At 68.7% G+C, this 113759-nt stretch carries 108 protein-coding genes and 4 tRNA genes (2 of these 112 cut by a window edge); 41 read left to right on the top strand and 71 right to left on the bottom strand.

The genetic code is table 11. The features are described 5' to 3' along the window. The 5 genes from alaS to E6C64_RS01345 all read right to left on the bottom strand — a co-directional run. On the bottom strand, nt 1-932 hold the beginning of the coding sequence (gene alaS, locus E6C64_RS01365; RefSeq protein ID WP_136425821.1) for an alanine--tRNA ligase. Its footprint begins 1726 nt before the window's first position; the window shows 932 of its 2658 coding nt (coding positions 1-932); the start codon lies at nt 930-932; the stop codon falls past the left edge of the window. A 96-nt stretch (nt 933-1028) separates the two neighbouring features. After that, nucleotides 1029-1247, bottom strand: a complete 219-nt coding sequence (locus tag E6C64_RS01360) for a hypothetical protein (RefSeq protein WP_136425820.1) — start codon at nt 1245-1247, stop codon at nt 1029-1031. Nucleotides 1248-1401: 154 nt separating this feature from the next. Next, nucleotides 1402-1794, bottom strand: coding sequence for a DUF948 domain-containing protein (locus tag E6C64_RS01355; protein WP_136425819.1), 393 nt, complete (start codon nt 1792-1794; stop codon nt 1402-1404). Between the two features lie 81 nt (nt 1795-1875). After that, nucleotides 1876-2505 carry a 30S ribosomal protein S4 gene (gene rpsD, locus E6C64_RS01350; protein ID WP_136425818.1) on the bottom strand — a complete coding sequence of 210 codons (630 nt, stop codon included), beginning with the start codon at nt 2503-2505 and terminating at the stop codon, nt 1876-1878. A 544-nt stretch (nt 2506-3049) separates the two neighbouring features. Beyond that, the gene (locus E6C64_RS01345) at nt 3050-4339 is read right to left on the bottom strand and encodes a replication-associated recombination protein A (RefSeq protein WP_136426362.1); all 1290 of its coding nucleotides are present in this window, start codon (nt 4337-4339) and stop codon (nt 3050-3052) included. Nucleotides 4340-4542: 203 nt separating this feature from the next. Between E6C64_RS01345 and E6C64_RS01340 the strand changes: the two genes are divergently transcribed. The 3 genes from E6C64_RS01340 (at nt 4543) to E6C64_RS01330 (ending at nt 7531) form a co-directional block, all read left to right on the top strand. Next, a complete protein-coding gene (locus tag E6C64_RS01340) occupies nt 4543-5328 on the top strand; it encodes a peptidylprolyl isomerase (protein WP_136425817.1) in 786 nt (261 codons plus the stop codon). 136 nt (nt 5329-5464) lie between these two features. Then, nucleotides 5465-6697, top strand: coding sequence for a DUF349 domain-containing protein (locus E6C64_RS01335; protein ID WP_438941828.1), 1233 nt, complete (start codon nt 5465-5467; stop codon nt 6695-6697). A 108-nt stretch (nt 6698-6805) separates the two neighbouring features. Continuing rightward, a complete protein-coding gene (locus tag E6C64_RS01330) occupies nt 6806-7531 on the top strand; it encodes a hypothetical protein (RefSeq protein WP_136425815.1) in 726 nt (241 codons plus the stop codon). Here E6C64_RS01330 and E6C64_RS01325 read toward each other — a convergent pair. The 13 genes from E6C64_RS01325 to E6C64_RS01265 form a co-directional block, all read right to left on the bottom strand. After that, entirely contained in the window at nt 7518-9731 is a 2214-nt protein-coding gene (locus tag E6C64_RS01325) for a RelA/SpoT family protein (protein WP_233255446.1), read from the bottom strand. The genes E6C64_RS01330 and E6C64_RS01325 overlap by 14 nt on opposite strands. A 251-nt stretch (nt 9732-9982) precedes the next feature. Beyond that, nucleotides 9983-10969 (bottom strand): protein translocase subunit SecF, encoded by a 987-nt coding sequence (gene secF, locus E6C64_RS01320; protein ID WP_136425813.1) that lies wholly within the window; start codon nt 10967-10969, stop codon nt 9983-9985. Then, complete coding sequence (gene secD, locus E6C64_RS01315; RefSeq protein ID WP_136425812.1) at nt 10969-12807, bottom strand: protein translocase subunit SecD; 1839 nt, start codon at nt 12805-12807, stop codon at nt 10969-10971. The genes secF and secD overlap by 1 nt, the downstream gene beginning before the upstream one ends. A gap of 106 nt (nt 12808-12913) precedes the next feature. Continuing rightward, the gene (yajC, locus tag E6C64_RS01310; protein ID WP_136425811.1) at nt 12914-13345 is read right to left on the bottom strand and encodes a preprotein translocase subunit YajC; all 432 of its coding nucleotides are present in this window, start codon (nt 13343-13345) and stop codon (nt 12914-12916) included. A gap of 191 nt (nt 13346-13536) precedes the next feature. Continuing rightward, on the bottom strand, nt 13537-14556 hold the full coding sequence (ruvB, locus tag E6C64_RS01305; RefSeq protein WP_136425810.1) for a Holliday junction branch migration DNA helicase RuvB: 1020 nt from the start codon (nt 14554-14556) through the stop codon (nt 13537-13539). Continuing rightward, nucleotides 14553-15161: a Holliday junction branch migration protein RuvA gene (ruvA, locus tag E6C64_RS01300; protein WP_136425809.1), complete on the bottom strand. Its 609-nt coding sequence runs from the start codon at nt 15159-15161 to the stop codon at nt 14553-14555. The genes ruvB and ruvA overlap by 4 nt, the downstream gene beginning before the upstream one ends. 322 nt (nt 15162-15483) lie before the next feature. Next, nucleotides 15484-16065, bottom strand: a complete 582-nt coding sequence (ruvC, locus tag E6C64_RS01295; RefSeq protein WP_438941827.1) for a crossover junction endodeoxyribonuclease RuvC — start codon at nt 16063-16065, stop codon at nt 15484-15486. Between the two features lie 3 nt (nt 16066-16068). Continuing rightward, the gene (locus E6C64_RS01290) at nt 16069-16827 is read right to left on the bottom strand and encodes a YebC/PmpR family DNA-binding transcriptional regulator (RefSeq protein WP_136425808.1); all 759 of its coding nucleotides are present in this window, start codon (nt 16825-16827) and stop codon (nt 16069-16071) included. Nucleotides 16828-16985: 158 nt separating this feature from the next. Further along, nucleotides 16986-17576, bottom strand: coding sequence for a pyridoxal 5'-phosphate synthase glutaminase subunit PdxT (gene pdxT, locus E6C64_RS01285; protein ID WP_136425807.1), 591 nt, complete (start codon nt 17574-17576; stop codon nt 16986-16988). A 2-nt stretch (nt 17577-17578) separates the two neighbouring features. Further along, the gene (gene pdxS / locus E6C64_RS01280; RefSeq protein WP_136426360.1) at nt 17579-18499 is read right to left on the bottom strand and encodes a pyridoxal 5'-phosphate synthase lyase subunit PdxS; all 921 of its coding nucleotides are present in this window, start codon (nt 18497-18499) and stop codon (nt 17579-17581) included. A gap of 106 nt (nt 18500-18605) precedes the next feature. After that, on the bottom strand, nt 18606-19235 hold the full coding sequence (locus E6C64_RS01275; RefSeq protein WP_136425806.1) for an HIT family protein: 630 nt from the start codon (nt 19233-19235) through the stop codon (nt 18606-18608). Then, nucleotides 19232-21157 carry a threonine--tRNA ligase gene (gene thrS, locus E6C64_RS01270; protein ID WP_233255444.1) on the bottom strand — a complete coding sequence of 642 codons (1926 nt, stop codon included), beginning with the start codon at nt 21155-21157 and terminating at the stop codon, nt 19232-19234. Before thrS ends, E6C64_RS01275 begins: the two co-directional genes overlap by 4 nt. A 219-nt stretch (nt 21158-21376) precedes the next feature. Continuing rightward, nucleotides 21377-21679, bottom strand: coding sequence for a TM2 domain-containing protein (locus E6C64_RS01265; RefSeq protein WP_199240926.1), 303 nt, complete (start codon nt 21677-21679; stop codon nt 21377-21379). A gap of 218 nt (nt 21680-21897) precedes the next feature. On the opposite strand from E6C64_RS01265, the gene E6C64_RS01260 reads away from it, so the two are divergent. Genes E6C64_RS01260 through E6C64_RS01250 form a run of 3 tightly spaced genes read left to right on the top strand, consistent with a single transcriptional unit; the run spans nt 21898 to nt 25372 of the window. Beyond that, nucleotides 21898-24384 (top strand): molybdopterin oxidoreductase family protein, encoded by a 2487-nt coding sequence (locus tag E6C64_RS01260; protein WP_136425803.1) that lies wholly within the window; start codon nt 21898-21900, stop codon nt 24382-24384. Then, nucleotides 24381-24839 (top strand): hypothetical protein, encoded by a 459-nt coding sequence (locus E6C64_RS01255; RefSeq protein WP_136425802.1) that lies wholly within the window; start codon nt 24381-24383, stop codon nt 24837-24839. Before E6C64_RS01260 ends, E6C64_RS01255 begins: the two co-directional genes overlap by 4 nt. Further along, nucleotides 24836-25372, top strand: a complete 537-nt coding sequence (locus E6C64_RS01250; protein ID WP_233255400.1) for an HPP family protein — start codon at nt 24836-24838, stop codon at nt 25370-25372. Before E6C64_RS01255 ends, E6C64_RS01250 begins: the two co-directional genes overlap by 4 nt. A gap of 84 nt (nt 25373-25456) precedes the next feature. On the opposite strand, the gene E6C64_RS01245 is transcribed toward E6C64_RS01250, so the two are convergent. Both E6C64_RS01245 and E6C64_RS18845 read right to left on the bottom strand, forming a co-directional pair. Then, on the bottom strand, nt 25457-25753 hold the full coding sequence (locus tag E6C64_RS01245) for a hypothetical protein (protein ID WP_136425801.1): 297 nt from the start codon (nt 25751-25753) through the stop codon (nt 25457-25459). A 10-nt stretch (nt 25754-25763) separates the two neighbouring features. Next, nucleotides 25764-25919, bottom strand: a complete 156-nt coding sequence (locus E6C64_RS18845; RefSeq protein WP_158437695.1) for a hypothetical protein — start codon at nt 25917-25919, stop codon at nt 25764-25766. 91 nt (nt 25920-26010) lie between these two features. Between E6C64_RS18845 and E6C64_RS01240 the strand changes: the two genes are divergently transcribed. After that, nucleotides 26011-26640 carry a hypothetical protein gene (locus E6C64_RS01240; protein ID WP_136425800.1) on the top strand — a complete coding sequence of 210 codons (630 nt, stop codon included), beginning with the start codon at nt 26011-26013 and terminating at the stop codon, nt 26638-26640. Between the two features lie 151 nt (nt 26641-26791). On the opposite strand, the gene E6C64_RS01235 is transcribed toward E6C64_RS01240, so the two are convergent. Beyond that, the gene (locus E6C64_RS01235) at nt 26792-27253 is read right to left on the bottom strand and encodes a DUF6630 family protein (RefSeq protein WP_136425799.1); all 462 of its coding nucleotides are present in this window, start codon (nt 27251-27253) and stop codon (nt 26792-26794) included. Nucleotides 27254-27380: 127 nt separating this feature from the next. Between E6C64_RS01235 and E6C64_RS01230 the strand changes: the two genes are divergently transcribed. Further along, the gene (locus E6C64_RS01230) at nt 27381-28118 is read left to right on the top strand and encodes a maleylpyruvate isomerase N-terminal domain-containing protein (protein WP_158437694.1); all 738 of its coding nucleotides are present in this window, start codon (nt 27381-27383) and stop codon (nt 28116-28118) included. Here E6C64_RS01230 and E6C64_RS01225 read toward each other — a convergent pair. Both E6C64_RS01225 and ctaF read right to left on the bottom strand, forming a co-directional pair. Further along, nucleotides 28057-28506 carry a GtrA family protein gene (locus tag E6C64_RS01225; protein ID WP_233255399.1) on the bottom strand — a complete coding sequence of 150 codons (450 nt, stop codon included), beginning with the start codon at nt 28504-28506 and terminating at the stop codon, nt 28057-28059. The genes E6C64_RS01230 and E6C64_RS01225 overlap by 62 nt on opposite strands. A 48-nt stretch (nt 28507-28554) precedes the next feature. Beyond that, a complete protein-coding gene (ctaF, locus tag E6C64_RS01220) occupies nt 28555-28971 on the bottom strand; it encodes an aa3-type cytochrome oxidase subunit IV (protein WP_136425796.1) in 417 nt (138 codons plus the stop codon). Nucleotides 28972-29083: 112 nt separating this feature from the next. Between ctaF and E6C64_RS19505 the strand changes: the two genes are divergently transcribed. Together E6C64_RS19505 and E6C64_RS01210 are read left to right on the top strand one after the other, a co-directional pair. Next, complete coding sequence (locus E6C64_RS19505) at nt 29084-29209, top strand: hypothetical protein (RefSeq protein WP_269846368.1); 126 nt, start codon at nt 29084-29086, stop codon at nt 29207-29209. Between the two features lie 219 nt (nt 29210-29428). Beyond that, the gene (locus E6C64_RS01210) at nt 29429-32008 is read left to right on the top strand and encodes an excinuclease ABC subunit UvrA (RefSeq protein WP_136425794.1); all 2580 of its coding nucleotides are present in this window, start codon (nt 29429-29431) and stop codon (nt 32006-32008) included. Between the two features lie 28 nt (nt 32009-32036). On the opposite strand, the gene E6C64_RS18840 is transcribed toward E6C64_RS01210, so the two are convergent. From E6C64_RS18840 to E6C64_RS01190, 5 genes are all read right to left on the bottom strand, one after another. Continuing rightward, entirely contained in the window at nt 32037-32507 is a 471-nt protein-coding gene (locus E6C64_RS18840; RefSeq protein WP_158437692.1) for a hypothetical protein, read from the bottom strand. Between the two features lie 36 nt (nt 32508-32543). Further along, nucleotides 32544-33173, bottom strand: coding sequence for a DUF1345 domain-containing protein (locus E6C64_RS01200; RefSeq protein WP_136425792.1), 630 nt, complete (start codon nt 33171-33173; stop codon nt 32544-32546). 13 nt (nt 33174-33186) lie between these two features. Next, on the bottom strand, nt 33187-34332 hold the full coding sequence (locus tag E6C64_RS01195; RefSeq protein WP_233255398.1) for a zinc-dependent alcohol dehydrogenase: 1146 nt from the start codon (nt 34330-34332) through the stop codon (nt 33187-33189). Next, the gene (locus E6C64_RS19320) at nt 34329-34820 is read right to left on the bottom strand and encodes a hypothetical protein (RefSeq protein WP_233255397.1); all 492 of its coding nucleotides are present in this window, start codon (nt 34818-34820) and stop codon (nt 34329-34331) included. The genes E6C64_RS01195 and E6C64_RS19320 overlap by 4 nt, the downstream gene beginning before the upstream one ends. 92 nt (nt 34821-34912) lie before the next feature. Next, nucleotides 34913-36064: a glutathione-independent formaldehyde dehydrogenase gene (locus E6C64_RS01190; protein ID WP_136425790.1), complete on the bottom strand. Its 1152-nt coding sequence runs from the start codon at nt 36062-36064 to the stop codon at nt 34913-34915. 324 nt (nt 36065-36388) lie between these two features. Between E6C64_RS01190 and E6C64_RS01185 the strand changes: the two genes are divergently transcribed. Then, a complete protein-coding gene (locus tag E6C64_RS01185; protein ID WP_233255396.1) occupies nt 36389-36946 on the top strand; it encodes a helix-turn-helix transcriptional regulator in 558 nt (185 codons plus the stop codon). 55 nt (nt 36947-37001) lie between these two features. Here the strand turns inward: E6C64_RS01185 and E6C64_RS01180 are convergent, their stop codons facing one another. Further along, complete coding sequence (locus E6C64_RS01180) at nt 37002-37565, bottom strand: type 1 glutamine amidotransferase domain-containing protein (RefSeq protein WP_136425788.1); 564 nt, start codon at nt 37563-37565, stop codon at nt 37002-37004. 645 nt (nt 37566-38210) lie between these two features. Here E6C64_RS01180 and E6C64_RS01175 point away from each other — a divergent pair. Next, nucleotides 38211-38798: a helix-turn-helix domain-containing protein gene (locus tag E6C64_RS01175; protein ID WP_136425787.1), complete on the top strand. Its 588-nt coding sequence runs from the start codon at nt 38211-38213 to the stop codon at nt 38796-38798. Nucleotides 38799-38977: 179 nt separating this feature from the next. Here the strand turns inward: E6C64_RS01175 and E6C64_RS01170 are convergent, their stop codons facing one another. From E6C64_RS01170 to E6C64_RS01160, 3 genes are all read right to left on the bottom strand, one after another. Beyond that, nucleotides 38978-39418 carry a DUF6941 family protein gene (locus tag E6C64_RS01170; protein WP_136425786.1) on the bottom strand — a complete coding sequence of 147 codons (441 nt, stop codon included), beginning with the start codon at nt 39416-39418 and terminating at the stop codon, nt 38978-38980. Between the two features lie 340 nt (nt 39419-39758). After that, a complete protein-coding gene (locus E6C64_RS01165; protein ID WP_136425785.1) occupies nt 39759-40142 on the bottom strand; it encodes a hypothetical protein in 384 nt (127 codons plus the stop codon). An 84-nt stretch (nt 40143-40226) separates the two neighbouring features. Beyond that, nucleotides 40227-40505 carry a hypothetical protein gene (locus E6C64_RS01160; RefSeq protein ID WP_136425784.1) on the bottom strand — a complete coding sequence of 93 codons (279 nt, stop codon included), beginning with the start codon at nt 40503-40505 and terminating at the stop codon, nt 40227-40229. On the opposite strand from E6C64_RS01160, the gene E6C64_RS01155 reads away from it, so the two are divergent. Genes E6C64_RS01155 through E6C64_RS01145 form a run of 3 tightly spaced genes read left to right on the top strand, consistent with a single transcriptional unit; the run spans nt 40504 to nt 41838 of the window. After that, entirely contained in the window at nt 40504-40809 is a 306-nt protein-coding gene (locus E6C64_RS01155) for a hypothetical protein (protein ID WP_136425783.1), read from the top strand. The genes E6C64_RS01160 and E6C64_RS01155 overlap by 2 nt on opposite strands. A 5-nt stretch (nt 40810-40814) precedes the next feature. Continuing rightward, nucleotides 40815-41435, top strand: coding sequence for a hypothetical protein (locus E6C64_RS01150; RefSeq protein ID WP_136425782.1), 621 nt, complete (start codon nt 40815-40817; stop codon nt 41433-41435). A 55-nt stretch (nt 41436-41490) separates the two neighbouring features. Continuing rightward, the gene (locus E6C64_RS01145; protein ID WP_136425781.1) at nt 41491-41838 is read left to right on the top strand and encodes a hypothetical protein; all 348 of its coding nucleotides are present in this window, start codon (nt 41491-41493) and stop codon (nt 41836-41838) included. Here the strand turns inward: E6C64_RS01145 and E6C64_RS01140 are convergent. The 4 genes from E6C64_RS01140 to E6C64_RS01125 all read right to left on the bottom strand — a co-directional run bounded on the left by E6C64_RS01140 (nt 41835) and on the right by E6C64_RS01125 (nt 42923). Beyond that, nucleotides 41835-42512, bottom strand: coding sequence for a DUF7341 domain-containing protein (locus E6C64_RS01140; protein WP_136425780.1), 678 nt, complete (start codon nt 42510-42512; stop codon nt 41835-41837). The genes E6C64_RS01145 and E6C64_RS01140 overlap by 4 nt on opposite strands. Nucleotides 42513-42579: 67 nt before the next feature. Next, nucleotides 42580-42654, bottom strand: a tRNA-Val gene (locus E6C64_RS01135). Nucleotides 42655-42727: 73 nt separating this feature from the next. Continuing rightward, a tRNA-Cys gene (locus E6C64_RS01130) sits at nt 42728-42798 on the bottom strand. A 53-nt stretch (nt 42799-42851) separates the two neighbouring features. Continuing rightward, nucleotides 42852-42923: transfer RNA gene (locus E6C64_RS01125), tRNA-Gly, on the bottom strand. Nucleotides 42924-43099: 176 nt separating this feature from the next. Here E6C64_RS01125 and E6C64_RS01120 point away from each other — a divergent pair. The 4 genes from E6C64_RS01120 (at nt 43100) to E6C64_RS01105 (ending at nt 45283) form a co-directional block, all read left to right on the top strand. Then, nucleotides 43100-43175, top strand: a tRNA-Val gene (locus E6C64_RS01120). 245 nt (nt 43176-43420) lie between these two features. After that, nucleotides 43421-43663 (top strand): hypothetical protein, encoded by a 243-nt coding sequence (locus E6C64_RS01115; protein ID WP_136425779.1) that lies wholly within the window; start codon nt 43421-43423, stop codon nt 43661-43663. A gap of 71 nt (nt 43664-43734) precedes the next feature. Then, the gene (locus E6C64_RS01110; RefSeq protein ID WP_136425778.1) at nt 43735-44886 is read left to right on the top strand and encodes a baeRF2 domain-containing protein; all 1152 of its coding nucleotides are present in this window, start codon (nt 43735-43737) and stop codon (nt 44884-44886) included. A 58-nt stretch (nt 44887-44944) separates the two neighbouring features. Next, nucleotides 44945-45283 carry a DUF8129 domain-containing protein gene (locus E6C64_RS01105; RefSeq protein ID WP_136425777.1) on the top strand — a complete coding sequence of 113 codons (339 nt, stop codon included), beginning with the start codon at nt 44945-44947 and terminating at the stop codon, nt 45281-45283. A 29-nt stretch (nt 45284-45312) separates the two neighbouring features. Here the strand turns inward: E6C64_RS01105 and E6C64_RS01100 are convergent, their stop codons facing one another. The 5 genes from E6C64_RS01100 to zapE form a co-directional block, all read right to left on the bottom strand. Then, nucleotides 45313-45504 (bottom strand): hypothetical protein, encoded by a 192-nt coding sequence (locus E6C64_RS01100; RefSeq protein ID WP_136425776.1) that lies wholly within the window; start codon nt 45502-45504, stop codon nt 45313-45315. Between the two features lie 132 nt (nt 45505-45636). Continuing rightward, entirely contained in the window at nt 45637-46161 is a 525-nt protein-coding gene (locus E6C64_RS01095; protein ID WP_136425775.1) for an SRPBCC domain-containing protein, read from the bottom strand. Nucleotides 46162-46253: 92 nt separating this feature from the next. Further along, a complete protein-coding gene (locus E6C64_RS01090; RefSeq protein ID WP_136425774.1) occupies nt 46254-47423 on the bottom strand; it encodes an AI-2E family transporter in 1170 nt (389 codons plus the stop codon). 131 nt (nt 47424-47554) lie between these two features. Further along, complete coding sequence (locus tag E6C64_RS01085) at nt 47555-48829, bottom strand: ammonium transporter (protein ID WP_136425773.1); 1275 nt, start codon at nt 48827-48829, stop codon at nt 47555-47557. A gap of 282 nt (nt 48830-49111) precedes the next feature. Next, nucleotides 49112-50131, bottom strand: a complete 1020-nt coding sequence (gene zapE, locus E6C64_RS01080) for a cell division protein ZapE (RefSeq protein ID WP_136425772.1) — start codon at nt 50129-50131, stop codon at nt 49112-49114. Nucleotides 50132-50360: 229 nt separating this feature from the next. Here zapE and E6C64_RS01075 point away from each other — a divergent pair, with 229 nt between their 5' ends. The 3 genes from E6C64_RS01075 to E6C64_RS01065 all read left to right on the top strand — a co-directional run bounded on the left by E6C64_RS01075 (nt 50361) and on the right by E6C64_RS01065 (nt 52577). Further along, on the top strand, nt 50361-51260 hold the full coding sequence (locus tag E6C64_RS01075; protein ID WP_136425771.1) for a sulfurtransferase: 900 nt from the start codon (nt 50361-50363) through the stop codon (nt 51258-51260). 128 nt (nt 51261-51388) lie between these two features. Further along, on the top strand, nt 51389-51835 hold the full coding sequence (locus E6C64_RS01070; RefSeq protein ID WP_136425770.1) for a SufE family protein: 447 nt from the start codon (nt 51389-51391) through the stop codon (nt 51833-51835). 34 nt (nt 51836-51869) lie between these two features. Beyond that, on the top strand, nt 51870-52577 hold the full coding sequence (locus tag E6C64_RS01065; RefSeq protein WP_136425769.1) for a dihydrofolate reductase family protein: 708 nt from the start codon (nt 51870-51872) through the stop codon (nt 52575-52577). Between the two features lie 248 nt (nt 52578-52825). On the opposite strand, the gene E6C64_RS01060 is transcribed toward E6C64_RS01065, so the two are convergent. Further along, complete coding sequence (locus E6C64_RS01060) at nt 52826-54055, bottom strand: alpha/beta hydrolase family protein (protein WP_158437691.1); 1230 nt, start codon at nt 54053-54055, stop codon at nt 52826-52828. Nucleotides 54056-54298: 243 nt separating this feature from the next. On the opposite strand from E6C64_RS01060, the gene E6C64_RS01055 reads away from it, so the two are divergent. The 4 genes from E6C64_RS01055 to E6C64_RS01040 all read left to right on the top strand — a co-directional run bounded on the left by E6C64_RS01055 (nt 54299) and on the right by E6C64_RS01040 (nt 59925). Further along, nucleotides 54299-54892: a DUF3000 domain-containing protein gene (locus tag E6C64_RS01055; RefSeq protein WP_136425767.1), complete on the top strand. Its 594-nt coding sequence runs from the start codon at nt 54299-54301 to the stop codon at nt 54890-54892. A 175-nt stretch (nt 54893-55067) separates the two neighbouring features. Continuing rightward, nucleotides 55068-56282: an HRDC domain-containing protein gene (locus E6C64_RS01050; RefSeq protein WP_136426358.1), complete on the top strand. Its 1215-nt coding sequence runs from the start codon at nt 55068-55070 to the stop codon at nt 56280-56282. Nucleotides 56283-56461: 179 nt separating this feature from the next. Next, nucleotides 56462-57733 carry a thiolase family protein gene (locus E6C64_RS01045; RefSeq protein WP_136425766.1) on the top strand — a complete coding sequence of 424 codons (1272 nt, stop codon included), beginning with the start codon at nt 56462-56464 and terminating at the stop codon, nt 57731-57733. 86 nt (nt 57734-57819) lie between these two features. Further along, nucleotides 57820-59925 (top strand): 3-hydroxyacyl-CoA dehydrogenase NAD-binding domain-containing protein, encoded by a 2106-nt coding sequence (locus E6C64_RS01040; protein ID WP_136426357.1) that lies wholly within the window; start codon nt 57820-57822, stop codon nt 59923-59925. 87 nt (nt 59926-60012) lie between these two features. Here the strand turns inward: E6C64_RS01040 and E6C64_RS01035 are convergent, their stop codons facing one another. From E6C64_RS01035 to E6C64_RS01025, 3 genes are read right to left on the bottom strand one after another with little or no spacing between them, the layout of a single operon-like run. Next, on the bottom strand, nt 60013-60984 hold the full coding sequence (locus E6C64_RS01035; RefSeq protein ID WP_136425765.1) for an aldo/keto reductase: 972 nt from the start codon (nt 60982-60984) through the stop codon (nt 60013-60015). Further along, nucleotides 60981-61394: a MerR family transcriptional regulator gene (locus E6C64_RS01030; protein WP_136425764.1), complete on the bottom strand. Its 414-nt coding sequence runs from the start codon at nt 61392-61394 to the stop codon at nt 60981-60983. The genes E6C64_RS01035 and E6C64_RS01030 overlap by 4 nt, the downstream gene beginning before the upstream one ends. Nucleotides 61395-61452: 58 nt before the next feature. Further along, nucleotides 61453-62310, bottom strand: coding sequence for an alpha/beta hydrolase (locus tag E6C64_RS01025; protein WP_136425763.1), 858 nt, complete (start codon nt 62308-62310; stop codon nt 61453-61455). 162 nt (nt 62311-62472) lie between these two features. Between E6C64_RS01025 and E6C64_RS01020 the strand changes: the two genes are divergently transcribed. After that, nucleotides 62473-63420: a helix-turn-helix domain-containing protein gene (locus E6C64_RS01020; protein WP_136425762.1), complete on the top strand. Its 948-nt coding sequence runs from the start codon at nt 62473-62475 to the stop codon at nt 63418-63420. A 122-nt stretch (nt 63421-63542) separates the two neighbouring features. On the opposite strand, the gene dxs is transcribed toward E6C64_RS01020, so the two are convergent. The 5 genes from dxs to dut form a co-directional block, all read right to left on the bottom strand. Next, on the bottom strand, nt 63543-65501 hold the full coding sequence (gene dxs / locus E6C64_RS01015; protein ID WP_136425761.1) for a 1-deoxy-D-xylulose-5-phosphate synthase: 1959 nt from the start codon (nt 65499-65501) through the stop codon (nt 63543-63545). Nucleotides 65502-65662: 161 nt separating this feature from the next. Beyond that, nucleotides 65663-68482 carry an aconitate hydratase AcnA gene (acnA, locus tag E6C64_RS01010; RefSeq protein ID WP_136425760.1) on the bottom strand — a complete coding sequence of 940 codons (2820 nt, stop codon included), beginning with the start codon at nt 68480-68482 and terminating at the stop codon, nt 65663-65665. A gap of 172 nt (nt 68483-68654) precedes the next feature. Further along, on the bottom strand, nt 68655-69533 hold the full coding sequence (locus E6C64_RS01005) for a DUF3159 domain-containing protein (protein WP_233255395.1): 879 nt from the start codon (nt 69531-69533) through the stop codon (nt 68655-68657). Nucleotide 69534: 1 nt separating this feature from the next. Then, nucleotides 69535-70152 (bottom strand): DUF3710 domain-containing protein, encoded by a 618-nt coding sequence (locus E6C64_RS01000; RefSeq protein ID WP_136425759.1) that lies wholly within the window; start codon nt 70150-70152, stop codon nt 69535-69537. After that, nucleotides 70149-70634, bottom strand: a complete 486-nt coding sequence (dut, locus tag E6C64_RS00995; RefSeq protein ID WP_136425758.1) for a dUTP diphosphatase — start codon at nt 70632-70634, stop codon at nt 70149-70151. The genes E6C64_RS01000 and dut overlap by 4 nt, the downstream gene beginning before the upstream one ends. A gap of 39 nt (nt 70635-70673) precedes the next feature. Here dut and E6C64_RS00990 point away from each other — a divergent pair, with 39 nt between their 5' ends. Next, nucleotides 70674-71120 (top strand): DUF3093 domain-containing protein, encoded by a 447-nt coding sequence (locus E6C64_RS00990; protein WP_233255394.1) that lies wholly within the window; start codon nt 70674-70676, stop codon nt 71118-71120. Nucleotides 71121-71160: 40 nt separating this feature from the next. Here E6C64_RS00990 and E6C64_RS00985 read toward each other — a convergent pair whose 3' ends face one another. Next, nucleotides 71161-71454: a DUF4193 domain-containing protein gene (locus E6C64_RS00985; protein ID WP_136425756.1), complete on the bottom strand. Its 294-nt coding sequence runs from the start codon at nt 71452-71454 to the stop codon at nt 71161-71163. Nucleotides 71455-71647: 193 nt separating this feature from the next. Between E6C64_RS00985 and sepH the strand changes: the two genes are divergently transcribed. Next, nucleotides 71648-73015, top strand: a complete 1368-nt coding sequence (sepH, locus tag E6C64_RS00980; protein WP_158437690.1) for a septation protein SepH — start codon at nt 71648-71650, stop codon at nt 73013-73015. Nucleotides 73016-73340: 325 nt separating this feature from the next. Here the strand turns inward: sepH and E6C64_RS00975 are convergent, their stop codons facing one another. Continuing rightward, nucleotides 73341-74474, bottom strand: coding sequence for an alkaline phosphatase family protein (locus tag E6C64_RS00975; protein ID WP_233255393.1), 1134 nt, complete (start codon nt 74472-74474; stop codon nt 73341-73343). Between the two features lie 192 nt (nt 74475-74666). Here E6C64_RS00975 and E6C64_RS00970 point away from each other — a divergent pair, with 192 nt between their 5' ends. Then, nucleotides 74667-77114 (top strand): DNA gyrase/topoisomerase IV subunit A, encoded by a 2448-nt coding sequence (locus E6C64_RS00970; RefSeq protein WP_233255392.1) that lies wholly within the window; start codon nt 74667-74669, stop codon nt 77112-77114. A 136-nt stretch (nt 77115-77250) separates the two neighbouring features. Here E6C64_RS00970 and E6C64_RS00965 read toward each other — a convergent pair whose 3' ends face one another. From E6C64_RS00965 to E6C64_RS00955, 3 genes are all read right to left on the bottom strand, one after another. Beyond that, nucleotides 77251-79332 carry an acyl-CoA dehydrogenase family protein gene (locus E6C64_RS00965; protein ID WP_136425754.1) on the bottom strand — a complete coding sequence of 694 codons (2082 nt, stop codon included), beginning with the start codon at nt 79330-79332 and terminating at the stop codon, nt 77251-77253. 145 nt (nt 79333-79477) lie between these two features. After that, nucleotides 79478-80347, bottom strand: coding sequence for an EamA family transporter (locus tag E6C64_RS00960; RefSeq protein ID WP_136425753.1), 870 nt, complete (start codon nt 80345-80347; stop codon nt 79478-79480). A gap of 33 nt (nt 80348-80380) precedes the next feature. Next, nucleotides 80381-82465 (bottom strand): DNA gyrase/topoisomerase IV subunit B, encoded by a 2085-nt coding sequence (locus tag E6C64_RS00955; RefSeq protein ID WP_136425752.1) that lies wholly within the window; start codon nt 82463-82465, stop codon nt 80381-80383. 267 nt (nt 82466-82732) lie between these two features. Here E6C64_RS00955 and E6C64_RS00950 point away from each other — a divergent pair, with 267 nt between their 5' ends. Further along, nucleotides 82733-82969, top strand: coding sequence for a DUF7455 domain-containing protein (locus E6C64_RS00950; protein WP_136425751.1), 237 nt, complete (start codon nt 82733-82735; stop codon nt 82967-82969). 133 nt (nt 82970-83102) lie between these two features. Here E6C64_RS00950 and E6C64_RS00945 read toward each other — a convergent pair whose 3' ends face one another. Beyond that, nucleotides 83103-83504, bottom strand: coding sequence for a nuclear transport factor 2 family protein (locus E6C64_RS00945; RefSeq protein WP_136425750.1), 402 nt, complete (start codon nt 83502-83504; stop codon nt 83103-83105). Nucleotides 83505-83635: 131 nt separating this feature from the next. On the opposite strand from E6C64_RS00945, the gene E6C64_RS00940 reads away from it, so the two are divergent. Further along, nucleotides 83636-84280 carry a pyridoxamine 5'-phosphate oxidase family protein gene (locus tag E6C64_RS00940; RefSeq protein WP_233255391.1) on the top strand — a complete coding sequence of 215 codons (645 nt, stop codon included), beginning with the start codon at nt 83636-83638 and terminating at the stop codon, nt 84278-84280. A gap of 186 nt (nt 84281-84466) precedes the next feature. Here the strand turns inward: E6C64_RS00940 and glgX are convergent, their stop codons facing one another. The 3 genes from glgX to E6C64_RS00925 form a co-directional block, all read right to left on the bottom strand. Beyond that, nucleotides 84467-86506, bottom strand: coding sequence for a glycogen debranching protein GlgX (glgX, locus tag E6C64_RS00935; protein WP_136425749.1), 2040 nt, complete (start codon nt 86504-86506; stop codon nt 84467-84469). A gap of 155 nt (nt 86507-86661) precedes the next feature. Continuing rightward, on the bottom strand, nt 86662-88071 hold the full coding sequence (locus E6C64_RS00930; protein WP_233255390.1) for an APC family permease: 1410 nt from the start codon (nt 88069-88071) through the stop codon (nt 86662-86664). 190 nt (nt 88072-88261) lie between these two features. Beyond that, entirely contained in the window at nt 88262-89152 is an 891-nt protein-coding gene (locus E6C64_RS00925; RefSeq protein ID WP_136425747.1) for a Cof-type HAD-IIB family hydrolase, read from the bottom strand. A gap of 54 nt (nt 89153-89206) precedes the next feature. On the opposite strand from E6C64_RS00925, the gene E6C64_RS00920 reads away from it, so the two are divergent. Further along, on the top strand, nt 89207-90079 hold the full coding sequence (locus tag E6C64_RS00920; RefSeq protein WP_136425746.1) for an endo alpha-1,4 polygalactosaminidase: 873 nt from the start codon (nt 89207-89209) through the stop codon (nt 90077-90079). Between the two features lie 132 nt (nt 90080-90211). On the opposite strand, the gene E6C64_RS00915 is transcribed toward E6C64_RS00920, so the two are convergent. The 6 genes from E6C64_RS00915 to E6C64_RS00890 form a co-directional block, all read right to left on the bottom strand. Further along, nucleotides 90212-91084 (bottom strand): alanyl-tRNA editing protein, encoded by an 873-nt coding sequence (locus tag E6C64_RS00915; RefSeq protein WP_136425745.1) that lies wholly within the window; start codon nt 91082-91084, stop codon nt 90212-90214. A gap of 85 nt (nt 91085-91169) precedes the next feature. Beyond that, a complete protein-coding gene (locus E6C64_RS00910) occupies nt 91170-92267 on the bottom strand; it encodes an alcohol dehydrogenase catalytic domain-containing protein (protein ID WP_136425744.1) in 1098 nt (365 codons plus the stop codon). A 148-nt stretch (nt 92268-92415) separates the two neighbouring features. Continuing rightward, nucleotides 92416-92850 carry a YchJ family protein gene (locus tag E6C64_RS00905; RefSeq protein ID WP_158437689.1) on the bottom strand — a complete coding sequence of 145 codons (435 nt, stop codon included), beginning with the start codon at nt 92848-92850 and terminating at the stop codon, nt 92416-92418. Further along, nucleotides 92847-93572, bottom strand: a complete 726-nt coding sequence (locus E6C64_RS00900; protein ID WP_136425743.1) for a glutamine amidotransferase — start codon at nt 93570-93572, stop codon at nt 92847-92849. Before E6C64_RS00900 ends, E6C64_RS00905 begins: the two co-directional genes overlap by 4 nt. Before the next feature lie 114 nt (nt 93573-93686). Next, entirely contained in the window at nt 93687-94109 is a 423-nt protein-coding gene (locus E6C64_RS00895) for a MarR family transcriptional regulator (protein ID WP_158437688.1), read from the bottom strand. Nucleotides 94110-94155: 46 nt separating this feature from the next. Beyond that, nucleotides 94156-95958: an MFS transporter gene (locus tag E6C64_RS00890; protein ID WP_136425741.1), complete on the bottom strand. Its 1803-nt coding sequence runs from the start codon at nt 95956-95958 to the stop codon at nt 94156-94158. 81 nt (nt 95959-96039) lie between these two features. Between E6C64_RS00890 and E6C64_RS00885 the strand changes: the two genes are divergently transcribed. The 3 genes from E6C64_RS00885 (at nt 96040) to add (ending at nt 99021) form a co-directional block, all read left to right on the top strand. Then, nucleotides 96040-96606, top strand: coding sequence for an SRPBCC family protein (locus E6C64_RS00885; RefSeq protein ID WP_136425740.1), 567 nt, complete (start codon nt 96040-96042; stop codon nt 96604-96606). Nucleotides 96607-96834: 228 nt separating this feature from the next. Further along, a complete protein-coding gene (locus E6C64_RS00880; RefSeq protein ID WP_199240922.1) occupies nt 96835-97893 on the top strand; it encodes an NYN domain-containing protein in 1059 nt (352 codons plus the stop codon). Between the two features lie 111 nt (nt 97894-98004). After that, nucleotides 98005-99021, top strand: coding sequence for an adenosine deaminase (add, locus tag E6C64_RS00870; protein ID WP_136425738.1), 1017 nt, complete (start codon nt 98005-98007; stop codon nt 99019-99021). Between the two features lie 97 nt (nt 99022-99118). Here the strand turns inward: add and E6C64_RS00865 are convergent, their stop codons facing one another. Continuing rightward, nucleotides 99119-100426, bottom strand: a complete 1308-nt coding sequence (locus tag E6C64_RS00865) for an MFS transporter (RefSeq protein ID WP_136425737.1) — start codon at nt 100424-100426, stop codon at nt 99119-99121. A 139-nt stretch (nt 100427-100565) separates the two neighbouring features. Continuing rightward, a complete protein-coding gene (locus E6C64_RS00860; RefSeq protein ID WP_136425736.1) occupies nt 100566-101822 on the bottom strand; it encodes a MurT ligase domain-containing protein in 1257 nt (418 codons plus the stop codon). Nucleotides 101823-101872: 50 nt separating this feature from the next. On the opposite strand from E6C64_RS00860, the gene E6C64_RS00855 reads away from it, so the two are divergent. Further along, on the top strand, nt 101873-102778 hold the full coding sequence (locus E6C64_RS00855; protein ID WP_136425735.1) for a hypothetical protein: 906 nt from the start codon (nt 101873-101875) through the stop codon (nt 102776-102778). Between the two features lie 96 nt (nt 102779-102874). On the opposite strand, the gene E6C64_RS00850 is transcribed toward E6C64_RS00855, so the two are convergent. Then, on the bottom strand, nt 102875-104230 hold the full coding sequence (locus tag E6C64_RS00850; protein WP_136425734.1) for an RNA polymerase sigma factor: 1356 nt from the start codon (nt 104228-104230) through the stop codon (nt 102875-102877). 303 nt (nt 104231-104533) lie between these two features. Continuing rightward, entirely contained in the window at nt 104534-105883 is a 1350-nt protein-coding gene (locus E6C64_RS00845; protein WP_136425733.1) for an MFS transporter, read from the bottom strand. A gap of 84 nt (nt 105884-105967) precedes the next feature. On the opposite strand from E6C64_RS00845, the gene E6C64_RS00840 reads away from it, so the two are divergent. Continuing rightward, nucleotides 105968-106828, top strand: a complete 861-nt coding sequence (locus E6C64_RS00840) for an SDR family NAD(P)-dependent oxidoreductase (RefSeq protein WP_158437687.1) — start codon at nt 105968-105970, stop codon at nt 106826-106828. Nucleotides 106829-106968: 140 nt separating this feature from the next. Here the strand turns inward: E6C64_RS00840 and E6C64_RS00835 are convergent, their stop codons facing one another. Continuing rightward, on the bottom strand, nt 106969-107889 hold the full coding sequence (locus E6C64_RS00835) for a proteasome assembly chaperone family protein (RefSeq protein WP_136425731.1): 921 nt from the start codon (nt 107887-107889) through the stop codon (nt 106969-106971). A gap of 89 nt (nt 107890-107978) precedes the next feature. Between E6C64_RS00835 and E6C64_RS00830 the strand changes: the two genes are divergently transcribed. From E6C64_RS00830 to sucB, 3 genes are all read left to right on the top strand, one after another. After that, a complete protein-coding gene (locus tag E6C64_RS00830) occupies nt 107979-109511 on the top strand; it encodes a leucyl aminopeptidase (RefSeq protein ID WP_136425730.1) in 1533 nt (510 codons plus the stop codon). A gap of 245 nt (nt 109512-109756) precedes the next feature. Then, nucleotides 109757-111130, top strand: coding sequence for a dihydrolipoyl dehydrogenase (gene lpdA, locus E6C64_RS00825; protein ID WP_136425729.1), 1374 nt, complete (start codon nt 109757-109759; stop codon nt 111128-111130). Nucleotides 111131-111217: 87 nt separating this feature from the next. Further along, nucleotides 111218-112786, top strand: coding sequence for a 2-oxoglutarate dehydrogenase, E2 component, dihydrolipoamide succinyltransferase (sucB, locus tag E6C64_RS00820; protein ID WP_136425728.1), 1569 nt, complete (start codon nt 111218-111220; stop codon nt 112784-112786). A 121-nt stretch (nt 112787-112907) separates the two neighbouring features. On the opposite strand, the gene E6C64_RS00815 is transcribed toward sucB, so the two are convergent. Continuing rightward, nucleotides 112908-113759, bottom strand: partial view of a protein kinase gene (locus tag E6C64_RS00815; RefSeq protein ID WP_136425727.1) — the 3' portion only. Its footprint extends 639 nt past the window's final position; only the last 852 of its 1491 coding nucleotides appear in the window; its start codon lies beyond the right edge, outside the window; it ends in the stop codon at nt 112908-112910.

The following is a 113759-nucleotide window of genomic DNA, read 5'->3' as shown; positions in this document are numbered from 1 at the left end:
ATCAGGCGGCGCAGGATGTAGCCGCGGCCCTCGTTGGCCGGCGCGACGCCGTCGGACATCAGCATCAGGGCGGAGCGGACGTGGTCGGCGACGACCCGCATGCGGACGTCGTCGCCATGGTCGGCGCCGTAGGGGCGACCGGAGAGCTCGGCGGCACGGTCGAGGACCGGGCGGACCTGGTCGATCTCGTACATGTTGTCGACGCCCTGCTTGATGAACGCGACCCGCTCGAGGCCCATGCCGGTGTCGATGTTCTTGTTCGGCAGCTCGCCGACGATGTCGAAGTCGACCTTCGAGCGCACATTGGTGATCTGGTACTGCATGAAGACCAGATTCCAGATCTCGACGTAGCGGTCGTCATCGGTCACGGGGCCGCCGTCGATGCCGTACGCCGGTCCGCGGTCGAAGAAGATCTCGGAGCAGGGGCCAGCGGGACCGGGCTGCCCGGTCGACCAGTAGTTGGTGTCCTTACCCAGGCGCTGGATGCGCTCGTCCGGCAGGCTCGAGTGCTTCTTCCAGAAGGCGATCGCCTCGTCGTCCTCCTCGTACACCGTGACCCAGAGATCGTCGGGCGAGAAGCCGAGTCCGCCGTCGGCCTCGGGTGTGGTGAGCAGCTCCCAGGCGTACTGGATGGCCTGCTCCTTGAAGTAGTCGCCGAAGCTGAAGTTTCCGTTCATCTGGAAGAACGTGCCGTGGCGAGGGGTCTTGCCGACCTCTTCGATGTCGTTCGTGCGGATGACCTTCTGCACGCTGGTCGCCCGGGGGTACGGCGGCGGCACGAGACCGGTGAGGTACGGGATGAACGGGACCATCCCGGCGACGGTGAAGAGGAGCGTGGGGTCATCGCTGACGAGCGACGCCGACGGGACGACGGTGTGTCCGCGCTCGCCGAAGAACTCGAGCCAGCGCCGACGGATTTCGGCAGTCTGCATGGGCCTTGTCAGATCTGGGCGGGATGCGCCCGGTGAATGGTGGTGCGAATGATGGTGCGGATGGTGGTGCGGGAGGTCGCGCGGAACGGCCGCAAGCTACCTGCGGAAGTCGGAGATCGCGTCGTCCGCCTTGCTGATGGCGGCGCGCAACTCCGCCTCGCGCGCACGGTAGCTGTCGGCGACGGCCTTGCTGAACTCGGAGGTCCGATCGTCGAGGTCGGCCAGGAAGGCCTTGCCCCGTGCGGTGCGCGATGCGCCGTATGCGACGGCGAGTCCTGTCGCGCCGCCGATGATCAGCCACAACACGTTCTTCATGGTGCTTCCCTCCGGTGGACCCGCGGTCGGGCGTCTGTGAGCGAGTTTATCGGGACGTCCGACACGGCCGGGATGAGGCACCTCCGGCAGATCTGGGCTGCGCCGGCACGCCGTACGCGGTGTGTCCGAGCGATTCCTACGTGCCCGGGAATCGCTACTTCTTGCGCCTGGACTTCTTCGCGCCTCCGGCGGCCTTGCCGCCGCGGATGCCGACGAGTGCGGCGCTCACCCCTGCCGTGAAGCCCGAGAGCTTGATCAGCGGTCCGCCGACCGATGCTGCGAAGAGCGCGACGAGGGCGGACACATTGCCGGTGACCTCGGAGACGTTGCCGGTGATGGCGTCGACGCGCACCAGCTGCTTGTTCGCCTCGCGGATCGTGGTGGTCGTCTCCTCCAGGATCGGCGTGATGCCGACCGTGGCCTCCTTGATCGCCTCGGTGGTCTGATCGAAGACCTTCCCGAGCTTGACCAGCGGGATCGCGATCACGGCGACGAGCACCGCGAACACTCCCGCGGCGATGAGTCCGGCGATGTCGCCACCCGTCATGATCCGACCCTTCTTCTACCTGCGTGTGCCTTAACGCACAGAGGCGGGCTCGAAACCGAGCCCGCCTCCATGATGTCGCAACTATCGAGCGGCGTAGTACTCCACGACCAGCTGAACCTCAGCGGTGACGGGAACCTCGGCGCGCTTCGGGCGGCGGATGAGGCGCGCCTGCAGCTTGTCGATCTCGACCTCGAGGTAGCTCGGGACCTTGGCGAGCACGTCGGCGTGGGCGCCGGCGGCGGCGACCTGGAAGGGCTCGAGCGACTCGCTCTTCTCCTTGACGTGGATGAGCTGGCCCGGCTTGACGCGGAAGGAGGGGCGGTCGACGAGCTGGCCGTCGACGAGGATGTGGCGGTGCACGACGAGCTGGCGTGCCTGCGCGGTGGTCCGGGCGAAGCCGGCGCGGAGCACGAGGGCGTCGAGGCGCAGCTCGAGCAGCTCGACCAGGTTCTCACCGGTCAGGCCCGCGGCGCGGCGTGCCTCGTTGAAGACGATGCGGAGCTGGGCCTCGCGGATGCCGTACTGGGCGCGCAGACGCTGCTTCTCGCGCAGACGGACGGCGTAGTCGCTGTCCTGCTTGCGCTTGGTGCGGCCGTGCTCACCGGGAGCGTACGGACGCTTCTCGAGGTACTTGGCGGCCTTCGGGGTGAGCGCGATGCCGAGCGCGCGGGACAGGCGGGTCTTGCTGCGGGTGCGTGACTTGGTAGACACGGGGACCTTTCAGTTGGAAAGCATGCGGATTTTGTAGCCGGCGCCCTGCGCTTCGAAGAGCACGGGTGCCTGGCCAACCGATCGCGCGAGTGCGCGTCGGATGAGCAGAGGGATTCGGACCGTGGGATCAGCCGGCTACAGGCATACATCCCTTCACCGGTCCGATGCGCAGCCTCGCTTCGGACCCGCAGAAGGCCAACGAAGATGCTATCACCCCGGCGACGCCGGAGCAGGCCGCACTTCCTCGTTGGTCGAGGAGCGCAGTCCACGGCGCTGTGGCCACGCCGGCACTCGAGGAGGACGGGTCACGTCTTGTGGTCTGCCGCGGCTCCACTGCGCTGGGGATGGTGGTGGCCGGGTTGCGCGGAGCGGTTGCTGTACCTGGGGGGGGGCGGCCGGGCATGAGGTGACTCGAGTGGTGGGTGTTGCCGCCGTGAGGTGACGCAAGTGGTGGGTTGCGGCGCTCAACACCCACCACTTGCGTCATCTCACGTCGCGCTCCGACGAGCTCAAGCGCCGAACGAGCGGACTGGACGAGCCCGCATCACTCCCCGCGCAGGATCTTCCGGAGGCGCTCGAGGCGGGCGGAGACGTCGCGCTCGTAGCCGTTGCCGGTCGGCGAGTAGTAGGTGGTGCTCTTCAGCTCGTCGGGCAGGTACTGCTGCGCCACCACGCCGTGGTCGTAGTCGTGGGCGTACTTGTACCCGCTGCCGTGCCCCAGCTTCTTGGCGCCCGGGTAGTGGGCGTCGCGCAGCGGCTTGGGCACGCGGCCGATCTTTCCGGCCCGCACGTCGGCGATCGCGCTGTTGATGGCCAGGTACGAGGCGTTCGACTTGGGCGCTGTGGCGAGGTAGGTGACCGCCTCGGCCAGCGGGATGCGCCCCTCGGGCATGCCGATGAACTGCACGGCGTCGGCCGCGGCGATCGCGATCACGAGCGCCTGCGGGTCGGCCATGCCGATGTCCTCAGCGGCCGAGACGATGATCCGCCGCGCGATGAACCGCGGGTCCTCCCCTGCCTCGATCATCCGCGCCAGGTAGTGGATGGCGGCGTCGACGTCGGAGCCGCGCACCGACTTGATGAATGCGCTGATCACGTCGTAGTGCTCGTCACCCTGTCGGTCGTAGCGCAGCAGGGCGCGGTCGACCGCGGCCGCGACGAGCTCCGCCGTGATCACGGGCAGCGTCTCGTCCTCCTCGTCGCGCTCGACGGACGCCGCCGCGAAGGCCGCCGCCTCGAGGGCGGTCAGCGCCCGTCGGGCATCTCCTGACGCGAGGCGGATCAGCTGGTCCCGCGCCTCGGCTGTCAGCTCGACCCGGCCGTCGAGCCCGCGCTCGTCGCTGACGGCGCGATCGATGAGGAGGCCCAGATCGTCGTCGCCGAGCGTCTCGAGCGTCAGGAGCAGGGAACGGGACAGCAGCGGGGAGATGACGGAGAACGAGGGATTCTCGGTGGTGGCGGCGACGAGGATGACCCAGCCGTTCTCGACGCCGGGAAGGAGCGCGTCCTGCTGAGCCTTGGTGAAGCGGTGGATCTCATCGAGGAAGAGCACCGTCGAGACGCCGTAGAGGTCGCGCTGGGACATCGCCTCCTCCATCACCGCCCGCACGTCGCGCACCCCTGCGGTGACCGCCGACAGCTCGACGAAGCGGCGCCCGGAGCTGTGCGCGATCGCCTGAGCGAGCGTGGTCTTGCCGGTGCCCGGCGGACCCCAGAGGATGACGGATACCGCGCCGCGCTCCCCCGAGATGTCACCCGCGAGCGCGACAAGCGGCGACCCGGGGCCCAGCAGATGCTTCTGGCCCGCGACCTCGTCGAGGCTGCGGGGCCTCATCCTCACGGCGAGAGGCGTGGAGCCGGTGCGGAGGCCGGGCTGCGGGGTCACCCCCCGATGCTAGATGCCCCCTCGGACAACGAGGGCGATTCCTCGGCGGGCTCATCGAGGTGACGCCCTATGCTCATCGGCGGACGACGACAGGTGCGTCCGCGGCAGATCGGCCGGCCCCGAGCGGGTCGACGCAACCAGTTGGAGGACCCGTGGCGGGAAAGCAGGACCGGTCGGATCGCGTCGCGCGAGCCCGCCTCCGCAGCTTCACCGCCAAGCAGACCGTGCATGCCGAGCAGGTGGCTCGGCGCCGCCGGGACAACATCGTCGCGATCGTGGCCGGAGTCATCGTGATCGCCCTCGCCGCCACCGCGCAGGTCTTCTACTTCACCGCCGGACCGGGAGTGCCGATCCCCACCCCGACGCCCAGCGCCAGCGCCAGCGCCGCCGCCGAGGGCGCGAATGTCGGCGACGTGCCATCCGCCGACCTCTCCGAGTACCGCGAGTGGACGGGCGAGATGACGCTCAACGACATCCCGCTCGGCATCACGCTCGAGGGCGGGCTCGCCCCCCAGGGCGTCGCCTCGTTCGTCTCGCTCGCCCAGACCGGCTTCTACGACGCCAAGACCTGTCACCGGCTGACGGACACCGGATTCTCGGTGCTGCAGTGCGGATCGGTCGACGGTGCCGGCGGCGGTGACCTGGGCTACAGCTTCGGACCGATCGAGAACGCACCGGCCGACGACGTCTACCCCGCCGGGACCATCGCACTGGCCCGCCAGAGCGACAACGCCTACTCGAACGGCAGCCAGTTCTTCATCGTCTACGCGGACACCACCATCACCTCGGACACCGCCGGTGGCTACACCGTGATCGGCCAGGTCACCAGCGGACTCGATCAGCTGATCGCGGCGGTCACCGACGCGGGCACGGTCGACGGCAGCTCCGACGGGGCCCCGCTCGTGCCCACCACCATCACCAGCGTGACGGTCCAATAACACTCTCCTCCCGCCCCTGACCGGCGGACATGGGGTGCAATAGGCTGTTCGCGCGCTCGACAGGCTTGCGCGCACCCCGCAATCCCGTGCGATCCACTGTTCGCATGCACCGCTCCACTACACCGAGGTGACCCGCGTGACCACCACAGATCCCGCACCCTGGGGACGCGTCGACGACGAGGGCAACGTCTACGTCCGCGAGAACGACGGTGAGCGCCACGTCGGGCAGTACCCCGATGCGACACCTGACGAGGCACTCGCCTACTACACGCGCAAGTACGCGGACCTCGCGGGTCAGGTGGGCCTCCTCGAGCAGCGGTCGCGCGCCGGTGCCCCGGCCGCCGACATCGCCAAGACGGTGAAGAAGCTCGAATCGACCATTGCGGGCGCGAACGTCGTGGGCGACCTCGCATCGCTCGCCGAGCGCCTCGGCGCGCTGCGCGGCAACGTCGCCGAGCAGACCGAGAAGCAGACCGCCGAGTCCAAGGCCCTCGTCGAGGCCGCGCTCGTGGCCCGCGAGGAGCTCGTCGTGCAGGCCGAGAAGCTCGCCGCATCCGACCCCGCGACCACCCAGTGGAAGCAGGCGACCGCGACCCTCGACGAGCTGTTCGCCACCTGGCAGAAGCAGCAGCAGGAGGGGCCGCGCCTGCCCAAGGGGGCTGCGGACGACCTCTGGAAGCGCTTCCGCGCCGCCCGGACGACGATCGAGCAGCACCGCCGCGCGTTCTTCGCCGAGCTCGACTCCGCACATCGCGACGTCCGCAAGCGCAAGCTCGAGCTCGTCGAGAAGGCGGAGGGCCTGGCAGGCCAGGGATCGGCCGGAATCTCGACCTATCGCGATCTGCTGGAGCAGTGGAAGAACGCCGGTCGCGCCGGCAAGCGCCAGGACGACGCCCTCTGGGCCCGCTTCAAGGCCGCCGGCGATCTGCTCTACGCCGCCAAGTCCGAGACGGACGCGAAGGAGAACGAGGAGTTCAGCGAGAACCTCGCCGCCAAGCGCGCGCTCCTCGACGAGGCCGAGCCTCTGCTGACTGAGAAGGACCTGGTCAAGGCTCGGGAGAAGCTGACCGGCATCCAGCGCCGCTGGGACCTCATCGGCAAGGTGCCGCGCGACGACGTCAAGCCGATCAACGAGCGCCTCCGCAAGGTCGAGAACGCGGTCAAGTCGCTCGAAGAGGACAACTGGCGCCGCACCAACCCCGAGACGAAGGCCCGCTCTCAGGGCCTCGCATCGCAGCTGCACGCGGCGATCGAGAAGCTCCAGGTCGAGCTCGATGAGGCCAAGGCCGGCGGCGACGCCCGCAAGGTCAAGGCGGCCGAAGAGGCTCTCGCCGCCCGCAAGATCTGGCTCGACGCTCTGGGCGACTGACCGCGTCGTACGAGCCGTCGGCCCCTCCACAGGGCGCCGATGGAGCGGCTTGTCCACAGAAGGCGTCGCGCGGCGCACCGGACTGTCGGCGTAGTCCACAGTTCTGCCATGCGCCTCTCCCCCGTTCTCACCACCCGTGATCTCGACATCGCCGAGCTGTCCTCCCTCCGACTGCTCGGGGTGCTCCGCGCCGTCGGCGAGTCGTGGGTGGCGGCGGGCGAACCGCTGACGCTCGAGACCCGCGCGGACGTCGTGGCCGCCACCCTCGCGCCGCGACTGATCGCGGATCGCTGGACTGCGGCGTGGGTGTGGGGCGCCACGCGAGTCCTGCAGACCCCCTATGACAGCTGCGTCTGTCGCGAGCCCCGTCGTTCGCGACCACGCCGGACGTCGAACGACCGGGATGTGCAGGGGTCTGGTGGGCGCGACCGGTGGGCGCGGAACCCTTCTGCAGCCGACCGAACGATGCGGGACAGGGGGGCCGCGACCTCGGTCGTGCCGCTGCCGCGGACGGGCGTCCGCGAGATCGCGCTGCACCCCGATGAGATCGAGTCCGTGCGCGGGCTCCGCCTCACCTCGCCACGACGGACGGCGATCGACCTTCTCCGAGAGGCGCCCGAGGCCAGCGATTGGTCGGATGCCGTGATCGCGCTGCTCGATCGGTCGGCCGACTCCCTCGGCGAGCTGCACCAGCTCAGGGAGGCGATGACCGACCAGAGGTTCGCCACCCGGGCCGCGGCGGCGACAGCACGCGCGGACCAGATCGAGGCGCGCCTGACGAACGCTGCCGGCTCGCGCCCGTCGGGAACAACGGCGCCTGCTAGCCGGCGCTGACCCGGTAGACGTCGTAGACGGCGTCGATCCGTCGGACCGCGTTGAGCACCCGGTCGAGGTGGGTGGTGTCGCCCATCTCGAACAGGAAGCGGCTCAGCGCAAGGCGGTCGCTCGAGGTCGAGACGGTCGCCGACAGGATGTTCACGTGGTGCTCCGACAGCACGCGGGTGACGTCGGAGAGCAGCCCTGAACGGTCGAGCGCCTCCACCTGGATCTGGACCAGGAACACGCTCTTGGACGAGGGCGCCCACTCGACCTCGATCATCCGCTCGGGTTCGGTGAGCAGCGATGAGACGTTGTTGCAGTCGGATCGGTGCACCGAGACTCCGGAGCCACGGGTGACGAAGCCGACGACGTCGTCGCCGGGCACCGGGGTGCAGCACTTGGCCAGCTTGACGAGGATGTCGGACGCTCCGCGGACGAGGATGCCCGAGTCGGTGCCGCGCAGCGATCGGCTCGGTCCCCGCGACGGGATCGTCTCGGCCTCTTCGGCCTCGGGCTCGCCCTGCACGAAGGCGAGCACCTTCTCGATGACCGACTGCGTCGAGACGTGCCCCTCGCCGAGTGCGGCGTAGAGGGCGGAGACGTCGTCGTAGCGCAGCTGTCCGGCGACCTCGGCGAAGACGTCCTGACTCATCAGGCGCTGCAGGGGCAGGTTCTGCTTGCGCATGGCCCGCGAGATCGCGTCCTTGCCCTGCTCGATGGCCTCTTCGCGCCGCTCCTTGGTGAACCACTGGCGGATCTTGTTGCGGGCGCGAGGGCTCTTGACGAACTGCAGCCAGTCCTGGCTGGGCCCGGAATCGGGATTCTTGGAGGTGAAGATCTCGACCACGTCGCCGCTGTTCAGTCCGCTCTCGAGCGGGACGAGGCGGCCGTTGACCTTGGCGCCCATGGTGCGGTGGCCGACGTCGGTGTGCACCGCGTAGGCGAAGTCCACCGGGGTGGCGCCGGAGGGCAGGCCGATGACCTTGCCCTTCGGGGTGAAGACGTAGACCTCCTTGGCGCCGATCTCGAAGCGCAGGGAGTCGAGGAACTCCCCCGGGTCGGCGGTCTCGGCCTGCCAGTCGGAGATGTGCGCGAGCCAGGCCATGTCCGTCTCGCTCTGAGACGTCGCCTGGGCGACCTTGGAGTTCTTGCCCGCCAGCCGCTCCTTGTACTTCCAGTGCGCGGCGACGCCGAACTCGGCGCGGTGATGCATGTCGTGGGTGCGGATCTGGATCTCGACCGGGCGGCCGTCCGGCCCGATGACGGTCGTATGCAGCGACTGGTACAGGTTGAACTTCGGCGTCGCGATGTAGTCCTTAAAGCGTCCCGGCACCGGGGTCCAGCGGGAGTGGATCGCGCCGAGCACGGCGTAGCAGTCGCGCAGGGAGTCGACGAGCACGCGGATGCCGACGAGGTCGTAGATCTCGTCGAACTCGCGGCCGCGCACGATCATCTTCTGGTAGATCGAGTAGTACTGCTTCGGCCGACCGGCGACGGTGCCCTTGATCCGGGCGGAGCGGAGGTCCTCGACGACCGTGTCGATGACCTCCTGAACGAAGGCCCCGCGCCGCGGGGTGCGCTGCCGGACGAGGCTCTCGATCTCGGCGTAGAGCTTGGGGTAGAGCACCGCGAACGACAGGTCCTCGAGCTCGAGCTTGATGGTCTGGATGCCCAGGCGGTGCGCGAGCGGCGCGTAGATCTCGAGGGTCTCCTGCGCCTTCTTGGCGGCGCGCTGAGGCGAGACGAAGCCCCATGTGCGGGCGTTGTGCAGCCGGTCGGCGAGCTTGATGACGAGCACGCGGATGTCCTTCGACATCGCGACGACCATCTTGCGGACGGTCTCGGCCTGCGCGCTGTCGCCGTACTTCAGCTTGTCGAGCTTGGTGACACCGTCGACCAGCATGCCGACCTCATCGCCGAACTCGCGACGCAGCTCGTCGAGCGAGTATCCGGTGTCTTCGACCGTGTCGTGCAGCAGCGCTGCCGCGATCGTCTTCGGGCCGATGCCGAGCTCTGCGATGATCTGCGCCACCGCGACGGGGTGGGTGATGTACGGCTCGCCGCTGTCCCGCTTCTGATCCGCGTGCGCCTTCTCGGCGACGGCGTAGGCGCGCTCGATGATGCTGAGGTCGGCCTTGGGATGATGCGTGCGGACGGTGCGCAGCAGGGTGTCGACCGCGCCGGTGGGCTGTGAGCGGGAGAAGATCCGCGGCACCAGGCGGCGGAGTGAGCTGGTGTTGGTGCTCGGCGGTGTGGGAGCGCCCGCCGGGCTCGCGGCGGAGCCCGCCCTCGTAACCGGTGCTTCCGTCACTCGTCAACCTCCTGCATCGACTGCAACGTTAGGACACCCGGCTGTATTTCGCTGTTCGCCCTGCGAGTACCCGACGTCCGAGTCCCTGATGCCCGGGTACCCGACGTCCGAGTACCCGATGTCGAGTACTCGGCATGCGGCGAGGCCGCCCGCGATCAGGCGACGCTCTTCGCGCGGAGCTCGAGAGTCCGCTTGCTCTGCTTCTTGATCTCGGATTCGCCCTGGCGCAGCGTGGCGTAGAGCGGGGCCGCGACGAAGATCGTCGAGTAGGTGCCGATGAGCACCCCGATGAAGAGGGCGAGCGCGATGTCGCGCAGGGTCCCCGCGCCGAGCACGAACGCGCCGATGAAGAGGATCGAGGCGATCGGCAGGATCGCGACGGCCGATGTGTTGATCGAGCGCACGAGGGTCTGATTCACCGCGAGGTTGACGGACTCGACGAAGGTCCGCCCGGATGACGATTCGCCGCCCATCGTGTTCTCGCGGATCTTGTCGAACACCACGACCGTGTCGTAGAGCGAGTATCCGAGGATCGTGAGGAATCCGATGACCGCCGCCGGCGTGACCTCGAAGCCGACGATCCCGTAGACGCCCGCGGTGATGATGAGGTCGTGCAGCAGCGCCACCATGGCCGCGACCGACATCTTCCAGGTGCGGAAGTAGAGCGCCATGAAGATGAATGCGGCCGCGAGGAACACACCGAGGCCGAACAGCGCCTGCCGGCTGATGTCCTGACCCCATGACGGACCGATGAACGATTCGGTGACGTCGGCCTGATCGACCTCGTACGCCGAGGCGAGGGCAAGCCGCACCTGGGTCGAGTCGTCGTCCGTGAGCTGATCGGTCTGCACGCGGATGCCGTCGCTGCCGACGGTCGTCACACGAGGCACGATCTCGGGGACGACGGATTGCACGGCGTCTTCCGCGAGGGTCTGATCCTTCGTGTCCACGCCGGAGATCTGGAACTGCGATCCCCCGGTGAACTCGATGCCGAGGACGAAGCCGCCCCGCAGGATCGGGACCACGATGGCGATCAGCACCGCGATCGCCGAGATGAGGAACCAGACCCGTCGCCGCGAGATGAAGTCGATCGAGCGCTTGCCCGTGTACAGGTCGTTGCCGAAATCGGAGAAGCTGGCCATCAGCGCTTGCCGCCCTTCGCGCCGGTCGTCGGCTTCGTGCTGCTGGAATTCGTGCCGGTGTTCTTCGTGCCGGGCGTCTTCGTGCCGGTGGCCGTCGTGCTGGACGTGCCCGTGGCGCCGCTGTCGACGCCGGCCGGGACGCGGGTGTCCTGCGTGGGCGCGGACTCGGCCGCCTTGCGCTCCGCGATCGTCTGGCGACGCGCGGCCTCGCCGCGACTGGCTGCCGTGCGCGCGGTCGATACCGCCGGGGGTCGGAACTCCGCCCGGCCGCGGTAGACGGCGCCGAGGGCACGCGGGTCGAGCCCGGACAGGCGATGCCCCTCGCTGAAGAACCGGGTCTTCGAGATCAGCTGAAGAACCGGGTGGGTGAAGAGCGTTACGACGATGAGGTCGATGATGGTGGTGAGACCGAGCGTCAGCGCGAAGCCGCGCACGTTGCCGATCGCCACGAGGAACAGCACGATGGCGGCGAGGAAGTTGACGGTGTCCGACGCGATGATGGTGCGCAGCGCGCGCTTCCAGCCGGCTTCGACCGCTCCGCTGAGGCCGCGGCCGTCGCGTAGCTCGTCGCGGATGCGCTCGAAGTACACGATGAACGAGTCGGCCGTGATGCCGATCGCCACGATCAGACCCGCGACTCCTGCGAGCGACAGCCGGTAGCCCTCACGCCAGGACAGGAAGGTGATCAGCAGGTAGGTGATCACCGACGCGACCACGAGCGACGCGACCGTCACGAATCCGAGGGTCCGGTACTGGATGAGCGAGTAGATCACGACCAGGATCAGGCCGATGAGGCCGGCGATGAGGCCGCTCTGCAGCTGCGAGCTGCCGAGGGTCGCCGAGATCACATCGGAGCTCTGCACGGTGAAGCTGATGGGGAGGGCGCCGTACTTCAGCTGATCGGCGAGGGACTTGGAGGTCTCCTGGTCGAAGTTGCCGGTGATCTGCGCGTTGCCGTCGGTGATCACCGCCTGGGCGACAGGTGCGGAGATGACGCGGCCGTCGAGCACGATGCCGAACTGGTTGCGCGGCGAGGTCAGCTGGATGAGTCGGGCGGTGACCGCGCCGAACTCCTCGGCGCCCTGATCGTTGAAGTCGATGTTGACGGCCCACTGGCCCGTGCTGGCACCGGTGCTGGTGGAGACGACACCGCTCATCGCGTTCGAGACGTCGGCGCCGTCGATCTCGACCGGGCCGAGGATGTACTTGATCGAGCCGTCGGTCTCGCAGGTGACCAGCGGCTGATCGGCGGGTGCGACCTTGCTGCTGTCGATGTCGGAGCAGTCGAAGGCGTCGTAGGCGGTCTGCAGAGCCGGGGTGACCTGCGAGACATCGCTGGCGTCCGTGGGAGCCGGCGCCGGCGTATCCGCAACGCTGGGGGTGGGCGTCGGGGTGGGCGTCGCGCTGTCCGTGCCGCCGATGCTGTCCGTCGACGGCGTGCCCGCGAGGAGCACGGGGCGGAATTCGAGCTTGGCCGAAGCCTCGATGCGCTCCAGCGTCTGCTCATCGGGCTGGCCGGGGATGGAGACGACGATGTTGCTGGCGCCCTGCGTGGTGATCTCCGACTCGCTCACGCCGGCGGAGTCGATGCGCTGGCGGATGATCGAGACGGCCTGGTTGAGCTGCTCCTGCGAGACCTGGGTGTCGCCGTCGACCACCGGGGCGAGGATGATCTGCGTGCCGCCCTCGAGGTCGAGTGCGAGCTTGGGGGCCCACTGTCCGCCGGCGCCCGGGATGAGGACGCCCGCGAGGTTGACGCCGACAAGGGCGACGATGATGCCGCCCAGGATGGCGAGGGAGCGCCACGCCTTGCGGACCGGGCTCGTCGTTTTGGCCAACGTGGCTCTGCTTTCTATCGAGCCGTCGCCGCGCGGCCCCGACGATGGGCGCACGCGTGGCGCGGCAATGTGCCCGCCTCGTCGGCGGGCACGTTGACGCTACCGACTATTCGGCGGCTTTCTGCGAATTCGACGCCGCGCGTCCATCCGCAGTCCGGTCGCCGGCGTCGAGCGAGTCCTTGCGCTGTCCGTACTCGGGCTCGTCGGCGAGGAGGACGCCCTCCTCGGCCAGCTCGGCCTCGTCGTCGGTGACGACCTCGCCCGGGGCGGTGATGATCTTGGCGATCGTCTGGCGGTGAACGGTGACGATGGTGCCGGGAGTCGATTCGACCTGGACCTCGTTCTCCTCGTCGTTGATCGCGACGATGGTGCCGAAGAGGCCGAAGTTGGTCATGATCTTGGCGCCGACCTGGGTGCGGTCCTGCATCGCCGCGGCATCGCGCTGGCGCTTGCGGCTGTTGCGGAACATGAAGAAGATGAGCACGGCGAGCACCGCGAGCATGACGAGAGTCAGCGGATCGGCGAAGAGATTGGGCACGAGAGTGCAGCCTTCCTGAAGGTACCGACGCGGGACGCGAGGTCAGCGCGCGGTGCAATTGTTGCGAGCAGTGTAGCGACAGGTCCTGAAAGCGCGGTTGGTGCCCGAGCCGCCGGGATCGACATCGCCGCGGGGGCGGGCCTCTGGAAGCCTGTCCGAAGCCGCGCACACAGGCGCCCGGCTTCGGATGATCATAGCTGGTCGTCGAACAGCGCGGCCGGAATGGCCGCTCGACGGCCGAGGTGTCGCCAGCCCGCTGCCGTCGCCACACGGCCCCGCGGAGTGCGGCTCAGCAGCCCGATCCGCACCAGGAACGGCTCGACGACCGACTCGATGGTGTCCGCCTCCTCGCCCACCGAGACGGCGAGCGTGTTGAGTCCTACCGGTCCCCCTTCGAAGCGGGTGAGGATGGCGTCGAGCACGGCACGGTCGAGCCGGTCGAGGCCGAGCTCGTCCACGTCGTAGAGCTCGAGGGCGGCGTCGACCGCCTCCTGCCCGGCTGTCGTCCGGTGGACGAGCGCATAGTCCCGCACCCGGCGCAGCAGCCGGTTGGCGATGCGGGGCGTGCCGCGGCTGCGGCTCGCGATCGAGGTCAGCGCGCCCGGATCGACCTCCAGCTCGAGCATCTCGGCCGCCCGGGCGAGCACCCGCTCGAGCTCGCCCGTCTCGTAGAACTCGAGGTGGGCGGTGAATCCGAAGCGGTCTCGGAGCGGGTTCGGCAGCAGCCCGGAGCGGGTCGTGGCGCCCACGAGGGTGAAGGGGGCGAGGTCGAGCGGGATGGACGTGGCACCCGCGCCCTTGCCGACCATGATGTCGATCCGGAAGTCCTCCATGGCGAGGTAGAGCATCTCCTCGGCGGAACGGGCCATCCGGTGGATCTCGTCGATGAAGAGCACCTCGCCGGGCACCAGCGACGAGAGCACGGCGGCGAGGTCGCCAGCGTGCTGGATGGCGGGGCCGCTGGACATCCGGAGCGGCCGGCCGCTCTCGTAGGCGACGATCATCGCGAGGGTGGTCTTGCCGAGCCCAGGCGGACCGGCGAGCAGGATGTGGTCGGGCGTGCGGTTCTGCAGGGTGGCGGCGTGCAGCAGCAGCTGGAGCTGTCCTCGTACCTTCTGCTGGCCGACGAACTCGGAGAGCGACTTGGGGCGCAGGGCGCCCTCGAAGGCAAGCTCCGCCTCGGATTCGGGCGTTGGCATGACCTCGCTCATGAGCTGCTTCCGCTGAGCTGGCGGGGCCCGAGCCGGGACAGCGCTGCGCGCAGCAGCACCTGGGTGCTGCCGCCGCCGGTCTCGGCGATGACCTCCTCGACGGTGGCCTGCGCCACGCGCTCGGGCCAGCCGAGGCCCACGAGCGCGACGACCACGTCGGCGCCACCCGCGCGCTGGGCGGGAGCGACGGCGGAGGGAGTGGTGCGGGCGAAGACCTTGCCGGTGAGCGAGACGATGATGAGCTTCGCGGTCTTGGGTCCGATCCCGGACACCTTGCGGAATGCGGAGTCGTTCTCGGTGGCCACGGCGTCGGCGATCAGGTCGGGCGACATGGTGGCGAGGACGGCCATCGCGGACTTCGGCCCGACCCCGGTGACGCCGCGGAGCAGATCGAACACCTGCTGGGCGTCGAGGTCCTCGAAGGCGTAGAGCGACATGTCGTCCTCACGCACGATGAGCGTGGTGTGCACGACGGCTTCCGCGCCGGTACGCAGCTGGAGGGCATGCTGCGGGGTGACGGCGACCGAGTAGCCCACTCCCCCGACGTCGATCACCGCCTGCGTGCCGGACACGGCGAGAACGGTTCCGCGCAGGGACGAGATCATGCCGTCAGGCTAAGCGGCACCGCCGACGCCCCGCCACCTGCCGGTCGGCGAGTCGAAGAAGTGTTCGAACGCGACCTGTAGGTCGAGGAGGGCGCCCCGCGCCCGTCTCGAGACCGCCCGACCTCGGCAGCCGGTCTCGAGACGGCCGTGAACGGCCTCCTCGACCAACGGGAGATGACGATCGCTGCTCGATTAACGCGACTTCTTCGTTGGTCGAGGAGGGCGCCCCGCGCCCGTCTCGAGACCGGCCGAACTCCGCAACCGGTCTCGAGACGGCCGTGAACGGCCTCCTCGACCAACGATTGGGCGGGCCGACAGTCCCCTAGCGCCCGCGGGTCGCCTTCTCGGCCTGCTGCCAGGCGCGCTGGGCCGGTGTCAACGCCGCGCCTGCGCCTCCGCCGACCGCTGAGCCCGGTGCCCGCCATGCGTGGCAGATAGCGATGGCCAGCGCGTCGGCGGCATCCGCCGGCGTGGGTGGGGCATCGAGCCGCAGCACCTTGGCGACCATGGCGGCCACCTGCTTCTTGTCCGCGGAGCCGTAGCCCGTGACCGCGGCCTTGACCTCGGACGGCGTGTGCAGCGCCACGGCCAGTCCGCGCTGGGCCGACAGGTACATCGCGACGCCGCTCGCCTGAGCGACGCTCATCACGGTCTGGACGTTGTGCTGAGCGAAGACCCGCTCGAGCGCCACCACATCGGGCTGGTGCTCGTCCAGGAGGTCGGCGATCCCCGCTCCGATCCGCAGCACGCGCTCCTCGAGCGCCAGCTCGGGAGGGGTGCGGATGACGCCGACGTAGACCAGCCGCGCCTTGCGATCCGGAGACACGTCCACGACCCCGACGCCGCAGCGGGTGAGGCCGGGGTCGATGCCGAGGACGCGCTTGAGTCCGGGCACGCCGGCCACGGGTCAGTCCTCCTCGAGCTGCGCCTGGACGTCGGCCGGGATGTCGTAGTTCGCGTAGATGTTCTGGACGTCGTCCAGATCGTCGAGCGCGTCGATGAGCTTGAAGATCTTGCGCGCGGTCTCAGCATCCACGGGAACGCTCATGCCGGGAACGAACTCGGCGTCGGCCGAATCGTAGTCGATGCCCGCATCCTGCAACGCGACCCGCGCCGCGACGAGGTCGTGCGGCTCGGTGACGATCTCGAATCCCTCGCCGCGGTCGTTGACCTCTTCGGCGCCGGCGTCGAGGACGGCGAGCAGGACGTCGTCCTCGGTCAGTCCGTCGCTCTTCGTGACGGCGATGACGCCCTTGCGGCTGAAGTTGTAGGCGACGCTGCCGGGGTCCGCCATCGCACCGCCGTTGCGGCTCATCGCGGTGCGAACCTCGGCCGCCGCGCGGTTCTTGTTGTCCGTGAGGCACTCGATCAGCAGGGCGACGCCGCCCTGGGCGTAGCCCTCGTACATGATGGTCTGGTAGTCGATCGACTCACCGCTGAGACCTGCGCCTCGCTTGATCGCGCGGTCGATGTTGTCATTCGGGACCGACGTCTTCTTGGCCTTCTGCACGGCGTCGACGAGGGTCGGGTTGCCCGAGAGGTCGGCGCCGCCCATCTTGGCGGCCACCTCGATGTTCTTGATCAGCTTGGCGAACGACTTCGCGCGACGGCTGTCCTTGATCGCCTTCTGGTGCTTGGTGGTGGCCCACTTGGAATGCCCTGACATCGTTCTCCCTGCCTGCCGAAACTAGCGCCGACCAGTCTAGGTCAGGGCCGAATGCGGACGACCGGGTCATCTGCCGGTAGAACACTGCCGTGCGGACAGAACACTGCCGCCCACGGCGGTGTTCTGTCCGCACCGCAGTGTTGTCCTGCGACCGGCGCTCAGCCGAGCGTGCTGAGGAAGAACCGGTGGAAGCGGGTGTCGCCGGTGATCTCGGGATGGAACGAGGTGCCGAGCAGCGCTCCCTGCCGAACCGCGACGACTCGACCGTCGTCGAGGGCCGCGAGCGTCTCGACCTTCGGGCCCACCGTCTCGACGATCGGCGCGCGGATGAAGACCGCGTGCAGCGGATCGGCGCCCACCGCGGGGATGGCGAGATCTGTCTCGAACGAGTCGAGCTGGTTGCCGAACGCGTTGCGGCGCACGGAGACATCGAGTCCGCCGAAGCTCTGCTGGCCGGTGATCGCGTCGAGGACGGTGTCCGCGAGCATGATCAGTCCGGCGCAGGTGCCGTAGACCGGCAGGCCGTCGGCGATCTTCGCCTTCACGGCATCGGCCATCCCGTACAGCCGGGAGAGCTTGTCCATGACGGTCGACTCCCCGCCGGGGATGATCAGGCCGTCGACCCGGTCCAGCTCTTCCGGCTTGCGCACGGCGATGCCGGTCGAGCCGAGACCGTCGACGACCGCGATGTGCTCACGGAAGTCACCCTGCAGGGCGAGGACCCCGACGGACCGGGGAGAGCCCCCCACGCCTACCAGCCGCGGGTGGCGAGCCGGTGCGGAGCGGGCACGTCGGCGACGTTGATGCCGACCATGGCCTCGCCCAGACCGCGAGAGGCCTCGGCGATGATCGCCGGGTCCTCGAAGTAGGTGGTCGCCCGCACGATGGCGGCGGCGCGCTTGGCCGGATCGCCCGACTTGAAGATGCCGGAGCCGACGAAGACGCCGTCGGCGCCGAGCTGCATCATCAGCGCGGCGTCGGCCGGAGTGGCCACGCCGCCGGCGGTGAACAGCACGACGGGCAGCTTGCCGGTTCGCGCGATCTCGACGACGAGGTCATACGGCGCCTGCAGCTCCTTGGCCGCGACGAACAGCTCGTCGGGGCTCTTCGAGCTGAGGGCACGGATCTCGCCCTTGATGGTCCGGATGTGCTTCGTGGCCTCGGACACGTCGCCGGTGCCGGCCTCGCCCTTGGAGCGGATCATCGCAGCGCCCTCGGTGATGCGGCGGAGCGCCTCGCCCAGGTTGGTGGCACCGCAGACGAAGGGGACGGTGAAGTCCCACTTGTCGATGTGGTTGACGTAGTCGGCGGGCGAGAGGACCTCGGACTCGTCGATGTAGTCGACGCCGAGAGCCTGCAGGACCTGCGCCTCGACGAAGTGGCCGATGCGCGCCTTCGCCATGACGGGGATGGAGACCGCTGCGACGATGCCGTCGATGAGGTCGGGGTCGCTCATCCGGGCGACGCCGCCCTGGGCGCGGATGTCGGCGGGGACGCGCTCGAGCGCCATGACGGCGGTCGCGCCGGCATCCTCGGCGATCTTCGCCTGCTCGGCGTTGACGACGTCCATGATGACGCCGCCCTTGAGCATCTCGGCGAGACCTCGCTTGACGCGGCTCGTGCCGACGGAGGACTCCGTCTGGCCGTTCGAAACCGAGCCGCTCGCTAGCACCGTGCTGTCCGTCACTTCTCCGACACTCCTTTGAGGTGCGTGTCGAAGCGGTGAGGCTGCAGCCGTCTGACCTGCGCCGACGCGCCGATTGATCTACCGGAAGAGTCTACGCGGGCCACGCGGCGGCGACGGCGGCGCGGACATCTCCCAGGAGCTGGGGCAGCGCCTTCGTCCCCGCGATGATCGGGAAGAAGTTGGCGTCGGTCGCCCAGCGCGGCACGACGTGCTGGTGCAGGTGCGACGCGATTCCCGCGCCGGCAATGCGCCCCTGGTTCATGCCGATGTTGAATCCGTCGGTCTTGGCCGTCTCGCGCAGCACCCGCATCGCCGTCTGGGTGAGGCGGGCGATCTCGTCGATCTCCTCGGCGGTGGCGTCGTCATAGAGCGCAACATGCCGGTAGGGGCAGACCAGCAAGTGGCCGGAGTTGTACGGGAAGAGGTTGAGCAGGACGTAGGCGTGGGTGCCGCGGTGCACGATCAGCGCGTCTTCGTCGGACATCTCCGGGGCGCGGCAGAACGGGCAGTCCTCGTCGGACGGCTGGGCACCCGACTGGATGTAGACCATCCGGTGGGGGGTCCACAGCCGCTGGAACGCGTCGGGCACACCCGGCAGGTTCAGCGAGCTCTCGACCGATACCGGCCCGGTGAACCCGTCGGTCTCCCCCGAGGCATGCACGTCCGAGCGCGCGCCGTCCGAGCCTGCACCGTCCGAGGGTGCACCTCCGACATCGCTCATGCCACGTCCTCGGCCGTGAGCACCTGCCGCCGGTCCGCGATCGACGATCGGATGATCTCGGCCGCCTCAGCCACCGGCACGCCGTTCCGCTGGGTCCCGTCGCGGAAGCGGAAGCTGACCGCGCCCGCGGCGCGATCCTCCTCCCCCGCGATGAGCAGGAACGGCACCTTGAGCTTCGTGTGGGTGCGGATCTTCTTCTGCATCCGCTCCGCGCTGTCGTCGAGCTCGACGCGGACCCCGGAGGCCCGCAGCCCGTCGAGCACCTCGGCGAGATAGGGCGCGTAGTCGTCGACGATGGGGATGCCGACGACCTGCACCGGCGCGAGCCAGACGGGGAACGCACCCGCGTAGTGCTCGGTGAGCACGGCGAAGAACCGCTCGATCGAGCCGAACAGCGCGCGGTGGATCATGACGGGCCGCTGGCGGCTGCCGTCGGAGGAGGTGTAGTCGAGGCCGAAGCGCTCGGGCAGGTTGAAGTCGAGCTGCACGGTGGACATCTGCCAGGTGCGGCCGATCGCGTCCCGCGCCTGCACGGAGATCTTCGGGCCGTAGAACGCGGCTCCCCCGGGGTCGGCGACGAGCTCGAGACCCGACTCGGCCGCGACCTCGGCGAGGGTGTTCGTGGCGGTCTCCCATACGTCGTCGTCGCCGACGTACTTCTCGGGGTCCTTGGTGGACAGCTCGAGGTAGAAGTCGGTGAGCCCGTAGTCCTTCAGCAGGCCGAGGACGAAGTTGAGGGTGCGGGTGAGCTCCTCCTTCATCCGGTCCTGCGTGGTGAAGATGTGCGCGTCGTCCTGGGTCATGCCGCGCACCCGGGTGAGGCCGTGCACGACGCCCGACTTCTCGTAGCGGTAGACGGTGCCGAACTCGAACATCCGCAGCGGCAGGTCGCGGTAGGAGCGTGCGCCGGACCGGTAGATGAGGATGTGGAACGGGCAATTCATCGGCTTGAGGTAGTAGTCGACGCCCTGCCGGGTCACCTGGCCGTCGGCATCTCTCAGCTCGTCCAGCTGCATGGGCGGGAACATGCCGTCGGCGTACCAGTCGAGGTGGCCCGAGACCTCGAACAGGGTCGACTTGGTGATGTGCGGCGAGTAGACGAAGTCGTAGCCCTCCTCCTCGTGCCGCTTGCGCGAGTAGTTCTCCATCTCGCGGCGGATGATGCCGCCCTTCGGATGGAAGACCGCGAGGCCCGAGCCGATCTCGTCAGGGAAGGAGAACAGGTCGAGCTCGGCGCCGATCCTGCGGTGGTCGCGCTTCTGCGCCTCCTCTATGCGGGCCTGGTGGGCGCGCAGATCGTCCTTGCTGGCCCAGGCCGTGCCGTAGATCCGCTGGAGCTGCTTGTTCTTCTCCGAGCCGCGCCAGTAGGCGGCGGCGGAGCGGTTGAGCGCCCAGCCGTTGCCGATCGGGCGGGTGTTGGGCAGGTGCGGGCCGCGGCAGAGGTCGCGCCAGACGACGTTGCCCTCGCGGTCGACGTTCTCGTAGACGGTCAGCTCGGCGCCGCCGACCTCGACCGACTCGCCATCGGCGGATCCCTCGACGGCCGGACCCTTGAGGCCGATCAGCTCGAGCTTGTACGGCTCGGCGGCGAACAGCCCGCGCGCCTCCTCCTCTGTCACCACGCGGCGCACGAAGCGCTGTCCGGAGCGCTGGATCCGCTCCATCGCCTTGCCGAAGGCGGTCAGGTCTTCAGGGGTGAAGGGCTGCTCGACGTCGAAGTCGAAGTAGAAGCCGTCGGTTACGGGCGGCCCGATGCCGAGCTTGGCCTCGGGATTGATCGACTGCACGGCCTGCGCGAGCACGTGGGCAGTCGAGTGCCGCAGGATGTACAGCCCGTCCGGCGACTCCAGGGTGACGGGCTCGACGACGGTCCCCGGCTGGAGCTCGCGGGCGAGGTCGAGCAGCTGGCCGTCGACCCGCATCGCGACGACGGAGCGGTCGTCGGGGAAGAGCTGGAAGCCGGTCGAGGTCTCTGTCACCGTGACGGCGGCGCTGCCAGCCGGGAGCTCGGAAGGGGCCGGCGATGAGACGGTGTCGGTCACGGGATCGCGATTCTCTCGGAGGATCCGACCCTGTGGAAGGGCCGAAAAGGACCCCTCCACCCTAGCCGCGCGACCCGACGGGGAGACGCCGCGCGGGCCTCAGCGCAGGATGCCGGCGGCCCGACGGCCGTTCGTCTCCTCGACCTGCGCACGCATCGTCGCGAGATCGAGGATCGTGCCCACGCCGAGCAGGCCGAAGGTCAGCAGCCAGAGCACCGCACGCCGCCTGCGGCCGAGGTACAGGTGCTGCAGGCCGGCGATGCCGACGAGGCCGAGCGCGGTCAGGAGGTAGGCGCGGATGAGATCGCGGGGCGGCAGCAGGCCGCTCAGGTAGCTCAGCGCGCCGAGTTCGGATGGCCGTCGCATCGCCGGGGGCGCGAGCAACGTCGGAAGATCGGACATGGGTACTCCTCGGGTAAGAGTGCCCCGATCGTATGCGCCCTGCTCGGCCAGGGGAATAGGCCGAGCAGAACTCATATTCCGCGGAAAGCCGCCGTTCGACCCTGCTGCAGCCTATGACGTGCGACCGAGAAGGGCTCGATCGCTAGTCCTGCACAGGGTCGCGCGCAAGGGCCTTCCCCCCGCGCGCTCTCCGTGTCAGCCTGCCGACGGAGGTGCAGGTGGTCGATCGAATCGCAGACATCTGGGGGACCCGGACTCCGTTCGGCCGAGGCGAGCTCTGGCCGGTGCGGGTGGATTCCAAGCTCGAAGAGGGACTCGACGAGGCCGACGTCGACCGCTGGGTGCAGTCGGCCTGCGTGCTCTGCAGCAACGGCTGCGCCTGCGACATCGCCGTCAAGGACGGTCGGATGGTCGGAATCCGCGGGAGGTCGGCTGACACCGTCAATCACGGGAGGCTGGGGCCCAAAGGGCTCTTCGGGAGCGTGCCCGGCATGCAGAGCCGGGATCGCCTGACGCGTCCTCTGATCCGCGTCGACGGCGCGCTCGTCGAGACCGACTGGGACACGGCCATGGGCCGCATCGTCGATCGGAGCACGGCGCTGCTCGCAGAGAAGGGGCCGCTGAGCCACGGCTTCTACACCAGCGGACAGCTGTTCCTCGAGGAGTACTACGCGCTCGGCATCCTCGGCAAGGCGGGCATCGGCACCCCGCACATGGACGGCAACACCCGCCTCTGCACGGCCACCGCGGCGACGGCCATGAAGGAGTCGTTCGGCTCCGACGGCCAGCCGGGCTCCTACCGCGACATCGACGACTGCGAGGCGATGTTCCTCTTCGGCCACAACATGGCCGAGACGCAGACGGTGCTCTGGGCGCGGGTGCTCGATCGACTGGCGGGCCCCGATCGGCCGCTCGTCGTCTGCATCGATCCGAGGGAGACGGAGGTGGCCCGGCATGCCGACATCCATCTCGCCGTGCATCCCGGCACGAACGTGGCTCTCCTGAACGGCCTGATCCGCGAGCTCTTCGTCAACGGCTGGATCGACGACGACTACATCACCGCGCACACGATCGGCGTCGATGAGCTGCGCTCGACCGTCGAGCGATGGACCCCTGAGGCCGTCGCCGATACCTGCGGCGTCTCCGCCGCGGATGTCCGGCAGGCTGCTCGCATCTTCGGGACCTCGGAGAGGGTCCTCTCGACGGTGCTCCAGGGGTTCTATCAGTCCGCCCAGGCCACGGCGGCGGCCTGTCAGGTCAACAACCTGCACCTGCTCACCGGCAAGCTCGGAAGAGCAGGCGCCGGCGTGCTGCAGATGAACGGCCAGCCGACCGCGCAGAACGCCCGCGAATGCGGAGCGGACGGCGACCTGCCGGGATTCCGCAACTGGGAGAACCCGGCCCACGTCCGGGAGCTCGCAGAGCTATGGGGCGTCCACGTCGACAAGATCCCGCACTGGGCGCCGCCGACCCACGCCATGCAGATCTTCCGCTACGTCGAGCAGGGCAGCATCGAGCTGCTTTGGATCTCGGCGACGAATCCGGCGGTCTCGATGCCGCAGTCGGCACGCATCCGGGAGATCCTGGATCGCGACGGGCTCTTCCTCATCGTGCAGGACCTCTACCTGACCGAGACGGCCCGCTTTGCGGACGTCGTCCTTCCCGCCGCGGGATGGGGCGAGAAGCAGGGCGCCTTCACGAACGTGAACCGCACCGTGCATCTGTCGGACAAGGCCGTCGACCCGCCGGGCGAGGCCCGCAGCGACCTGGACATCTTCCTCGACTACTCGCGGAGGATGGACTTCCGCCGCGACGACGGCTCGCCGCTGCTCGACTGGACGGGTCCGGAAGACGGCTTCCGCGCCTGGCAGGAGTGCACGCGCGGCAGGCTGTGCGACTACACCGGCATCAGCTACGAGAAGCTGCGCGACGGCAGCGGCATCCCATGGCCCTGCAACGACGAGCATCCGGACGGCACCCTTCGCCTGTACGCGGACGGGCACTTCCCCACCGAACTGGACCGGGCCGAGTCATACGGCCACGATCTGCTGACCGGGGCCACCGTGGGCCGCGAGGCGTTCTCGGCGATGCGCATCGACGGACGCGCCCTGCTGAAGCCGGCGCCCGCCATCCCCGCGCATGAGACCCCGACCGCGGAGTTTCCGCTGCGCTACACGACCGGGCGGACCGCGTACCAGTTCCACACGCGCACGAAGACGCGCCGATCGCGTCAGCTGGATCGCGCGGCCCCGTCGGCGTGGATCGAGATCTCCTCGGCGGATGCGCGCGACCTCGGCATCGCGGAGGGCGACATCGTTCGGGTCTCCTCCTCTCATGGCGAGATCGTCGTGCCGGCGCGCGTCGGCGGCGTGCGCGAGGGCTGCGTCTTCGCCCCGTTCCACTACGGGTACTGGCAGGACGAGCGCTCCGGCCCTGATGGGCGTCCCAGCGCCGCCAACGAGCTGACCAGGACGGAGTGGGATCCGGTGTCGAAGCAGCCCCTGTTCAAGGTCGCCGCGGTTCGTGTGCAGAAGGTGGCCGACGGCCGAGGACCCGCTCCGGCGCCCACGACAGCGGCGTCCCGGCCGTCGGATCCATCCGTGCCGCCCACGATCGGCGGTCCTGATGCGGAGGTCGTGGAGACGGTTCGTCCCACTGCGCCTCCTCTCACCCCCGACGACCACCGGGATGAGGGTGCCGCATGAGACTGCCTGTCTACCTCGGTCTGCTGCACGGCGGCGAGCGGGCGCTGGCGGAGTCGTTCCGGCAGGTCGCCGACGGGCACGGCGATGAGCCCGACGTCCTCTCTCTGTGCCGGACGCTGGCCGACCAGTGCGATCGACATGAGTCCGCCCTCGGTCCCATCATCGATCGCTATGGAGAGCAGCCCGATGACGAGCCGGAGCGCTTCCATGCCGCCGCGCTCACCGAGACGCGCACGGGCGGGCTCGGACTGCTCCGGGATCTCCAGGACGTCTACCTGCTCGCCACGCTCGTCGACATGACCTGGACCCTGGTGAAGCAGGCCGGCCAGGCGCTGCGCGACGACGAGCTGCTCGCCGTCGTCGCGGCGTGCGAGGCCGAGACGGCTGTCCAGCTGCGCTGGCTGTCCACCCGGATGAAGCAGGCCGCCCCGCAGGCGCTACTGGTCGCCTCGTGAGCGAGGATCGCTTCTCGGGCGGTCCCGTGTCCGCAGACCGCGGCCGGGCTGCACCTGCGATCTACGCCGGGCTGCTGTCGCTCGTCGTCCTCGGGCTCTCCGGTGCGGTCGGTCTGGCGCTGATGCAGCCGTGGCTGTTCCCCAGCCTGGGCCCGACGGTGATGCTCTTCTTCCAGTCCCCGGGTCAGCCCGCGTCGCGTCCGCTCAACGCCGCCGTCGGGCACCTGATCGGCATAGCCGTCGGGATCGCCTGCTTCGCCGCATTCGGTCTCGCCGGTCAGCCGCCCGCGCCGGTGGGCGGCCTGACGGCTGGCTACGTCGCCGCGGGGGCGCTGTCGGTGGCGCTGACCACGGCGATCCTGTCGCTGCTCAAGCTCCCGCACCCTCCCGCGGGCGCCACCACCCTCATCGTGAGCCTGGGCATCCTGACGGCGCCCGCGGAGCTGCTCAGCATGGCGGCCGCCGTGCTGCTCGTCACGGCCGCGGGCTGGGCGCTGAACCGCGTGCTGCTCGGACGGCGGATCCGCGACTGAAGGGTCGGGTGCAGGACCGGCTGATTCCGGCGCGGGCCCACTGGTCCAGGCTCTACTGGTCTAGGGCTCTACTGGTCCAAGGCTCTACTGGTCCAGGAACTCCCGCAGTCGGGCGATGACGACCTCGCGATCGGTCACCTCACGGAACGCCAGCTGCTCGATGAGCCAGTTCAGGGCGACCACCGCTCCCCCGGCCAGGTTGCTGACTTCGAGCGTGATGTCGCCACTCGGTGAGGTGAGCACGTCGACAGCGCCCACATCATCCAGTCGCTGGAGAGCGAGATTCATCGCGACGACGTTGTCCTCCTGGTCCCGACCGGATTCGAAGGCGATCACCGCGTCGAGGAGGATGTGCGCGGCCTGACGGCCGATTTCAGGCATGTCCGCCATCTCAGGCGTACTCCCGGGTCACTCCGCAGGCTGGGCAGATGCCGAGCTGCCCACCCGACCCGTCGAACGAATCGGCGTCCTCGAGATCGTCGTCGATGAGCACGGGACGCTCGAACAGCTCGCAGTCCTCGTTGGAGCACTGCTCGATCTCTGCCACCTCGCCAGCATAGGTTTTCGGGCGATGACGAGGCTGTGTCCTTCCGGCATCGCCCCCACGCGGGGGCTTATGCTTCGCCGATGGGTTCTCGATGACGATGCACCAGCCGGCGATGGATCAGCCGGCGATGCTGCGACCGCTGGTCGGCCATCTGAGCAACCGCTACGGCCTCAGCGCGGCCCTGCTCGTCGCGCCCCCGATCATCGCCCTGTACGCGCTGACCATCCCCCGCGGCACCTGGCCGTACATCCTCGTGCTGCATGCGACCATCACCGCCACCATCCTGCTGCTCAGTCGGGGCGTGCGCCGGGCAAAGCTGCGGATCACCGCCGACGGCATCAAGGAGACGGGCTTCTTCGGACGTCCTGTCTTCACGCCACGCACGGACATCGCCTCCACCGTCGTGGTGTCCGTCACCGACGGCAACTCGCCGACCGCCTACAAGCAGCTGTTCGTGCTCGACGCCCTCGAGCGGACCCGGATCCGACTGCGGGGGCAGTTCTGGGGAGAGGATGCGATCGAGGCGGTCGTGCACGCCTTCGACGTGCCGACGCTCCGGGTCTCGGAGCCGACCACGATGGCCGACCTGCGAGGCACCTACGGCGACAAGCTCTACTGGCACGAGCGCCATCCGATCTGGCGGGCGATGCTGATGGGCGTCGCCGTCACGGTCATCTGCGGGCCCGTGTTCTGGTTCATCGGAACGCTGACCGCGCACTGACGCCGGCGCAGACCGCCTTCGGGCCCGCTTTCGAGGCGCGACCGCGAGGTGGCCCGAATGGCGGGTGGCGAGCGCGCATACCCGCCACTCGGGTCAACTGGCTGACCGGACACCCGCCATTCCGGTCAGGTCAGCCCGACAGGCCGAGAGCTCAGCCGAAGCTGCTGGCCGTGTGGCCGAGGCTGGTGGCGAGATCCACGATGTCGTCCACCGACTCGGCCGGCACCACGACGAGCGCCTGCGCGTCATCGTCGTCGTCCTCGAGCAGCAGCAGTCGGAGCCCGCCCTCGGCGAGGATGCCGTCCGCGACCGCGATGGCCTCGCGGAGCTCATCGGTGTCGTTGGCCTCGCCCAGATCGGGCTGCAGCTTGAAGACCCGGGGCAGCTGGGCGAGCGCGTCGGCGAGCTCCATGCCCGTGTCGTCCACGTCGAGATAGGCGAGGGCGCCCGCGTCGTCGAGGCTGCCGATCAGCGCCTCCCACGGGTCGTCTCCCTCGTCGAGGGCCTCGCTGACCTCGGGCCAGAGGTGCGGATCGTCGTCGATCAGGGCGCAGAGTCGCTGCCAGGCAGCGGCGCCTCCCGTCGCGGTGTCAGAGGGTGCTGTGTCGCTCACCCCTCCATTTTGGCCGAGCGCGTCCACTGTTGCCGGGACCTCCAGCGAAATGCCACTTTCCGTCCCCATCCGGCCGATTTGGGGACGGAAAGTGGCATCTCGATCGCACTCGCGCCACCATCTGATGGTGAGCACGATCGACATGTCCGAGCTGGCGCGCGTCTCCGATGCGTTCGCGACCGAGGCCGGGCAGACGGACCCGAGCGCCCCGATAGCGTCGCGCATCTGGCCGACGGCGGGCGAGATCGTCGACCACCTCGGCAACATCCAGCGCTGGGCGACCGCGGCGGTCCAGACACGTGGATCGGTCGACGTGCGCGAGCACGCGCGTCCGAGCGGGCGCGATCCGATCGAATGGTTCACCGAGGGTGCCTCCGCACTCACGGAGGAGCTCGAGCGGGCCGATCCGGATGCCGAGTGCTGGACCTTCGTCGGGCCCGGACGGAACGCCTTCTGGCAGCGCCGGATGGTGCACGAGGCGACCAAGCATCTCTGGGACCTCCGAACGGCGAAGGCCGTCGATCCCCCGATGCCGGCCGAGGTGGATGCCGGTACGCCGGCCGCGATCATCGACGAGTTCGACGAGGTGTTCATCGCCCGCGCCCGTCGACAGGGCATCGCGCACCTTCCCGGCAGCGTGCTGCTGCGGGCGACCGACTCGAATCGCAGCTGGCTGATCGAGCCGGATTGGATCGTCCTGTCCGACGGCGTCGGCCGTGCGGACGCCGTGCTGGAGGCCTCGGCTGGTGACCTCGCGCTGGTGCTGTGGGAACGCGCAGATCCGTGGGCCCTGGGGAGTCGGTTCAGCCGCTCGGGCGACGAAGCCGTGCTGCGCGCCCTGACTGAGGCGCGGGTGCATCGTTGACCTCGGCTGTCGCGCGGAAGACGAACCAGCGCATCGCGCAGTACATGAAGACCGCCTCACAGACGCCGGCCGCGATTCGGGCGAGCTGGTACTGCACGCCCGCCGCGTCGAGAGCCACCGTGACCCCGAGCAGGATGACGCCGAAGTTGATGGCGACGACCGGCACGTAGCGCAGCGTGTCGAGGCCGACCGGCGCATGTGAGCGGAAGTTGAACCGACGGTTGAGAACGAAGGCAAGCGAGAAGGCGATCGCGTAGCCGATCGTCACCGCTGATGCGAGCGGCATCCTGAGGATGCCGTGTGCCACCGACACGAGCGAGAGATCCACGGCGAAGGTGAGCCCGTTGATGAGCGCGAAGCCGATCACCGTTCGCGGGATGCGCAGCACGCGGCCGACGATAGGCGGCGCGGATGAACAGCGGGCGACGAGGACCTGTCAGTGCGCGTTGGACCCCCGGTAGTACTCGTAGGTCCAGCCGACGATCGCGATGGCGAACAGGCCGACGGCGAAGAAGGTGATCCAGACGCCCACCGCCATGCCGAGGAACCCGAAGAAGGCAGCAAGACCCAGCATCGGCGGCCACCAGCTACCGGGACTGAAGGTGCCGAGCTCGGGATCGCCGTCGTCGATGTCGGCGTCGAGGCGGTCTTCGGGCAGTTCGACGCCCTGCGCCCGGTGCGCCCGCCGCAGATAGAAGGCGACGAACCCGGCGAAGATCGCCGTCAGAGCAAGCGCGGTCGTGCCCGCCCATTCGATCTCGTGGACATCGATGAGGTTCCAGACGACGTAGACGACGCACACGAGCACCGCCCATGCCGCGATGACCAGCAGGATCCGGATGTTGCCGCGCAACGCTGCTTCACCTCACCATTCGATCGATCGAGGGTCGCGGCGTCGGGGCCATCCTTCGCCGGACCGGGGCCCCGCCCTGGTCTCGGTCGCGGTGGAGCGGCAGGAGCTCTCGATGCCGCCGAAGGTGGAGGCGAAGCAGGCTGCCGGGTTCGCGGTCTACGCCCTTCGGACGGTGCTCGCCGGCAACGGCCGCGAGCTCATCGACCTGGCGAGGACCAACGCGCGCCAGCTGCTCTGAGCAAGGGAAGGCACGCCGCGCGGAGATCTCGTGGCGGTCGTCCGACACCCCCAGAGGCACTCGATCCACCCGATGAGAGTCTCAGCCACTGGTGCGTACACCGGGGGCACACAAGCGGTATGAGAGCGTTGCGCCGTGCCTGCCGTTGGTGCTGATCGCGCGGCGATCGGGCAAGCGGAGCATGACTCTCACCCTGAGGCCGAAGAGGAGATGCTCGACATGACTGCGATCGACCCCTCCGCGGAGGCCGCAAGACTCCAGCATGTCCGCGTCCGCGGAGCGCGGGAACACAACCTCCGGTCCATCGATGTCGACATCCCGCGGGATGCGCTGGTGGCCTTCACCGGGGTGTCGGGGTCGGGGAAGAGCTCGCTCGCGTTCGGCACCATCTACGGCGAGGCGCAGCGTCGGTTCTTCGAGTCCGTCGGCCCATATGCCCGGCGGCTCATCGACCAGGTCGGGGTTCCCGATGTCGACTCGATCGACGGCCTCCCGCCCGCCGTCGCCCTTCCGCAGCGTCGATCGGGCGGTACTGCCCGATCGAGCGTCGGCAGCGCGACGACCGTCGCCAACGTCCTGCGCATGCTGTTCTCCCGGATCGGGACGTACCCGGAGGGCGCGCCCATGCTGCTCGCCGAGGACTTCTCCACGAATACCGTCCAGGGCGCGTGCCCGACCTGCCATGGTCTCGGTCGCGTCTACGACGTGCCGTTGGAGCTGATGGTTCCCGACGATTCGCTCTCGATCCGCGACCGGGCACTCGCCGCCTGGCCGACCGCCTGGCATGGCAAGCAGCTGCAGGACAGCCTCATCTCCCTCGGATACGACATCGACGTGCCCTTCCGCGAACTGCCCGCCGACAAGCGGGAATGGGTCCTCTACACCGAGGAGTCGCCACAGGTGCCGGTGTTCACCGATCGCTCGCCGAGCGAGGTGCGAAAGGCCGTGGCTGCCGGAGTGGAACCCCGCTACATGAGCACGTTCTTGGGCGTCAAGCGCTATGTCATGGACACGTTCGCGAACTCGAAGAGCGCGCGGATGCGCGAGAAGGCCGCCGGATTCATGGTGAGCGTCCGGTGCCCCGCATGCGGTGGCAAGCGGCTCAAGCCCGACGCTCTCGCCGTGACGTTCGAGGGCGCCGACATCACCGAGGTGTCGTCGATGCCGCTCGACGACGTCGTCCGACTGATGGAGCAGGTGCTCCTGCCCGGGTGGGGTGAATCGGAGCAGCTGCAGCTCCCGCCCGAGAAGCGTCTCGCCGCGCAACGCCTCGTGTCCGAACTGCTGGGTCGATTGGCGCCGATCACCGACCTCGGGCTCGGATATCTGAGCCTCGACCGGACGACGTCGACCCTGTCCTCCGGCGAGCTCCAGCGCATGCGACTGGCTACGCAGGTGCTCTCGCGTCTATTCGGTGTCGTGTTCGTGCTCGACGAGCCGTCGGCGGGGCTGCACCCCGCCGATACCGAAGCGCTGCTGCGCATCCTGAGGAGTCTCAGGGACTCGGGCAACACCGTCTACTACGTCGAGCACTCCCTCGCCGTCATACGGGCAGCGGACTGGATCGTGGACATCGGCCCCGGCGCCGGGACAGATGGCGGCACCGTCGTCTATTCCGGCGAGATCGAGGGGCTGCGCGACATCGAGGCCTCGGTCACGCGTCGCTACCTGTTCGACGACTCCGACGCATCCGCTGATGAAGTGCGCCAGCGTCGCTCGGGCGACGCAAGGTTGACCCTTCACGACGTCAGGCGCAACAACCTGGCTGACGTGACTGTGACGTTCCCGCTCGGCGCCTTCACCGCCATCACCGGGGTGTCTGGCTCCGGCAAGTCGACGCTGATCGACTACGGCATCCCCGACCTCCTCCGAGCGGACCTCGCCAGCCGCACCGACGAGGTCGACGACGACTCGGAGCCCGCCGCGCAGGATCCTCTTGACGCCGAGGCGTCGGTCGCGACGTCCGGACGGGCGTCGGGACCCGCCGATCGTGTTCGTCGGGTTGTCCAAGTGACGCAGAAGCCGATCGGGCGGACGCCGCGCTCGAACGTGGCCACCTACACCGGCGTCTTCGATCGAATCCGGAGCCGGTTCGCCGCGACACCCGAGGCTCGACAGCGGCGATACGGGCCGAGCCGGTTCTCGTTCAACGTCGCCAGCGGGCGCTGCCCAGTCTGCAAGGGCGAAGGCATGATCGAGGTCGAGCTGCTCTTCCTGCCGACGGTCCACGCACCCTGCACCGTCTGCGGGGGAACCCGGTACAACCTCGAGACGCTGGAGATCCGGCTGAACGGCAAGACCATCGCCGACGTTCTCGCGATGAGCGTCACCAGCGCGCGAGCGTTCTTCGAGGACGACGCCGACGTCGTTCAGCACCTCGACGCGCTCCTCGACGTCGGCCTCGGCTACATCTCCCTCGGACAATCGGCGACCGAGCTGTCGGGCGGAGAAGCACAGCGCGTCAAGCTGGCGTCGGAGCTGCGACGCGCCCCACGAGGCGACACTCTCTACCTCCTCGACGAGCCGACGTCCGGCCTGCACCCCGCCGACTCCGATCGACTCATCGGCCACCTTCAGCGTCTCGTGGACGGCGGCAACACCGTGATCGTGGTGGAGCACGACATGCGGGTCGTCGCCGAAGCCGACTGGGTGATCGACCTCGGACCCGGGGCGGGCGACGCGGGAGGCCAAGTCGTCGCCGTGGGAACACCGGAAGAGGTGGCCGACCACCGAGCGAGCCGGACTGCTCCGTTCCTCGCGGCCGAGCTGGCCCGACGTCGGGATCGCCAGTCCTCGTAGGGCGGACGGTAGCGCCCCGCGCGCGGGGCTAGAACTCTGGCAGTTCGAGGAGGTCGTCTGACCAGCCGTTGTCGTCGTGGTGGGCTCGAATGTGCGCACTTTCGCCCCTGGGTTCCACCACAGCGAGGTATCTACGATCCGATCCGGTGCCGATGTAGGCAGTGTTCGACGGGTAACCGAGCCAGATCACCATCGACTCCGCCTCACGGTCTCCCGTCGACCGCTTCTCAACGTTCTTCCACTTGAAGTGAGTGATCGTCTCGTGCGACTTGCGCTCGGGGTTCGCGAACCTGACATGGGTGATCTCGATTGCCATGAAACCAGTCTCCCCGTTCGGGAGAAACACGGGCGCCGGTTTTGTCGACGGCCGACTGCCACCCACATGGACCCGAGAGATGGCCGGTTTGTCGAGCGGCATCCTGAGGATGCCATGTGCCACGGATACGAGCGAGAGGTCCACGGCGAAAGTGAGCCCGTCGATGAGCGCGAAGCCGATCACCGTTCGCGGGATGAGCAGAGGTGAATGGCCCGTCGGTCAGCCGGACTGAGCCAGGCTGGTCACCAGGTTGATGGCGACGGCGATCATGAAGGTGCCGTAGAAGTACGCGATCAGCGCGTGGACCAGCGCGATCCGACGCGACGGGGTGGACGACTGGCTCACGTTGCCCGCGTTGAAGGCCATGCCGACGGTGAAGGCCGCGTAGGCGAAGTCGCTGTAGGACGGGTCCTCGTCCTGATTGAACTCGAACCGGTGGCGATCGTCGTGGTAGAACATCCGCGCGTACTTGAAGGCGAACACCGTGTTGACCACCGCCCAGGCGATCACGACGCCGACCGCCGCGAGGATCGCGCTCGCGATCCCCACGGGGTCCTTCTGCTGAGACCGGATCAGCGCGAAGACCACTGCCACGAGGCTGATGAACGTCGCGGCGACGATCAGCGCGTCGACCAGCCGGCGCGACCTGTCCTCATGCAGCGCCAGCTCCTGAGTGCGCTCGGGCCCGGCAGGCAGGGCCGAGGTCCATGCCCAGGTCAGGAATGCGGCGCCGGCGACCACCCAGCCGATCAGCGGCCCGAGCTCGGGAGCGCCGAAGAAGGCGGGGACGAGCGCGACCAGCACTCCGACCAGGGCGGAGACCCCGGCCTTGCGGGTGAGGTGCGACATCTACGCGCCCCGGTCAGGGACGGAAGACGGCCCGCACGCAGCCATCCGTCTTCTCCTTGAACATCCCGTATCCGGCCGGCGCCTCGTCGAGTGGCATGACGTGGGTCGCGAGGTGCTCCGTGGCGAGTTCGTCCCGCGCCATCCGCTCCAACAGCATCGGGATGTAGCGGTGTCCGTGCTGCTGTGCGAAGCGGAGCGTCAGCCCTTTGTTCATCAGGGGTCCGAGAGGGAACTTGTCGACGAATCCGCCGAAGACGCCGAGGACGAAGACGCTCCCGCCCTTGCGGGCGGCGAAGATCGCCTCCCGCACGGCAGTGGGTCGGTCGGTCTGCAGTCTCAGCTGCTGCTTGAGCTGGTCGTAGGCGAAGTCGGGACGGTCGCGGTGCGCCTCCATCCCGACGGCCTCGATGCACACGTCGGGCCCGCGGCCACCCGTGGTCTCACGCAGCTCGGCGAGCACCTCGCTGGTCTCGTAGTTCATCGTCTCGGCGCCGATCACCTGCTCGACCTGGCCGAGGCGCTCCTGGAACCTGTCGATCACGATGACGCGCTCCGCCCCGAGCAGGATGGCAGCCCGAGCCGCCATCTGGCCCACTCCGCCGGCGCCCCAGACGGCGACCGTGTCACCCGGTCGGACGCCGCCGAGGTCGGCGCCCATCCATCCCGTGGGGGCGGCATCGGAGGCGAACAGTGCCCGTTCGTCGCTGACGCCGTCGGGCACGGTGAACGCGCCCTGGTCGGCGTAGGGGACGCGGATGTATTCGGCATGACTGCCGGCCCATCCGCCGAGCGCGTGGGAGTAGCCGTAGCATCCGCCGGGCGCCTGGCCCCAGAGCATCTCCGGGATCCCGGCGTTCGGGTTGCTGTTGTCGCAGAGCGAGTACAGCTCGTTCTTGCAGTACCAGCACTTCCCGCAGCTGATGAAGGAGCAGACGACGACCCGGTCGCCCACCCGATGGTTCTTCACCTCCGAACCTGTCTCGACGATCTCGCCGATGAACTCGTGCCCGAGCACATCGCCGGCGCGCATCGTCGGAACGTAGCCGCCCAGCAGGTGCAGATCGGATCCGCAGGTCGTGGTGAGCCTCACCCGGACGATCGCATCGTGCGCATTGAGGATCGTCGGATCCTCCACCTGCTCGACAGCGAGCTCGTTCACCCCTGCCCAGACCAGAGCCCTCGTAGCACTCCCACTCCCTTCGCCTTGTCTTCCGCCGCATCGACGACCGCTCCGGTCACCGTGCGAGGCCGTTCGCCGTGCGGTCTCGGGATCGCCCGAAGCACCTCGCCGGTCTCGAGCACCTGCTTCGCGTCGCGCAGCGCCACCCGAAGCGCCTGATCGGGATCCTCGTCCCCCAGAACGCCCTTCACATCGGATCCGTCGCGCACGCGGGCGTGGAGCTCGAAGCCCTTGTCGCCCGGCGCATCCTCGACGCGGATCTCCACCATCTCGGCGATGCGCGCCAGCGGTTCGGGATAGCGACCGTCCGCGACGGACTGCGGATCCGCGAGGATCGTCACGGCCTTCCATCCTTCGGGATGCCTCCCGTCGCCATCCGCCTCGTTCTTCTGCTTCACCAGCGACCTGGCCACCAGGCCTGCCGCCACGCCGGCCGCCCCCACGGCGACCGCTGTCTTCACACCCATCTCACCCTCCCTGCGTCACCCCGCTCGACCGGGGCTCCTCCTCATTGACGGCGGCGCGGACGTCTCGTGCCCTCGCCGCCCGCATCTAGCGATCACGCCGTCTGGCCCGGCTTCAGGATGACCTTGGTCCATCCGTTGTCCCGAGCATCGAAGTGCTGGTACGCCTCGGGAGCCTGATCCAGCGGCAGCTGGTGGCTGACGATGAAGGACGGCTCCGCCTTGCCGGCGGCGATCAGGTCGCGCAGCTGGCGGTTGTATCGCTTCACCGGGGCCTGGCCGCTGCCCATCGTCTGGCCCTTGAACCAGTACATCCCGTAGTCGAACGCGATCTTCCCCTGCTTCGCGAGCTCGTCGGAAGCGCCGGGATCCTGAGGCACGTACACCCCTACCGTGCCGATCCGACCGGTGAACCGGACCGACTGCACCAGCTTGTTCAGAGTGTCGTTCGGCTGCTCCTGACCCTGCGGATCGTGGGCCTGATAGCCGACGCACTCGCATCCGTTGTCGGCCCCGAGTCCCATGGTCTGCTCGAGCACCGCTTGGACCGGGTCTACCTTCGAGTCGTCGATCGCGATGGCGCCGATCGACTCGGCGAGCCGCAGCCGGTCGGGGTGCCGGTCGACCACCATGACCTTGCTCGCACCGCGGATGGTCGCCGACAGCGCCGCCATGAGGCCGACGGGGCCCGCGCCGTAGATCACCGTCTGATCTCCGGGTGAGACGCCGGCCATCTCGGTGGCGTGATACCCCGTCGGGAAGATGTCGGCGAGCATCACGTAGTCGGCGGATCGCTCATCCGCGTCCTCCCCCAGACGGAGGCAGTTGTAGTCGCCCCACGGCACCCGCAGGAGCTCCGCCTGACCGCCCGCCCACGGGCCCATGTCGGCGAAGCCGTATGCCGCGCCGGCCCACTCCTGGACCGGCTGGGCCGTCATGCAGTAGTTGCTGAGCCCTCGCTCGCAGTTCTTGCAGTGACCGCACGCCACGTTGAACGGGAGGACCACTCGATCGCCCACGGCCACCTTGTCGACGCCGTCGCCGACTTCGATGACCTCGCCGAGGTTCTCGTGGCCGAACCATCGTCCCGTCTCGAAGTCCGTGCGCCCCTCGTACATGTGCAGGTCCGAACCGCAGATGTTGGTGGCGGTCACCCGAACCAGCACGTCGGTCGATCGTTCGATGCGCGCATCCGGCACATCCTTCACGGTGACCTGACGGGGTCCGTCGTACACGACTGCCTTCACGTTGTCCTCCTGTGTCATGTGATTCGCCGCTCAGCCACACATCGCGGACGAGCGGACGGGTAGATCCAGGTGACACCTGGCGGCCGTTCCACGGCATCGGCAGAATTGCCCATCTCGCCTCGGATCCATCACGGCGGGGGCGCGAGCGGAATGCTCCCTGTGCATCAGCGGGTGGGCGGCGTAGCATCGCGCCCATGCGGGGCCCGAATGCGCCTTCGCCGGAGCATCCGACTTCCCGAGAGGCCAGGCACGTGCCCGAGGACTTCCACACCAGCCATCTCACGATCGCCGCGGCGCGAAACCGGGTTCCGGGCTGAAACCGAGATGCGTCTCCTCGTCGCAGCGCCCCTCGTCGCGCAGCGCGCCACAGCAGGTGCCGCGCTGCTGATGGATGGAGCCGTCGACAGCCTGCCCGGACTGCCCGGGGACCAGCTGCTGACCGCCGGATCCGGTCTCATCCATGCGGCTCGCGCGTCCGTTCAGCACGGCCGCGCCTATTCGTCGTTCCTCTGGCCGGTCGGCGGTCGTCACGCGCCGGACGGACACGAGCGCGTGACCGTCCTGAACGCCGCCGACGAGGGCCGCCCCCTGCTCAGCGCAATCGTGCTCCTGTCACCGCCTGCCCACCTGCATGGACTGACGCCACGGGAGCTGGAGGTGCTCGGCCTGATCATCGAGGGATGCTCCAATCGGGAGATCGCCCGCCGGCTGATCGTGGCAGCGCGCACCGTCGCGGCCCATCTCGAGCACATCCTCGTCAAGCTGGAAGCGTCGTCGCGGACACTCGCCGCTGTCCGGGCCGAGCGCGAGGGACTCTATGTGCCGGGTGAATCGCTGCACGCCGAGGAGAGCCGCGACGAAGCAGTCCATCGACTCGACTGAGACTCCGATCGATCGGACTCAGCATCGCGACCCTCGCTCTCGCCGTATCCCTCGTTCAGACGGCCGCGGTCGCCCGCGAGCCTGCGAACTCCTGCACGATGCGCTCGCAGAAGGCAGGCAGGTCGTCGGGCGACCGGCTGGTCGTGAGGTTGCCATCGGTGACCACCTGCTCGTCGACCACCTCAGCTCCTGCGTTCCGCAGGTCGGTGCGCAGGCTGGGGAAGGAGGTCAAGCGCCTCCCGCGAACAACCCCCGCCTCGACCAGCGTCCAGGGCCCATGGCAGATGGCCGCCACCGGCTTGCCCGACTCGACGAAGCTCCGCACGAACTCGACGGCCACAGACTGCATCCGCAGCTGATCGGGGTTGACCGTGCCACCGGGCAGCAGCAGGGCGTCGTACTCGTCCACCGACGCGGATCCGACCTGCCGATCGACGGGGAACGTGCCCGCGTCCTCGAGGTCGTTGTTGCGTGCGGCTATCTCGCCGTCGTGGATGGACAGCAGCTCAGTCCGCGCCCCGGCCTCCTCCAGGGCGCCGCGAGGCTGCTCCAGTTCGACGCGCTCCACGCCGTCTGCGGCCAGGATCGCCACACGACGTCCGTCCAGTGCTCCAGCCATGCTCTCCTCCTTCGATGATTCCTGACCATCGACCAGGTCGACGAGATCGGCAGGTGGACCTACGACGAGAAGGCCCGCAGCCGAGCGACATGGGATCAGCAGCGAGCCGACCAGCTCGTCCTGCAGTCCCTCACCAACGCGCAGCCGGCACCCGTCCGGATGAGCGTCGAGTCCGGGCACATCCTGCCCTGACCCCAGACGGCGTGCGCTGCAACGTAGAGGTGGGCGATCGTGGCACGACCCCACCCGCAGGACAGCACGCCAGGTGCTCCCGGTCACCCCTGCCACGGGTGGCCGGGAGCCTCCCTCAGCCCGTGCATCTTTGCCTCGACGGCGGTCCCGCGACGCAACGGAGCCCCGACCAGCCGGTCGGTATGGCCGGGGCTCCGTCGAGCGTGCTACTGAAGGCACTTCCTGCTGTAACAGTGGTCGTACTTCGAGCACCGCGTGCAACCGCATTGACAGAACATGCGGTGCGCTCCTCCGCGAATCCAACTCAACATGTGACTCTCACCTCCTTCCCGCCCCGTAGGACTGCTCAGAACATATGGCTGATCGCAGCCGTTCGTTGCCGGTCTGAGACGTCTATGGGAACGTGGGACCAAGGTGAGAATTTTGGGAGCGAGATGGGACCCGACCGAAGACATGGTGGCAGCGCGCGATCGCAACCGGACACTGCTGGAGCGGCTCCCAGAAAGTGATGGGGAGCTCGGAATTACCCTCAAGCGACTGCGTGGAGGTCTCACCCAGACGGACGTAGCCCGCGCCGGTGGTGTGTCCAAGTCGACCGTGTCACGGTGGGAAACGGGTCAGGGCGAGATCACGCTGGTCGCCGCCGAAAGGCTAGACAACTTCTTTGAGACTACGCCGCGACTGCAATATGCGGTTCTCAACCTACGCCGGGGGCAAGACGAAGCGCTGCAGCTACAGGCGGGCGAGAGCATTCTCAAGTTTCCTCGCCGTTTCATCGGGCAGGTGTGGATCGCTGTGCGTCCGAATCCTGACTTCATCAACCTCGAGCACACAGTGGAGTTCTTCTGGGGCCCGCACACGTTTTCGGATTCTCGCCCCCTAGAGGTTGGCGGCACGGCGTTTGTGACCGGCAAGTTCAAGCCTGACCAAGTTGGTCTATATGTCCGGACCGACCCGCCGGTCTACGAAATTACGCACGGAACGGATGGTCCACCCTCCGGCTTTTTCCAGCTGGACATCAGACACGCCTGGCTCGGATAGTCCGAAGGCTCCATTCGTCGTCAACTGGTGCTCGGCGGGCACCCCACCCCGGACCCCCCGCCCCCACCCTCGGAGCCGCAGTAAGGTGCTGTGGCTCGCTATGTGTACGGGTCTGGGGAGATTGCATCTCCGACGCGAAGACGCCACTCTGAAGGTGCCTTGAGTCCCTTACTCGCTTCTCAGAGAGGCGTAGATTCTTCGGGTCGTATAGAAAAGCTGACACCCAATTCGTCGTTCGGCTGGCCCGAGTTCTTTACCACCCAGGTGTATCGCTTCCCAGGAGTTAGTGCCATGCCGCCAGAGATCGGGACTGCCATGGGAATAGATAGTGGAGTGCCTGGGATCACGCCGGGCGGGCGCCCCAATTCGTATTCGGCTTCAAAGTGCATCGGCACGTGACCGAAAGGTCCCGGCACGAGTACGGGCTGACCATCCTCGTCGACTAGGTCGGCCTCAAGCTTGTAACGGCGGTTGGTCTCGTTCCAGTCGACTTCGATGAGAACTACGATCGCCGCCGGAGGCGTAGGGGATCCCGTGAATGACCATCCCAACCCGAGAGCGTGGATCTTGCCCTGTGAATCGGTCTGAGCGGAATCCGCCAGCAGGACAATGGTTTTCACGCGACTTGGGCCTCTAATGGACTACTGGTGCCCAAGTTGTATGTCATGGGCAAAGCCGGCTCAAATCTGAAAGACCCCACCAACGCAGATGTGACCGTCTGAAATATGATTCCCGCGGTCGAAGTTAGCGACCCCGGCACCACGCCAAAAGACAATTCGTGGAGAAGATCGAAATAGGCCCAACTGCCATCTACCTCAGAGAGGGTGGCGATCCAGGTCATGTCTTCGGCATCCTGGGTAAGCACGGCGGTGTCGCCTTGCTCTAGTCCGGCAACATCCTCAGCCCAAACTCGGATCTTTCCGTTTCGCGCTAGGTCACTAAAGTCGACTTCAATCGCGTTCACTTCACACCTCTTGATGGCTTCGCCTCGGGTTGGCCAAAACAATTGATAAACGCTTCCAACACGGCCGGGTTAGTCGGATGGGAAACGGGAACGTTGTAATGGCAGGCAGCCTGTCCATTACTAGTATCCAGTATCAAGCTGAATTCCGCATCTGACAGCGCCCTGAACGTGCTGACCTGGACGACCGGGTGAGGCGGCATGGCATCCTCAATGATGCGCAGAAGCGTGTCGTTGCGGGACTCTCCAGTAAGGGGGTCAAGGGCCCAAACCGAGAGGGCTGGAGACTCCCCTCGACTGACGACCGTGTTGATCTTGTCCTCCAGGAACTCGACGGATCGCTGCTTGCCCGCGCGGACAACGAGAGCATCGGGCGACAGCATGCTCGTACTCCCTATGTAGCGGTTCAATCACGATAGTCCCCCTGGAACCTGCAACGGCCGATTGTCCGGGGGCCGGTTCTGCGTTCACGTGCGTCGGCTGCTGCCGGTGTTCCCATCGCCATTCACCGGACCTGACGGCGAGTGGCCCAGGACGTAGTGGCGGTGCACGATCTCCACCGCCTCCATCAACGTCGTTGTCGTCGCGATGGTCGAACCGGCGGCGTTGGTCACGACGTAGTTGCGTTCGGTGCTGCTCATGACGATGGAGCCGTAGCAGCGCCCCTGCGGGCTGATCATGGTGAAGGTCCACGGCGGATCCTCGTAGGCGGCGTAAACGGGGTGCCAGGTGTCGGCGCGGGCCATGGTGCTCCAGAAGTCGAGCGGCCGGCCCCGCGAACATGTCGGTCGTCATTCGATCAACGCGTTGATGGTAGGCCGATCCTCTGTCATCGTCAGCCGCATGACCTCCGACTCCGACTCCGCCGACCTCGGCCGCGTCCACTCTCAACTAGAGGCCGCGATCGGCGCCTTCATGGATAGCGAAGCGAATGCCGTCCGCGCCGACGACTTCGATGAGGCAACCCGTTTCCAAGCCGCGATCCCGCATCTCCAACGGGCTCTGGTATCGCTCGAGGGCGCCATTGCCGCAGCTGAGTCGGCGGCCTGACCACCATGCCGACAGGCTTCGAGATCCTCTTCGCCATCGTCACCGTCGTCATCGCCGCCGCGGCCGCCATGTTCGCGTGGGTGCAGGCCAACATCGCGAACAGTGCGAGAAAGGACGCTCTGGAGGCGCAGCGCGAAGCTACGGAGCAGGCGAAGAAGGCGCTCGAGGCTGCCGCGGAATCGGCAAGCGCTGCGACCCGTTCAGCTGACGCCGCGGAGAAGTCCACGCGGGAGCAGGAGCGTGCCGCCACCGCCGCGGAAGGTTCCCTCGAGCATCAGCGCCGTGCTGCGGATGCGCTCGCGGAGCAGGCCGAGCTGATCCGCGAGGCGGGCAAGCCGAAGGTGTTGTGGGAGTTCGAGGCCCTCTCCGATAAGTCCCAAGATCAGAAATGGCGGGTCATCAATCGGACCGGCGGTGTTGCAATGCATGTCCAGCTCGGCAGCCCGGCCGGCTACGACGAAGAGTGGCTAGTTCTGCCTCAGGAGGCACGGACGCTCGATGCTGGAGAGGAAATTGTGTTCACCTTCAAGCGTCGGTACACCTCGCCCAGTTCGGCCGTCGTCTGGGTTATGTGGGTGCCTCCGGACGGGTCGAAGATGCGTAAGCACGCCGAGACGATCCGATGAGGCGTGGTGATGTGGAGGTCGCGCGGGTGTCGGCGGCGCACGGTATACCGGTCTCATGACGCAGTGTGAGCTGTCACCAGGCGTGATCGGCATAATCGAACACCTGGCGCGATGGGCTCGGGGCTACGACAACCACCTGAAGTGGAACGAGCAGGCCAAGTTCAAAGCCGACCTGATGAATGTCCGAGAGCGCTGGCAAGGGGTCGACGTAGATGCCTTTCGGTCACGATGCCTGTCGGAAGGCATGCGCACGGTCGACGTCGATGAGTTAGTCGGCTGGCTTCAGAAAGCTCAGGCCGGACGCCGCCTCGTCCCACCTCCCAGCTACCGCGGCTTCCGGTTCACCACCCCGGTAGATGACCCCGGGCCGCTACGAACCAGCGAGGACTGGTCCGCGACCTAGGCGGCGTGCTGCTTCCTCTGCTCGATCTCCCAGGCCGGCGCCCGCACGCCCCATGACGTCTCACAGGCTCTGCAGGAGGCCCGTGCCGCCTGGATCATGTCCGCGCCGTCCGGACGATACCGGACGACGAGTGGATGCCTGTACTTAGATCCGTCGCGCCACCATGTCGTCGCCTCACACTCTGGGCATCGATCGTCGAGCTCGCGCTCGCGAACAGGGTCCAGTTTCGAATCGATGAGAGTCGCCCACTGGCTGAGCGTGCGAAGGTGGAACGCCTCCACCTCAAAGGTCATACGTCGTGTGAGACAAGTGACGTACCAGGCTCGGAGGTTCGCCGCCGGGTCTCGGGTTGGAACGAGTCCGAGGTCTCGGCACCAATCCCGGACCTGCGAGTCGATGATCGAAAAGCGCTGCAGGGCATCGGTGTCCAGTAGCGAGCGCTCCGAGGCGAGCGTCGCGCCGGCTGAGCTACCGCCGATGCTCGACTGGATCGCTTCGGCGAGCTGCTCGAGCAGCGGCGCCGCGCTCAGCGTGATGAGCTTCGTGCCGACAACGCGGCCGTCTGGATCCATGACAGTCTGCAGCTGCTTGCGGTGCAGGGGCTTCGTGAGCCGATCGACTGCCTCGAGCAGATCCCCGTGTTCCGACATGGCGCCCCAATCGTTCTCGAACACGCTATTGCACGTGTATTGCACGAGTCACCGGGGCAAGAATAAAACCCCCGGTCAGCCGGGGGTTTCGTGGTGGGCGATACTGGGATCGAACCAGTGACCTCTTCCGTGTCAGGGAAGCGCGCTACCGCTGCGCCAATCGCCCGTTCCCGATCGCGTTCCTCCAGTAGCTGCCTTGTGAGCAGTGCCCGGCCGAACCTCTCGGTGGCGGATGAGTGAGGTGGCGACGGGATTCGAACCCGTGTGGACGGCTTTGCAGGCCGCTGCCTAGCCTCTCGGCCACGCCACCATGTGTGGGTTCCCACGGTTTGGTTGACCGCGTATCCCGTGAGACTTCACTCGAGCGGATGACGAGATTCGAACTCGCGACCCTCACCTTGGCAAGGTGATGCGCTACCACTGCGCCACATCCGCATCGTCGCCCTCGCGGGCAACTCGTCGACTCTAACCGATCCGCGGACCGCCCGCCAATTCGTGACGCGCATGTCGCATCTTGCCCGCTCGCTCTATAGAGCGCCCTCAGGCGTCGGCAGATGCGGCGCGGAGAGTTCGGGTTCGGCGCCGACCGTATGGCAGGATTGTCGACGCACGGGCGATTGGCGCAGTTGGTAGCGCGCTTCCTTCACACGGAAGAGGTCATCGGTTCGAGTCCGGTATCGCCCACCACTCGCTCTTCACTTCCGCGCCGACGCCTGGTCCCGGCGCGGGCAAGATGCCCCTGGCGAACCTCGCCCCGACTTCCGCAGCCGCCTTCGCGCGCTCGATCCTCCCTCGCGGCCAGGGCACCCGCCGATGTGGGCTTCGCCATGCCCTACTGGCGACCGGGATTCTACGAACTCCTGAGCGGGTGCGGAAGCACCTATTGAGACCTTCGCGACCGACCTAGCGTGAGCGGAAACGAAGGGAGCGTCATGTCCTCTCAGGGCTCCAACCACTACAACGCCGCGCTCGACGACCAGCTGAAGCACGAGGCGCAGCCGATCATCCAGGGCCACGGCCCCGCGCACGTCGAGGAATGGCGGCAGACCGTCGCCCTTCCTGACGACACCGACGATCCCGAAGCCGTCATCGCCTGGGGCATCGACGGTCCTCTCAAGGAGGCGCCGGACGACGTCACCACAGGCGCGGTCTCCGAGATGGACGACCGCCCCTAGCGCTGATGCGCGCAGGCGCCACCGCACACAGGTCTGATGCGACGGGCGGATGCCCGGAAGGAGTTGGAACCATGTCCCAGGGTCCGAACAGTCATGCGGACACGCTCGATCGCCAGCTGATCGACACGCTCCGCCAGGGCGGATGGTGGATCACGATCTACACCGATGCCTCGATGGACTCCCCCGACCCCCGCGGCGTCCAGGAGGCTCGGCATCGCGCCATCCTCGATCGACTGCACGAGCGGGACGTTCCGGCGGAGCACCTCCAGGCGATCGCAGATGCGCTGGCCGGAACGGAAGGCGTGCCGAGCCCCGCCGGCCGCTATCTCCTCACGTGCGAGGGCCGCATCGTGCACAATCAGGTGCTTCCTGGTGCGCTGGTGGGACCGGAGGTGGTCGATGCAGGACCGATCCCGCTCCTCGTCCCCCTCCTTCGGCATCGAGGGGATGAGATCTGCTACCTCGTGGTCGAAGCGGGTCGCGAGGGCGGCGAGGTGAGCGTCTTCTCCTCCGCGTCGGCCGAGCCCCAGACTTCGGACAACGTGCAGGGCAGGGACGACACCCTCAAGAAGTTCCAGGGGGCCGGATGGTCGCACCTGCGCTACCAGCGGCACACCGAGGCGATCTGGAAGCAGACCGAATCCGAGCTGGCGGCGGTCGTGGACCGCCTCGCCGACGAGCACCGTCCCCGGCTGATCGTGGTCGCCGGCGATGTGCACGCCCGTCGGTTCCTCGTGGAGCAGCTCTCATCGGCGAGCCAGCAGCTCGTCGCGCAGCTCGATGCCAACACCAGGGCCGATGGCGCATCTTCCGCGACCCTCGACGAGTTCGTGGATCGGGAGCTCCGAAAGCTCACCGAGTCCGATCGGCGCCGGGATCTCGACCGGCTCGCCACGGAGCTCGGCAAGGAGGACGGTGCGGGCGAGAGCGGCGTGGGCTGGACGGTGCACGCCCTCCGCCAGGCGCAGGTCGAGATCCTCCTCGTGGATCCGGACGCGCTCGAGGGCAGGACCCTGCTCGCGCTCGACGCCGAGCCGTGGATCGCGACAGCGCCGGAGGACGCGACGTCGGCGAAGATCCTCGGCAGCGTCCCCGCCGCGGAAGCGCTCGTCCGCGCGGCGGCGCTCACCGACGCCGCCGTGCGCATCAGCCGGCTCGAATCGGAGACGGCAGGTGCGGCGGGCCTCCTGCGGTGGCCCGCTGCCGCGCCCACCGGGGGCTGAGTCCCCCGGTCCCACCTCAGCCCGATCGCGGAGTACGAAGCACTGAATGGAGATCTCGATGACTGAAGCGCCCGAGCGGTCCACCCTTCCGCTGCCCGACTACGACCACATCCCTCAGGGGACCCTGGCGTCGAGGATCAGCGCGCTCGATGAGGCCGGAGTGACCGCCCTGCTGGACTACGAGCGCGCCCACGGCGACCGGCTGCCGGTCCTGCTTGTCCTGGAGCACCGCCTGAAGCAGCTGCAGGCCGGGGCTGAGCCCGCGGGAGCGGTCGAGCAGGAGATGCCGGAGGTCACCTCCTCAGCCGGAGGGTCTCCGGTCTCGCCTGCCACCAGCGGCCCGCCGATCAATCCGCCGTCGCAGGGCGTTCCTACCAACCCGGCTCAGCCGCGCTGACTCGGCCGGAGGCCGAACGAGGCTTCCCCTCAGTCGGACTTGCCCGGCCGGACCGCTGCGGTGTCGGCGATGTCGATGCGCACCGCGCCCGACTCGGTCTCTGACGTCTCTATCCGCGGAGCGGCCGACTGCTCGGCGTCCGAGCCTTCGCGGTCGGGCTTGTCCCCCGGTGCCGAGGTCAGCTGGTCCCGGCGCTTGGCCTCGAAGTCGTCGTCGGTCATCTGCATCTCCTCGTTCGGTCCGCTGAGTCCACCACAGAAGCGACCCGCGTCTCAACGCGGTGCTGCGGACGGAACGCGCTGGTCTGTCAGTGCGTTTCGTCCGCAGCACCGCGTCGGGTCCGCAGCGCCGCGCTAGCCGCCGTGAGGTGCGGATTCCACCACAGCGGCGAGGCCGTTGAGGCGCAGGGTCGTGCCGCCCCGGAGATGGGGCAGATCGGCGCTGCCATCTCCGGTCCGCACGAGGAAGGCCACCTGCTCCGTCCAGGTCAGCGCGGTCCCTTCCGCGTCGTCCGCCAGGAGGACGGTCGCCAGAGCGGCCCAGTGGACCACATCGTTGATGATCGACTCGTAGGAGAAGACGAGGCGGACGCCCGGGAGGATGTCGGCGTACTGGGAGCGATACGCCAGGCGCTCGATGCGGCCGTCGGGAATCGTGAACGTGCTGTGCGCTCGCTCCCCAGACCCGACCTCGAAGGTGTGGTCGTAGCTCGCCCCTGCACCCGGCAGGCGGAACCATCGGCGGCGGATGTCCGCGTCGCCGAAGGCCGCGAAGACGCGGGCCCGTGGCGCGGCCAGCCGGCGTCGGACCGTGAACGTCTCATGCCGGACATCCGACGGATCAGTGTCCGGATCCACCGCTGCCGCGCCATCGGTCATGGCTGAACACTGCCATACGGTCAAAACACTGCCGCCGGCGGACGTGTTCTGTCCGCAGGACCGTGTTGGCCCGCCGCGCTAACCGTTCGCGCTCAGGCGATCGGGACGTCCCGTTCCCGCACCGCGGGCCCGGCAGACCTCGTTCCCCCGGTGTCGGTGAGGATCTTGATGACCGCCCAGCCCACCGCCGTGATCGGCACGGAGAGGATCGCGCCGACGATCCCGCCGAGGACCGTGCCGATGGTGAGTGCCAGCAGGATGACGAGCGGGTGCAGCTTGAGCGAGTTGCCCATCAGCACCGGCTGCAGGAAGTTGCCCTCGAGCTGGTTGACCAGGACGACGATGCCGACGACGATCAGGGCGGTGACCGGCCCGTTGGCCACCAGCGCGACCAGTGCCGCGAGGATGCCTGCGGCGGTCGCCCCGACGATCGGGATGAATGCGGTGATGAACACGACGACCGCCAGCGGCAGCGCGAGCGGGACACCGCAGATCAGCAGGCCGACGCCGATGAAGATGGCATCGACGGCCGCCACGGTCGCCGTGCCGCGCACGTATCCACCGAGCACCCGCACACCCGTGTGACCGATCCGGCGCCCCTTCTCGAGCCGCTCGCCGCTGAACGGACGCAGGAAGAAGTTCCAGATCGTGTCCCCGTCGCGGAGGAAGTAGAAGAGCACCACGAGCGCGAGCACCAGTCCGGTGATGAGCTCCCCCGCCACCGAGACGCCGGCCAGGGCGCTGGTGCCGAAGCTCGAGCTCGTCAGATAGTCGACGACCGCCTGCTGAGCGCCGTCGAGCTGGCTCTGATCGATGGGCAGGTTGAGCCCGGTGACGAAGTCCTGCAGCTGACCGAAGCCCTCCACCGCCTGGTCGGCGAGGTCAGCCCACTGGTTGCGCACCGCGAACACCACGGCGGTGATGATGCCGCCGAAGACGAGCAGGCTGCCGAGGAAGACGATCAGGGTCGAGACGGTGCGCGAGCGCCCGTGGTTGCGCAGCCACATGATGACCGGGGCCCCGGCGGACGCCAGGATGATGGCGATCAGCACCGGGATGACCACGATCTTCAGCGCGATCAGGGCGTAGATCACGGCGACCGCGAGGATCAGCACGAGGATCACCTGCCCGCTGCGCAGCCCCGCGCGGCCGAGCGGATCGGTGAGCGAGGTGAGGAGCTTGCCGCGCCGCGGGTCTGCGACCAGGTGGGAGACCGGACGGGCGACAGGGTCGACGACAGACGGCTTCGAGCGCTTCAGCATGCGGAAAGCCTATGGGCCAACCGAGCACTCGATGCGCATCGTCCCTGATCCGAAGCGCAATTGAGACTTCGTCGAAAACGGAACGGGCCGCCGCCCCGAAGGACGACGGCCCGTTGCCGATGAAGCGAGTGTCAGCCGCGGACGGTGACGGGCTCGTCGAGCGCGTAGCCCTCTTCGCCGTGCACCGACGTGTCGATGCCGGCCTGCTCGTCCTCGTTCTTGATCCGGAAGCCGATCGTCTTCTCCAGGATGAAGCCCAGGAGGGCGGTCGAGAAGAAGGAGAACACGAGCACTGCGAGCGCACCGAGCGCCTGCGCGCCGAGCTGCGTGGCGGAGCCGGTGTAGATGAGGCCGATGCCGTTGCCGAACACGCCCACCCACAGGGTTCCGATGATGCCGCCGACGAGGTGGATGCCCACCACGTCGAGTGCGTCATCGAAGCCGAGGCGCCACTTGAGGTCGATCGCCAGGGCGCAGACAGCACCGGTCACCAGGCCGAGCACCATGCCCCAGAAGGGCGTGAGGATGTTGCAGGCGGGGGTGATGGCGACGAGGCCAGCCACGGCGCCGGATGCGGCACCGATCGAGGTGGGCTTGCCGTCCTTGATCTTCTCGACGATCAGCCAGCCGATGATGGCAGCGGCCGGGGCGGCGAGGGTGTTGATCCAGGCGAGGGCCGCGATGCCGTCGACCGCTGCCTCGGAGCCGGCGTTGAAGCCGAACCAGCCGAACCAGAGGAGCGAGGCGCCGAGCAGGGTCAGCGGCACGTTGTGCGGCTTGGCCATGCCCTTCGCGAAGCCGATGCGCTTGCCGAGGACGATGGCGAGCGCGAGGCCCGCTGCGCCCGCGTTGATGTGCACCGCGGTTCCACCGGCGAAGTCGTTGACTCCCAATCCATAGACGATCCAGCCGCCGTCCGTCAGGCCCTCATCTCCGAGAGTGAAGTTGAACACCCAGCTGGCCACGGGGAAGTAGACGAAGGTCACCCAGATGGCGCAGAAGATCATCCACGTGCCGAACTTCGCCCGGTCGGCGATGGCGCCCGAGATCAGTGCGACGGTGATGATGGCGAAGGTGGCCTGGAAGCCCGCGAATGCGAGCGCGTACAGGTCGGGTCCGCCGTCAGCCGCGGTGAGCTGCGGGATCATGCCGAAGTTCGTGAACGGGTTGCCGATCACGTGCGGGATGACCCAGTCGTCACCCGAGGTGAACGACATGGAGTACCCGTACAGCACCCAGAGGACGGCGACGATGGCGATGGCGCCGAAGCTCATCATCATCATGCTGAGGACGCTCTTGGCTCGGACCATGCCGCCGTAGAAGAAGGCGACGCCGGGGGTCATCAGCAACACCAGTGCGGCGGCGACCAGCAGCCACAGGGAATTGATAGCGGTAATTGGATCCATCGAGTTCAGAGAACCTCTCGTGATGTGATTGCGGGAAAACGCATGTCCTCGTGCAGGTGAGGGCGACGTTCGTCCCGGTCATTCTGTCGGGACGACGTTTCCGAGAGGGTCAGGGCACGTTTCGGGTGTGTTACACCGAATGCCCGAAGGTAACGATCTGTTTTCGGCGAACTGCCAGTGTCGTCGGGGGCGGGTCGGAGGGCACGACGGCAGGCGTGTCACGCGGGCGTCGGAGCCGCCATCGGGCGTTCGGCTGACGGTCGTTCCCGCGTCGCCCGGTGGTCACTCCGTGAGCGCGATGAGCCTCGAGGTGGCACGGAGGTACTTCTTCCGGTATCCCCCGGTGAGCATGTCGGCGCCGAAGACGGAGTCGAGCGGGACACCGCTCGCGGAGATCCGCACCTGCGCGTCGTACAGGCGGTCGACGAGGGCGACGAAGCGCAGCGCGTCCGTCTGGCTCTCCAGGACCCGGACCTGGTGGATGCCGATCGCGCCGAGCCCGTCGACCATCTTCACGTAGCGCGACGGATGCACGGTGGCCAGGAACTCGAGGATGTCGTCGAAGCCGTCCTCGGTGGCGGCGCCCATGCCTGCGCGCTCGAGCACCGATGCGGCGATGGCGTCGTCGTCGACGGTCTTCGCAGCGCCCTCCACATCACGGCGGCGGTAGTCGAGCCCGTCGATGCGCAGGGTGTCGAAGTTGGCGGACAGCGACTGGATCTCGCGGAGGAAGTCCGCCGCGGCGAACCTGCCCTCCCCCAGCGCGTTGGGAGGCGTGTTGGAGGTCGCCGCGATCCGGCTGCCCGTCTTCACCAGTTCACCCAGCAGCCGGGTCATCACCATCGTGTCGCCCGGATCGTCGAGCTCGAACTCGTCGATGGCGATCAGACGGGCGCCCGTCAGGAGCGCCACGGCTTCGCGGTACCCAAGGGCCCCAACGAGCGCGGTGTACTCGATGAAGGTGCCGAAGTACTTCGGGCCGGGCGCGAGATGCCAGAGCGCTGCCAGGAGATGGGTCTTGCCGACGCCGAAACCGCCGTCGAGGTACACACCCGGCTTCTGCGCCGGAGCCTTCTTCTTGAACCAGCCGCCGCCAGGCTGGGCGCCCCACTGGGCGGCGAACGAGCGCATCTTCTCGACGGCCTCGGTCTGCGAGGGGTAGTCGGCGTCCGGGGTGTAGTTGTCGAGGCTGGCGCCCAGGAACTGCGGAGGCGGCACCAGGTAGCCGGCGATCTCCGCCCCGCTCAGCGTGGGGGCGCGGTCGACCAGGCGGCCGATGGTGGCGGGCGTCGAGTCGGTCAGCGCAGTTCCAATGTCCGAGGGGTGCGACGTCGGGTGCGACGTCGGAGTGCGGCGTAGCGGTACGTCACGATCGACACCGGCGGGCGGTGCGCGTTCTAGAGTCGAAACGCTCAGCAGAGTCCGATGAGCGCTCCGGAAGCGCCGCCGATCAGCCTAGTAGCGGCCCCGTCCCCGAGCTGAAGTCGCCCTGCCGGGCTTTCCGCACGTCGCAATGAAAGAGGTCCCCCGCATGGTGCTTGCCGCCGATCCGTCCGAGAAGTTCGCAGGCTTCGCGCATCCCGAGCGCCTCGTCAGCACCGAGTGGCTGGCCCAGCACCTCGGCGAGCCGGGGCTGGTCGTGGTCGAGTCCGACGAGGACGTCCTGCTCTACGAGACCGGACACATCCCCGGCGCGGTCAAGGTCGACTGGCACACCGAGCTCAACGACCCCATCGCCCGCGACTACATCGACGGTGCAGGCTTCTCCACACTGCTCGGATCGAAGGGCATCAGTCGGGACAGCACGGTCGTCATCTACGGCGACAAGAACAACTGGTGGGCCGCGTACGCGCTCTGGGTGTTCACCCTCTTCGGTCACGAGGACGTCCGCCTGCTCGACGGCGGCCGCGCCAAGTGGGAGGCCGAAGGACGCGAGTACACGACCGACAAGCCCGCGATCACCGCCGTCGACTACCCGGTCGTCGAGCGCGACGATGTCACGGTGCGCGCGTTCAAGGAGGACGTTCTCGCTCACCTCGGCTCGCCGCTGGTCGACGTCCGCAGCCCGGAGGAGTTCTCCGGCGAGCGCACGACGGCTCCGGCCTATCCCGAAGAGGGTGCCCTGCGCGGCGGTCACATCCCGAGCGCCCAGAACGTGCCGTGGGCCAAGGCGGTCGCCGAGGACGGGACCTTCAAGACCCCCGTCGAGCTCGACGCCGTCTATCGCGCGGGAGCCGGGCTGAAGCAGGGCGATCCGGTCATCGCCTACTGCCGCATCGGCGAGCGCTCGAGCCACACGTGGTTCGTGCTCACCCACCTGCTCGGCTTCGAGAACGTGCGCAACTACGACGGCTCGTGGACCGAGTGGGGCAGCGCGGTCCGCGTCCCCATCGTGCGCGGCTCCGAGCCGGGAGTCGTCCCGTCGCGTTGATCCCGCTGCACGGATCAGGGGATTGCCCCCGAATCGACGGCTTTCGGGTGACTCAACGCCCCCGTCGACCGGGCATCCCCTGATCGGTGCAGACCGCGCTCCCCAATGAGCGCGTCATAATCGAGGCCATGACCAGCGATCTGCCCGAATCGCTTGCGGTGATCCGCGACGACTTCCTCGCCCTCGACCAGCCCGACCGGCTGCAGCTGCTCCTCGAGTTCTCCGGCGAGCTTCCGGCCCTTCCCGAGCATCTGAAGGATCACCCCGATCTGCTCGAGCGCGTCGAGGAATGCCAGTCGCCGGTCTTCATCGTCGTCGAGCTGGAGGACGACGCCGCGCAGACCGTGCGGATGCACGCGACGGCACCGCGCGAGGCGCCGACCACCCGCGGCTTCGCCTCGATCCTCGTCCAAGGGCTGAGCGGGTTGACCGCCGACCAGGTCCTCGAGGTCCCCTCCGACTATCCGCAGATGCTCGGCCTGAACGACGCCGTATCGCTGTTGCGCATCCGGGGAATGGGCGGGATGCTCGCCCGCGTGAAGCGGCAGATCGCGCTCAAGCGGGTCGCGGCGTGACCGTCCACCTGGCCCGCCGGACGGTGCGCCCCGCATGCTGACCCGTCTGCTTCCGTCTCCGTCCATCAGCCACGATCCCGAGGACGAAGGCTTCCGCGACTGGCTGAGCCAGCTCTACTCCTTCGAGACCTCGAGCATCGTCCGGATCAACATGATCGCCTCCATCAACGGCTCTGCGGTCGGCACGGACGGCTCATCGGACACCCTGACCGGCGGCAACGACCGCAGGATCATGGGCGTGATCCGCACCCACGCCGACGTGGTCGTGGTCGGTGCGCGCACCGTGCGCAGGGAGGGGCTCTCGTCGCCCCGACGGGCGCGGCTTGCGATCGTGACCCGATCCGGCGACCTCACGGGCCACAGGCTGGACGAGTCGGCGTCGGTGCCGCTCATCGTCTGCCCGCCGGATGCGATCTCCACCGTCGAGGAGCAGCTCTCGGACATCGAGCACGAGGTCATCGAGCTGTCCTCCGACGCCATCGATCCCCGCGAGATCGTCACCGCGCTGGATGAGCGAGGGCTGCGCAGCATCGTCTGCGAGGGCGGGCCCAGCCTCGCCGCGGCATTCCTCGACGCGGGGGTCGTGGACGAGCTGTGCATGACGACCTCACCCAAGCTGCGCTCCCCCGGCGTGCCGATGCTCGCGCGCGTCGGCGCGATGATCGACACCCATCTCATCCATTTACTGGTCGACGACGACTCCTACCTCTACGCCCGCTGGGCGATCGACGGCCCGCAGTAGGTCCGCCTCAGCGAAGTGAATCATGTGGCTGCCTCGTCGTGATCAAGCCAGCCGTTCCGGTCACCTGAACCAGAGGCAGACGTGAGTGGGCTTCGACGCGAGCGCTCCGCGCTCGGCTCAGCCACCGGTGGTTGTTCGTTGGTCGAGCAGCGACGGCTACGGCGCGTATCGGGGCTCTCCCCAAGGGCCTCGATACGGGCGCGGGGCGCCCTACTCGACCAACGAGCGCCCTGGTCCAGCGGGGCGCGCTACTCGGCCGGCGAGGCGGGTGGCGCGTCGTCGAGCTTCGCGAGCCACTCCGCGATCGACGCGTTCCAGAGATCGCGGTCGTAGTTCCAGAGCTTGGTGTGCCGAGCGGTCTCGAACGGCACGAAGGTCACGATGTCAGGCCGCGCCGCGGCGAGCTCGCGCGATCCGTTGGAGGGCACGAAGCCGTCGTCGTCGCTGTGCAGGATGAGCACGGGAACCGCCAGCTCGTCCGCACGGCGCACGAAGTCGAGCCGGGCGAGGTCGATGGGCTTGCGCTGCCCGGTGAACAGGCGGCCCCAGGGCTTGCTGATCAGCGCCAGGATCCCTGACTTCACCGGGCCGGGGAGGGACATCGCCTCGCCCTGGTAGCGGAGGGTGTCGACCCAGTTGATGACGGGCGAGTCGAGCACCACGCCCCGCACCACGGACGCGACGCGGGACCGGGTGGCGGCCTGCAGCACCGTCGCGCCGCCCATGGACCAGCCCATCAGCACGACCGACTGCGCTCCGTGCTCGAGCGCGTAGAGCACGGCGGATTCGACATCGAGCCACTCGATGTCGCCGAGCGCGTAGCGGTGGTCGGGGCTCTGCGGAGCCTCGCCGTCATTGCGATAGGAGATCAGCAGCGAGGTGTAGCCCGCCGCGCGGAACACCGGGATCGCGCGCAGCGCCTCCTGACGCACCGTGGCGCGACCGTGCACCTGGATCACCCACCGATCCGACGGGCTCTCCGGATCGCCGCCGACCCGCAGGTCCGCCGCCGGGATCAGCCAGGCGGGGGCGTTGCCCAGGCTGGTCTGCACGCGGACGTCGTCGAACGGGATCCCGAGCTCACCGGGGCTCAGGTAGTACCAGCCGGTGAAGCGGCCGGCCCGAGCGGCGCTGAGGTCGCCATGATCGACCGCGATCACCTTGCGGGTCACGGTGGTGGGCGTGCGCGAGACGATCTGGCCGACCCGCGCGTGGCCCGTTCCCTGCGCGAACCAGAAGCTGTAGTCGCCCGGAAGTAGAGCATCGTCGCTCGCGCTCAGCTGGACGGTCCCCTCGGTCGCGTCGTAGCCGATGACCCGGGTGTCCTCTGTCCTCCTGCGCGGCGGAGTGACGATCGTCCGGGCGACGGAGGTCGTGACTGCGCCGGCGAACAGGGCGCCCGCGGTGACCACTCCGCCGAGCGCGACCACGACGCCGAGCGCCGACCGCGCCCTGCCTGGTCTCGTTCCCCGCGCCATGCCCATCGTCTCCGGGTCTCCGCCCGAGAATCGGGATCGCGCCACAAGCTATCAAACGGCTGACGATTCCTCGCTGACCGACGCCCGAGCGCTCGCCCGACCCGTGACGATGAGGCCCGTGACTCGGGCGGCCATCGCGGGCGACGGATCTGCGCTCTGCCCCCATCATGGGGACTTCGCGAAGACGTGACGCACCGTGGTATCTTCCGCCCCGACACAGCCCGCCTGCTTTAGTCTCGTCGTGTGGCCACCGTCAAGGACAGCACGCCGCCGGCCGAGTTCCAGACCGCACTGGCGTCCATCGAGAACGCCCGCCTCCGCGCGGACCTCGTCATCGACCGCATTCCCGCCCCCACCGGCCTCGCGCCCTGGTCCGTGGCCCTCGCAGCCGACGTGAACCCGGCCCCGCACGGCGCCGAGTCCGACCTCGGCACCGGCCGCCTCGTGCTGCTCTACGACGAGGACGAGCCCGAGGCGTGGGGCGGCGCCTTCCGCATCGTCTGCTTCGCGCAGGCACCCCTCGAGACCGAGATCGGCCTCGACCCCTTCCTCGCCGAGGTCACCTGGTCGTGGCTGACGGACGCGCTCGACCAGCGCGGCGCGCAGTACGAGTCGGCATCCGGCACGGCCACCAAGATCATCTCCACCGGCTTCGGCGAGCTGGCCCGCCAGGGCGACGGCGCCAAGATCGAGCTGCGGGCGTCGTGGACTCCCCTCGAGGCCGATGTCTCCGCGCATGTGGAAGGCTGGTGCGAGTTGGTATGCATGCTCGCGGGCCTTCCGCCTGCGGCCGAGGGAGTGACTTTGCTATCTGCACGACGAGCTGGGCGTGGCTGACCCGACCTCCAGTCTCGCTGCAGCGGGCGCCGCAGATGTCGAGAGCCCAGACACCGATAGCGCAGACGCCGATAGCGCAGACGCACGGAGCGCAGACCTCGACGCCGCGCACTCCGATGGGGCATCCACTCATGGCGCGCCTGCATCGCCCGCACCCGAGCCGCCACCCGCTCCCCTGCCTGAGGCGACACTCGCCGAGCGCCCCGTGGTCACGGACACCCGTGAGGCCTACCTCGCGGCGGTCGCCGCGATCGCCGGCGGCCACGGCCCCGTCGCGGTGGACGCCGAACGGGCCAGCGGCTTCCGCTACTCGCAGCGCGCGTATCTGATCCAGGTATTCCGTCGCGGCGCAGGCACCTTCCTCTTCGATCCTCCGGCCATCGGCGACTTCAGCGACCTCGCCGCCGCGATTCAGCACGAGGAGTGGATCATCCACGCCGCCAGCCAGGACCTCACCTGCCTGCGCGAGGTCGGCCTCGATCCCGAGCGGATCTTCGACACGGAGCTGGCCGCACGTCTGCTGGGCATCCCCCGCGTCGGGCTCGGCACGGTCGTCGAGGAGCTGCTCGGGCTGCACCTGGCCAAGGAGCACTCGGCCGCCGACTGGTCCACCCGGCCGCTGCCCGAGTCGTGGCTCAAGTACGCGGCGCTCGACGTGGAGCTTCTGGTCGACCTGCGCGACAAGATGGCCGAGCTGCTCACCGAGACGGGCAAGACCCGGATCGCGGAAGAGGAGTTCGAGGCGGTCCGGCACCGCGAGCTCAAGATCGTGCGCACCGACCCGTGGCGGCGCCTCTCCGGTCTGCACAGCGTCAAGGGAGCCCGCGGCTTCGCCGTGGCCCGGGAGCTCTGGCAGAGCCGCGACGAGCTCGCCCGCAGCCTCGATGTCGCGCCCGGGCGCCTCGTGCCGGACGCATCGCTGGTCGCGGTGGCGCGCAGCATCCCATCCAGCAAGCGGGAGCTGGCCGCCATGCGCGACTTCTCCGGCCGCGCGAGTCGCTCCGAACTCGATCGGTGGTGGGGCGCGGTCAGCCGCGCCCTCGAATCGGAGGATCTGCCGCAGGTGCGCGTTCCCGGTGACTCGATGCCTCCGCCGCGCGCGTGGGCGGATCGCAACCCCGCCGCCGACCGACGACTGAAGAACGCCCGCGCCGCGGTGACGGCCATCGCCGAGTACCTCGAGCTGCCGGTCGAGAACCTGATCACCCCCGACACGCTTCGCCGGGTCGCCTGGTCGCCGCCTGCTCCGGCGGACGAGCAGACCGTCGGCGCCGCCCTGATCGAGCTCGGCGCACGTCCCTGGCAGGCGGAGGCGATCGCGGGCGCTGTGGCCGACTCGTTTGTCAGTGCTCGCCAACCCATCCCGATCGAGGATCCCGCCGCTTCGTAGGTTGGCTCAATGGATTCAGCTCCTGTCAGGCGCTGTTCGTAGGATCGATGCGGCCCATCGCCGATCCCCCATCGCTCTGCACGATCCCGTGCCGCGCCCGGGGCGCACGATGCACAGTGCGGATCCAGAAGATCCGGACTGCGTCGGTGGGCGCACTCGCAAGGATTCAGGAGGGCATAGTGGCCGAAGGCAATGACGTCGTATTCGTGGATGGGGTCCGCACCCCGTTCGGTCGGGCGGGCGAGAAGGGCATCTACTGGAACACCCGCTCGGACGATCTGATCGTGAAGGCCATGAAGGGCCTGCTCGAGCGCAACCCCCAGGTGCCCGGTGACCGGATCGACGACGTGGCGATCGCCGCGACCACCCAGACCGGAGACCAGGGACTGACCCTCGGCCGCACCGCGGCGCTGCTCGCGGGACTCCCCCAGTCCGTCCCGGGCTACGCCATCGACCGGATGTGCGCCGGAGCGATGACCTCGGTGACGACGACCTCGGGCGCCATCGCCTTCGGCGCCTACGACCTCGCCATCGCCGGCGGCGTCGAGCACATGGGCCGCCACCCGATGGGATTCGGGGCCGACCCCAATCCGCGCTTCCTCTCGGAGCGCATCGTGAGCGCCGACGCCCTCAACATGGGCAACACCGCCGAGCGGATCCACGACCGGTTCCCCGCGCTCACCAAGGAGCGCTCCGACCACTTCGCCATGCGCAGCCAGCAGAAGACCGCCGAGGCCTACGCGAACGGCAAGATCCAGCCCGACCTCATCCCGGTCGCCATCAACAGCCCGCAGGGTTGGGGCCTCGCCACCGAGGACCAGGGCATGCGCCCTGAGACCACCATGGAGAGCCTCGCCACCCTGCGCACGCCCTTCCGTCCGCACGGCCGGGTGACCGCGGGCAACGCGTCTCCGCTCACCGACGGCGCCACGGTCTCGCTGATGGCCAGCGCTGCGGCGGCCAAGGAGTTGGGCCTCAGCCCGAAGATGAAGCTCGTCAGCTTCGCCTTCGCCGGCGTCGAGCCCGAGATCATGGGAATCGGACCGGTCCCCGCGACCGAGAAGGCCCTCAAGAAGGCCGGGATGTCGATCGACCAGATCGGGCTCTTCGAGCTCAACGAGGCGTTCGCCATCCAGGTCCTGTCGCTGCTCGACCACTTCGGCATCGACGACGACGATCCCCGCGTCAACCAGTGGGGCGGCGCGATCGCGATCGGCCACCCCCTGGCGGCATCCGGCGTGCGCCTGATGCTGCAGCTCGCCGCGCAGTTCAAGGAGCACCCGGAGGTCCGCTACGGCATGACCGCCATGTGCATCGGCCTCGGACAGGGCGGAAGCGTCATCTGGGAGAACCCGGCCTGGAACGGCAAGAAGTGGGAATCGGGAGCGCTCGGCAAGGCGTCGAAGCAGCTCTCCAAGGACCGTGCGGCAGAGAGCAGGGCAGCCAAGTGAGCACCATCGAGACCGGCTCGAAGAGCACCAAGTCCGACGCGAAGCCCGTCGACTACTCCACGATCGACTTCAGCGAGCTCGAGGCCATGTCCGCCGACGAGGTCGTCACGCACTCCTTCGTGCGCGACATCCCCCTGACCGGCGGCAAGGTCCTCGCCCTCGTCACCCTCGACAACGGCCGCGACCACACGCGCCCCAACACCCTGGGGCCGGTGACCCTGCTCGAGCTGGGTCGGGTCTACGACGAGCTGACCGCTCGCGCCGCACGCGGCGAGATCCACGCCGTCGCGACCACCGGCAAGCCGTTCATCCTCGCCGCGGGCGCCGACCTGTCGAAGGTCAGCGACATCCCCTCCCAGGCGGCCGCGAAGAAGCTGGCGCAGCTCGGCCACTTCGTGCTCGGCAAGCAGGCCGACTTCGGCGTGCCGTCGTTCGTCTTCATCAACGGGCTCGCGCTCGGCGGCGGGGTCGAGATCGGCCTCAACGCCGACTACCGCACGGTCGACGCGTCGGTTCCGGCGTTCGCGCTGCCCGAGGTCTTCCTCGGCCTCATCCCCGGCTGGGGCGGCGCCTACCTGCTGCCCAACCTCATCGGGATCGAGAACGCGCTCAAGGTCGTCATCGAGAACCCGCTCAAGCAGAACCGGATGCTCAAAGCGAAGGACGTCCTCGAGCTCGGCATCGCGGACGCGATGTTCTCCTCGATCAACTTCCTCGAGGACTCCATCCGCTGGGCCGACCAGGTCGTCTCCGGCACCATCAAGGTGAAGCGGCCGAACGAGCCCGGCAAGCTCGAGCGGCTCGCCAAGTGGGACATCGCCATCGGCATCGCCCGCAAGAGCCTCGAGTCGAAGATCGGCACCGTGCCCAAGTCGCCCTACAAGGCGCTCGAACTGCTGGCGGGAGCCAAGCGGGCGACCAAGGCCGAGGGCTTCGCGGCCGAGGACGAGGCGCTCGCCGAGCTCATCGCGGGCGACCAGTTCCAGGCGAGCATCTACGCCTTCAACCTGGTTCAGAAGCGCGCCAAGCGCCCCGCCGGCGCCCCCGACAAGAAGATCGCCCGTCCTGTCACCAAGGTGGGCGTCATCGGCGCCGGCCTGATGGCCAGCCAGTTCGCGCTCCTCTTCCTGCGCCGCCTGCAGGTGCCCGTCGTCATCACCGACATCGACCAGGCGCGCGTCGACAAGGGGCTCGACTACATCCGCGGCGAGATCGCCACCCTGCTCTCCAAGGGGCGGATCGTGCGCGACGAAGCCAACCGGCTCAACGCACTGCTGACCGGAACCACGAACCGTGCCGACTTCGCCGACTGCGACTGGGTCATCGAGGCCGTCTTCGAGGAGCTCGGCGTCAAGCAGGAGGTCTTCGGCGACATCGAGAACTACGTCTCCCCCGAGGCCGTGCTCGCCACGAACACCTCGTCGCTGTCGGTCGAGCAGATCGGCGCCAAGCTGAAGAACCCGGAGCGCCTGGTCGGCTTCCACTTCTTCAACCCCGTCGCCGTCATGCCGCTCATCGAGGTCGTCAAGACGCCCGCGACGAACGACGAGACGCTCTCGACCGCCATGGTCACCGCCGCCAAGCTGAAGAAGAACGCGGTCATCACCCGCGACACCCCCGGCTTCGTGGTCAACCGGATCCTCGCCAAGGTGCTCGGTGAGGCGATGCACGCCGTCGACACCGGCACGTCGTTCGAGACGGTCGACGCGGCGGTCAAGCCGTTCGGCCTGCCGATGACGCCGTTCGTGCTGCTCGAGCTCGTGGGCCTCAAGGTGGGCGCGCACGTGCTCGACACGCACCACAGCGCCTTCCCGGACCGGTTCTTCGACAGTCGGAGCCTTCACGAGCTGGCCGACCTCGGCCGGATCTACGAGAAGGACGGCAAGGGCAACATCAAGGGCGTCGACAAGGCGGCCCTCAAGATCGTCGCCTCGCACTCCAAGGGCAACGAGAAGCCGCAGACGGCGGCAGAGCTGCAGGTGCGGATCGAGGACGGCCTGGCCGACGAGGTCAAGCGGATGCTCGACGACGGGGTCGTCTCGGCAGCGGAGGACATCGACCTCTGCCTGGTCCTCGGCGCCGGCTACCCGTTCCACATGGGCGGCCTGACGCCCTACCTCGACCGCTCCGGCGCCAGCCAGCGCGTGTTCGGGGGAACCTTCCACACCCCACCCATCGCCGGCGTCGTCTGACCTGAGCTCCCCGCGGTAGAAAGTGGCTCCCCGCTACGGAAGTGTCCGTAGCGGGGAGCCACTTTTCCCAGCGCGGACGGCCCCGGGCTAGCGCCCGATGGTCGACATGTCGGCGTAGCGGTCTCCCGACGGTGCGGCGATGTCGGACAGCGTCGCCAGCTGCTCCGCCGAGAGCTCGACCTCGTCCGCGGCGACGTTCTCCTCGAGGCGCGTGACCTTCTTCGTGCCGGGGATGGGCGCGATGTCGTCCCCCTGGGCTAGCAGCCATGCGAGGGCGACCTGGGCGGGCGTCGCGCCGACCTCGGTGGCGACGCGCTCGACACTGTCGACGATCGCGAGGTTGGCCTCGAGGTTCTCACCCTGGAATCGCGGATTGGCGCGACGGAAGTCGTCGGCGTCCAGCTGGTCGACCGAGCGCACAGCTCCGGTCAGGAACCCGCGGCCGAGGGGCGAGTACGGCACGAGGCCGATTCCGAGCTCGCGCAGAGTCGGGAGGACATCGCCTTCGGGATCACGCGTCCACAGCGAGTACTCGCTCTGCAGAGCCGTGACCGGATGCACGGCGTGCGCTCGTCGGATCGTCGCCGACGATGCCTCGGACAGCCCGATGTGCAGGATCTTTCCCTCCGCGACCAGCTCGGCGAGGGCACCCATGGTCTCCTCGACTGGCACGCCCGGGTCCATCCTGTGCTGGTAGTAGAGGTCGACGTGATCGGTGCCGAGTCGGCTGAGCGACCCCTCGATCGCCTGACGGACTCGCTCTGGGCTGCCGTCGGTGCTGCGTCCGCCGTCCTGCGCCGGATAGATGCCGAACTTGGTCGCGATCTTCACCTGATCGCGCCGATCGCCCAGCGCCTTGCCGAGGAGGACCTCGTTCGTGTGCGGGCCGTACATCTCCGCGGTGTCGAAGAGGGTGACTCCGAGGTCGATCGCGCGGTGAATGGTGCGGATGGATTCCGCCTCGTCCACACCGCTGCCGGTGTAGAAGGCCGACATCCCCATGCAGCCGAGGCCGACGCGGCCGACCTCGAGTCCCGATCCGAGTTGTGCTGTCTTCATCGCTGTTCCTGTCCTGTCTGTTGTGCTTCTCGCTCGGCGACCGTCGTCTCGTACAGCGCGATCTTGATGTCGATCGCCTCGAGACTCGCCGTGACCTCACGCAGCTGCTGTCGCACGCTCTCCCGGTGTCGGGTGAGCAGGGCGAGCCGCGCCCCGGAGGTGTTCTCCCCGGCGCGCACCAGTTCGACGTAGAGCTTGAGATCCCGAATGGGCATCCCCGTCGACCGGAGCTTGGTGAGGAAGCTCACCCACGTGATGTCGCCGTCGGAGTACCGCCGATGCGTGCTGGACGCGCGCTCGATCGAGCCGAGCATCAATCCCTCACGCTCGTAGTAGCGGAGCGTGTGGGTGCTGAGTCCTGAGGCGTCGGCCATCTGCGAGATGGAGAGCGAGGTCTCCGTGATCGTCATGGTCCCACGCTAGAACTTGAAGCGCACTCGAAGTCAACTTGAGGGAACAGCGCCCGACTCAGGCAGCCACTGGTGCGGCGAAGCGTGTCACGAAGTCGACGGCGATCTCCGCCACCTCGCGCCAGCCCGAGTCGATCGTCAGCGAGTGGCCGCGCCCCGGCACCTCGACGATCTCGGTGACGCCCGGGTTCTTGGACTGCAGCTTGTACGCCGCGTGGGCGACGACCAGCGGAACGGTGGTGTCGTTGGCGCCGTTGAGGATGAGGAGCGGACCGCGCTCGGGATTCCTGGTGTCGACGCGGGTCTCCGAGAACGGGTTGAGGTTGGCGGTCGCCGCCTGGAAGAGCGGCACCCCGGATGCCGCCACGTGGTAGGTCTCGTAGAGCTGCCGCGCCTCGGCCTCGTCGAGGTTGCTGGTCCAGCCGTAGTTGAACTGCTCGAAGGTCAGAGCGACCGCTCGCCCGAGGTTCGCCGGATTGCCGAGCACCGGAGCGGCCGACTTGAGCGATGACAGCGGCAGCTGCAGCACGCCCTTGAACTGCGCCGGATCCACGGCGACCGTCGCCGCGGATACTCCCTCTCCGGCAATCTTCTGAGCGATCAGCCCGCCGAATGAATGACCGATGACAGCGGGCGTGAGAGTGAGCAGCGAGATCGCCTCGAGGTAGTGGTCGGTGACCTGCGCCACCATCTTGTTGGCGAAGACCTCGGGATCGGCTCTCGCCTCCTCCACGGAATCCGGATCGTCGGGCCAGCTCGGCGCGATCGTGGCATAGCCCTTCTCCTCGGCGAGGCCGCGCCAGTTCTGCCAGCTGCTCGACAGCAGCCACAGGCCGTGGACGAACACGATGGGAGTCACCCCTGAGGCGTTGGCACGTTCGATGTCGGCGATCTCGTGGTCTGTCAGCGTTCCCATGGGTCGGTCTCCTGGCCTCTGCGGCATCCGATCGGACGCCGTCGGGAGCACGCTAACGACGGCGAGACACCTCTGTCTTGTCTGCACCGGCACGTGCTGTGGCGTACCTGCGGCCCGGCGGCGTCCTACCGGCGGTGTGGCCCCACCGCTAGGTTCGAGGCCATGGCCGCCGTCATCGAGATCGACGATCTTCCGCCGACAGACCGCATCGAGTTCCTCCGCCAGCACATGCTGGCCTCGCGCGTGCCGCTGATGCTGGAGCCGCGACCGTCCGAGACGGTGCGCGTGCGCGCGAACTGGACCGATCTCGGAAGCGCCTCCCTGCTCAGCACCGACGCGACCGGCGGTTCGGTGCATCGGACGCCGCGCCTGGTCCGTGACGACACGGAGCCCGCCGTGGTCATCAGTCTGCTCGAGATGGGGACCTCGACGGTGACGCAGCACGACCGGGTGGCGCGCCAGCGTGCGGGCACGCTCGTGGTCTACGAGAGCACGTCACCGTTCGTGACCACCTTCGATCGCGTCACTCTGCGGCATTCGGTGATCGCGCCGCGCGCGGCGGTGGGCCTCTCCGCCCAAGCCCTCCGAGAGCTGACGGCGCGCGAGATACCGCTGCACCACCCCGTCGGCGGACTGCTGGCCACGTACCTGGCACGCCTGTCCCGAGCGGTGCCGCGGATGACGCCGCACCAGCGCGAGCTCAGCGGCTCGGCCACGCTGGCGATGCTCCGCGAGCTCGCCGGCGGTCTGATGGACGAGGCCGACGGCGACGTCCGCCTCTCCGCTCTTCCAGAGCTGATACTCGAGTACCTCGAACGGCATTTCCGCCGCTCGGACCTCAGCGCCGAGGAGGTGGCGGCGCGCTGCTCGATCTCGGAGCGCCATCTCTACGCGGTCCTCGCCGGTCGAGGACTCCGCCTACGGAGATGGCTTCGCGAGCGACGACTGACCGAGGCCGCCGAGCTCCTGCGCTCGCAGCCGCCGACGACGACCGTGTCGGAGATCGCGCACCGCAGCTGGTTCGCCGACCACGCTCACTTCTCGAAGGAGTTCCTCAGCCGCTACGGGGTCACCCCGACCGAGTGGCGCCGAGGTGAGAGCGCCGCGTAGTCAGGACGCTCACGTGCACCATGGGCGTGAGCTGCGACTGACACTGAGCTCCCCGCGGTAGGAAGTGGCTCCTCGCTGCGGAAGTATCCGTAGCGGGTAGCTACTTTCCATAGCGGCGAGTGTCAGCTGCGGCGGGCGGGATCCGACTCGTCGTCGGCCTGCAGCGCCTCACGCGCGGGCAGGGGTCGGGCGATCGGGATCTTCGTGCCGAGCACCTGGGACACCAGGTCGCGGGCGATCTGCTGAGGGGTGAGGCCCACACGCTCGAAGATCTCGGCGCGCGTCGCGTGCTCGAGGAACTCGTCGGGCAGCCCGAGCTCGGTGAGGGCGGTGTCCACGCCGGCGGCGCGGAGGTCCTGGCGGATGCGGGTGCCGATCCCGCCGACCTTGATGCCGTCCTCCATCGACGCGACGATGCGGTGCTCGCGCGCCAGCTCGATGATGCTCGTGGGCACGGGGACGACCCAGCGCGGATCGACGACGGTGGCGCCGATCCCCTGAGCCTCGAGCCGGTCGGCCACCTCGAGCGCCATGGAGGCGAACGGTCCGACCGCGACGAGCAGGACGTCCTTGACCTGACCCTCACGCAGCACGTCGACGCCATCCGCCGTGCGGCGCAGAGCGGGCACGTCGGGCCCGACGGAGCCGCGCGGGAAGCGGATGACGGTGGGCCCGTCGTCGACCAGCACGGCCTCGGCGAGCTCCTCGCGCAGCCGGGCCTCGTCGCGTGGTGCGGCGAGCCGGATGCCGGGCACGACCTGCAGGATGGAGAGGTCCCACATCCCGTGGTGGCTGGCCCCGTCTGGCCCCGTCACACCCGCGCGGTCGAGCACGAAGGTGACGCCCGCCTTGTGCAGGGCGACATCCATCAGCACCTGATCGAACGCGCGGTTGATGAACGTGGCGTAGATGGCGACGACGGGATGCATCCCGCCGAAGGCCAGGCCGGCGGCGGACGTGGTGGCGTGCTGCTCGGCGATGCCGACGTCGATGACCCGGCCGGGGTGCCGCTCGGCCAGCTTGTTGAGGCCCGTCGGACGGAGCATGGCGGCCGTGATGCCGACGATCCGCTCATTGTCGTCCGCCAGCGTCGCGAGCTCGTCGGCGAACACGGAGGTCCAGGCGGGCCCCGAGCTCTTCGATGCGATCGGCTCGCCGGTCTCGGGATCGATCTGCCCGACCGCATGGAACTGATCGGCGACGTCCTTGACGGCCGGCGCGTAGCCGCGGCCCTTCTGGGTGATCGCGTGCACGATCACCGGCAGCTCGTAGTTCTTCGCCTGGCGGAGGGCCTCCTCGAGGGCGCCCAGGTCGTGGCCGTGGATCGGGCCGATGTACTTGATGTCGAGGTTGGAGTACAGGCCCTCGTTGCCGGCGAAGCGGCTGAGGAATCCGTGCAGCGCACCCCGGGTCGCCCGGTAGATGGCGCGTCCCGGACGACCGAGCCGGTTGAACAGGTTGCGCGAGCCGAGATAGAGGTCCCGGTAGGCGCGACGCGTCCGCACGTCGTTGAGGAATCGCGCCAGTCCGCCGATGGTGGGCGCATAGGAGCGGCCGTTGTCGTTGACGATGATCACCAGGCGGCGGTTGTTGTCGTCGCTGATGTTGTTCAGCGCCTCCCAGGTCATCCCGCCGGTCAGCGCCCCGTCGCCCACAACGGCGACGACGTGGCGATCGGTCTGCCCGGTGAGGCTGAAGGCGCGCGAGATCCCGTCTGCCCAGGACAGCGAGCTGGAGGCATGGGAGCTCTCGACGATGTCGTGCTCCGACTCCGAGCGCTGCGGGTATCCGGCGAGGCCGTCCTTCTGCCGCAGCTCCGAGAAGTCCTGGCGCCCCGTGAGCAGCTTGTGCACGTAGGACTGATGCCCCGTGTCGAAGACGATGGCGTCCTTCGGCGAGTCGAAGACGCGATGCATGGCGATGGTCAGCTCGACGACGCCGAGGTTGGGCCCGAGGTGCCCACCGGTCTTGGAGACGTTGGCGACGAGGAACTTCCGCACGTCGGCGGCGAGCTCGACGAGCTGGTCCCGGGACAGCCGATCCAGGTCGCGGGGACCGCGGATCGTCTCGAGGATTCCCATCAGGCGAGTCTATTCACTGCCGCTGGACGCCCTTGCATTGGGGCGCTCGGCACTCCGATGTCGGCAGAGGGCCTCGAGACGGCGTTGGGCGCCTACTCGACCAGCGAAGTGAGTTCGTTGGTCGAGTAGGGCGTTCACGCCCGTATCGAGGCCCGTGCGGCTCAGACCAGCGACCTCAGTACGTACTGGAGGATGCCGCCGTTGCGGTAGTAGTCGGCCTCACCGGGAGTGTCGATGCGCACGACCGCGTCGAACTCGATCGTCTGCTTGCCGGCGGGCGACTGCTCGCTCGGCTCGGCGATCACATGCACGGTCTTCGGGGTCTCGCCGTCGTTCAGGGCGGTGATGCCGGAGATCGAGATGGTCTCGGTGCCGTCGAGGCCGAGCGAGGCCCAGCTCTCCCCCGCCGGGAACTGCAACGGGAGCACGCCCATGCCGATCAGGTTCGAGCGGTGGATCCGCTCGAAGCTCTCGGTGATGACGGCGCGGACGCCGAGCAGCGAGGTGCCCTTGGCCGCCCAGTCGCGCGACGAGCCCGAGCCGTACTCCTTGCCGCCCAGGATGACCAGAGGCGTGGACTCGGCCGCGTAGTTCTGCGCGGCGTCGTAGATGAACGCCTGCGGACCCCCGGGCTGCGTGAAGTCGCGGGTGTAGCCGCCCTCCACGCCGTCGAGCAGCTGGTTCTTGAGGCGGATGTTCGCGAACGTCCCGCGGATCATCACCTCGTGGTTGCCGCGACGCGAGCCGTAGGAGTTGAAGTCCTTGCGGTCCACTCCGTGCGCCTCGAGGTACTGGCCGCCGGGTGTGCCGGCCTTGATCGAGCCGGCGGGCGAGATGTGGTCGGTCGTGACCGAGTCGCCGAGCTTCGCGAGCACGCGGGCGCTGGAGATGTCGGTGACCGGCGAGGTCTCGAGCGTCATGCCGTCGAAGTACGGGGGCTTCCGCACGTAGGTCGAGTTCTCATCCCACTCGAACACCTCGCTGTCGGGCGTGGGCAGCGAGCGCCAGCGCTCGTCGCCCTCGAACACGCTCGCGTACTCGTGGGTGAACATCTCGGTCGAGATGGAGCTGTCGATCGTCTTCTGCACCTCGGCGGCGTCGGGCCAGATGTCCTTGAGGTAGACGTCGTTGCCGTCGGTGTCGGTGCCCAGGGAGTCGGTCTCGAAGTCGAAGTTCATCGATCCGGCGAGGGCGTAGGCGATGACGAGCGGCGGGCTGGCCAGGTAGTTCATCTTCACGTCGGGGCTGATCCTGCCCTCGAAGTTGCGGTTGCCGGACAGCACGGCGGTGACCGCGAGGTCGTTGTCGTTGATGGCCGCGGAGACCTCGTCGATCAGCGGGCCCGTGTTGCCGATGCAGACCGTGCAGCCGTAGCCGACGGTGTAGAAGCCGAGGGCCTCGAGGTCGTCGGTGAGTCCGGCCTTGGTGTAGTAGTCGGTGACGACCTTCGATCCGGGCGCGAGGGTGGTCTTGACCCACGGCTTGGCCTTCAGGCCCTTCTTGTTCGCGTTGCGGGCGAGCAGGCCGGCGGCGAGCATGACGCTCGGGTTCGACGTGTTGGTGCAGGAGGTGATCGCGGCGACCGCGACGGCTCCGTGGTCGAGGGTGTACTTCGTGCCGTCCTGCAGGGTGATGGGAACGGGCTTCGACCAGTTGGCGGGGGCGACGCTCTCGTGGGTGTGCGAGACCACCTCCTCCTTCGTGTCCTCGTCCTGAGGGGTGAAGCTGATCGGGTCGGACGCGGGGAAGGTGCCCTCGACGGCCGCGTCGACCATGGTGATGTCCTGGGTCGCGTAGTCGTTGATGTCGAGGTTGAACTGGCTCTTGGCCTGGCTCAGCTCGACGCGGTCCTGCGGGCGCTTGGGGCCGGCGATCGACGGGACGACGGTCGCGAGGTCGAGCTCGAGGTACTCGCTGAACACGGGCTCGACCGCGGGGTCGTGCCAGAGCTTCTGGATCTTGGCGTAGGCCTCGACGAGTGCGACCTGGTCCTCGCTGCGGCCGGTGAGGCGCAGGTAGTCGAGGGTGACCTCGTCGATCGGGAACATGGCGGCGGTCGAGCCGAACTCGGGGCTCATGTTGCCGATGGTGGCGCGGTTCGCGAGCGGCACCTGGGCGACGCCCTCGCCGTAGAACTCGACGAACTTGCCGACCACTCCGTGCTTGCGCAGCTGCTGGGTGATGGTGAGCACGACGTCGGTCGCGGTCACGCCGGTGGGGATCGAGCCGGTGAGCTTGAATCCGACGACCTTGGGGATGAGCATCGAGACGGGCTGGCCGAGCATGGCGGCCTCCGCCTCGATGCCGCCGACGCCCCAGCCGAGAACGCCGAGGCCGTTGACCATGGTGGTGTGCGAGTCGGTGCCGACGCAGGTGTCGGGGTAGGCACGGAGAACGCCATCGACCTCGCGGGTGAAGGTGACGCGGGCCAGGTACTCGATGTTGACCTGGTGCACGATCCCGGTTCCGGGCGGGACGACCTTGAAGTCGTCGAACGCGGTCTGTCCCCAGCGGAGGAACTGGTACCGCTCGCCGTTGCGCTCGTACTCGATCTCGACGTTGCGCTCGAGGGCGTTCTCGGTGCCGAAGAGGTCGGCGATCACGGAGTGGTCGATGACGAGCTCGGCGGGCGCGAGGGGGTTGATCTTGTTGGGATCGCCGCCGAGGGCGCCGACCGCCTCGCGCATGGTGGCGAGGTCGACGATGCAGGGCACGCCGGTGAAGTCCTGCATGACCACGCGGGCCGGGGTGAACTGGATCTCGGTGTCGGGCTCCGCCTCGGGCACCCACGACCCGAGGGCACGGATGTGCGCCTCGGTGATGTTGGCGCCGTCCTCCGTGCGCAGGAGGTTCTCCAGCAGGATCTTGAGGCTGTACGGCAGCTTCTCGTAGCCGTCGACCGTGTCGATCCGGAAGATCTCGTAGTCGGTCTCCCCGACTGTGAGCTGCGCCTTGGCGCCGAAGCTGTTGACCGTGGACATGTGTCCTCCTCCGCTGCGGACCGGTCGAACGCGGCCCTCTGCCAATCTTCGTTCCCTCGCCCCGCGGGCACTAGTGAGGCATGCCTAACACTGCGGCGGAGCTGGGTCATCGAGCCGAAAAGTATCTCGACGTCGAGATAAAACTATCACGCGCTCCGGCGCGGGCAGCCGGTCAGGACGGGGTGTCGGAGGGCTTCGCGGAGCTCGTCGCGGTGCTCGGGGCCGAGCTCGCATCGGTGCTCCGGGCAGTGCCTGCGGGCGAGCCCCCGAGCGGCCGCGCGCCGGGGAACACCGCGCGGACGATCAGCCAGGACAGCACGAGCAGCGGAGCGTAGAGCGGCAGGCCCATGACGAGCTTGAAGGTGGCGAGGAGCTCGAGGTTGCCCGCGAGGTAGAGCGGCACCTGCACGGCGAGGCGCGCGGCGAACATCGCCACCCACACCAAGGTGAGCCCCTGCATGGCGCGGAACTTGCGTCGGTCGGCGCGCCAGGCGGTCCCCTCGCCCAGCAGGAAGCCGACGGCCAGGCCGATCAGCGGCCAGCGGACGAGGACCGAGATGAGCAGCGCGACGCCGTAGGCCACGTTGGTGATCAGGCCGAGGATGAAGTTGTTCTCCGCGCGGCCGGTGACGAGTGCGAGCGCCGCGGATGCCGCTACCGCGACCAGGCCGCCGATGGCCTGGGTGAACGGGCCCTTCTGGATGATCCGGATGATGGAGAAGACGGCCGCCACTCCGACCGAGACGCCGAGCGCCAGCGGCAGGGACGGCGTGAGGGTGAACAGAAGCAGGAAGACGAAGCCGGGGAGGACCGCCTCGAGGATGCCGCGGACTCCGCCGATCGCACCGAGCACGGCGCCGCCGGTGACCCGCTCCCCCGATACCGCCTGTGCGAAGCCCGCGCGTCGGGCCGCCTCCGCGAGACTGTCCGCGAGCGGAGCGGATGCCGCCGACCCGTAAGCGTCCCGAGCGCCGCGATCGCGGTCGTCGGACAGCGCGCCGTTCAGTTCAGTGCCGTTCGGTTCCATGCCGTTCGGTTCAGTGCCGCTCACGTCAGCCGAGTGGTCCGGCCGCCGGACCAGTGGTGCCGCCCGGGACGTGCAGCGGGATGAGGTCGCGCGGCGGCATCGGGGTGGTGCCGCGGACGACCACGACGGAGCGGAAGAGGTCCTCCACCTGCACGGCGGCCTGCGGATTGACCGCTCCCTCGCCGGCGATGACGCCGCGGAGGAACCAACGCGGTCCGTCGACGCCGATGAAGCGCGCGATCCGGGACTGCGGCGGGGCGCCCGGGCCCGCGGCGACGGGAATTGTGGCGACCAGCTCGGGGCCGAACGGGCCGTCGGCGAGACGCGTGGTGCCGCCCTGCTTCTGGATCTGCTCGACGATCTGCGCGCGGATCTCGTGCCAGAGGCCGCTCGTGCGGGGCGCCGCGAACGGCTGGACCTGCAGGGTGGATCCGGCGTAGTCGAGCCCGACTGCGACGACCCGCTTGGTGCCGTCCTCCACTTCGAGGCGGAGGTGCAGTCCTTCGCGCGGGACGATCTTCACGCCGCCGAGGTCGACGTAGGGCCGCACCGCGTTGGCCTCGGTGACATCGAGCGGGCCGTTCAGCTCTCGATCCTCCGGGGCCGACTTCGGCTGCAGATCTGCGTCCTGGGGATCGCTCACAAGCTCAGTCCTTCCTCGCCGGCAGGGCCGGGTGACTCGATGCCGGATGACCCGAGGCCGGTCGACCCGAAGCCGCCCGAGCCGCGGTGGCTGCCAGGAAGGCTGTCCACGCGGAGGAACTGGGCGGGTGCGACGGGCATGACGATCACCTGGGCGATGCGGTCGCCCGCTCGCACCTGATAGGGCTCGGTGGAGTCCGTGTTGAGCAGGATGACCTTGATCTCGCCGCGGTAGCCCGCGTCGACGGTGCCGGGTGTGTTGACGATGGTGATGCCGTGCTTGGCCGCAAGGCCGCTGCGCGGGACGACGAAGGCGACGTGGCCGTTCGGCAGCGCGATCGACGTCCCCGTTCCGACGAGCGCCCGCTGACCGGGCCCCAGCAGCACGTCCTCCGAGGAGGTGAGGTCCGCTCCTGCGTCGCCCGGATGGGCGTACACAGGGGTCTGTTCGCCGGTGAACAGCACACGCACGGGCTCTGGCACGTGTCGAGGGTAGTCCACGATGTCTGGTGCAATGGGGAGGTGTCCTACTCCGAGCGTCTGTGGCCGAGCGCGTGGCTCTACATCGCCTGCGCGCTCGTGATTCCCGCGAGTCTGCTGGTCTTCCTGCCCATCTCGATCACCGCCGGCGTCATCTGCGCTGCGGTGCTCTACCTCGGCGCCATGGGACTGCTGATCATCCCCGCACCGAGGATCGAGGTCTCCGGACGCACCTTGCGGGTCGGTCGCGCACACATCGATGTCGCGCTGGTCGGCACCGTCGCCGCCTATCGCGCGGCGGAGGCGACAGCGGAGCGCGGCGTCCGTCTCGACGCCCGCGCCTTCCTCTGCCTGCGTCCGTGGATCGACCCCGTCGTGCGGATCGAGCTCCTCGACATCAGCGATCCCGCTCCGTACTGGCTGGCGTCCTCCCGACGACCTGACGAGCTGATCGGCGCCATAGAGACGGCGAAGGCCCTCACGTCCTGAGACGTGAAGGCCTTGATTCACCGCGATAGTCGGTCTCCGACTACAGCTGGCACTCCTGGCAGACCGGGCCGAGGCCGGTCTCGTGGTCGAACTGCGAGCGGTTCTTCACGAGGAAGCACGAGACGCAGGTGAACTCGTCCGCCTGAGGCGGCAGGACGATGACATCGAGGTCGAGATCGGAGAGGTCTGCACCGGGAAGGTCGAAGCTCGCGGGGTTGTCGGCGTCCTCGACGTCGACGACGCCGGAGAGCCGGTCCGGCACTCGCTCCTTGAGCGCCTCGATCGACTCGGAGTCGTCGTCGGTCTTACGTGGGGCGTCGTAATCGGTCGCCATGCCCATCCACTTCTTCTGTGCTGTGCCAACGATTGGCGGCGACAGTTTGCACGATCGGCTTGGGGATAGCAAACCGGCGCAACCATCGGATTTCTGCAACCCTCGGGCAACTTCCGGCACGCCCCGCGTATTCCCCGTAAAACCTCATCGGAGGTGGCATTCTGGGCGCATACCGGGGGGTAGGGAAACAGCTGTGGAGACTTTACGGGCGATCCGCGTCGACGACGGGCGCATAGTGGCGACCGCGCCCGATGGGACGCAGTTCCTGGTCGAGGTCGACGACGCCATCCGAGCGGCACTGCGTCAGGCGGCGCTGCGCACCTCGAGCCTGCACGAGCCCACCCTGCAGACCGGCGCACTGCGCAAGGTGCCCGTCCGCGACATCCAGGGCTACATCCGCGAGGGTCTCACCTCTGAAGAGGTCGCCGAGCTCACCGGGTTCCCGGTCTACGACATCCGCCGCTACGAGGGCCCCGTGCTTGCCGAGCGCGAGCACGTCATCACGAGCGCCCTCGCGGTGCCCGTGCAGCTGCCGGGCGGCGGCCTCGAAGCGCCCGTGGCACGGTTCGGCGCCGTCATCGCCCGACGACTCGAGCAGCTCGCCGCCCGCGGTCCGCGCTGGGCGAGCTGGAAGGACCCGAAGGACGGCTGGATGCTCAAGCTGAACTTCACCTCCGACGGCGTCGACCATGATGCCCGCTGGAGCTTCGACCTCAAGAAGGCTGTCCTCTCCCCGATCAACAGCGAGGCCACCGCCCTCTCGCAGCAGCACGAGGCCACCGGCACGCTCATGCCGCGCCTGCGAGCCCTGCCGTCCGACGAGGCGCCCGCCGCACGGCCCGAGCCTCGGGTCGAGCCGATCGCTCCTCCCTCAGAGCCCCCCGCGATGGACTCGAGCCGCTTCGACTCCGCCATCTTCGACCTCACGCCCCGGGAGCCCGGCTCCCGGTCGGCCGCCGCCCGAGAGACCACCGAGCTGCCCCGCACGACTCAGCGGGACGCGCCTGCGGCCGGGACTCCGATCGTCGGCACGTCCATCATCAGCAGCGGTTCCGAGTCGGAGACGCCTCGCTCGCCGCGGGACGTCGACACGACCGAGGTGCTGCCCGGATCCCGCGGGGCGGGCGAGCGAACGGCCGGCGAGCGCGTGGACAGGAACGGCGATCGATCGGGTCCGGCACGTCGGGTCGAGCCGCGGACCGGGTCCGTCACGCCCGTGGGTCGGGACACCCTTCCGCCCGACCTCGGCGAGACAGCAGACCTCCTCGACGCGCTTCGCCGCCGCCGCAGCGAACGCGAAGCCGCCCGGAGCACGAGCCTCGGTGCGGGATCGGCCTTTCGCCGTCCCGAGGCCGATCCGAGCGACGGCCGCAGCGATCGATCGACCGGTGCAACGGTGAAGATGTTCGAGCGTCCGACATCGGGCGGCACCGGCCAGCTGCCTCCTCCCCCGCGCCAGCTGCCGAACTCCGGCAAGGGTCCGCGCCGCGGGCGAGCCAACCTGCCCAGCTGGGACGAGATCGTCTTCGGCGCCCGCCCCGACGACGAGGATCCGGCCTAGCCCCTCCTCGGCGGGTCTCGATTAGCTCGGCCGGTCTCGAGACGCTCGTTCCTCGCTCCTCGACCAACGGAGGACGGCTGGGTCGCCAGAAACCTCGTTGGTCGAGGAGGCCGTTCACGGCCGTCTCGAGACCGGCAGAGCCAGTGCAGCGCTGACCTCGGCGGGTCTCGAGACGCTCGTTCCTCGCTCCTCGACCAACGGAGGACGGCTGGGTCGCCCAACGCCTCGTTGGTCGAGGAGGCCGTTCACGGCGCTGGGCCCACGTCGCACGCTTGCGACGGGGACTCGAGACCGGCGTAGCCAGTGCAGCGCTGACAGGCCGCTCTCAGCGCTGAGCGGCGCCGAAGCGCAGCAGGGGAACCCGGCGCTCCTTATCGCTCCACGCGCCGTGCTGCCCGACCATCGATCGGGGCGACGATGGCCCGCCGCCGTCGTAATAGGCGATCTCGGCGCGCGCCTCGATCAGGATGTCGCCGATCCGAGGAGCGACCTCCGGATCGACAGGGCCGAACCAGTCGTCCGCGATCGCCTGATCGCGGGTCAGGACCCTTCCTCGCGGAGCTTCATCCTCGGCCCAGCGGGCGGCCAGCGCGTCGCGATCCTCGGTGCTCGCACCCGGATCGAGGTAGAGGTGCACGAGTCGCGGATCGCCGCCGACGTGCCGCACCGCATCGAAGCCGTCCCACTCGTCGATGAGCACGTGCCTCTCGGCGGGCACATCGATCAATCCATGGTCCGCGGTGACCAGCAGCGCCGTATCCGGGCGGAGTCGGCGCAGGGCGTCGGCGAGCGCGGAGTCCACCTCCTCGAGCGCGGTGATCCACCGATCCGAAGCCAGGCCCACCGCGTGGGCCGCCATGTCGAGCTCGGGCACGTAGAGGTAGACCAGGGTCGATCCGGACTTCCCGACCACCCGCAGTGCGGTGTCGAAGCGCTCCTGGATGTCCTCGGCGCCGACGTACTCGGCGCCGCGCAGGATGGCGGCGGAGAAGCCGGACGATGCGAACCGGGCTGGACCGACAGCAACAGACCGAACGCCCGTCGCCGTCTCGAACACCGTCGGCATGCGCTGCCAGGTCGCGGGGTCGACGGTTCCGCCCCAGCCGGTCAGCTGATTGACCACGCGGTCGGCGACGGGGTCCAGGGCGGAGTAGCCGACGATGCCGTGCCGGCCGGGCAGCGTCCCAGTGGTGAGGGTGGCGAGCGCGGCGGCGGTGGTCGTGGGCGCCCCGGTCTCGATGACGTCCTTCGAGCCCATCCGCGATGCCAGCGTCCGCGCGTGGCCGGAGCGCTCCTTGAGTGCGGCGGCACCGAGGCCGTCGACGAGCACGACGATGGCGGCTCGGATCCGCGGGAGCCCCAGCCGGTTCGGCTTGCCGGCCATGGCGGCGACAGAACTGGGCAGAACCGCGTCGAGATGCGGCCCGGGGTCGGACCCGCTCACTAGCATGGGGGGCATCCGCGTCAGTCTGGCACAGCCCCGAATCGCGAGCTCGCGGACCCATGTCTTCACCGCCGTCCGCCGGAGGGAACCGGCAGACGGTCGGGTGGCCCCCGAGCCGCCCACCGCCGCGCACCCGCGCGGTGATCGGCACGGAGGCCGGCACACCGTGCGATGCGCATCCCGCGCACCGCGTCCGACGAGGAGCCCATGACAACCACAGACGGCGCAGCAGGCGGCCCGGTCGAGAAGATCCAGGACGTCGACGTCTCCACCGAGATGCAGGGGTCCTTCCTGGAGTACGCGTACTCCGTGATCTACTCCCGCGCGCTGCCGGACGCCCGCGACGGGCTCAAGCCCGTGCAGCGTCGCATCCTCTACCAGATGAGCGATATGGGCCTCCGGCCCGACCGCGGCCATGTGAAGTCGGCCCGCGTCGTCGGTGAGGTCATGGGCAAGCTGCACCCCCACGGCGACTCGGCCATCTACGACGCCCTGGTGCGCCTCGCGCAGCCGTTCACGATGCGCCTGCCCACCATCGACGGCCACGGCAACTTCGGATCGCTCGACGACGGCCCCGCCGCCGCCCGGTACACCGAGGCGCGACTGGCGCCGTCGGCGATGGCCATGGTGGAGAACCTCGACGAGGACGTCGTCGACTTCGTGCCCAACTACGACAACCAGCTCACACAGCCCGACGTGCTGCCCGCCGCGTTCCCCAACCTCCTGGTCAACGGGGCGGCCGGCATCGCGGTCGGCATGGCAACGAACATGGCACCGCACAACCTCATCGAGGTCGTCGCGGGCGCCCAGTTCCTCATCGAGAACCCGAAGGCCACGCTCGAAGAGGTCATGCAGTACATCCCGGGACCCGACCTGCCCACGGGCGGAACGATCTCGGGCCTCGACGGCATCCGCGACGCGTATGCGACCGGCCGCGGCAGCTTCAAGACCCGTGCCCGCGTCTCGATCGAGAGCATCACCCCGCGCAAGATGGGGCTCATCGTCACCGAGCTGCCCTACCTCGTCGGCCCCGAGCGCGTGATCGAGAAGATCAAGGACGGCGTCAACGCCAAGCGCATCCAGGGCATCTCCGACGTCAACGACCTCACCGACCGCAAGCACGGCCTGCGCCTGGTCATCGGGATCAAGACCGGGTTCAGCCCCGAGGCAGTCCTCGAGCAGCTCTACAAGCTGACCCCGCTCGAGGAGTCGATGGGCATCAACAACGTCGCTCTCGTCGACGGCGGCCCGCGCACCCTCGGTCTGCTCGACCTGCTGCACGTCTACATCGGCCACCGCTTCCAGGTGATCATCCGCCGCACCAGGTTCCGCCTCGCGCGCCGGAAGGAGCGCCTGCACCTCGTCGAGGGTCTGCTCGTCGCGATCCTCGACATCGACGAGGTCATCCAGGTCATCCGCCGCAGCGACGACTCCGAGCAGGCGCGCACTCGCCTGATGGACATCTTCGAGTTGAGCCAGCTGCAGGCCGAGTACATCCTCGAGCTGCGCCTGCGCCGCCTGACCCGGTTCTCGCGGATCGAGCTCGAGACGGAGCGCGATGCGCTGCTCGCCGAGATCGCCTATCTCGAGGAGCTCCTCGGCAGCGAGCAGCTGCTCCGCCAGGTGGTCAGCACCGAGCTCGACGAGGTGTCCGAGAAGTTCGGCACCCCGCGGCGCACCCTGCTGACCGAGGCCAAGCCGTCGCTCGCCACCACGGGCCGCCGCGGTGCCGCTCCCGTCCTCGAGATCCAGGACGTGCCGTGCACGGTCCTCCTCTCGACGAGCGGACGGGCGCTGCGGATCGACCAGCCCGACGGCACCGCCATCGTGCGGCCGCCGCGACGCAGCAAGCACGACGCCATCCGATCGATCGTCTCCGCGACGAGCCGAGGGGAGCTCGGCGCGGTCACCAACAAGGGGCGGCTGCTGCGCTTCTCCCCCGTCGACCTGCCCGTCGCGCCCGCCAACTCCGTCCAGCTGGGCGCGGGGGCACGCATCGCGGACTACCTGCCGCTCGGCAAGGGCGAGCACGTGCTCGCGCTCGTCTCGATGGTCGCCGAGCTGCCGATCGCGCTCGGCACCAAGGACGGCGTGGTCAAGCGCGTCACTCCCACCGGCTATCCGAAGGGCAGCGAGTTCGAGCTGATCGCGCTCAAGCCGGGCGATGAGGTCGTCGGCGCCTTCCAGGGCGGAGACGACGACGAGCTCGTGTTCGTCACCTCCGACACCCAGCTGCTGCACTTCGCCGCGTCGAACGTACGTCCGCAGGGTGTGGCAGCGGGCGGCATGGCGGGCATCAACGTCGCCTCCGGCGCGCGCGTGATCTACTTCGGCGCCGTCCACGATCCCGAGAACGCCGTGGTCGCCACGATCTCCGCGACGACGGGCGCCCTGCCGGGAACCGACCCGGGCCGCGCCAAGGTGTCGCCGTTCTCCGAGTTCCCCGCCAAGGGCCGTGCGACCGGTGGAGTGCGCTCGCACGCGTTCCTCAAGGGCGAGGATTCCCTCGCGCTGGCCTGGGTCGGCGACGGTCCCGCGATGGCGGTCGGCGCCGACGGAGCCGTGCGGTCCCTTCCCGAGGCGAGCGCCAAGCGCGACGCATCCGGCACGCCCCTCGACGCCGTGGTGGCCAGCATCGGCGGTCCGCTCGCCTGATCCCGCCCGTGGCCGCTTCCACGGTTCAGGTGATCTTCACGGTTCAGGCTTTCGATCACGGTTCAGGCAAAAATCGCCTGAACCGTGATCGAAATCCCAGAATCGCCTGATCCGTGAAACAGCTGGTCTGCCGGTATCAGCGCTTCTTGGCCTTGAGCGCCTTCTCCTCGACGGGGGCGTTGCCGCTGGCCCGGAGGTCGGCGTAGTACACGGCCGCCTCGTCCTGGCGGGCCTGCTCGGCGCCGGATGCGATCTCCGCGCGGAGGTGCTCGGGCTCGAACCCGAACGCGTTCACCAGATCGAGCGCGTGCGGCCGCAGGCGCGGCAGCAGGCGGTCGTCGATGTAGTCGGTGATCGCCTGAGCCCGGTGAGCGGAGAGCCGTCCGTTGATCAGGTACCAGGCGGCGTGCTTCTCGATGAGGCCGAGCCCGAACAGGTCGCGCACCCAGGTCATCACCTGCCTGGTCGCGGCGGGCATCGACTCGAGCGCCGCGGTGAACGACTCCCACTGCAGCAGCTCGCCGTGGGCGCGGGCCGCCTCGATGAGCTCGTCCTGGTTGGCGTTGAACAGATCCGCCGCGGCAACGGGGCCGAGCTTGCTGGCCGCGCGAAGACGGCCGGCGAGCGCAGCCACCATGCTCTGGACACGGTCGGTGAGCAGCTGGCGCTGCGACGCCTCATCCCGGACGTATCCCACCGAGCGGGCCGTCGAGCCGAAGTCGACGATGCTCTGGGACAGCTGGCGCAGGCCGCTGCGGCTGACCGCCGTGGCTCCAACTGAGCCGGCGACGTAGCGCGCGAGCGTGGCTGCGTCGGCATTCTTGAACTTCGCCGCGTAGTCGCCGAGGAGGCGCTTGGCGACGAGCTGCAGCAGCACGTTGTTGTCACCCTCGAAGGTCGTGTAGATGTCGAGGTCGGCGCGCAGCTGGGTGAACCGGTTCTGGGCGAGGAAGCCCGCGCCACCGCAGGACTCCCGCGACTCCTGGAGGATGTCCAGCGCGGCCCAGGTGCTCAGCGGCTTGAGGGCCGCGGCGATGGTCTCGAGGTCCTGCCGGTCCGCGTCGGTGTCGTGCGCGCCGGAGAAGACGCCGTCGAACGCGTTGAGGAAGGTCTCGTGCGCGAACGACATCGCGTAGGTCTGCGCCAGGCGGGGCAGCAGGCGGCGCTGGTGGCGCTGGTAGTCGAGGAGCACGACCTCGTCGTCGCTGGCGGCGGTGAACTGGCGGCGCTGCGTCGCGTACGTGATGGCGATGGTGAGCGCCAGCTTGCTCGCGACGACGGCCGAGCCGTCGAGGCTGACCCGTCCCTGCACGAGCGTCCCGAGCATGGTGAAGAAGCGGCGGCCGGGGCTGCCGATGACCGAGCTGTAGGTGCCATCCTCGGCGACATCGCCGTAGCGGTTCAGCAGGTTGTCACGGGGAATGCGGACCTGGTCGAAGTGCAGCCGCCCGTTGTCGATGCCGTTGAGGCCGCCCTTGATGCCGTCGTCCTCGCCGCCCACGCCGGGCAGGAATCCGTTCTCGTCGCGGATGGGCACGTAGAACGCGTGCACGCCGTGGTTGACGCCCTTCGTGATGAGCTGGGCGAACACGACCGCCGCGGTGCCGTGCAGGGCGGCGTTGCCGAGGTAGTCCTTCCATGCGGCGCGGAACGGAGTGTGGATGACGAACTCACCGGTCGCCTCGTCGTAGGTCGCGGTGGTTCCGACGGCTGCCACGTCCGAGCCGTGACCTGTCTCGGTCATCGCGAAGGCGCCGGGGACCTTGAGGCTCATGATGTCGGGCAGCAGCCCGGTGTGGTGCTTCTCGGTGCCGAGGTGCATCACGGCCGCGCCGAACAGACCCCACTGCACGCCCGACTTGATCTGCAGCGATGCGTCAGCGAGCACCAGCTCCTCGAAGGAGGCGATGTTGCCGCCGTGATTGTCCTCGCCGCCGACCGACTTTGGGAACGCGCGGTGCACGACTCCCCAGTCGACGAGCAGGCCGAGCTGGCCGAGCACCCGCTCGCGGTGATCGGCCATGCCCAGGCCGTCGATGCGGTGGAGCTCGGGGCGCTTGATCAGCTCACGGGAGTGCTTGCGCTCCTCGGCCCACGCTCCGAGCAGGTACTCGCCCAGCCAGGCGACGTCGATCGTGGCGGGCGCCGTGGCGGCGGCCGCCGTGCGGGCGGTTCCGGTCGTCTCGGGGCTGGTAGTGGGCGGGGCGAGTTGGGTCACTGGTGCTCCATCGGAATCGTTGACATTCCGACGCTACGAGCTGATTGCAGGACTGCAAAACCTCTCGTCCGTGAACTACGAACGGGTAAGCCCCTGATCGCGTGTTGATTGTGGGACACCACAGTGCGGGCTTGGCCGGCTCCGGTCAGGAGACGAGGCGCGGGCGCCGCTCGAGCATGGCGTAGGCCACGCCGCCGAGCATGACCGCCCCTCCGACCAGCTGACCGACGCCGGGCTGCTCGCCGCGCAGCAGCCATGCGGCGAGGATCCCGACGATCGGGATGAGCAGGGCGAACGGCGTGACGGCGGATGCGGGGTGACGCGCCAGAAGGGTGTTCCAGATCCCGTAGCCCACGAACGAGGCCAGCACCACGGTGTAGAGCGTGGACAGCAGCGAGACGACTGTGAAGGAGCCGATGGAGGCCACGATCGCGTCCGGGCCGTCGATCAGCAGCGACAGCAGGGCCGTCGGAACGGGAACGACCAGGGCCGACCAGACGACGAGCGAGAGCCCGGACGCCGCCTTGGCCCGCCTGCTGAGCGTGTTGCCGATCGCCCAGCCCAGCGCTGCGCCGATGGTGAGCGCGAACGGGATCGCCGTGACTCCGAGGCCCGATGCGACCGCGACGATGACGAGGCCTGCCGAGCCGATCAGGATGCCGATCAGCGCCCGGCGCGAGGGGCGCTCTCCGAGGAAGAGGGCGCTGAGCATCACGGAGAACACGACCTGGATCTGCAGCACGAGCGAGGCGAGCCCCGCGGGCATGCCGAGCGCGAGCGCGAGATAGAGCAGCGAGAACTGCGCCAGGCTCATGAAGGCGCCGATGCCGAGCACCCGCCAGAAGCCGATCCCCGGCCGAGGCACGAAGAGGATGGCCGGGAACGCGACCAGCGTGAACCGGATGGCCAGGAACAGCAGCGGTGGGACGTCGGCGACACCGGCGTCGATCACGACGAAGTTGACGCCCCAGATGAGGACGACGAGCAGCGCGAGATACTTCGATCGGGTCGGCACCGTCAGTCGAGCGGGATGGAGCAGGCGGGCTGCTCAGGCATCGATGCGGTCGCGGTCGAGGTCGCGCGAGCCGTCGATGATGAACTCCTTGCGCGGCGCCACGTCGTTGCCCATCAGGAGCTCGAAGACGTTCTCGGCCATCGCCGCATCGGACACCCGCACGCGGCGGAGCGTGCGGTATCGGCGGTCCATGGTGGTGGAGGCGAGCTGGTCGGCATCCATCTCCCCCAGTCCCTTGTAGCGCTGGATCGGGTCCTGGTACTTCTTGTTCTGCTTCTCGAGGCCGGCGAGCAGGCCGTGCAGTTCGGCCTCGGAGTAGGTGTAGATCGTCTCGTTCGGCTTGGAGCCGTGGTTCATGACGACGACCCGGTGCAGCGGCGGCACGGCGGCGAACACGCGGCCCTCGTCGATCAGCGGCCGCATGTAGCGGAAGAACAGCGTGAGCAGCAGGGTGCGGATGTGGGCGCCGTCGACGTCGGCGTCGCTCATCAGGATGACCTTGCCGTAGCGGGCGGACTCGAGGTCGAAGGTGCGCCCGGAGCCGGCGCCGATGACCTGGATGATCGAGGCGCACTCGGTGTTGCTCAGCATGTCGGCCACGGAGGCCTTCTGCACGTTGAGGATCTTGCCGCGGATCGGCAGCAGCGCCTGGTACTCGCTGTCGCGCGCGAGCTTGGCGGTGCCGAGCGCCGAGTCGCCCTCGACGATGAACAGCTCGCTGGAGGTGACGTCGTTGCTGCGGCAGTCGACGAGCTTCGCCGGCAGCGAAGAGGACTCGAGCGCGTTCTTTCGGCGCTGGGTCTCCTTGTGGGCGCGCGCCGAGATGCGCGCCTTCATCTCGGAGACGACCTTGTCGAGCAGCTGCGCCGACTGCGTCTTGTCCTCGCGCTTGGTCGAGGTGAACTTCTCGGTGAGCGCCTTGCTCACGACATTGGTGACGATGCTCCGGACCGCGGGGGTGCCGAGCACCTCCTTCGTCTGGCCCTCGAACTGCGGCTCGGGGAGGCGCACGGTGAGCACGGCGGTCATCCCGGCGAGGGCGTCGTCCTTCTCGAGCTTGTCGGTGCCGACCTTGAGCCGGCGGGCGTTCGCTTCGACCTGGGTGCGCAGCACCTTGAGCACGGCGGCCTCGAACCCGGCCTGGTGCGTACCGCCCTTGGGCGTCGAGATGATGTTGACGAAGCTGCGGAACGTCGAGTCGTAGCCGGTGCCCCATCGCAGTGCGACGTCGACGCCGCATTCGCGTTCGACCTCGGTGGGCACCATGTGCCCGTTCTCCTGGAGCACGGGCACCGTCTCGACGAAGGTTCCTGTGCCCTGCAGGCGCCAGGTGTCGGTGACGCCGGCGTCGGGTGCGAGGAAGTCGGTGAATTCGGCGATGCCGCCCTCGAAGTGGAAGCGGTGGTCGACGGGCTCGGCGCCGCGCTCGTCGCGGATGCCGATCGCGAGTCCCGGCACGAGGAAGGCCGTCTGGCGGGCGCGGGCGATGAGGTCGTCGGTGGAGAACGCGGCGTCGGGCGAGAAGATCTGCCGGTCGGCCCAGTAGCGGATGCGCGTGCCGGTCTTGCCGCGGGCGGCCTTGCCGACGATGCGCAGCTCGCTGTTCGAGACGAACGGGGTGAACGGCGCATTCGGCGACGGGGCGCCGCCCTTGTCATCGAACAGTCCGGGCTCGCCGCGATGGAAGGACATGGCGTAGGTCTTGCCGTTGCGGTCGACCTCGACGTCGAGGCGCTCGGAGAGGGCGTTGACGACGGAGGCGCCGACGCCGTGCAGTCCACCCGAGGCGGCGTAGGAGCCGCCGCCGAACTTGCCGCCCGCGTGCAGCTTGGTGAAGACCACCTCGACGCCGCTGAGGCCGGTCTTGGGCTCGATGTCGACGGGGATCCCGCGTGCTGTGTCGCGGACCTCGACGCTCTTGTCGGCGTGCAGGACGACCTCGATGGCGTCGCCGTGCCCGCCGAGAGCTTCATCGACGGAGTTGTCGATCACCTCCCACAGGCAGTGCATGAGACCGCGGGAGTCGGTGGAGCCGATGTACATTCCGGGGCGCTTGCGCACCGCCTCGAGGCCTTCGAGGACGGAGAGGTGACGGGCGTTGTAATCCGGTTGAGCCACGACGTCAGGCTAGACCGAGCTTCAGACAGGCCGTGCGGCGCCCCGCCGCGCATCGACAACCGGTCGCTTTCCGCATGTTCTCGGCCGATTCGCGGTTTCCCTGATCGAACGGCGGGAATTCGTGCCCGAATATGACATCCGATCGCCCCTTGTGTAACGAATAGCTACGCGGAGGGCGAAACGGCTCGTCCAACGCGCAAGAGGGAAGACTGGACGTGTTTACATTGTTCCAGTCAGTACCGCACTCGAGTTCTGAAGGAGCCCCACATGTCGAACACCGTTACCGAGGCGAGCAGCGTGGAATCACTCGAGTCCGCTTTCGAGCTCACCGCCCTTGACCGCTGCGACAGCTGCGGCGCGCAGGCCTACATCCGCGTCGAGATGGCCAGCGGCGAGCTGCTCTTCTGCGCCCACCACGGCAAGAAGTACCAGGAGAAGCTGTCGGGCGTCGCGCGCAGCTGGCACGACGAGTCGGCCAAGCTCAATGCAGACCGCAACAGCTGACCTCTAGAACCTCGATAACGAGCCGTCCACCTCCGGGTGGGCGGCTCGTTCTCGTTTCCCGCGAGCTGCCCAGTTCTGCTGCCTGAATCCCGGTCCGAGCGGCAGAACTCGGCAGCTCATCACCTGGATCCCGTCACTGGTCGGCGGGCACGTCCTCGGCGGGCACCTGATCGGCGCGGACCGGGCCCGGCTCCATGAACCACTCCACGAACGAGGACGCGCGCCCATCCGGCGCGAAGCGAATCACCCAGAGGTTGGCGTAGACCCGACCGTCCGTGTAATCCGAGCGGCCCTGGACGATCCCGACGCCATCGCCGAAGCTGATCGGCGCCCCCTCGAAGCTCCAGCTGCCCGGCTCGTTGAGATGCGCGATCCAGCCCTCGACGATCGCCTCGCGGCCGATCCAGGGCTCTGGGTCGAACGGGCCCCCCGCGTAGGTCCCATCCTCGGTGAAGAGGGCGCGGATGTCGTCGGGATCGTTGGACCTCCACGCCAGCAGGTATCCGTCGAGCCAGCGCTGCACGATGTCGTCCATGCCTCCGTCCTACCGGTAATCCGCCGAGTTGCCCAGTGCTGCCGCCTGAATCCCGATTCGGGCGGCAGGACTGGGCAGATCACCGCATCCCTGGAGCGGGCGGAGAGCGGGCGGGCCGATAGCCTCGGCTGATGGTGGAGACGCGGCCGGTCCGGATGCCCGAGATGATGTCGACGGATCGAGCGCTGCTCGACGCGCTACTGGACGACACCGTGCTCGCCCACATCGGCTTCATCTCCGACGCCCACCCCGTCGTCATCCCGACGGGCATCTGCCGGATCGGCGATCGAGTGCTGGCGCACGGATCGACCGGATCGCGCTGGATGCGACTGCTCGCGACGGGGATCCCCGTCTCCGTCTCGATCGCGACCGTCGACGGCATCGTGGTCGCCCGATCCGCCTTCGAGTCGTCGTTGCACTACCGCAGCGCGGTGCTCTTCGGATCGTTCTCCCCCGTCGAGGGCGATGGGAAGCTCGCCGCCCTCGATGCGTTCACCGAGCGCCTGCTGCCCGGACGCACCCGCGAGGTGCGCCCGTCGTCCAAGAAGGAGCTCGTCGCGACGAGCATGCTCGCCTTGACCATCGACTCATGGTCGCTGCGGATCTCGGACGGCTGGCCCGAGGACCCGGAACACGACCTCGCGAGCGACGCGTGGGCGGGCGTCGTGCCCATCGAGCGTCACGCCGCGCACGCGAAGGCCGCCCCCGACCTCCGGCAGGGCATCGCCGTCCCGCCCTCCGTCGAACGCCTCGCCACCGAGCCGCCGCGACTGTAGAGCGCTTCGCCGCCAGCACGCGTACGTCGCGATGGCGGGCTTCGACACGGGCGCTGCGCGCCCGGCTCAGCCACCGGATGAGCCGCGGCCGGGCTTCGACACGGGCGCTGCGCGGCCGGCTCAGCCACCGGAAGTCCGACTCGGTGGCTGAGCCGCGCCGCACGTGCGTGTCGAAGCCCGTGGCGCCTACCGCTTGACGGCCGAGCGCAGCAGCGTGAAGGAGCAGTCGCGCACGATGAGAGTGCTCACCGGAGCCACCACCTGCTGCTCGGGGTCACTCGACAGCGCGAGCTCCCACTCGCCGTGCGGCGCATCCGGCACGGTGAACTCCACGCCGTTCTCCGCCGCATTGAGCAGCAGGGCGAAGGTGTCGCTGCGCTGATGCGCGAGGACGAAGGTGACCGAGCGGGCGTCGGGGTTGTCCCAGTCCTCCTCGGAGAACTCCTCCGCGTCGGATCGGATCACGCGGACCGTGTCGAGCTCGCCCCGCGCGGGCGCGTGGCGGAACCAGAGCGGGCGCAGGGCCGGGCTCTCCCGCCGCAGGGCGATCAGCCGGGTCGTGAACTCCTGAAGGTCGAGATCGGCGTTCGCCCAGTCGAACCAGGAGATCTCGTTGTCCTGGCAGTAGGCGTTGTTGTTGCCGCCCTGGGTCCGCCCGATCTCGTCGCCGCCCAGGATCATCGGAACGCCCGCGGACAGCAGGGTCGTCGCCAGCAGGTTGCGTCGCTGGCGATCGCGACGCTCATTGACCGCGGCGTTGTCCGTCGGACCTTCGGCGCCGTTGTTCGACGACCTGTTGTCGCTCTCGCCGTCGTTGTTGTCCTCGCCGTTCGCCTTGTTGTGCTTCGAGTTGTAGCTCGTCAGGTCCGCGAGGGTGAAGCCGTCGTGCGCGGTGATGAAGTTGACGCTGGACAGCGGTGAGCGGCGGTCCGCCTCGTAGACGTCGGGGCTGCCGAGCACGCGCTGCGAGAGGGTGCCGAGCACTCCGTCGGTGCCGTTCCAGAAATCCCGCACGTCGTCGCGGAACTTGCCGTTCCATTCCGACCAGTCCGCCGGGAAGCCGCCGACCTGGTAGCCGGCGGTGTCCCAGGGCTCGGCGATCATCTTCACCGGCGCGAGCACCGGGTCCTGGGCGATGAGCGTCAGGAAGGCGCTGTGCAGCTCGGCGGAGCCGTCCTGACGGGTGAGCGTGGTGGCGAGGTCGAAGCGGAACCCGTCCACGTGCATCTCGGTGACCCAGTAGCGCAGGGAGTCCATGATCAGGCCGAGCGCGGCCGGGTGGCCGACGTTGAGACTGTTGCCGGTGCCGGTGGTGTCGAAGTACGAGGCGCGGTCATCCTCGACGAGGCGGTAGTACGACGCGTTGTCGATGCCCTTGAAGGAGAGGGACGGACCCATGTGGTTGCCCTCTGCGGTGTGGTTGTAGACCACATCGAGGATGACCTCGAGGCCCGCAGCGTGCAGATCCTTGACCATCTGCTTGAACTCCCCAACCTGTCCGCCCTCATCGCCCGCGGAGCTGTACTCGCCGTGCGGCGCGAAGAAGCCGAGCGAGTTGTAGCCCCAGTAGTTGCGCAGGCCCTTCTCCTCGAGATGGCTGTCCTGCACGAACTGGTGGATGGGCAGGAGCTCGACCGCGGTCACGCCGAGGTCGGTGAGGTGCTTGATGGCGGCCGGGTGCGCGAGCCCCTTGTAGGTGCCGCGGATCTCCTCGGGCACATCGGGATGCAGCTGGGTGAAGCCCTTGACGTGCACCTCGTAGACGATGGTCTCGCTGAGCGGGGTGCAGGGCGCCTCGTCGTCCGCCCAGTCGAAGCCGCCGTTCGTGACGACGCAGAGCGGGGTCGCACCGGCGCCGTCCGTCTCGTCCATCGTCTCGGGGTCGTTCATGTCATGGGCGAAGACGGCCTGTCCCCAGTCGTACCTCCCCGAGACTGCGGTGGCGTGGGGGTCGAGCAGCAGCTTGTGCGCGTTGTGGCGCAGTCCCTCCAAGGGATTCCATGGGCCGTCGACCCGGAGGGCGTAGCGCGTCCCCTCTGCCATTCCGTCGACGATGCCGTGGAAGACGTGCCCGGTGCGCTCGGTGAGGCGGGTGCGGGTCTCGTTCTCGCCCTCGAAGACGCAGACCTCGACGCTGTCCGCCGTCTCGGAGTAGACGGCCACATTGGCGCCCTTCGAGCGGAGGGTGACGCCGAGCGGATACGGAAGAGAGCGTGCGGATGCCATGTGGTCCTTCATCGGCCGGGGAGAAGACACGCCCCCAGCCGGGGGCGCACAGGCGTAAGCCTAGGGCGTGCCGGAGGCGCGAGCCTGGCAGGTGGCCGTCAGGCGGCCGCGCCGGAACAATGCCGCCTCGATGACCCGCAGAGGGAGCGGATCCATCAGTGTAATTTTTCGGGCTCCTCGATCGCGACGAGCTCCTGACGACGCTTGCCTCCGGTGAGGTAGGTGACCAGCCACAGGAGGATGCCGATGCCGAGGAGGACCCCCGCGATCTGGTACTGCTCGACCGCTCGGCCCGACACGGGCAGCACCAGGTAGGCGCAGAACACGGCTCCGAGGATCGGCAGCGCGGTCGGCGTGCGGAAGTGGTCATGCTCGACCCGGTCCTTACGCAGCACGAGGACGGTCACGTTGACGACCGCGAACACCGCGAGCAGCAGCAGCGACGTCGTGCCGCCGAGCAGCGCGACGATCGGGCTCTCGGGGTCGAGGGACACGTAGCTGATCAGGCCCAACGCGATGGCGGTGGTGAACAGGATGGCGGCGAACGGGGTCTTCCGAGTGCTGTGCACCTTGGCCAGGAAGGACGGCAGGACACCCTGACGGCTCATCCCGTAGAGCAGCCGGCTCGCCATCATCATGTTGATCAACGCGCTGTTGGCGACGGCGAACATCGAGATGAACGGCAGCACGACGTTGATCGGGAAGTCGGGTGCGGCGGTCTGCACAACCGTCACCAGCGGAGTGGCATTGCCCGCGAGCTCTCCGACGGGCACCAGGGCGACGGCGCAGATAGAGATGAGCACGTAGACGACGGCGGTGATGCCGAGGCCGGTGAACAGAGTCTTCGGGAAGATCTTGCTCGGCTCCTTGGTCTCCTCGGCCATGTTCACCGAGTCCTCGAAGCCGACCATCGCGAAGAAGGCCAGGGAGGTCGCGGTGCTGATGGCGAGGAAGACGTTCTTGCCGTCCGGGGTGTCGAAGGCGACGACCCGCGACCAGTCGGCCTGCCCGCCGAAGATGGCGAACAGGCTGATGAAGATGACCATCAGCAGGCCGGACAGCTCGATCAGGGTGAGCACCACGTTGAGGCCGACGCCCTCCGCGACGCCGCGGAAGTTGACGGTCATGATCAGCAGCATGAACGCGATGGCGATGAAGAGCAGCGCTGCTGGCCCTGCATCGAGGCCGAATCCGACGGCCAGGTTGCTCGCGAAGGCGCTCGACGCAGCCGAGGCGCTGGTGATCCCCGAGCTCATCACGGTGAAGCAGACCATGAAGGTGACGAAGTGGATGCCGAACGCCTTGTGCACGTACAGTGCGGCGCCCGCCGCCTGCGGGTACTTGGTGACGAGTTCGAGATAGGACGCGGCCGTCAGCGCCGCCACCACGAAGGCGGTGAGGAACGGGACCCAGGCCGCTCCCCCGACCTCGGCGGCGACCTGACCGGTGAGCGCATAGATGCCGGTGCCGAGGATGTCCCCGACGATGAACAGCAGCAGGAGCTTCGGACCCAGCACTCTGGTGAGCTCGGGCTGGGTGGTCTTCTTCTCTTCGGCGAGTGTCATGGCTGCCATCCCTCGGGTCGGCGGAGCCAGGGCGCCGCTGTCGGAAGTCGCTCGGAGTCGGCGATCGCTGCGTTGCGACCACCTGCTGTGGCCCAGTCTGTTCCGGACGGGGGCGCGCGTCCATACCCTCCCGCGTTTTCAGAGGCTGGCGTCACGTGCCCGAAGTGCGGCGCAATTGCCCCCAGGCCGATCAGCCGAGAGCGAGCTGCTTCACCCAGTGCGCGAGGAACGAGGCACCGGCCTCGTCGTGGATCTTGTCGTCGATCGTGATCACCGGATAGTCGCGCTCCAGGATTCCGTCGCTCGGACGGACATCGACGTGCGCCACTTCATACCCCGCGGCATGCAGGTGATCGGCCATCTTGTGATCGCTGCGGGAGTCGCCGACGCTCCGCCAGCGTCGCGGAAGCCGACCGAACGTGGCGAGGTAAGCGAGGGAGCGCTGAGCACCGCGATCCTTGTCGAGCAGCACCGACTCGACATCGGTGCTGATGATCGTGGGATCGATCCGGAACGGGACCGCGCCGGTCGAATCAGCCGCCTCGCGCTGACGCCCGCCGTCGTGCTGGCGGATGCCCAGGCCGTGCGCGACCATGATGTCGAACGCGGCGTCGTCGAACTCCTGCTGCCTGGCGTGGAACGCGTCGGCTGAGACCTCCGTGCGCTGCTCGACCGAGATCATCGCCCGCTTCGTCTCGTCGAAGAAGACGACGTCGGAGAAGTGCGTCTCGACGAGGACGCGGACGGCATCCACCGCCGGCGCGGGAATCGCGACGCTCGTGTCGACGATCACCTCGCCCATGCCGTCGGAGGTGATCGGCGCCCAGGTGGCACCCTTCTCGAACACCCCGAACATGCCCGCGCCGCCGACGGCGAGCGCGTCGGCGAGCCCCTCGTCCAACAGCGGAGCGACGATCTGCTCGGCGATGAAGGCGTCGGATCGTCCGGTGATGAACGAGATCGGCACGCCGCCCCGAGCGAGATTCACCAGGTCGTGCAGGATGCTGCGGGTGACGACGCTCCGAGTGATGGGGCTGGCCAGCGGTCCGTCGACGTCGAAGAGCAGTCCGAGGTTGGGCACGATCCATCCTGACGCACCCAGCACCTGCCTCCGCGCGGCGGGTAGCTTTCCTGCATGCCCCGCACCCGCCGCCTGCGCTCGACTGGGCGGGCTGCCGGGGCGCTGGCACTGTTGTTAGGAGTGGCCTTGGGGGTGGCCCTCGCCGGCTGCTCGAGCGCTCCCCTCGGTGCTGGTCCCGGCTCGTCTCCGGACTCGAACGTCGTCCTGCCGCCATCCGGCGGGATCGCCGACTACCAGCTCGGCGGTGCCTACCCACCGGCCGACGCGGTGACGATCGTCGAACGCGACAGCACGGATGCGCCTGAGCCCGGGCTCTACTCCATCTGCTACCTCAACGGCTTCCAGTCTCAGCCGGGCGAGACTGCGGAGTGGATCGCCGATCGCAGCGATCTCGTGCTCACCTCCGACGGGGCGCCGATCATCGACGAGAACTGGCCGGACGAGGTGATCTTCGACACCTCCACAGCCGAGAAGCGGGAGTCGATCCTGGCCGTTATCGGGCCGCTCATCGACGGCTGCCGTTCGAGCGGCTTCGACGCCGTGGAGTTCGACAATCTCGACTCCTTCAGCCGGTCGGCGGGGCGGATGACGGCCGAGGACAACTTCGCGCTGGCTGCTGCGTATGTGCAGCGCGCCCACGCCTCCGGTCTCGCCGCTGCCCAGAAGAACAGCGTGGAGCACTCCCGTCAGCTGCACGACGAGGTCGGCTTCGACTTCGCCGTGACCGAAGAGTGCTGGCGGTTCGACGAGTGCGACGGCTACATCGACGTCTACGGCGATCGAGTCCTAGACATCGAGTACTCGGATGACCTTCGCGAGGAGTTCGCGAGCTCGTGCGCCTCAGCGGACCGGCCGGCGACCATGATTCTCCGAGATCGCGACCTGGTGACGCCGGACGACCCGGCCTACGTCTTCGAGCACTGCTGATCCGCGCGGCCGGGCTTCGACACGGCGCTGACGCGCCGGCTCAGCCACCGGATGCGGCCGAACCGAGCCACCGATGGCTGAGCCGGGCGCACAGCGCCCGCGTCGAAGCCCACCCGACCTGCCGCGGTCTGATCAGTCAGCTGCGGCCACGCTCGTTCGCATCGTGAGGCCGAAAGCGCCGTCGAGCTCCGAGCGCTCCAACGTCACCCGGATGCCATTCAGCGCCGACAGGGAGACCGCGTGCGTTCCACCGCAGGGGATGCGAGCGCCGCCCTCGATGTCGCAGACCCATTCCCGCAGGTCGGTGAGGCCGTCGCCGGCGCGCTCGATCCGGACTTCGGCGCCGGTCGCGACCCACTCCGCGAGCTGCGCGTCGACGACCGCCGCGATTGCATCCAGCTCATCCAGCGCCGCGACGGAGAAGCCCTTCTTGCGCAGCGACTTGCCGATCCGATAGTCGTCCCGCGAGCCGTTCTCGAGGATCGAGGTCGTGTCGACCGCCAGGGCGTCGAAGTTCGGCGTTCCGAGCGCGTCGGTCGCGACGTCCTTGGACCATGCGTCGGCGAGTGCGCGGTTGAGGGCGAGAGACGCCAGGTGGCAGGCGGTGTGACCGACGGAGAGCCCGGCGCGATGCTCCTCATCGACGCTGACCTCCACGTCATCGCCCTCGGCGATCTCGCCCGAGCCATCCACCAGGTGCGCCACCACGAAGGTCCAGCCCTCGGTCCCCTTGCGCACCGGGATGTCGGCGCCCACGAACAGGGCGTGGCCGTCGGTCGCGGCGACGATGACGTCGAGCAGCGGATGGATGAGGCCGTCCACAACCAGGATGCCGCGGTCCGGCCCCTGGTCGGGCCACGCCGAGTCGACGGGGTGCGCGGCGGTGCGGTCGAGCAGGATCGCGGCGCGCCCGTCGCCGAGCACCTCGCGGTGCAGGACGGTCCCCGACGACTCCACCGCCCCGCTCGGGTAGTCGACGATCGTGGGCGAACTGGGCAGGGTCACCCGCTCCACGCTAGCGCCCATCGAGATGCCACTTTCCGTCCTCAAAACCGTCGGATAGGGACGGAAAGTGGCATCTCGATCGGTTCTACGGGATGAGCAGGGTGCGGAGGGCGCCGCCGCTCTGCAGGTCGGCAAGGGCATCCGCGGCCTCGGCGAGCGGGCGCCGTCCCGAGATGAGCTCGTCGAGCAGCAGCTCCCCCGCCATGTAGCGGTCGACGAGGACGGGGATGTCGATGGCCGGCCGCACGCTGCCGTAGTTGGAGCCGAGGATGCGCTGATCGGCCTCGGCGAGCACCAGCGGCTCGAACGAGGCGCGCGCGCCGGTCGGCGGCAGGCCGACGATGACGGCCGCTCCGCCGATGGCAAGCATCTGGATGGCCTGCTCGGTCGTCGTGGTCCGGCCGATGGCGTCGAAGGCGTAGTCCGCGCCGGCGGGGAGCAGCTCGAACAGCGACTGGACGGCGTCGCCCGCGGATGCGTCGATCACGTCGGTCGCACCGAACGCACGGGCGAGCTCGATCTTGTCCGCGCGCAGGTCGACGGCGACGATTCGCGAGGCGCCGGCCAGCCGTGCGCCCTGCACGATGTTGAGCCCCACTCCTCCGCAGCCGATCACGACGACGGTCGATCCCGCCTCGACTTCCGCGGTGTGGCTGACGGCGCCGATGCCGGTGGCCACGGCGCAGCCGACGACGGCGATGACATCGAGGGGAGCATCCGATCGCACCTTGATCGCGCCGGACGCCGGCACGACAACCTCCTGCGCATACGAGGAGACGCCGAGATAGTGATGCACGGCTTCGCCGTCGATCGAGAGCCGCGAGGTGCCGTCGAACAGCACGCCGAGCGGAGCGATGACGCTCGCCACCTTCAGGCAGCGGGCCTCGCGGCCGGCGAGGCAGTTGCGGCACTCGCCGCACGGCGGAACCCAGGACAGCACGACGTGGTCGCCCACCGCGAGGTCGGTGACGCCCTCGCCGAGCTCGACGACGGCGCCCGATCCCTCGTGGCCCATGACCATCGGCGCGGGCGCCTGCCACTCGCCGCGCATCACGTGCAGATCGGAGTGGCAGACTCCGGCCGCGGCGATCTTCACCCGCACCTCGCCGGCCTTGGGCGAGGCGAGCTGCACCTCCGCGACCTCGATGGGCTGATCGGACGTCCGGAACACGATTGCCTGCATCCGACGATCGTATTGACCACCCGGCACCGGCCACGCTGCTCGCGCGGTCGGTGCAGCCGAACGCGGTGGGTGCACCGACCGCGCTCGGTGTTCGAGACCGCGTGAGGCGCGCGCTCGGTGGACGTCACCGCCGAGAGGCGGGCGCCCCTCAGCTGTCGTAGACGGTGCCGTCCAGGTAGAGCCACTCGCCGTCGACGCGCACGAAGCGGCCGCGCTCGTGGATGAAGCCGGTGCCCTGCGGACCGCTGTAGATCGCACGGAATTCGACGATGCCCTCGGTGTCGTCCACTCCCCCGCGGACGGTGTCGACGATCTGCAGTCGGCGCCAGAGGAATCCCTCGTCGAAGTCGATCCGCTTCGGCCGCGTATCGGGATGCCAGGTGCGCAGCAGATGACCCGCGAGCTCGAGGGTGAACGCGGTGAAGCGGGAGCGCATGAGGGCCAGCGCGGTGGGTGCGGGCGTTCCATGCTGGATCGGACCGCAGCAGTCGGCGTAGTCCGCCTTCGAGCCGCACGGGCAGAGCACGACGTCGGTGGTCGCCGGCACGGGCAGGGAGATGTCTGCGGCGGTCGGATCGTTCATCGCGCTCCCGGTGCGGCGACCCCGAGCCGGCGGAGCGCGTCGGCGTTGATCGTGTCGGCGATGCCGTCGGCGCGCGAGCGCCCGTAGACGTCCTCGGCCTCGCCGAAGGCGAGCGCGGAGATCGCGATGGCCAGCGTCGGATTGCGGGCGAGCACCGGACCGTGCAGGTGGGTTCCGAAGATGAATCCCGAGTGGATGCCCTCGCTGCCGTCGCCGTTGCCGATGCCATGGCCGACTCCGCCGAGCGTGGTGATGCCGGGATCGCGGGTGTCGTAGCCGCGAGCGTGGTTCTCGTAGCCGACGAGGGCGCCCCACGGCGAGTGCACGACGAGCTCGCCGGTCGCCCGATTCTCGAGCGGGATGGAGGTGCCCGGGATGGCGCCGAGTCCCTGGATAGTCTCGCCGTCCAGGGCGATGGATCGTCCGAGCAGCTCCATCCCCGTGCCGACGGCGAGCACCGGGACCCCGTCGGCGATCCAGTCTCCGAGCGCTCCGACGATCTGCCCGAGCGCGTCTCGAGTGCGGGCCAGGCTGGAGTCGACTCCCGAGCCGAGCACGATGGCGGCTGGCGTGATCGCCGGCGCAGACTCGCCCGCGTGCAGCGCGACGACCTCCGCATCGATGTCCGACCACCGCGCGCGCTGGGCGAGGACGAGGGCGTTCTCCGCGTCGCCGTTGACGTTGGTGAGCTCGGGGAACAGCTGGAGCATGTAGGCGGTCACGTCAGAAGACTTGCACGACTCCCGGCGCGGACAGATCCGAATCGCTCGGGGATGCCCAGGACGCCGAGTGAACCGCCTCGCTGCGCTCGTGCAGCCGGGCGTCCGATCGGTGCCTCAGCCGGCTCGGATGGCCCGCTCGAGCGCAGGAAGTGCCGCCGTGATCGCTGCGCGCTCCGCGGCGTCGAGCTCGGCGAGGAGGTCAGCCATGGCGATGGCGCGCGCCTCGCGGGCACGCTGCACGGCCGCCGTGCCCTCCTCGCTGACCTGGATCAGGTAGGCCCGCCCGTCGATCGGATCGGAGCTGCGCTCCACCAGCCCGCGGGCTTCGAGATCGGCGATCACCCGCGTGATGCTGGGCGCCGAGACCAGCTCGGCCGCGGCCAGATCGGCCGGACGGATGGGGCCGCGATTGGCGACGGTGGCCAGTGCGGAGAGCAGCCCGTGGCTGAGGCCGCCCGTCGCGCCCTGCAGCCGGCGGTTGGCCCGACCGACCACGTAGGCCAGCCGCCACTCGAGCGTGCTCGTCGCGTCCTGCACTGCGGCTCCTCCCACCGGATGCGGCGATCTCGTCGCCCGCATCCGATCAGACGTCGCTCATGGCGCTGACCGGCTGGTCGGCGACGGCGGAGCCCGCCGGCGTCGTCTCAACATGAATGTACTTGCCGCCCGCCGCGAGCGACGCGACGGCTCCGATCAGGGACATGACCGCCGCCGCGATGAACACGATGACCAGGCCGCTGTGGAAGGGCTGCGAGATGAGCTCGGGGAAGAACGACTTGCCGGTGAGCGCCGCTGCGTCCGCGTCCTTCAGGGTGTCGAGCACGCCGGTCGGGCCGAGGATGCTCTGGATCGGGTTGTAGCCGAGGAAGGCCGCGAACAGGCTGCCCACCGGCGGCGTCGCCGCCACCTGGTCCGCGACGGTCGAGGTCACCCCGTGCGAGGTCAGGCCCGAGCGCAGGGCGGCCGGCAGGGTGTTCGCGAGCCCGGCGATCATCAGCGAGAAGAAGATGCCGATGGAGAGCGAGTTCCCGGCGTTCTGGAACGTGCCGGTCATCCCCGAGGCGGCTCCTCGCTGGTCGGCGGGCACCGAGTTCATGATCGCCGTGCGGTTGGGCGCGGCGAACATGCCCGATCCCACCCCGTTGAGGAAGGTGATCACGGCGAAGACGGGGTAGGCGAAGTCGACCGGGATGAGCAGTAGCGCGATGAAGGTGACGCCCACCAGGGTCAGCCCCGCCGTGGCGAACAGCCGAGCGCCGAAGCGGTCGGTCAGCGTGCCCGAGATCGGCCCCGAGACCAGGAAGCCGATGGTAAGGGGCAGCAGGTAGATGCCCGCCCAGAGCGGCGTCGACTCGTACGAGTAGCCGTGCAGCGGGAGCCAGATGCCCTGGAGCCAGATGATGAGCATGAACTGCAGCCCGCCGCGACCGACGGAGGCGAGGAGGCCGGCGAAGTTGCCCCAGGCGAAGGCGCGGCTGCGGAACAGGCGCATGTTGAACAGCGGATCCTTGGTGTGCAGCTCGACGAAGACGAACGCGACGAGGATGGCGAGGCCCCCGAGGATCGATCCGAGCACCCACGGGTTGAGCCATCCGGTGGCACTGTCGCCGTAGGGCTGGATGCCGTAGGTGATGCCCGCGAGCAGCGAGGTGAGACCGACGGCGAACATGATGTTGCCGGGCCAGTCCACCTTTCCGGAACCGCGGACGCCGACCTCGTGCAGCGACTTGTAGGCCCAGATGCTGCCCACGATGCCGACGGGCACGCTGACCAGGAAGATGGCGCGCCAGTCGATCTCCGCGAGCACGCCGCCGATGATCAGCCCGAGGAAGGTGCCGGCGATCGCGGCGATCTGATTGATCCCGATCGCCATGCCGCGCTTGTTCGCGGGGAACGCATCCGTGAGGATCGCGGTCGAGTTCGCCATCAGCATCGCGCCGCCGACCGCCTGCACGACCCGCCAGGCGATCAGCCACATGGCGCCGGCGCCCGAGGTGAACGGGTCGAGGGTGAGCGCGATCGCGGACAGGGTGAAGACGACGAAGCCGAGGTTGTAGATCCGGACCCGGCCGTAGATGTCGCCGAGCCGGCCGAAGCTCATCACCAGGACCGCGGTGACCAGGATGTAGCCCATCAGCATCCAGAGCAGGTAGCTGACGTTGCCGGGTTCGAGCGGGTTGAGCTGGATGCCCGTGAAGATGGCGGGCAGCGAGATGAGCACGATCGAGCCGTTGATGGTGGCCATCAGCATGCCCAGGGTGGTGTTGCTCAGCGCCACCCATCTGTACCGCGGGTGGTCCTTCGTGAACATCGGGGAACGGGCGGACTTCCGCGCGGATCCGGGTGCGGGTGCAGTCGTGCCTGCCGATGTGCGTCGCTCGGCCATGGCCGACCTCCTGGGATCCGGGGTCTCGCCATCGAGCACCAGCTACTTAGTTTGTGTGTACTAACTATAGGACGGACGGGCATGAGATCGGACACGAACCTCGGAATCCTCCGCACCTGGCGCAGCGCCGCTGCGGCATCTGGGACGCTGTCGAGCATGACGCTCATCAGCCGCAGCGACCGGACGGTCCCGGCCACCGTGCAGGCCCGCAGTCGCCGCACCCCCGCCGAGGCCTTCGCCGTCATCGTGCCGGGACCGCTCGCCCTCATCTACGAGAAGTGGGGGCCCTTCCCCGCGACCCGCGAGGCCCGCGATCAGACGGGCGCGTGGGACGGCGTCGGTCAGTCGCGCACCCTGGTGCTCGGCGACGGCACGACTCTGAAAGAGGTCATCGTCGAGTTCCAGGGCGGTCGGACCTTCTCGTACGAGGCGACGGAGTTCACCAACGCGCTCGGCCGGCTCATCCACGGCGTCCGCGGCGACTGGACCTTCATCGAGGACGGGACCGGATCGATCGTCCGCTGGACGTGGGAGTTCAAGCCGCGCCCGTTCTGCCGCCTGCCGGTCCGCCTGCTCCTGGTCCCCCTCTTCCGGAACTACATGCAGCGGGCGGTCGGTAACGCCGTCCGCCTCGCCGACCGCTCCTGATGTGTACGTTCCGGCCCGATACCTACGAAATTTCGTAGGTATCTGCCGGTTTCGTAGGTACACCTCGATTCCCCAGACCGTCCCCACGAGGACGAGATCCTCATCGGGCTTACCTACGAAACCGGCGGATGTGCGCGTAATTTCGTGCACATCGGGCCGGAACGTAGGAATCGGGGGGCGCACTAGCCTGGATGGGCGGCGCCGCCGCATGCAGAGGATCGGATTCAGATGGCAGACCAGACCGAGGGGCGCGTCGCCGTCTACATCGACTTCGACAACATCGTCATCAGCCGTTACGACGAGCTGAACGGCAACGGATCATGGCGGCGGGACAACGCGCGCAGCGTGCTGCCGGCGAAGAAGAGCGACGATCCGGTCGCCACCAAGCTCTGGCAGGCCGAGATCGACGTGAGCGCCATCCTCGACTACGCCTCGTCGTTCGGCGTCGTCGCGCTCAGCCGCGCGTACGCGGACTGGTCCGTTCCGGTGAACGCCAGCTACCGCAAGCAGCTCGTCAACCGGGCGGTCGACCTCACTCAGCTCTTCCCGGTCACCAAGGCCTTCAAGAACGGCGCCGACATCCGGCTCTCAGTCGATGTGCTCGAGGACCTGTTCCGACTCCCCGACCTCACCCACGTCGTCATCGTCGCCGGTGACTCCGACTACATCGCGCTCGCGCAGCGCTGCAAGCGGCTCGGCCGCTACGTGCTCGGCATCGGCGTCGCGGGACGGACCAGCACCGCCCTCGTCTCCGCCTGCGATCACTTCGAGATGTACGACGCCATCCCCGGCGCGGTGGACCCCGAGCGGGCCAGCATCGAGACCGCCGCCGAGGACGCGTCGATCGTCGAGGAGGCGCCGAAGACGACCGCACGACGGTCGCGAGGCGGAACGCGGTCCTCGGCCACCACCGAACCGGGCACGGATGCCGACGAGGCCGGCACCGCGAGAGGCGCGATCGAGTCCGATGAGGCCCCCGTCGCCCCATGGGCGCCGTCGCTTCCTCCGCTGTTCGCCGACGGCACGGCACCCATCGCATCGCCCGCCGCGACCATGACCGAGAAGGCGGCGACCCGACTGCTCCTCCGCGCGCTCGAGCTGCTGCTCGCGAAGGACGACGAGGAGTGGAAGCCCGCCGCCGCGGTGAAGACCCAGATCCGTCGCCTCGATCCCTCGTTCAGCGAGCGCTCGATGGGACACCGCACCTTCACGGACTTCCTCACCTCTCGCGCCAGCCTGGTCGAGGTCAAGACCGAGGGCTCCGACCGGTTCGTCCGACTCCGCTGACCTGCCCGTGGGGCTCGGCGTGCCGAGATCGTTATGCGCATGTGACACGCCGAAACGGCCGCGAAACCGGTCTGCCTTTCCGAGGCAATCCGGTACTGGCAGTCTGAACCCATGGACATCGCCGAATTCGCGCGCAGGATCCCCAAGGCGGAGTTGCATCTGCACCTCGAGGGGACCCTGGAGCCCGAGCTGAAGCTGGCGCTCGCCCATCGGAACAACATCCCGCTCACGGAGACGACGGCGGAGGAGGTCCGCGACACCTACACCTTCACCGACCTCTCCAGCTTCCTGGCCGTGTACTACCCGAGCATGGAGGTCCTGCAGACCGAGGACGACTTCTTCGACCTCGCCATGGCCTACCTCAACCGGGCGAGCGCCCAGGGCGTGCGCCACGTCGAGATGTTCTTCGACCCGCAGTCGCACACCAGCCGCGGCGTCCAGTTCTCCACCGTCATCCGCGGCTACCGACGCGCGCTGATCACCGCCCGTCGCTCGTTCGCGATCCAGGGCGAGCTGATCATGTGCTTCCTGCGCGACATGGATCCGAGCTTCGCGATGGCGACCCTGATGGAGGCGCTCCCCCACCGCGACTGGATCATCGGCGTCGGCCTGGATTCGGATGAGCGCGGCAATCCACCGGCCAAGTTCGCCGCGGTCATGGCTCGCGCCCGGGCCGAGGGCTTCCTGGTCACCGTCCACTGCGACATCGATCAGCAGGACTCCGCCGAGCACATCCGGCAGGCCATCCACGAGCTGCAGGTGGATCGGATCGATCACGGCACGAACATCGTCGAGGACCGCCGCCTGCTCCGCGAGGCCAAGAGCCGCGGGCTGGGACTCACCGTCTGCCCCCTCTCCAACGGCTTCGTGAGCGACGCCATGAAGACCGACGAGATCATGCAGCTGTTCGACGCGGGCCTGCTCGTCTCCATCAACTCCGACGACCCCGCGTACTTCGGCGGCTACATCGGCGACAACTACGCCGCGCTGGCCAAGGCGGCCGACCTCACCCGAGAGCAGCTGACCAGGTTCGCGCGCAACTCGTTCGAGTCGTCCTGGCTGTCGCCCCGCATCCGGGACCACTTCCTCGAGGAGATCGACGCCTTCGTGGCGGCTCACCCCGACTGAGCGGCACCCAGCCCATCGAGATGCCACTTTCCGTCCCCATTCCGCCGTTATAGGGACGGAAAGTGGCATCTCGATCGTGGGAAGGGCGCCGCCCGGATCAGGTCGGGGCGTCGACCTTCTCGGGGGCGGCCACCGCGATGGGCGGCAGCGGATCCCGGCGGATCGTCAGGCTGATGATCGACGCGATGATGCACAGCCCCGCTGCTCCGAACCAGGCCATCGTGTACTCGCCGGTCGTGTCGCGGACGATCGCCGCGACGGACGCCGCGGTGGCCGCGCCGATCTGGTGCGAGGCGAAGACCCAGCCGAAGACCAGCGGTCCGTCTGCGCCGAACAGCTCGCGGCAGAGCGCGACTGTGGGCGGAACGGTGGCCACCCAGTCGAGGCCGTAGATCACGATGAAGACGATCATCGGGGGATGCACGGTTGCCGACAACAGGAACGGCAGCACGAGCAGGCCGACGCCGCGGCCCGCGTAGTAGACGCCGAGCAGGATCCGCGGGTTGTAGCGGTCCGTCAGCCAGCCCGAGGCGATGGTGCCGATCACGTCGAAGATGCCGACCACGGCCAGCAGCCCCGCTGCCGTGGTCTCGGCCATCCCATGATCGTGGGCGCTGGGGATGAAGTGCGCGCCGACGAGGCCGTTCGTGGTGGCGCCGCAGATCGCGAAGCCGGCGACGAGGGCCCAGAAGGTGCGGACCTTGCTGGCCTTCTTCAGCGTCGCCAGGGCGAGCTTGGCGGCGTTGCCGCTGCGACGGGGCGGCGGCGTCCAGGATTCCGGAGCACCGAAGGGGGTGATCCCGATGTCCTCCGGTCGGTTGCGCAGGAAGATCAGCACCAGCGGGACCACGGCCAGAGCGGCCGCCGCGACCACTAGGGTGGCCTGGCGCCATCCGGAGTCGACCACCATCTGCGCGATCAGGGGCAGGAAGATCAGCTGCCCGGTCGCTCCTCCGGCGGTCAGCACGCCGACGACCAGTCCGCGCCGCTTGAGGAACCACTGATCGGCGATCGTCGCCGCGAAGACGAGTGCCATGGACCCGGTGCCGAGGCCGATGAGCAGCCCCCAGGTCGCGATGAGCATCCACGGCGCCGTCGCGAAGATGCTGAGCGCCGCTCCCGCCGAGACGAGCAGGAGCGCGACGCTGGTGATGGTGCGGACGCCGAACCGGTTCATCAGCGCAGCGGCGAACGGAGCGGTGAGGCCGTACAGCAGGAGGTTGACGGTGATGGCCGCCGAGATCTCGGAGCTGCTCCAGTCGAACTCCTCGTTGAGCGGCAGCATGAGCGCGCTGGGCGCCGCCCGGAAGCCAGCGGCCGAGACGAGCGCGATGAAGGCGACCGCGGCGACGAGCCAGCCGGGGTGCAGGCGGCGTGTTCGCGTCGGAGCGGTGGTCGTGGGCACACGTCATTCTGCCCCGCGTCGCCCCAGCTCCTGTCGCGCCGCGCATCGGCTCGTCCCGCGTGGCAGGAAACAGCGCCGAGTTGCCACTTTCGGCTCTCAGATCACGAGCTTGAGAGCCGAAGGTGGCAATTCGGCGGCTCTAGGTGGCGAGGCCCAGGTGCGACCTGGTGCGGCGCATCGGGTCGGCGGTGAAGACGATGGTCTTGATGCCGGAGGTCGGATCGGGCAGAGCCAGGAAGCGATCGAGGGCGGCGGGCAGATCGGGATCGACCTCGTCCACCTGGACGCCCTGGTAGGCGAGCTGCAGCGCCATCTCGTTGGCCTTCGAGCCGCTGACGATGCGCGCGCGACCGATCCGCGAGGCGTCGACCGGCCAGAAGTAGGAGGGGTCGGCGACGTCGGAGCCCATGGCGACGAGGACCTGGTCGAGGCCCTCGTCGAGCTCGTTGACGTTGAGCTGGAAACTCGCGGGGTTCTGGACGAGCACGAATTCCACCTGCTTGCCGCGAACGGTCACCACCTCGCCGCGACCGAACACGGCCTGCATCGCCGAGATGGCGGCCAGTGCGACCGCGGGATCGAAGGCGTCGCCGAGCAGCGATCGGGCCGCGGCGAGAGCGGCTGCGGCATCCACGGCGTAGTGCACCCCCCGCGCCGGCAGCGTCACCTGGTGGATGGCCTCGTCGAAGGCGATCGACGCGGATCTGCCCTTCACGGCGGTGACGATCGTGCCGCCGTCGCCGACCCGCTCCGGAGTGGTCTCGGCGTAGCCCAGTCCGCCGGGGACCGCGTCGAACACCTCGACGCCCACCCCGAAGCACTCGATCGAGACAGGCGCCGCGACGCGCTCGGCGAGCTTCTCCAGCATGGCGTCGTCGCCGTTGAGCACCAGGGACTCCTGCGCACGCGACGCGATCCGACCCAGCATGCCGAGCACCTTCTCGGAGTCGTGGAAGCGGTCGATCTGATCCGTCATCACATTGGTCAGCAGCACCGACCGCGCGGTGAAGCGCGGCGAGAGCAGTGCGCCGTGGCCCTCGTCCATCTCGAGCACGGCGAGGTCGGCGTCGATCCGGCCGGTCAGCGACGCCCGCTCGAGCAGCGCGGATGTGAGGCCCTGACTGATGTTGGCGGTCGAGGGATTGGTGAAGATCCGCTTGCCGTGCGCCTCGAGCACCGTGACGAGCATCTTCGTGGTCGTCGACTTGCCGGACGACCCGCTCACCACCACGAGCCCCTCGGGGAACGAGGAGAGCACCGAACCCAGGAAGCCGGGCGCGATCCGATTGACCACGAGGCCGGGCACCGCCGATCCTCCCCCGGGCTTGCGGATCCGGGCCGCGGCGCGTGCAGCGCGGCCGATGAGCACAGCAGGGATCCATCGAATCGACGCCATGGCCCCAGTCTCGCAGTCGGCGTGCGGAATGAGCCGCCTAGGCTCGGCGGGTGACGATCACGGACATCGATCAGACGGACATCGAGGAGTACAACGCGTTCGGCCCGTGGATCGCGGACGTCGCGTCCGTCGACCAGGTGCCGCGGGTGTTCCGCAGGCTGGCCGGCGATCCGGCCGACGCGACCCTCGCCCTGAAGATCCCGCGGGACATCGCCCGGCGGGACGCGCGGCCGGGAATGGATCTCTTCGACCGCCTGCTTCTGGTGCGCGACGACACCCTGACGGTGCTGACCCGATCCGCGCAAGGGGTCGACGAGGAGACCATCCCGCTGGGTGAGATCTCCGCATTCGAGGACAGCGTCGACCTGCTCGATGGCCGCCTCGTGATCCACGCCTCGGACGGGACGATGAGCGTGCCGTACAACGGCTCGTCACGCGCGCAGATGCATCGGCTGATCGACGTCCTGCGGCCGCCGCGCCCCGAGCTGTCGGTGGCCGATGACCGGCTCGCTGCGCCGGCCCGGATCGATGCACTGACTGAGCTCGGGCAGGCCGACGTCGGGCTCGGCGCCGACTTCCGCGAGCTGCAGCGACGCGAGCCGGGCAGCGTCCTGCTCGCCGCCCACGGCAGGCGGATCCTGGCACCGCCGCCCGGCCCGATCGCCGCGCTGACGCATCGCTTCCGCCCGGCGACGCTGCACGCGGCCGTCGTCTACGCGACTCCGAGCGAGCTGCATGTGCTCCACCGGCGCGTGCAGCTCGCACGCGGCGGCAAGCCGACGCTGTCCAGCGCGCACACGATCGTGGTGCGCTCAGCGATCCGCTCGGTCAGCGTCCACCCGCATCCCGAGTATCCCGAGGTGAGCGCCGTCACCGTCGCCGTCGCTGGGAGTCGGATCGAGCTGCTCGTCCCGCACGGCTCCACCGCGGAGCAGGCGCTCGAGAGGCTCGGCTGAGAACCTGGTTCTGCCGGCACGCGAAAAGCGCGGCGGCACGTGATCTCTCACGTGCCTCCGCGCTTTCGACGTGCCGGGTCCTGAAGGGCTACCTGATCACTCGAGGTAGTCGCGCAGCGACTGCGAGCGCGACGGGTGGCGGAGCTTCGCCATCGTCTTGCTCTCGATCTGGCGGATCCGCTCGCGGGTGACGCCGAATGTGTCGCCGATCTGGTCGAGCGTCTTCGGCATGCCGTCGCCGAGGCCGAAGCGCATGCGGATCACGCCTGCCTCGCGCTCGGACAGGGAGTCGAGCAGGCTCTCGAGCTGCTTCTGCAGCATCGTGAAGCCCACCGCGTCGGCGGGGACGACAGCCTCGGTGTCCTCGATCAGGTCGCCGAACTCGCTGTCGCCGTCCTCGCCGAGAGGGGTGTGCAGGGAGATCGGCTCGCGGCCGTACTTCTGGACCTCGATGACCTTCTCGGGCGTCATGTCGAGCTCGCGCGAGAGCTCCTCGGGCGTGGGCTCGCGGCCCAGGTCCTGCAGCATCTGGCGCTGGACTCGGGCCAGCTTGTTGATGACCTCGACCATGTGCACCGGGATGCGGATGGTGCGCGCCTGGTCGGCCATGGCGCGGGTGATGGCCTGACGGATCCACCAGGTGGCGTAGGTCGAGAACTTGAAGCCCTTGGTGTAGTCGAACTTCTCGACGGCACGGATCAGGCCCAGGTTGCCCTCCTGGATGAGGTCGAGGAACTGCATGCCGCGGCCGGTGTAGCGCTTGGCCAGCGAGACGACGAGGCGGAGGTTGGCGCCGAGCAGGTGGCTCTTGGCGCGCTGGCCGTCCTTGGCGACCCAGCGGAGCTCGCGGATGAGCTCCTTGCTGAGGCCGGTCGCGTCATTGGCCAGCTTGTCCTCGGCGAAGAGACCTGCCTCGATGCGCATGGCGAGCTCGACCTCCTCTGCCGCGTTCAGCAGGGGGACCTTGCCGATCTGCTTGAGGTAGTCCTTGACGGGGTCGGCGGTGGCACCGGTGATCGCGGTCGAGTAGACGGGGACCTCGTCCTCGTCGTCGACGAGCGACAGCACGAGCGCTCCGGTCGGCAGCTTCTCGTCGGCGGAGGATGTCGAGCTCTTCTTGGAGTCGTCGTCATCCGACTTCTCGTCGGAATCGTCCTTGTCCTCGGCGTCCTCGTCGACCACGACGTCCTCGACGACGACCTCTTCGACCTCGGCCTCCTCATCGGGCTCGGCGTCGTCGCTCTCCTCGTCGTCGGACGAGGCGGCCTTCGTGGCGGTCTTCGCGGCGCCGGCCTTGGCAGCCGGCTTCTTGGCGGCGGGCGCCTTCTTGGCGGCGGGCTTCTTCGCTGCGACGGTCGTCGCCGCAGCAGCTGCGGGCAGGCTGGCGCCTGCCTCTTCGGTCTCAGAGGACACGTTCTGGTCCTGGAGAGTTGGGGTCTTGGCCATTGTCATCGGATCACCTTTCACACCGGTTTCGGCGGTATCTAGGGCGGACGGCTGATGAGCCCCCGGAGTACTGACACGGGCTCCTGCTGGCTCCTGAGAGCTAAAAAGGACAGCACTAAGACCCATGTCAAGTCCCCCGAGTTCGCATGACGGAGATCCAGCGGATCTTCCGACAGAAAGTCGGCGGCCCTGAACGGGTCCAGTTATTGATTATTGCACGTGCGGGGTGCTAAGGAGTTCAGTCGCTCGGGAACCGTGGACGGACGGTCGGGTCGGCGTCCGCTCTGGGCGTGGATCGTGCTGGCGAAGTCAGCTGTCCGTGTTCCGTGCCTTGCGCTCGAGCCGTCGTCTCGTGGGTCCCCATGCCCTGTTCAATGCAACCCAGAGGGGGCCCACATATATTCCCTCCTCCTCGGCCAGCAGGCCGCGGGTGTGCCGGCGGGCGCGGATGAGCATGATCACTCCGAAGCCGATCACGGGGTACTGGATGAGCAGGGCGATCCGGAAGGCGTCGAGCCGGTAGAGATCCGCGGGGTCCCCGCCGACGTTCTGCAGGTCGAGCAGCACGCCGATCAGGAACATCATCGAGAAGCTGGCGGTGAATCCTCCGACGTTCACGATGCCGTTCGCGGCGCCGAGCCGACGGGGCGGGTTGAAGGTACGGGCGTAGTCGAAGCCGATCTGCGAGGCCGGTCCGCCGATGCTGATGCAGACCACCAGCAGCACGACGAGCGGGATGGGGACCGGAGCGGGCCAGACCAGCACGAGCGTCCAGGCGATCGCCATCAGCAGCACGATGCCGAGCACGAGATTGGATCGGCGCATCGGATGGCGCACCGTGAGCACCCCGAGGATCGGCCCCACGATCACTCCCACGACCACCATGAGCGCGAGCAGCGCCGAGGCGAGCGCCGGGGCCAGGCCGAGACCGGACACCATGAAGGGGAAGCCCCAGAAGAGCGCGAACACCACTCCGGACGACTGGGTGACGAAGTGGGCCCAGAATCCGAGCTGGGTGCCCGGTCGTCGGAGGCTCTCACCGAGCTGGGTGATGGACGCGCGGATCGACGCGACCCGCTCGGCCCCCGGTGCGACTCCGGCACCGTCGGAGATCAGGATGAGGACCACGACGAACGCGAAGGCCGACAGGCCGGCCGCGCTGAAGAACGCGGGCTCCCAGCCCTGTGCGTGCAGCACGATCGCGAACGGGATGGCGGAGAGGATCTGGCCGAACGCGCCGAGCGCGCCCATCCACTGGCTGAGCACGGGGACGCGCGTTCCCGAGAACCAGGTGTTGATCAGGCGGAGCACGGAGATGAAGGTCGCCGCGTCACCCGCGCCGACCAGCACCCGCCCGACTATCGCGAGCGGGAGGGTCGTCGATACTCCGACGATCAGCTGGCCGATCACCATCAGCGCGGCGCCGCTGAGAAGCAGGGTCTTCGGACCGATCCTGTCGATCAGCACGCCGACCGGGATCTGCAGTCCTGCATAGACCACAAGCTGCAGGACGCCCAAGGTGGACAGCGCGGACGCCGCGGAGTGGAACCGCTCCCCCGCGTCGACCGACGCGACGCCGAGCGAGGATCGCTGCGAGACGGAGACCAGATAGGCGAGCGCGCCGGCGGCGAAGATGAGCCAGGAGCGTCGCGAATTCACTGGATCAACGGTAGCGCGGGCTGAGGTCCGTTCCGTGGGATCGGTGTGCCGATTCTGTTCAGCGGTGATCTATACGATCGGTCCGTGCATTCGACCGAGCGGGGCCGCGTCGTGCTGACCGGGGCCACCCGCGGAGTCGGCCTCGCCACCGCGCTCCAGCTCGCGGCGCTCGGCCATCCGCTCGTGCTTCCGGTGCGCGACCCGGATCGCGGCGCGGCGACGCGCGCGCTGATCCAGGAGGCGAACCCGTCCGCCGTCGTCGACGTGCTGCCGCTCGACCTCGCTGCGCTGTCGTCGGTCCGCGAGTTCGCCGCCCTGTTCGCCGATCGGATCGGCTCATGGGATGCGCTCGTCAACAACGCCGGAGCGATCCTCGTGCCCGAGCGCACGCTGACGATCGACGGCTTCGAGATGCATCTGGGCGTCAACCATCTCGCGCCCTACGCGCTCACCGGGCTGCTGCTGCCGTTCGCCGCACCGGGAGCGCGCGTGGTGACGGTCAGCTCGCTCGCCGCGCGATGGGGGCGGATCCAGTTCCACGACCTGCGCTGGGATCACGGCTACTCCCCGTTCCGGGCCTACGCCGCCAGCAAGCGGGCAGGCCTGCTCTTCGCGCGCCGGCTGCATGCCAAGGCGCAGGACGAAGGCCTGGCCATCACCTCGGTCGCCACGCACCCCGGCTACTCCGTGTCGGAGGAGCGTCTGAAGTCGCCGCGGACCTTCTACGAGCGGGTGATCGGCCAGGGCTACGCCGCCGGAGCCGCGGCCAATGTCCGCGCGGTCACGGATCCGAGCCTTCGGGGCGGGGAATTCCTCGGCCCCGGCAATCTGCTGCAGACCGCGGGCGGGGCGAAGATCGTGGGACCGCCTCCGCTACGCGACGAGCTCGAGGTGTCCGGCCGACTCTGGCGCCTGTCGGGCCAGCTCACCCGCATCCCCTGGTAGCGATCGACTCCGCCGGTGGTCGAGTCATGGCGGGCTTCGACACGGGCGCTGCGCGCCCGGCTCAGCCACCGGTGTCGCGTCGCGGCGATCCCGGTGGTCGAGTAGGCGCGCCAGCGCCGTATCGAGGCCCTCGGTGCGAACTAGGCCTGCTCGTCGTCGCGGCGACGGCGGGTGGCGAGGAACTTCTCGAGCTCGGCGGCGATCTCGTCGGCGGACGGGATGACCCCGTCCTCGTCGGTCAGCGGCGACTGCAGCGTCATGCCTTCCATGTACGTGTCGTGTCGCTGCTCGAGGGTGCCGACGAGTCGACGGAGTTCGTCGTTGCCGGTGACCTGCTCGTCCACCTTGGTCAGGAACTCGCGCCCCTCGGTGCGCAGCCGATCCGTCGGGAAGATGAGGCCGGTCGAGGCGCTGATGCTCTCGAGCGCGGTCACGGCCGCATTCGGCAGCTCGGTGTCGGCGAGGTAGTGCGGCACGAGCAGCACGAATCCGACGACCTCGTCGCCGCGCTCCTGCATCCGGTACTCCACCAGGTGCAGCAGGTTGGCCGGCGCCTGGGTCCGGGGCTTCCACACCGACATCGACTCGATGAGGTCGGTGCGCGTCCCGCTCACCGTCACCTGGATCGGCCGGGTGTGTGGCACGGGCATCGGGATCGCGTGCACCCAGGTCATCGACGAGACGGCGAAGCGCTCCATCAGCAGGAAGAGGGCGTCGGCGAAGCGCTCCCACTGGAAGTCGGGCTCGTAGCCGGTCAGCAGCAGGAACGACTGGCCGACGTCGTCGTGCGCGATCGAGAGCGTCAGCTTGGGCGGCGTGTACTCGGCGAGATGGTCCTGATCGAAGACGATCGTGGGTCGCCGTGCCCGGTAGTCGAGCAGCGCGTCGTTGTCGAACTCCGCCAGCGGCACGACTTCGAGCGCCTCGAGCAGATAGGAGTTGAGCTGGGTGACCGCTGACCCCGCATCGGCGAAGCCGGTCAGACCCGCGACCAGCGGAAGACCGGGCGGAACCTCATCGGCGGCTGCCGTGAGTTCGAAGAGCAGCTCAGGATCCCGCATTCCTTCACAGTAGTGGCGCCTCCTGAGCGCGGGGCCGCGTGCGAGCGGTCCTGAATACGCTGACAGCGAGCGGTGGATACGCTGGCCCGATGCCCATCCCCGAGCTCTCCGTCTCCTCCCTGTCCCCCGCCGAGATCGAGACGGACGTGCTCGTCATCGGAGTGAGCACCGAGGGCGATTCCGCCGTGGTGCAATCCGTTCCCGGACTGCCGGAGCTCGGCGAGATCGAGCTCTTCGGCGCGAGCGGACGTCGCGACCACCTCGTCCGCATCCCCTCGGTGGGCATCGCCGCGAAGAGCGTCGCCCTGATCGGGCTCGGCACCGGCGAGCTGACCGCCGACAGCCTGCGCTACGCCGCCGGATCGGTCACCCGGCAGCTGCGCGGAGCGACGACGATCGCCTTCGCCCTTCCGACCTCCAGCGTGGATCAGGTCACCGCAGTGCTCGAGGGAGCGGCGATCGGCGCCTACTCCTATACCGAGTATCGGGTCGACTCCCTCGCCGGAGCGAAGCCGCCCGTCAGCTCGATCACCGCCGTCAGCGCGCTCGACGGCGCGGACGCGGCGCCCGTGCGAGCCGCCGTCACCGCCACCGCCATGGCCACGGTCCGCGACCTGGTCAACGCTCCCCCGTCCGACCTCTATCCCGAGACCTTCGCCTCCCGTGCCGCCGAGCTCGCCGACGGCCTTGACGTCGAGCTGACCGTCTGGGACGAGGAGGCGCTCGAGCGGGACGGCTTCGGCGGCATCCTCGGCGTCGGCAAGGGCTCGATCCGCGGCCCCCGCCTGGTCAAGGTGGTCTGGAGTCCCGAGGGTGCGACGAAGCACCTCGCTCTCGTCGGCAAGGGGATCACCTTCGACAGCGGCGGACTCTCGCTCAAGCCGGCCGCCTCGATGATCGGCATGAAGTACGACATGACCGGCGCCGCCACGGTGCTGAGCGCCGCGCTCGCGGCCGCCGCGCTCGATCTCCCGGTCAAGGTCACCGCGTGGCTCTGCCTCGCCGAGAACATGCCCAGCGGTTCGGCCGCCCGACCCAACGACGTGATCCGGATCCGCGGCGGCAAGACGGTCGAGGTGCTCAACACCGATGCGGAGGGTCGCCTCGTGCTCGCCGACGGCCTGGTCGCCGCGGGCGAGGAGCAGCCGGACGCCATCATCGATGTCGCGACGCTCACGGGCGCGGCGTCCGTTGCGCTCGGCACCCGCTATGTCGGCGCCATGGGGGACGAAGGGCTCATCGCTGAGCTGCTGGCCGCCGGACGGAGCGCCGGCGAGCTGCTCTGGCATATGCCGCTGCCCGCCGAGCTGCGCCCGCTGCTCGCCTCCGACGTCGCGGACATCGCCAACATCAAGCCGGGCAACACGGCCGGAGGAATGCTGATCGCCGCCGTGTTCCTCGCCGACTTCATCGCCAAGCGCGAGGCCTCGGAGCCGTCCGACTCGACGAACGCCACGACGAACGCCACGAAGGACGCCACCGGGGAGAAGATCCCGTGGGCGCATCTCGACATCGCGGGGGCGGCCAACAACGCGGGAGCCTTCCACGGCTTCACCGGCAAGGGTCCGACGGCCGTCATGGTGCGCACCCTCATCGCCCTCGCCGAGTCGTACGCCTCCTGATCGACGACCCGCTCGCCTGCTCGGCCGCCCTTCCTACCGTCGGCCACCCTTGTCAACCTGGCCGACGGGAGAAAAGGGGGCCGTCGCGGGTGCAGAGGGTTCGCCGACGGCATCATGGGCGACGCCACCCACCCGCGCCGCGGGGGCGGGAGCACGGCGCTCAGGTAGTAGGGTTTTGGGGGCGATCGGGGGGACTGATCGCCGGGCAGCAACGCTGCGAAACCTGTAACGCGAGGAGCATCTGAGTGGCCGAGCAGACTTTCGACATCGTCATCCTGGGCGGCGGAAGCGGAGGCTACGCCACCGCACTCCGAGCCAGCGAGCTCGGCTTCACCGTCGGGATGATCGAGAAGGACAAGGTCGGCGGCACCTGCCTCCACCGCGGCTGCATCCCGACCAAGGCGCTGCTGCACGCCGCCGAGGTCGCGGACTACTCCCGCGAGTCGAGCCACTTCGGGGTGAACACCACCTTCAACGGCGTGGACATCACCGCCGTCACGGCCTACCGCGAGGGCATCGTCGCCAAGAAGTACAAGGGCCTCCAGTCGCTCGTGAAGGCGCGCGGCGTCACCACGATCATCGGCGACGGCAAGGTCACCGGCCCCACCTCGGTGAAGGTCGGCGAGGACACCATCACCGGCAAGCACCTGGTGCTCGCCACCGGCTCCTACTCCCGCAGCCTCCCGGGCCTCGAGCTCGGCGGACGGGTCATCACGTCGGAGCAGGCGCTCACGCTCGACTTCATCCCCAAGAAGGTCGCCGTGCTCGGCGGCGGCGTGATCGGCGTGGAGTTCGCCAGCGTCTGGAAGTCCTTCGGCGCAGACGTCACCATCATCGAAGGCCTGGCCCACCTCGTCCCGAACGAGGAGGAGGTCATCAGCAAGGCCCTCGAGCGCGCCTTCCGCAAGCGCGGCATCGGGTACAAGCTCGGCATCCGCTTCCAGAGCGTGACCCAGGACGACCATGGCGTCGTCGTGACCCTCGAGAACGGCGAGACCGTCGAGGCGGAGCTTCTGCTCGTGGCCGTCGGTCGCGGCCCGGCAACCGCCAACCTCGGCTTCGAGGAGAACGGTATCTCGGTCGACCGCGGGTTCGTGGTGACCAACGAGCGCCTCGCCACCTCCGCGCCGAACACGTACGCCATCGGCGACATCGTCTTCGGCCTGCAGCTCGCGCACCGCAGCTTCCAGCAGGGCATCTTCGTCGCCGAGGAGATCGCGGGCCTCAACCCCGTCGTGATCGACGACGTGAACATCCCGAAGATCACCTACTGCGAGCCCGAGATCGCCTCCGTCGGCCTGACCGAGGCGAAGGCCGTGGAGAAGTTCGGGGCAGACAAGGTGAGCTCCTACGACTACAGCCTCGCCGGCAACGCGAAGAGCGAGATCATCAACACGAGCGGCTCGATCAAGGTCGTGCGGGTCAAGGACGGCCCCATCGTCGGCGTCCACGGCATCGGATCGCGCGTCGGCGAGCTCATCGGCGAAGCGCAGCTCGTCGTGAACTGGGAGGCGTACCCCGAGGACATCGCTCCTCTCATCCACGCGCACCCCACGCAGAACGAAGCCCTCGGCGAGGCGTTCCTCGCGCTCGCCGGCAAGCCCCTGCACGCCCTCTGAACCACCCGTCGACCCGAGCCGAGCCCGGGCGACGACGCCCTCGCGGCCTAGACTGATCACAGCATCCTGCACGAAGGAGACAACCGAATGAGCGAGTCCGTCAACCTCCCCGCACTCGGAGAGAGTGTCACCGAGGGAACGGTCACACGGTGGCTCAAGAACGTCGGCGACCGTGTGGAGGTCGACGAGCCCCTGCTCGAAGTCTCCACCGACAAGGTCGACACCGAGATCCCCTCGCCGATCTCCGGCGTCATCGAGGAGATCCTCGTCGCCGAGGACGAGACGGTCGACGTCGGCACCGCGCTGGTGCGGATCGGCGACGGCTCGTCGTCCGGCGGATCGTCGTCCGACGCTCCTGAGGCGTCGGCAACTCCCGCTCCCCCGGAGGAGGCGGAGTCGGCCGCGACTGCTCCCGAGCCCGTGTCCGAGCAGCCCGCTCCCCCGGCACCCGCCCCGAGCGCCCCGACCGAGACCGGCTACGGCGATCTGCAGGAGACCGCTGCCCAGGGCGCGCCGACCGAGGTCCCCTCCGTCGACGCCCCGATCGAGTCGGAGGCTGCGCCCGCCGCGGCCCCCACCGCGCCGCCTGCACCTGCCGCCGCTCCGGCAGCCCCCGCACCCGCTCCGGCCCCTGCTCCTCCGGCCGCCGCCCCCTCGACTCCAGCACCTGCTCCTGCTCCTGCTCCTGCAGCTCCCGCGCCGGCCGCGGCTCCCGCACCTGCTGCTGCGCCCTCCGGCGGATCGCACGCTGCGGCGTCGGGCTACGTCACGCCGATCGTCCGCAAGCTGGCGAACGACAAGGGCGTCGATCTCAACTCGCTGACCGGCACCGGTGTCGGCGGACGCGTCCGCAAGGAGGACGTCCTCGCCGCCGCCGAGAAGGCCCCCGCAGCGGCCACGCCCGAGGCGCCGTCGACCGCCGCCGCGGTCGAGATCTCCGAGCTCCGCGGCACCACGGTCAAGATGTCGCGCCTGCGCAAGGTCATCGCCGAGCGCGCGGTCATCTCGATGCAGAGCAGCGCACAGCTCACCAGCGTGGTCGAGGTGGACGTCACCAAGGTCGCCCAGTTCCGCGACGCCAAGAAGAGCGAGTTCCAGCAGAAGACCGGCCAGAAGCTGTCGTTCCTGCCGTTCTTCGCCCTGGCCGCCGCAGAGGCGCTCAAGACGTACCCGATCATCAACGCGACCGTCGACGGCGACACCATCGTCTACCCCGACACCGAGAACATCAGCATCGCCGTCGACACCGAGCGCGGTCTGCTCACCCCGGTCGTGCGTGACGCGGGCTCGCTCGATCTGGCCGGTCTCGCCGGACAGATCGCCGACCTGGCCGCACGCACCCGCGACAACAAGCTGAAGCCCGACGAGCTCGCCGGCGGCACGTTCACGCTGACCAACACCGGTTCGCGCGGCGCACTGTTCGACACCCCGCTGGTGTTCCTGCCGCAGGTCGCGATCCTCGGCACCGGCATCGTCGTGAAGAAGCCGGTCGTGGTGAAGGTCGACGGCGCCGACGCGATCGCCGTCCGCTCGATGGTCTACCTGGCCCTCAGCTACGACCACCGGATCGTGGATGGCGCCGACGCGGCGCGGTTCCTCGTGCAGGTCAAGAACCGTCTCGAGGCGGGCGACTTCGCGGCGAACCTCGGGATCTGACTCCTCCGATCGAGCCTCTGCGAAACGTCGACTCGACATCGACGACTGACGCCGGAAGCGGCCCCTCACCTCGGATCATCCGGTGAGGGGCCGTTTCTGCGTCTGCCCCGGCGGGCGCCCGTCACTCGGCTGAGGCGAACGCATCACGTATCCGCCACCCGAGGTCGGTGCGCACGAGAAGGACCGACGAAGCGCCGAAGGTGACGAGCGCTGCATCGCCCAGCCGCTGGACCTGCGCCTCGCCCTCGAGACCCAAGCCCGCGAGGCTGGTGCCGGAGTCGAGAGCCGAGCGGTCGGCCGCCTCCTGAGCCGAACCGGTTTGATCCACTTCGGCGATGCAGGCCGTCGCAGTGTCCGCCGTGCACTGGGAACGGCGTGCGTCCAGCGCTGACGCCGCGGCGGCCGGATCGTCGCCGACGATGGCCGCGACGATCGCCGCCTCCGCTGGGGGCAGCAGGACTCCGTCCGACGCGGCTGGCGTCGGAGGAACCACGGCGCCGGAAGCCGGGGACTCGACGGGGACGGCGAGCACCGCCACCAGCAACGCGGCTGCACCTCCCGCGCCGAGCAGCCAGAACCTCGGCCGTATCGAGCGCAGCGCGGAAGCGGCCCTCGGAAGGAGCACCTGGGCGGCGGGCTGCTTCGAGGCTTCTGTTCGGGCCCGCACGCGCGCCGACGACCTCCGCCGGCTCGCGGTCGTCGAGGGCGCGGCCGATGCGGTTCGGACCTTCGGCCCTCGCCCGAACCATCCCCCGCCCGAGGCAACAGGTCCGTCGTCCTGCTGTATGGCCGGCTCCTGCACGGGAATGCCGCGTCCCGGGATCCGGCTCCATACCTCTCCGACCTCGAGACGATGCCGCGGCGAAGCCATTCGATCGCCGAGCACCCGGACCGGGATCGGCTCGGCGACGGCGAACAGACGCTCCGCCGCATCCTCGATGCCTCCCTCGCCCGCCGCGAGGTCGTCCACCAC

The organism is Naasia lichenicola, assembly GCF_004801885.1.
Classification (GTDB): Bacteria; Actinomycetota; Actinomycetes; order Actinomycetales; family Microbacteriaceae; genus Naasia; species Naasia lichenicola.
The sequence above is the reverse complement of the archived record's forward strand: the minus strand, read 5'-3'. Positions and strand labels throughout refer to the sequence as shown.

Bases quoted from the DNA above. Each gene is read 5' to 3' on its own strand.
- E6C64_RS00920 (WP_136425746.1), top strand. From the start codon at position 89,207: ATGCCCCGCACCCGCCGCCTGCGCTCGACTGGGCGGGCTGCCGGGGCG.
- E6C64_RS01330 (WP_136425815.1), top strand. From the start codon at position 6,806: ATGCGCCTCTCCCCCGTTCTCACCACCCGTGATCTCGACATCGCCGAG.
- glgX (WP_136425749.1), bottom strand. From the start codon at position 86,506: ATGGCATCCGCACGCTCTCTTCCGTATCCGCTCGGCGTCACCCTCCGC.
- E6C64_RS00940 (WP_233255391.1), top strand. From the start codon at position 83,636: ATGGTGGAGACGCGGCCGGTCCGGATGCCCGAGATGATGTCGACGGAT.
- E6C64_RS00985 (WP_136425756.1), bottom strand. From the start codon at position 71,454: ATGGCGACCGATTACGACGCCCCACGTAAGACCGACGACGACTCCGAG.
- E6C64_RS01175 (WP_136425787.1), top strand. From the start codon at position 38,211: ATGGTGGCAGCGCGCGATCGCAACCGGACACTGCTGGAGCGGCTCCCA.
- E6C64_RS00945 (WP_136425750.1), bottom strand. From the start codon at position 83,504: ATGGACGACATCGTGCAGCGCTGGCTCGACGGATACCTGCTGGCGTGG.
- E6C64_RS01180 (WP_136425788.1), bottom strand. From the start codon at position 37,565: ATGGCTGGAGCACTGGACGGACGTCGTGTGGCGATCCTGGCCGCAGAC.
- E6C64_RS01035 (WP_136425765.1), bottom strand. From the start codon at position 60,984: ATGAAGACAGCACAACTCGGATCGGGACTCGAGGTCGGCCGCGTCGGC.
- E6C64_RS01070 (WP_136425770.1), top strand. From the start codon at position 51,389: ATGACCAGCGATCTGCCCGAATCGCTTGCGGTGATCCGCGACGACTTC.
- E6C64_RS01105 (WP_136425777.1), top strand. From the start codon at position 44,945: ATGACTGAAGCGCCCGAGCGGTCCACCCTTCCGCTGCCCGACTACGAC.
- E6C64_RS01265 (WP_199240926.1), bottom strand. From the start codon at position 21,679: ATGTCCGATCTTCCGACGTTGCTCGCGCCCCCGGCGATGCGACGGCCA.
- E6C64_RS00950 (WP_136425751.1), top strand. From the start codon at position 82,733: ATGTCGAACACCGTTACCGAGGCGAGCAGCGTGGAATCACTCGAGTCC.
- E6C64_RS00880 (WP_199240922.1), top strand. From the start codon at position 96,835: ATGGCAGACCAGACCGAGGGGCGCGTCGCCGTCTACATCGACTTCGAC.
- E6C64_RS01060 (WP_158437691.1), bottom strand. From the start codon at position 54,055: ATGGCGCGGGGAACGAGACCAGGCAGGGCGCGGTCGGCGCTCGGCGTC.
- E6C64_RS19320 (WP_233255397.1), bottom strand. From the start codon at position 34,820: ATGGGTGTGAAGACAGCGGTCGCCGTGGGGGCGGCCGGCGTGGCGGCA.
- E6C64_RS01075 (WP_136425771.1), top strand. From the start codon at position 50,361: ATGGTGCTTGCCGCCGATCCGTCCGAGAAGTTCGCAGGCTTCGCGCAT.
- E6C64_RS01020 (WP_136425762.1), top strand. From the start codon at position 62,473: ATGGCCGCCGTCATCGAGATCGACGATCTTCCGCCGACAGACCGCATC.
- E6C64_RS01030 (WP_136425764.1), bottom strand. From the start codon at position 61,394: ATGACGATCACGGAGACCTCGCTCTCCATCTCGCAGATGGCCGACGCC.
- E6C64_RS01185 (WP_233255396.1), top strand. From the start codon at position 36,389: ATGCGTCTCCTCGTCGCAGCGCCCCTCGTCGCGCAGCGCGCCACAGCA.
- dxs (WP_136425761.1), bottom strand. From the start codon at position 65,501: ATGGGAATCCTCGAGACGATCCGCGGTCCCCGCGACCTGGATCGGCTG.
- E6C64_RS00905 (WP_158437689.1), bottom strand. From the start codon at position 92,850: ATGAACGATCCGACCGCCGCAGACATCTCCCTGCCCGTGCCGGCGACC.
- thrS (WP_233255444.1), bottom strand. From the start codon at position 21,157: ATGCGGGTCGACGGCCAGCTGCTCGACCTCGCCCGCGAGCTCCAGCCG.
- E6C64_RS00850 (WP_136425734.1), bottom strand. From the start codon at position 104,230: ATGACAATGGCCAAGACCCCAACTCTCCAGGACCAGAACGTGTCCTCT.
- E6C64_RS00970 (WP_233255392.1), top strand. From the start codon at position 74,667: ATGACAACCACAGACGGCGCAGCAGGCGGCCCGGTCGAGAAGATCCAG.
- E6C64_RS01200 (WP_136425792.1), bottom strand. From the start codon at position 33,173: ATGTCGCACCTCACCCGCAAGGCCGGGGTCTCCGCCCTGGTCGGAGTG.
- E6C64_RS01255 (WP_136425802.1), top strand. From the start codon at position 24,381: ATGAGACTGCCTGTCTACCTCGGTCTGCTGCACGGCGGCGAGCGGGCG.
- E6C64_RS01110 (WP_136425778.1), top strand. From the start codon at position 43,735: ATGTCCCAGGGTCCGAACAGTCATGCGGACACGCTCGATCGCCAGCTG.
- E6C64_RS01240 (WP_136425800.1), top strand. From the start codon at position 26,011: ATGACGATGCACCAGCCGGCGATGGATCAGCCGGCGATGCTGCGACCG.
- E6C64_RS00835 (WP_136425731.1), bottom strand. From the start codon at position 107,889: ATGCGGGATCCTGAGCTGCTCTTCGAACTCACGGCAGCCGCCGATGAG.
- E6C64_RS00890 (WP_136425741.1), bottom strand. From the start codon at position 95,958: ATGGCCGAGCGACGCACATCGGCAGGCACGACTGCACCCGCACCCGGA.
- E6C64_RS00860 (WP_136425736.1), bottom strand. From the start codon at position 101,822: ATGGCGTCGATTCGATGGATCCCTGCTGTGCTCATCGGCCGCGCTGCA.
- E6C64_RS01085 (WP_136425773.1), bottom strand. From the start codon at position 48,829: ATGGATCCAATTACCGCTATCAATTCCCTGTGGCTGCTGGTCGCCGCC.
- E6C64_RS01160 (WP_136425784.1), bottom strand. From the start codon at position 40,505: ATGGCCCGCGCCGACACCTGGCACCCCGTTTACGCCGCCTACGAGGAT.
- secF (WP_136425813.1), bottom strand. From the start codon at position 10,969: ATGGCCAGCTTCTCCGATTTCGGCAACGACCTGTACACGGGCAAGCGC.
- acnA (WP_136425760.1), bottom strand. From the start codon at position 68,482: ATGTCCACGGTCAACAGCTTCGGCGCCAAGGCGCAGCTCACAGTCGGG.
- E6C64_RS01360 (WP_136425820.1), bottom strand. From the start codon at position 1,247: ATGAAGAACGTGTTGTGGCTGATCATCGGCGGCGCGACAGGACTCGCC.
- E6C64_RS01165 (WP_136425785.1), bottom strand. From the start codon at position 40,142: ATGCTGTCGCCCGATGCTCTCGTTGTCCGCGCGGGCAAGCAGCGATCC.
- ruvA (WP_136425809.1), bottom strand. From the start codon at position 15,161: ATGATCTCGTCCCTGCGCGGAACCGTTCTCGCCGTGTCCGGCACGCAG.
- sucB (WP_136425728.1), top strand. From the start codon at position 111,218: ATGAGCGAGTCCGTCAACCTCCCCGCACTCGGAGAGAGTGTCACCGAG.
- E6C64_RS01245 (WP_136425801.1), bottom strand. From the start codon at position 25,753: ATGCCTGAAATCGGCCGTCAGGCCGCGCACATCCTCCTCGACGCGGTG.
- E6C64_RS01145 (WP_136425781.1), top strand. From the start codon at position 41,491: ATGACGCAGTGTGAGCTGTCACCAGGCGTGATCGGCATAATCGAACAC.
- E6C64_RS00910 (WP_136425744.1), bottom strand. From the start codon at position 92,267: ATGCAGGCAATCGTGTTCCGGACGTCCGATCAGCCCATCGAGGTCGCG.
- E6C64_RS00885 (WP_136425740.1), top strand. From the start codon at position 96,040: ATGAGATCGGACACGAACCTCGGAATCCTCCGCACCTGGCGCAGCGCC.
- E6C64_RS01095 (WP_136425775.1), bottom strand. From the start codon at position 46,161: ATGACCGATGGCGCGGCAGCGGTGGATCCGGACACTGATCCGTCGGAT.
- E6C64_RS19505 (WP_269846368.1), top strand. From the start codon at position 29,084: ATGCCGCCGAAGGTGGAGGCGAAGCAGGCTGCCGGGTTCGCGGTCTAC.
- E6C64_RS01210 (WP_136425794.1), top strand. From the start codon at position 29,429: ATGACTGCGATCGACCCCTCCGCGGAGGCCGCAAGACTCCAGCATGTC.
- E6C64_RS01345 (WP_136426362.1), bottom strand. From the start codon at position 4,339: ATGAGGCCCCGCAGCCTCGACGAGGTCGCGGGCCAGAAGCATCTGCTG.
- ruvB (WP_136425810.1), bottom strand. From the start codon at position 14,556: ATGAGCGAGGTCATGCCAACGCCCGAATCCGAGGCGGAGCTTGCCTTC.
- E6C64_RS01115 (WP_136425779.1), top strand. From the start codon at position 43,421: ATGTCCTCTCAGGGCTCCAACCACTACAACGCCGCGCTCGACGACCAG.
- E6C64_RS00975 (WP_233255393.1), bottom strand. From the start codon at position 74,474: ATGCCCCCCATGCTAGTGAGCGGGTCCGACCCCGGGCCGCATCTCGAC.
- E6C64_RS01275 (WP_136425806.1), bottom strand. From the start codon at position 19,235: ATGAGCGATGTCGGAGGTGCACCCTCGGACGGTGCAGGCTCGGACGGC.
- E6C64_RS00830 (WP_136425730.1), top strand. From the start codon at position 107,979: ATGCCCATCCCCGAGCTCTCCGTCTCCTCCCTGTCCCCCGCCGAGATC.
- E6C64_RS01040 (WP_136426357.1), top strand. From the start codon at position 57,820: ATGTCCGCCGACGAGGTCGTCACGCACTCCTTCGTGCGCGACATCCCC.
- E6C64_RS01100 (WP_136425776.1), bottom strand. From the start codon at position 45,504: ATGACCGACGACGACTTCGAGGCCAAGCGCCGGGACCAGCTGACCTCG.
- E6C64_RS01025 (WP_136425763.1), bottom strand. From the start codon at position 62,310: ATGGGAACGCTGACAGACCACGAGATCGCCGACATCGAACGTGCCAAC.
- E6C64_RS00930 (WP_233255390.1), bottom strand. From the start codon at position 88,071: ATGACACTCGCCGAAGAGAAGAAGACCACCCAGCCCGAGCTCACCAGA.
- E6C64_RS01355 (WP_136425819.1), bottom strand. From the start codon at position 1,794: ATGACGGGTGGCGACATCGCCGGACTCATCGCCGCGGGAGTGTTCGCG.
- add (WP_136425738.1), top strand. From the start codon at position 98,005: ATGGACATCGCCGAATTCGCGCGCAGGATCCCCAAGGCGGAGTTGCAT.
- E6C64_RS01150 (WP_136425782.1), top strand. From the start codon at position 40,815: ATGCCGACAGGCTTCGAGATCCTCTTCGCCATCGTCACCGTCGTCATC.
- E6C64_RS01155 (WP_136425783.1), top strand. From the start codon at position 40,504: ATGGTGCTCCAGAAGTCGAGCGGCCGGCCCCGCGAACATGTCGGTCGT.
- E6C64_RS01290 (WP_136425808.1), bottom strand. From the start codon at position 16,827: ATGTCAGGGCATTCCAAGTGGGCCACCACCAAGCACCAGAAGGCGATC.
- E6C64_RS01090 (WP_136425774.1), bottom strand. From the start codon at position 47,423: ATGCTGAAGCGCTCGAAGCCGTCTGTCGTCGACCCTGTCGCCCGTCCG.
- E6C64_RS01065 (WP_136425769.1), top strand. From the start codon at position 51,870: ATGCTGACCCGTCTGCTTCCGTCTCCGTCCATCAGCCACGATCCCGAG.